This is a genomic window from Methylocystis sp. (assembly GCF_051061285.1).
Taxonomy (GTDB): domain Bacteria; phylum Pseudomonadota; class Alphaproteobacteria; order Rhizobiales; family Beijerinckiaceae; genus Methylocystis.
Genome location: NZ_JBPFEA010000031.1, coordinates 1 through 112920 on the forward strand (window position 1 = coordinate 1; position 112920 = coordinate 112920).

The window sequence follows — 112920 nt, forward strand, 5'->3', positions numbered from 1 at the left end:
AAGGTCCCTGGCTGAATCAGCTTGATGACATTATCGTTGGACACGGCGTATCACTCCTTCAATGGAGAAGTGGAGGCTCGAACACCCCCACGATACGCCGCCTTACCGATTCATGCTGTCACCAACTTTCGGCCATAGCTCATTTCATAGAGGAGATAAGCGGTCGAGATAGCTTTCGCGAAAAAGCGGCGTCGGCCGGACCAGAAAGCTTTGCGTCATTCTGCTTGCGCCGCCTTGAGCCCGCCAAATTCGCGCCACCGTAAACGCTCCCTTAACGATAACAAAGCCTAATAGGACCGGTTGCCGATCGGCGCGTGGCGACCAGCCTGCTTCCGACGCCTCGCGGTTCCATGTTGATCAAAACCGCCCAGCCGCAATCGAACCGTCTTGGCGAGCCAGCGCTCGCTAGGCGCACAGGATCGCGCCGGCCTCGCGCCGCGCGCCGTCTGGCCAGGAGCATGCCCATGACGTCCGCTGGGACGCATATTCCGGTGCTGCGCGACGAGGCGATCGCCGCCCTCGGAGTCGGTCGCGGGGGCCGCTATGTCGACGCCACCTTCGGCGGCGGCGGCTATACGCGCGCCATAATGGCGCAGCCGGAAACGCGCGTGCTCGCCTTCGATCGCGACCGGACCGCGGTGAGCGCCGGCCAGCCGCTTATTGAGGAGATGCGCGGACGGTTGACGCTCGTTGAAGCGCGCTTTTCTCAACTCGAGGACGTTGCGCGCGCGCAAGGCTTCGCCCCGCTTGACGGCGTCGTCTTCGACATCGGCGTCTCGTCGATGCAGTTCGACCAAGCCGCGCGCGGCTTTTCCTTCCGCGCCGAGGGTCGGCTCGACATGCGCATGGAGGGGCGAGGGCGCAGCGCCGCCGACATCGTCAATGAAGCGGATGTAGAGACGCTGGCCGATATCCTGTATTTCTACGGCGAGGAGCGCGCCGCGCGGCGTATCGCCCGCGCCATCGTCCACGACCGTGAGATCGCGCCTTTCACAACGACAAGAGCGCTGGCCGAAATGATCGCGCGCGTCGCTCCCAATCGCGCCAGCGACATTCATCCGGCGACTAGAAGCTTCCAGGCCTTGCGCATCGCCGTAAACGACGAGCTTCAGGAATTGCTGAAGGGGCTGCTTGGCGCGGAACGGCTTCTCGCCGAGGGCGGTCGTCTCGTCGTCGTGACGTTCCACTCGCTTGAGGATCGTATCGTCAAGCAGTTTCTCGCCGAACGCTGCGGTCGCGGCGAAACCGGCTCGCGCCGGCTTCCCGGCGAAACGCCGCCGCCGCCGCCAAGCTTCGTCTGTGAAGGTCGCCAACCGGTGACGCCCGCGCCCGCCGAGACGGCGGCCAATCCGCGCGCGCGTTCGGCCAAACTGCGCTACGCGACGCGCACGGCGGCGGCGTCCTATCCGCTCGACGAAAGGCTCGCGCGACTCGCTCGCCTGCCCGATCGCGACAAGGGAAAAGCCTGATGCTGCGGCTCCTCAATATCGTTGCGGTTCTCCTGCTCGTCGGTTCGGCGGTTTACGCCTATTCGATCAAGTATCAGACGAGCTATCGCGCCGAGCAGATCGCAAAGACCAAGATCGAGATCAGGCAGGAGCGCGATGCGATTGCGGTGCTGCGCGCCGAATGGGCTTATATGACCCGGCCTGAGCGCATTCAGCAGCTCGCTGACGCTTATCTGACCGGCATGAAACAGCTTGAAGCGACGCAGATTGTCGCCGCGCAATCGCTTCCCGAGAGGTCGCCGCGCGTCGACTCCATCGGCAATAAGCTTGACGCGCTCGGATTGAGCATGCCCGCGACGCCGCCCGTTCCCGGCAGCGCGCCGACGACCACGCCCAAAGCGCAGGGACAAAGCCAAGAGCGACGCAAGCCATGACGCAGACGATGCGCGACACGCAACCTTCGCCGCCGCCGAACGGCAAAATACGCGCGTTTCTGCGCGCCCTGTTTTCGACCAGTCTCGCGCTGAGCGCATCGCGCATGCGGCTCGCGGCGCTGGGCTTTCTCGTGCTCTACGCGGTGATTTCGATCAAGCTCGTCTATCTCGGCTTTAAGCCGGAGGCGGCGACGTCGCGTCGCGCCGCGGCGGAGGCGGTCGCGGCGTCGCGCCCGGACATCATCGATCGCAACGGCGAGGCGCTCGCAAGCGACGTCAAGGTGATGTCGGTGTTCGCCGAGCCGCGCCGCATCATTGACAAGGACGAAGCGACCGAGCTGTTGACCGCGGTTTTGCCTGGCCTCGACGCCCGCGATTTGCGAGAGCGGCTCGGCTCCAAGAAGGGCTTCGTTTGGGTGAAGCGCGAGGTGACGTCGCATCAGCGCGACGAAGTTTTCCATCTCGGACTGCCGGGCGTCGGATTGATCCCCGAGAACAAGCGCGTTTATCCCAACGGACCGATCGGCGCGCATGTGCTCGGCTTCGCCAATGTGGACAATCAGGGCATCGCCGGCATCGAGAAATACATCGACGGGCAGGGTCTCGCCGATTTGCACGGCGCCGGCTTCGGCGTAACGCCCGAGGAACTCAAGCCCGTGTCGCTTTCGCTCGACATTCGGGCCACGCATGCGTTGCGCGACGAACTCGAAAAGGGCGTCGTTCATTTCAAAGCGAAGGCGGGCGCGGCGGCGATCCTGGACGTCAACACCGGAGAGGTCATCGCGCTCGCGTCGCTTCCCGACTACGATCCGAACAAGCCGACGGAAGCGCTCGATCCGATCCACATCAACCGCATGAGCGTCGGCGTCTATGAGATGGGCTCGACCTTCAAGGCGCTGACCATCGCGATGGCGCTCGACTCGGGCAAGGTCAATCTGAATTCACGGCTCGACGCGCGCGGCGTGCTCTCTTTCGGGCGCTTCAAGATCCATGACTATCACGCGCAAAACCGCGCGCTCACATTGCCGGAAGTTTTCACCTATTCCTCCAATGTCGGCACCGCGCGTATGGCGATGGGACAGGGCGTGGAGCGGCACAAGGCGTTTTTGCGCAAGATGGGCCAGCTCACGCGCATGCGCACTGAACTGCCCGAAAGCGCCGAACCGATCGTGCCGAAAAACTGGGGCGAACTGAACACCATGACCATCGCCTTCGGGCATGGCCTTGCGGTGGCGCCGCTCCAGGCGATGATGGCCGTCGGCGCGCTGATGAATGGCGGCTATCTGATCACGCCGACCTTCATCAAGCGCAGTGAGGAGGAAGCGAAGGTGGGCGCCGAACGCGTCGTGAAGCCGGAGACGAGCGAGGCGATGCGCTATCTCATGCGCCTCAACGCCGAAATAGGCACGGCGCGGAAGGTGAACGTCCCTGGTTATTACGTCGGCGGCAAGACCGGCACCGCGGAAAAGGTCGTTAACGGCCATTATTCGAAGAACCGGCTGTTTAACACCTTCATGGCCGTCGCGCCGTCGGACAAGCCGAAATATCTGTTCCTGACCATCATGGACGAACCGCAGGGCTTGCCGGAAACCGGCGGCTACGCGACGGCGGCCTATAATGCGGGACATGTAACGGGCGAGATCATCGAGCGCGTTGGTCCGATTCTCGGCCTCGCGCCGCGTTTCGAGCCGCCGCACCAGCCTTTCCCGCTCCTCGCCAAATTGGGTTATGGCTATGCCAATGTTCCGGCCCGCGGCGGCGGAGGACATTGATGCTGCTTTCGGAACTGCTTGCGACGCCAGACCTTGAGCCCGCCTTGCGCGGGCTTGCCGTCTCTGGCCTGACGGCGGATAGTCGAATGGCGCGCGGCGGTTTTGCCTTTTTTGCCATCCCGGGTCACGCCGGCGACGGCATGTCCTATGTCGCCGATGCGAAGTCGCGCGGCGCCTGCGTCGTCGTCGCTCAGCGGCGAGCGGACAGCCCATTGCCGGTCGTCGTCGTCGATGACGTTCGGCGCGCTCTGGCCCTCGCCGCGGCGCGCTTCTTTTCTCGTCAGCCGTCGACGATCGCGGCTGTTACGGGAACGAGCGGCAAGACCTCGGTCGTGGCCTTCTTGCGCCAGATCTGGGCCGCGCTTGGACATGAGGCGGCGTCGCTCGGCACAGTCGGAATCGTCGATTCTCGCGGCGCGCATTATGGAGCGCTGACGACGCCTGGACCCGTCGAACTGCACCGAACGCTGGACGAACTTGCTGGACGCGGCGTGACGCATCTCGCCATGGAGGCGTCGTCGCTCGGGATCGATCAGCGGCGGCTCGACGGCATGCGCGTCGACGTCGCCGGCTTCACCAATTTCTCGCGCGACCATCTGGATCATCACGCCAGCATGGAGGAGTATTTCGCGGCGAAGATGCGGCTCTTCGACACGCTGCTGCACCCGGGCCAGACGGCGGTGATCGACGCCGACAGCGACGTTGCGTCCCGCGTCATCGACATTTGCCGCGCCAGGGGCCTCACAATTTTGAGCGTCGGTTCGAAGGGAGAGACGATAAGGCTCCTTTCGGCGACGCCATCTGCGCTGGCAACGTCGCTGCGGCTCGCCCATGAGGGCGTCGAATATGAGGTGAATCTGCCGCTTGCCGGCGCCTTCCAGGTCTCCAACGTGCTCGTCGCGGCAGGCCTTGCCATCGCAAGCGGCGATGACCCGCGGCAGGTCTTTGCGGCGCTCGAAGCGCTCAAAGGCGCGCCGGGGCGGCTCGAACTCGTCGGTCAGCGTAATGGCGCGCCAATTTTCGTAGATTACGCGCATAAGCCCGACGCGCTGGAGAAAGTGCTCGCCACTTTACGGCCGCTGACAAAAAAACGCCTGATTGTCGTCTTCGGGTGCGGCGGCGATCGCGACCGTGGCAAGCGCCCGCTGATGGGGGACATCGTCGCCCGCGCGGCGGATGTCGCCATCGTCACGGACGACAATCCGCGCAGCGAGGACGCCGCCGCCATTCGCGCAGAAATTCTCGAAGGAACCCGCAGAGGCGCGGCGCACATCATCGAGATCGGAGACCGGCGCGCGGCGATCGCCAACGCCGTCGCGGGGCTTGAAGCGGGCGATGCGCTCGTCGTGGCTGGAAAGGGCCACGAAACCGGGCAGATCGTCGGCGACCGCGTTTTGCCTTTCTCCGATCATGAGGCGATTGCGCTGGCGCTCAAGGAGAATCATCCATGACCAAGAGGCCGTTATGGTCGGGATTGGCGCTGGTCGGCGCGTTGCGGGCGCGCGCGAGCGGCGGCCTTGCGCGCGAAGCCGCCGGCGTTTCCATCGACACGCGAACGCTCCAGCCAGGCGATCTGTTTATCGCCATTAAGGGCGAGACGCGCGATGGTCACGACTTCGTGCGGATGGCGCTTGAGAAAGGCGCGGCGGCGGCGGTCATCGACGAAGCGCATGCGTCTGAACTTTCCGGCGCCGGTCCGCTTTTCGTCGTCAGAGACGTGCAACAATCGCTTGAGTCGCTGGGTGCGCGGTCGCGCGAGCGAAGCGCCGCCTTCATCGCCGCCATCACCGGCTCCGTTGGCAAGACCTCGACGAAGGACATGATCCGGCTCATGCTGTCGCGTTTCGGCGAAACGCATGCCTCGGCGGCGTCTTACAACAATCACTGGGGCGTGCCGTTGACGCTTGCGCGCATGCCGGCGGAGGCGCGCTTCGGCGTGTTCGAGCTCGGCATGAATCACGCGGGCGAGATCGCCGCGCTCGTCGCTCAGGTGCGCCCCCACGTCGCCGTCGTGACCCGCATCGCCCCGGTTCATCTCGAATATTTCGGGTCAATCGAGAAGATCGCGGACGCCAAGGCCGAGGTTTTTTCCGCGCTCGACGGCGGCGTCGCGATCATCAACCGCGACGATGGATTTTACGAGCGTCTTGCCGCGGCGGCTGCGCCAACCGCCAGCCATGTCTTTGGTTTCGGCGAGACGGAAGGCGCGCATGCGCGGCTCCTGTCTTACGAGGCCGCCGGCGAAGGCGCGCTGGTCGAGGCGGAAATTCTCGAGCGGCGGCTGCGCTTTCGCATCGGCGCCCCAGGCAAGCATATCGCCATGAACGCGCTCGCGGCGCTGCTCGTCGGCGTCGTTTTCGACGTGGATTTGGAAGAAGCTGCTGCGGCCTTCGGCGAATTCACGCCGCCGTCCGGACGCGGCCGGCGCGAGAAAATAGCGACGCCAGACGGCGAGTTTACGCTCATCGACGAAAGCTACAACGCCAACCCGACCTCCATGCGGGCGGCGCTGCAGCTGCTCGGCGGCGCGGCCACAGGACCCGGCGGCCGGCGCATCGCCGTGCTCGGCGATATGCTGGAGCTCGGGCCTCAGGCGGCTGAACTGCACGCCGAACTCGCTCAGGATCTTATCGACGCCGACGTCGATCTGCTATTCACGTCGGGACCGTTGATGTCGCGCTTGAGTTACGCTGTGCCTGATTCGATGCGCGCCGCGCATCGGGCGACGCCGCTGGAGCTGGAAGAGGCCGTTCTCGCAGCGGTTCGTCCCGGCGACGTGGTGATGGTGAAAGGCTCCAATGGTTCGCGGATGGCGCGGATCGTCTCGGCCATGAAAAGCGGATTCGCTCGCGAAATGGCGAGCTGAGGAGAGACGATGCTGACGCTGCTTGCGGACTTCTCTTATTTATACAGTCCGCTAAACATCTTCCGCTACATCACTTTTCGCGCCGCTATGGGGGCGGCGACGGCGCTGTTCTTCGTGTTTTTCTTCGGACCGGGCGTCATCGCCGCATTGCGCATCAAACAGGGCAAGGGCCAGCCGATCCGCGAGGACGGACCGGCTTCGCATCTTGTGACCAAAAAAGGCACGCCGACGATGGGCGGCCTGATGATCCTCTCGGGACTGGTCGCGGCGACGCTGCTCTGGGCGAATTTGCGTAACGCCTATGTGTGGATCGTGCTCTTCGTCACCGTCAGCTTCGGCCTCATCGGCTTTTATGACGACTATCTCAAGGTGACCAAGCAGTCGCACGCCGGCTTCTCGGGCAAGATGCGATTGGCGCTCGAGTTTTTGATTGCCGGCCTGGCCTGCTACGCGTTGATGGAAACGGGCGGCGAGAACATGACGAAGCTCGCCATCCCCATGGTGCGGGGCTATGTCGCGACGCTGGGTCCGCTGTTCATCCTGTTTGGCGCCTTCGTCATCGTCGCCGCGGGCAATTGCGTCAATCTCACGGATGGACTCGACGGCCTCGCCATCGTGCCGTCGATGATCGCCGCCGGCGCCTTTGCGATCTTCGCCTATCTCGTCGGCAATTCGATCTTTTCGAACTATCTCGGCGTCAATTACGTCGCGGGCGTCGGCGAACTGACCATCGTTTGCTCGGCCTTCATCGGCGCGGGACTCGGCTTCCTCTGGTTCAACGCGCCGCCGGCGCAAATCTTCATGGGCGACACCGGCTCGCTGGCGCTCGGCGGGCTCGTGGGCGCCGTCGCCGTCGCGGTGAAGCAGGAATTCGTGCTCGTCATCGTCGGCGGGCTCTTCGTGATCGAAGGCGCCTCGGTCATCATCCAGGTCGGCTATTTCAAGCTGACCGGCAAGCGCATCTTCTTGATGGCGCCGATCCATCACCATTTTGAACAGAAGGGCTGGAAGGAGCCGCAGATCGTTATCCGCTTCTGGATCATCGCCTTCGTCCTGGCCCTGATGGGCCTCTCGACCTTGAAGCTGAGGTAACGATGACGCCGATCGAGACCTTCAAGGGCAAGCGCGTCGCGCTTTTTGGCCTCGGCGGTTCCGGCCTTGCCACGGCGCGCGCGCTGATCGCCGGCGGCGCGCAGGTCGCCGCCTGGGATGACGGCGAGGCTGGCCGACTCAAGGCGGTCGCGCAAGGCGTAGCGCTCGAGGATCTCGTGGCGGCGGACTGGAGCGGCTTCGATGCGCTCATTCTCTCTCCCGGCGTGCCGCTGACCCATCCCGAGCCGCATTGGACGGTGCTGGCGGCGAAGGCCGCCGGAGTCGAGATCATCGGCGATGTCGAGCTGTTCTGCCGCGAACGCGAAGCGCGCGCCGGGGGATCGCCCTTCATCGCCATCACCGGCACAAACGGCAAATCGACGACCACGGCGCTGATCGCGCACATTTTGCGCGAAGCCGGCCGCGACGTTCAGCTCGGCGGCAACATCGGCGTGCCGATTCTCGACCTCGAGCCGCCGTCCGATGAGCGCATTCACGTCATCGAATGCTCGTCGTTCCAGATCGATCTCGCGCCCTCGCTGGCGCCGACCATCGGCGTGCTGATCAACATCACGCCGGACCATATCGACCGTCACGGGACAATCGAAAATTACGCCGCCATCAAGGAGCGCCTCGTCGCCGCGGCGGAAGTGGCTCTGGTCGGCGTCGACGACGCCTATTGCCATGCGATCGGCGCGCGCCTCGTTGAAGCCGAGACCCCCGAGCGGCGCGTCGTGCCGGTCTCCGGGAAGCGTGCGCTCGACTGGGGGTTCTATGTCGAGGATCGAAGCGTCTATTTCCGCGAGCAGGGACATCCGCCCGAGGAGGCCGAACTGATCGGTTCGCTCGAAGGCGCGCGCGCGCTTCGCGGCGCGCATAATGCGCAGAACGCCGCCTTCGCCGCCGCCGCCGCGTGGGAGTGCGGTTTGGACGACGACGAGATCTTGAGCGGCCTGTTGAGCTTCCCCGGCCTGCCGCATCGGATGGAGGAAGTTCGGCGCATCGAGCGCGCGCTGTTCGTCAACGACTCGAAGGCGACCAACGCCGACGCCGCCGAAAAGGCCTTGGTGAGCTTTACCGATATTTACTGGATTCTCGGCGGCCGATCGAAAGAGGGCGGCGTCGAACCGCTGCGACCGCATTTCTCGCGCATCCGCAAAGCCTATCTGATCGGCGAGGCCGCCGACGATTTTGCGCGCACGCTGGAAGGCGCGCTGCCTTTCGAACATTGCGGAACGCTCGAGGCTGCAACGACGCGCGCGGCGCTCGACGCGCTTGCCGAAGGCGCCCCCGAGCCTGTTGTGCTGCTGTCGCCGGCCTGCGCCTCCTATGACCAGTTCGCCAATTTCGAGGCGCGGGGCGACGCGTTTCGCGGCTTCGTCGAAGGGCTTCCCGCCGTGATCGCGGCGCGAAAAGGAGGGCTGACATGATCTCGCGCGCGGAACGAACGCTATTCTCCGACTGGGCGTGGACGGTGGATCGCTGGCTGCTTGCGAGTCTCGCCCTGCTGATCGTCGCCGGACTCGTCTTTTCCATGGCCGGCAGCCCGCCCGTCGCGGAGCGGCTGCATCTGGCGACCTTCCACTTCGTCAACCGGCAGGTGCTCTATCTTCTGCCGGCGCTGGTCTTGATGATTGCGACGTCGTTTCTTTCGCCGCGTCACGTGCGCCGACTGGCGCTGGTGATTTTCATCGTCTCTCTCGCGCTCGTCTTCGCCACCATCTTCTACGGTCAGGAAGTGAAGGGCGCGAAGCGATGGATCTTCGGCGTTCAGCCCTCGGAATTCTTGAAGCCCGCCTTCGTCGTGCTCGTCGCCTGGGCCTTCTCCGAAGGGGCGCGTCGCAAGGATGTTCCAGGCAATCTGATCGCGCTTCTGCTGCTGCCGATCGCGATCACGCCGCTGATGCTGCAGCCTGATTTTGGCCAGACGATGCTGATTTCGATTGTCTGGGCGGCGCTGTTTTTCATGGCCGGCTTGCACTGGATCTGGGTTGTCGGATTGGGCGGGCTTGGCGGCGTCTCGGCGCTGCTCGCCTACAAGTTCGTGCCGCATGTCCATGCGCGCATCGAATCCTTTCTGGAGCCGCCGCCGCCGGTCGCAGGCGTGCCCGCGAATTTTCAGTCGGAGACGGCGCTTGAGAGCTTTATCGCCGGTTCGTGGTTCGGCAAGGGCCCGGGCGAAGGGGTCATCAAGCGCATCCTGCCCGACTCGCACACGGATTTCATTTTCGCGGTCATCGGCGAGGAGTTCGGCGTTCTTGTCTGCATCGCGCTTGCCGCGGTCTTCGCCTTCGTCGTGGTGCGAGGGTTGTTCTCGGCGGCGCGCAACAGCGATCCCTTCTGCCGTTTTGCGACTGCGGGACTCGTGATGCTGTTTGGCCTGCAGAGCTGCATCAATATGGCGGTGAACGTGCATCTTATGCCCGCCAAGGGCATGACGCTGCCCTTCGTCTCCTATGGCGGCTCTTCACTTATTTCGCTGTCGCTCGGCATGGGCTTTCTGCTCGCCGTCACGCGTAAGCGGCCGCGGTCCCGTGTGCTGAGTGAGCTCGCCGCGACGGGCGCGCCCGCCGCCGCGTGATAAAAGCCTCGGTATGATCGATTCGCCGATTCTCCTCGCCGCCGGCGGCACCGGCGGCCATCTTTTTCCGGCCGAGGCGCTTGCGCATGCGCTCGCCGCCCGCGGGCTGGCGGTGGAGCTCGTCACCGAGGAGCGCGCCCTGCGCTACGGCGGCGCCTTTCCGGCGCGCGCCATGCATGTGATCCCCGCCGGCACGCCGCGGGGCGGCTCGCTGCTGGCCAAGGCCCAGGCGGTTGCGCGTCTCGCCCTCGGCACGGCGCAGGCGGCCGCGCTGCTGCGCCAGGTCAAACCGGCCGCGGTGATCGGTTTTGGCGGCTACCCGACCGTCCCGCCCTTGCTTGCGGCGTCCTATCTCGGCGTGCCGAGCGCTCTGCACGAAGCGAACGGCGTCATGGGCAAGGCCAATCGTTTCCTCGCCGGCCGCGTCGACAGGATCGCCGCCGGCCTGCCGACTCTCGCCGTGCCGGCGGCCCTGCAAAGCAAGCTCAAGCTCGTCGTCACCGGCAATCCGGTGCGTCCCAATGTGCTCGAGGCCGCCAAGACTCCCTATCCTTCGTTCGACGATGGAATCTTCCGGCTGCTCGTCGCCGGCGGCTCTCAGGGCGCCCGCGTCATGGCGGACATCGCGCCGGCGGCCGTTGCGGCGCTCCCCGACGCGCTGCGGGCGAAAGTCGCCGTCGTGCAACAGGCGCGTCCCGAAGATATCGCGCGGGTCGAGGCGATCTACGCCGGCGCCCGGGTCGGCGCCGAGATTGCGCCGTTTTTCGCCGACTTCCCGGCGCGGCTCGCTGCGGCGCATTTCGTCATCGCCCGCGCCGGCGCGTCGACGGTCTCGGAGCTTGCGGTCGTCGGGCGACCGGCGATGCTGGTGCCGCTGCCGCATGCGCTCGACCAAGATCAGGCGGCGAACGCCGCTTTTCTCGAAGCGGCGGGCGGCGCGGAAACCGTGCGCCAGAGCGACTTCACGCCGGAATTTTTGACGCGGCGGCTTTGTGACCTCATCAATGCGCCGGCGCAGCTTTCCGCGCGCGCCGAAGCCGCAAAGAGCGTCGGCGTCGCCGACGCCGCCGATCGGCTCGCCGATCTGATCATCGACGTGGCGCGGAGAGGCGCTACGAAACGGAGCTAGGAATGAAACTGCCGAAAGAGTTGGGCCCGATTCATTTCGTCGGCATCGGCGGCATCGGCATGTCTGGAATCGCCGAAGTGCTGCTCAATCTCGGCTACAAGGTGCAGGGGTCGGACGCCGCCGAAAACGCCAATGTCAAGCGTCTCGTCGAAAAGGGCGCGACGGTCAGCATCGGACATGACGCGAAAAATCTCGGCGACGCCGCCGTCGTCGTCGTCTCGACCGCAATCAAGCGCGACAATCCCGAACTTGTCTTGGCGCGCGAAAAACGTCTGCCGGTCGTGCGCCGCGCCGAAATGCTGGCCGAGCTGATGCGCCTCAAGCAATGCGTCGCCATCGCCGGCACGCATGGCAAGACGACGACGACCTCGCTCGTTGCGACGCTGCTCGACGCCGGCGGCCTCGATCCGACCGTGATCAACGGCGGCATCATCAACGCCTATGGCACCAATGCGCGTCTTGGCGCCGGCGACTGGATGGTGGTGGAGGCCGACGAGAGCGACGGCACGTTTCTCAAACTGCCGGCGGACGTCGCCATCGTCACCAATATCGATCCCGAACATCTCGACCATTTCCATACATTCGACGCCATCAAGGAAGCCTTCCGCAATTTCGTCGAGAATATTCCCTTCTACGGCTTCGCGGTGATGTGCCTCGACCACCCGACGGTGCAGGAGCTCGTCGGCCGCATCGAGGATCGCCGCATCATCACCTATGGCGAAAATCCGCAGGCCGACGTGCGTCTGCTCGACGTCGATCTCGAGGGCGGCGTGTCGAAATTCAATGTGCTGCTGCGCGACCGCAAGACGTCGCAGGCGATCTATCTCGAAAATCTCGTCCTGCCGATGCCGGGCCATCACAATGCGTTGAACGCGACGGCGGCGGTCGCCGTCGCCAATCAGCTCGGCCTGTCGCCCGAACAAATTCGCAAGGCGCTTGCCGGCTTTGGCGGCGTGAAGCGGCGCTTCACCAAGACCGGCGAATGGAACGGCGTGCAGATTTTCGACGACTATGGCCATCATCCCGTCGAAATCGCCGCCGTGCTGCGCGCGGCGCGCGCCTCCACCAAGGGCAAGGTCGTCGCGCTGATGCAGCCGCATCGCTATTCGCGGCTGCAGTCGCTTTTTGATGCTTTCGCCACCTGCTTCAACGACGCCGATGTGGTCATCATCGCCGACGTCTATTCCGCAGGCGAGCAGCCGATCCCGGGCGTCGATCGCGACGCGCTTGTGTCCGCCATCAAGGCGCATGGCCATCGCCGCGCGATGGGGCTGCCCTCTCCCGAAGTGCTGGCGGCGATGGTTCGCGAGATCGTCGCGCCGGGCGATTATGTCGTGTGTCTTGGCGCCGGCAATATCACGCAATGGGCCTATGCGCTGCCGGAGCAATTGGCGGCGGGGCAGGGGTGATGGCGTTGGTTTCGCCCCCTCCCTGTCCCTCCCCCGCTAACGCGGGAGAGTGGACCCTAACGAGCGGCGTTCGCGGGGCTTGGATGAAACGCGTGGCCCGCTCCCTCTCCCGCGAAGCGGGGGAGGGTTGGGGAGGGGGCTTCTCGTGATCTTCCCCGACATTTCCGTCAATATAATCGCCGCCGCGCCGCTGCCGAAGCGTTCAACCGCTACGGCAAGGGAATCGATCCCAAGGCGAGACTCAACATCTGCGATTGCGCCGCCTATGCGCTGGCGAAGGCCCTGAACGCGCCGCTTTTGTTCAAAGGCGACGACTTCGCGCAAACTGACGTGACGCCCTGCCTTTGAAGTTGGGCCACGTTGTTGACGCTCGCCGCCAGAGCGCTAATCGGGCGGGTGAAAGTTCGAAAGGGGCTTATTGAAATCACCCTCGCTGGCTGGATGTGTCAGTTCATGACGGAATTGGCGCTCTTTGTGCAAAGTTGAAATGACATTCAAAGCCACGTACCGGACTTCGCGGGATCCTTTATCCGATGTATGGAGGCGCGATGACCGAGGGAGTCGATCACCTGACCGTGCATTCGGTCGCCGACGCTGACGCTCTGGTTGAAAAGGTTCGGATGGCGGCTGACTATGCGCAGGAGTGGCTCCTCGGCCAGATCGGAGACCCGCTCGGCCTCTTTCGCCAGATGAAATTCGAGCCGGTCGGGTTTCATCCCTTGAGCCATGGCCCGCTCAATCTGGTTGAACAGATCAATCAGACGTGGACGTTCCTCGTCGCAATCGCCGCCGCCAAGCAACTGCTCATTCTCCACCCCGACGCGGGCGGCTTTCGTCTTGCGCCAGGGGCGCATGCCTCTCTGGCTCTCGACATTATGAGCGAAGTGGAAGGCTTTGTGGGCGCGGAAACTTTCGCGGCCGTTTCGCCGCGCAACAACGACAAACTGCAAAAAGACCTGGCCAAATTGCGAGGTCGCCCAGAGAAGCATCGCTACGTCTTTTTCTTGTCTCCTTTGTTCCCTGGCACGGCGCATCGCCCCAAGTTCGACGTCGACGGCGTCCAAGTGTGGTCGGTCGATGTCTAACGAGATTGTCGCGCTCGACGCTCATGTCCCTACCCTCGTCGCCGCTAGCGGCGAGCGCGTCCAAACGCGCTTTTGGGAATTCTTCGTCAGCACGACCCCAAGCAGCCTCTCGACGAGGTGACGAAGGGAAATGAATTTGCGTGGCGGGATTTGACTTCCACACAGCTATTACTACAATTGACTACATCGTAGTCAGCCCTATCTTCGTCATGAAACCTGCGCCATCCACGCCGACATCCGTTCGTCTGACCGAGGAAACGCGCAAAATCCTCGACGAGGCGGCGCGGCGCACGCGCCGCTCGCGTTCTTATCTCGTTGAGGAAACGCTCAAGCAGTTTCTTCCGCGCATCGTGCAGAAGGAAACCCAGCCTTCGCCGCAAGAGCGCATTCGTCGCCTGAAGGAGCTGGAGGGCATCGGCTACCGGCTCGTCGGACCGCAATCCGTTGAGGAGATCGACGCACGCATCCGTGAATTCCGTGGCGATGAATGAGTCGCTTCCGCTCGAAGGCGGGCGGGCCTATTTCGACTCAAACTCGGTCATCTATTTCATCGAAGCGAACCCGGCGTTTTATTCGAAAATATCCAGCCTCTGGTATGCCCTCATCGAACAAAACACGAGCTTTGTCACCAGTGAAGTCTGCGTCGCGGAATGCTTCTACGGCGCCTTCAGACGTCAGAGTCAGGTGCTCGAAAACGGTTACGACCGCCTGTTCTTTGAGGAGAGGACCTTCGACATTCGGCCCGTGGACCTCGAAACGCTCATCGGGGCGGCGCGCCTCGGCGCCGATCTCGGCCTAAGACTGATCGACGCGGTGCATTTTCGAACGGCGTTGGCCGCGCAATGCGATATCTTTGTCACCAACGATCGCCGCTTCCGCTCGGGTCATGGCGTGCGCGTCGTCCAAATCGCGGAACTGTGACGTCACGTCGATCAAGCCGAAAGCCGCACATGACCTTCCCCGACATCTCCGCCGACATCGCCGCCGCCATGCCGCAATTGCGCGGGCGCCTCGCGGCGAATGAGCCGCTCGCGCCTTACACCTGGTTTCGCGTCGGCGGTCCGGCGCAAATCCTGTTCATGCCGGCCGACGAAGCCGACCTCGCCTATTTCCTCGCGCGATTGCCGCAAGAGATTCCGGTCACGGTCGTCGGGCTTGGCTCCAATCTCATCGTGCGCGACGGCGGCGTCGAAGGCGTGGTCATACGGCTTTCGGCCAAGGGCTTTGGCGAGATCGTCGTCGAAGACGGGTGCAGGCTGCGCGTCGGCGCCGCGGTCCCCGACGTGAAGGCGGCGCGCGCCGCAGCGGAAGCGGGCGTTGACGGCCTCGCCTTCTATCGCGGCATTCCCGGCGCGATCGGCGGCGCGCTGCGCATGAACGCCGGCGCGCATGGCGGCGAAACAAAGGACGCGCTGATTGAAGCGCGCGGCGTCGACCGCGCCGGCGACGTCCGCGTCTTTGGCGTCGCCGACATGGGCTACGCCTATCGCCATTGTTCCGCCCCCGACGACCTGATCTTCACGCAGGCGCTCTACCAGGGACGGCCCGGTGATCCGGCGACGATCATCGCCGAGATGGAGCGCATCACCGCGGCGCGAGAGGCCTCGCAGCCGATCAAGGAAAAGACCGGCGGCTCGACCTTCAAAAATCCTGACGGCGAAAAGGCGTGGCGGTTGATTGACGCCGCCGGCTGTCGCGGACTCGTCGTCGGCGATGCGCAGGTCAGCGAGATGCACTGCAATTTTCTCATCAACCGCGGGCGCGCGAGCGCCGCCGACATCGAGGCGCTTGGCGAGGAAGTGCGCCGGCGCGTGCGCGAGACGAGCGGCGTCGAGCTGCATTGGGAGATCAAGCGCATAGGCGTTGCTTGAAATGTATGACGTGATGAGATTGCGTCGTCGCTGCTGAAATCTTAGCGTGGACGCTTGAGGAGATTCCGTCGTGCCGCCTCGTAAAGAATCGCACCGATTCTCACGCTACTGAAACGGCGGCCATGTCGAAAGGCGGCGACGAGCAAGGACCGAAGAAGAGTCCTTCGGTCGAAGATCGAGTTCTGCCAGCGTCAGGCGCGTTAAGCGACTCGCTCTGTCCTTTCGCCACATTCACCGAATGGGCTTCGGAAGCCGACGAAGCCGCCTATTCGGATCTTTAGTTGGCATTTTTCAAGTCGAGAGCACATGACCAAGCACGTCGCCGTTCTGATGGGCGGACTCTCCGCCGAACGCGAAATTTCCCTGCGCTCGGGCGAAGCCTGCGCGAAAGCCCTCGAAGAGCAGGGATTTCAAGTGTCCCGCGTCGACGCGGGGCATGACGTCGCGAATGTTCTTGCGGCGCTAAAACCCGATGTCGCCTTCAACGCGCTCCATGGCAGGTTTGGCGAGGATGGCTGCATTCAGGGCGCGCTGGAGCTTCTGCGTATCCCCTATACGCACTCAGGCGTGCTCGCCTCTTCGGTGGCGATGAAAAAGGATATCGCGAAGACGGTGATGGCGGCCGCCGGCGTTCCGACGCCAAAAGGGCGCGTTCTGCACAGGCTGGACGCCGCCAAGGCGCACGCGCTGCCCCTTCCTTATGTCCTGAAGCCCGTCTCCGAAGGCTCCTCCTTCGGCGTCTTCATCGTCAGCGAGGGCCAAGAGCATCCCCCGCAGGAATTATGGCGTGAGGATTGGACTCATGGCGACATGATGCTCGCGGAGCAGTTCATCGCCGGGCGCGAACTCACATGCGCCGTCATGAACGACAAGGCTCTTGACGTGATCGAAATTCTCGCTGCTGACGGCGGCTGGTACGATTATCACGCCAAATACGCCAAGGGCGGCTCGAAACACGTCCTTCCGGCAAATCTTAAACCGAATATTTACCAAGAGGTCCAACATTTGGCCCTTGAGGCTCACCGAGCTCTCGGCTGTCGCGGCGTAAGTCGCGCGGACTTCCGATACGACGACCGCCCCGGCGGTACGGGCGAGCTCGTCGTATTGGAGGTGAACACGCAGCCGGGAATGACGGAGACCTCGCTCGTGCCAGAAATGGCGGCATACGCAGGTTTTTCATTCGGCGAGTTGGTCAGATGGATGGTGGAAGACGCATCCTGCGATCGTTGAGAGAGTCATTTACGGCTCGGCACTCGCTCGTCCCCATCGTTCCCGGAGACGTCCCATACGCCTTGGCGGCGGCTGCCGTTGCGTCCATCCCGCCGGCAGCCGTTCCCGCCGCCGCTGCTGCGGTCGCTCCGCGCGCCTCGGCGCGAAGAACCCGCGGTGAACGTCACCTTGCGCGCCTCGCTTTGCTGGGCCGTCCTGGCGTCGGCGCTCTGGCGACGCTTGCGCTCTTCGCCGCGATCGGCGCGGCAGGATTCGTCGAGAACGGCGGCTACGCCGCTCTCGTCGCAAGCGAGGGCGAGCTCTACGACATAGCGGGACGCGTCGCCGGGTTTCCGATTTCCGCCGTCACCATCACCGGTCAATCGCGTCTGACCGAACGCGAACTCCTCGACGCCGCAGGCGTCGGGCCGCGAAACTCCTTGCCCTTTCTCGATGCGACGGCGGTGCGCGACCGGCTGATGCAGGTCCCCCTCGTCAAATCCGCACGGGTGATGAAGCTCTACCCCGATCGCCTGGTCATCGCGATCGAAGAGCGGCAGCCAAGCGCCTTGTGGCAGCGCGACGGACGCATCGCCGTCATTTCTGAAGACGGGGTGCCGATCGATGAATTGCGCGACCAGCGTTATCTCGGTCTGCCGTTCGTCGTCGGCGAGGGCGCGCAGAAGCGGCTGCTCGAATTTCTCATGCTGATGACGAAGGCCGGCGACCTTGCGCATCGGATCAAGGCCGGCGTGCTCGTCGCGGGACGCCGCTGGAACTTCGAGATGACGAACGGCGTGACGGTGAAGCTGCCGGAGATCGGTCCGGCTGAAGCGCTGGAGACGCTCGCGCGGCTGCAGCGAGAGGCGCGGATCCTCGACAAGGACGTCATGTTCATCGACTTGCGCATTCCCGACCGCGTCAGCGTAAGGCTGACGGAAGAGGCCGCTGCGGCGCGCGAAGCGCAGCTTGCGCCGCGCAAGTCGACCAAGAGTGGTGGTTAGCTGCATGAATTCCCCTGGTGTCCCACCACGCATGAAGCCGCTCTCGCCGCGTCGCTCGGCGACGTTCGCGGCGCTTGACGTCGGCACGTCGAAGATCGCCTGCCTGATCGCGCGGCTCACGCCGCTTGGCGCGGTCGCGCCCGGCGATTGGCGCACGCATCGCGTTCGCGTCGTTGGCATTGGCCATCAGCGCTCTCTGGGCGTCAAGAACGGCCTCGTGGTCGACATGGACGCCGCCGACGCCGCGATCCGGCAAACCGTCGACGCCGCCGAGCGCATGGCCGGCATGCAGGTGGAGCGCGTCATTGTCACGGCGTCGGGCGGCCGACTGTCGTCGCAGCATTTTCAGGCGAAACGCGTCATTGGCGGCCGCGAGGTCGGCGAACACGATATTCATCGGGTTCTCGAAGCTTCGGCCGCGCATCATCTCAATCGCGGCCGCATCGCCGTGCACTCGTTGCCGACGGGCTTTTCGCTCGACGGCGTGTCCGGCATCCGAGAGCCCAAGGACATGATCGGCGAAGAGCTCGCGGTCGATCTCCACGTCGCGACCTGCGATCAGGCGGCCGCCCGCAATCTTCTCGTCGCCGTCGAGCGCAGCCATCTCAGCGTCGAAGCCATGGCCGCCGCGCCTTATGTCGCCGGGCTCTCGACGCTCGAACCCGACGAGGCCGAGATGGGCGTCGTGGTCGTCGACATGGGCGCTGGATCAACGTCCGTGGCCGTCTTCGCCCGGGGCGAGATGATTCACCTTGACGCCGTCATGCTTGGCGGCGGCCACGTCACGATGGATATCGCGCGCGGACTCGACGCGCGGCTCTCCGACGCGGAGCGGCTGAAGACCTTTCACGGCTCGGCGATCGCGTCGACATCGGACGAGCGCGAAACCATTTCCTTCGATCACGTCGGCGAGAGCGATCACAAGGCGCATGCGCCTAAATCGCATCTCGTGCGCATCATCCGCCCGCGAATCGAGGAAACGCTGGAGTTCCTGCGCGATCGCTTGGCCAAGGCCGGCCATCCGAGCGGTCCTGGCCGCCGCATCGTGCTGACGGGCGGCGCGAGCCAGCTCACAGGCGTCGCCGAGGCGGCGCGCCGCATTCTCGGCGGCCAGGTTCGGGTCGGACGGCCGATCGGCGTCGAAGGCTTGCCGGATTCCTCGAAGAGCCCCGCCTTCGCGGCCGCGGCCGGGCTGCTCGTCTATCCGCAAGTCGCCGCGCATGAATATTTCGAGCCGCGCCGGATCGAGCGCGCGGCGACGGGAACTGACGGATACATCTCGCGCGTAGGGAGATGGTTAAGAGAAAGCTTCTAGTATCGCGTGAAGTGATTCTTTCGACCCGGCGCGCCATTCGACGCGCCGAGCATGATTGCCAAGGACGACGCGTTCGGCGACCGGGCGTCCAGGGGCGAAGGACAACGGGCGCCGAGTTGTGAACGCATTGGTGAGAGGCCTGGCAGATGACGATCAACCTTAAAGCTCCCGAACTCAGGGAATTGAAGCCCCGCATCATGGTTTGCGGCATCGGCGGCGGCGGCTGCAACGCCGTCAACAATATGATCACCTCTGGTCTGTCGGGCGTCGATTTCCTTGTCGCCAATACAGACGCGCAGGCGCTCGCGTCGTCGCAGGCCGAGCGAATCATTCAAATGGGCCTGCAGGTGACGGAAGGACTGGGCGCCGGCGCTCAGCCAGAAGTCGGCCGCGCCGCCGCGGAAGAAGCGCGCGAAGAAATTCGCGAGCATCTCTCCGGCGCGCATATGTGCTTCGTCACCGCCGGGATGGGCGGCGGCACCGGCACGGGCGCCGCGCCGGTGATCGCGCAGATCGCGCGCGAAATGGGCATTCTCACCGTCGGCGTCGTCACCAAGCCGTTCCATTTCGAAGGTCAGCGTCGCCTGCGCATCGCCGAATCGGGCATCTCCGAACTGCAAAAATGCGTCGATACGCTGATCGTCATCCCGAATCAGAATCTCTTCCGCATCGCCACGGAGAAGACGACCTTCGCCGACGCCTTCGCCATGGCCGATCAGGTTCTCTATTCGGGAGTCGCCTCGGTCACGGATTTGATGGTCAAGGAAGGCCTCATCAATCTCGATTTTGCTGACGTCCGCTCGATCATGCGCGGCATGGGCAAGGCGATGATGGGCACCGGCGAAGCCACGGGCGAAAATCGCGCCAATCTTGCCGCGGAAGCCGCGATTGCGAATCCGCTGCTTGACGAAGTTTCGATGAAGGGGGCGCGCGGCCTGCTGATCTCGATCACCGGCGGCCACGATCTGACCCTCTATGAAGTCGACGAGGCGGCAAGCCGCATTCGCCAGGAGGTCGACGAGGACGCAAACATCATTCTGGGCGCGACATTCGATTCGTCGCTTGAAGGCGTGGTGCGCGTCTCGGTCGTCGCGACGGGCATCGACCTGACCGCGATCACGGCCGATGATCCGACGAGCGAATCGCGCCTCGCCGAGGCCGCCGAGCGCCTGCGCGCCCAATTGCAGCAGGCGCGCGCGCAGCAGGCGCCTGCCGTCGAGGCCGCGCCGGTCCTGCGTCATCGCGAAGAGCCGCAGGCCGCCGCCGGCTATTATTCGGAGCAGGCGCCGGCGCATGGCGTCTACCTCGAGCCGGCGCCGCCGCGTCTCGCCTATGGCGAGCCGAGGTACGAAGCCGAGCGCCACGAAGCGCCGGCGGGCGCCTATGTGCCCCCGGCTCCGGAGCAGCCGCGCGCGCCGCGCATGCCTCAGATCGAGGATTTTCCCCAGCCCATCCAGGAACAGCTGCGTCAGCAGATGGGCGCTGGCGATCCTCGTCGCAAATCGATTTTCGAGCGGCTCGCCTCCTTCGGAGCGAGCCGTCAGGAAGATTCGATGCATGGCGCGCCCGCGGCGCCGACCCCGCGCCCGCAACTGGCTCCCCCAGGCCAGCCTTCGGCGACGCACGCCGAATATGGCAAGCGGCCGGCCGCGCAGGCGCCGGTTGCTCCCGGCGGACATGCCGCGCTCGATTCGCACGGTCGTCGCGCTCTGCAGCCGCGCCCGTCCGAGGAGGATCATCTGGAGATCCCGGCCTTCCTGCGCCGCCAGGCCAACCACTGAGACGCTCGACAATCGGCAAAAGGCCCGCCTCGCGCGGGCCTTTTCATTTTGGCCGTCGGGTTCTGTAACAAATCGTAAGAAAGCGTGACTGGAGCGTCGGCGCCCGGATTTGCTATCGTTCGTCCGGGCTTTAGGGGAGGGTTGCGCCATTCGTTCGGATTCACGCCGACATGCGTTGCGCGCGCGCCGCGCCGCGCTTCTCGGAAGCGCGGCCGCGCCAGCGGTTCAGCAGACACTCGCACGAAGCTTCACATTAACCGGCCAGGGCGTGCACGGCGGCCGTCCCGCCAGCATGACGCTCGCGCCTGCCGGCGCTGACGTGGGGATCGTTTTCAGCGTCGCCGGAGCCGAGATCGACGCGCATTGGTCGCGCGTCGACGCATCGAAATTGCGCACACGGCTCGCCGGCGACGGCGCCAGCGTGTCGACGGTCGAGCATGTGATGGCCGCGCTTGCCGCGCTTCGCGTCGACAATGCGCTGGTTGTGCTCGACGGCGACGAGGTTCCCGCGATGGACGGCTCGGCCCGCGACTTCGTCTCGGCGATCGACGAAGCCGGCGTCGTCGCTCTATCCGCGCCGCGCCGCGCGCTGCGCGTCGTAAAGCCGGCGCGCGTATCCGACGGGGCCGGCTGGGCGGAGCTGCGGCCAGCGGAAGCCGGCCTTCATCTGGATGTGGAAATCGCCTTCCCCTGTCCGATCGGACGCCAACGCTTGGCGCTTGATCTGACGCCCGAGACGTTTCGGCGCGAATTGGCCGGCGCTCGCAGTTTCGGATTCATGCGCGATGCGGAGCGGCTCTGGCGTGAAGGTCTGGCGCTTGGCGCCAATCTCGACAATACGCTGGTCTTTGACGCGCGCGGCGCGATCAATCCGCACGGGGAGCGATTCGCCGACGAATGTGTGCGTCACAAGATGCTCGACGTCGTCGGCGATCTGGCGCTGGCCGGGGCGCCGATCATAGGCGCCTTCCGCTCTTATCGCGGCGGCCATAGCCTTAATCTCGCGCTGCTCGAAGCTGCGGCGCGCGCGGGCGCCCTGGCGCTCGAACTCGACGCGCATAACGAAGGCGTGAGTGAGACGGGCCGAAGCCTATCGCCATAATCTCGCCAGATGAAGGTTCTTCTTTCAGCCGACCGCAAAGGCGGGATCGGTGCGCCGCCGCGCCGTTAGGGGCAGGGCAGAGGCGTCCTGCGACGGCGATTTGGCTGATAGAGCTTAGAGGGGGCCGGGACGCGCGAGCGTCGCGCAGCGCCGCAATGGGGCAACACATGTCGGTTTTCGCTCGTTCCTTCAAAGTGTTGGCTTTGGCGTCGGCCTTGTCGATCGGCGCGGCGCCGGCGCGCGCCGACCTCATGGACTCGATCACCAGCGGTTTCGGTCTCTTCGGCGGCGGCGGGACGAAATATCAGACGGAGATCACGCCCGACATTCCGGCCGAGGATCTCTATAACGCCGGTCTGGCGCGGCTGAAGGCCAAGGACTACGAGGGAGCGGCCAAGAAATTTGGCGAATTGGAAAAGCAATATCCGTCATCGGACTGGGCCCGCAAAGGCCTGCTGATGACGACCTTCGCGCAGTACGAGCACCCAAAATATGACGACGCCGTGCAGTCGGCGATGCGTTATATCGGCCTTTATCCGAATTCCGCCGATACGCCCTATGTCTACTATATCGCGGGCATGTCCTTCTATAGTCAGGTGCCGGACGTCATGCGCGATCAGCAGTCGGCTGAGAAGGCGCTGGAGGTTTTCACGCAGCTTGTACAGAAATTCCCGAAATCGGAATATGTGAACGACGCCAAATACAAAATGCAGGTGACGCGAGACCAGCTCGCCGCCAAGGAGATGAACGTCGGACGCTTCTATCTTCTTCGCAAGAACTACCCCGCCGCGATCAACCGGTTCCACGACGTTCTCGGCAAATATCAGATGACGCGCCATACCGAAGAGGCGCTCTATCGCCTCACCGAAGCCTATCTCGCAATGGGCGTCACCAATGAAGCGCAGACCGCCGCCGCCATCCTTGGGCATAATTACCCGGATTCGCAGTGGTATAAGGACGCTCACGCGCTGCTGAAAACGGACGGTCTCGAGCCGCACGAATACACAGATTCCTGGCTGTCGAAGATCGGCAAGACGCTGCACGCGATCTAGCCGTCTTCCGAAAGCCGCGCCTGCATGAATGCGCCGGCATGTGTGAGCGCGCGCCGGCCGTCCTCAAGCCTTGCATTCCACAAGTGCCACGCATGGATCATGCGCGGCCAAATCTCCAGCGTGACCGAGACGTCGGCGGCGCCGGCCGCCGCGGCGAGTCGCGTCGAATCGGCGAGCAGCGTTTCGTGTGAACCCACCTGGATCATCAGCGGCGGCAAGCCGCTCAGCTCGCCAAAAAGCGGCGAGACGCGCGGGTCACGGCGATCGACTCCGGCCGGGACATAGGCCTGCGCGAGTTCCTCGAGATAGGCCTTATGCAGCAGCGGATCGACGTCGTCTTTCGTCGCCAGCGTTTCGCCGGAGAGGGTGAGATCGGTCCAAGGCGAGACGAGCCAGGCGCAGGCGGGAAGCGCTTCCTTGAGGTCGCGCAGCCGCATCAGCAAGGCAAGCGTCAGGCCGGCGCCGGCGCTGTCGCCGCCGACCGCGATCCGGCGCGCGGCAAACCCCTGCTCCAGAAGAAATCGCCAAGCCGCGAGCGCATCGTCATAGGCGGCGGGAAACGGATGCTCGGGCGCGAGTCTGAATGCGACGTCGAGCGCGCGGGCGCGCGTGGCGCGTCCGGCTTCAGTGGCCATGCGGCGGTGGCTGACGATCGAACCGGAGCAGTAGCCGCCGCCATGGAAGAACAGCAGCGCGCGCGACGGGTCGCTCGTCGGCGCGCAAGACCATTCGGCGGCCATGCCGTCGATCGACGCGCGCTCCAATGAGATATCCGGCGCGATCGGCCAAACGGCGCCGACTTCCTCGATGCGCGCGCGCCGCGCCGGCCAGCCGATGGGTCGCGGTTTTGCGCTCAGCAGCGCGCGAATGTCGTCGATGCCGAGATCAGCCATAAAATCTCCGTTTGGAAAAGGGCGCTGGCGACTATAATCGAGGGCCGTCCGCGCGTCGCCGACGCGCGGCTTCCGGCGCATGTGCGCGCCCAGGGCATTTGAGCAAAGCCTCATGCTGGTCCGTCTTTCCATTCGCGACATCGTGCTGATCGACGCGCTCGACCTGGAATTCGCGTCGGGCCTGACGACGCTGACGGGAGAGACCGGGGCGGGAAAATCGATTCTGCTCGACGCCTTCGTGCTGGCGCTCGGGGGTCGGGGCGACGCGTCGCTCGTGCGCGCCGGCTGCGAACAGGGACAGGTGACGGCGGCGTTCGATACGCCGGCGAATCATCCCGCGCATCTTGCGGCGCGCGAATTCGGCCTCGCGAGCGAGGACGAACTGGTGTTGCGCCGCGTGCAGGCGGCCGACGGCCGCACCCGCGCCTTCGTGAACGACCAGCCGGCGACGGCGCAGGCGCTGCGCGCGATTGGGCGCGAACTCGTCGAGATTCATTGTCAGCATGACGAACGCGCGCTCGTCGATCCGAATGCGCATCGCGCGCTCGTCGACGCGCATGGCGGCCTTATCGCGCAGGCGAATGACCTACGCGCGCGCTATGGCGCGTGGCAGGCGGCGCGCCGCGCGCTCGCTGAAGAAGACGCGCGCATCGCCAAGGCGCGCGCCGATGCAGAATATCTACGCCATGCGCACGCCGAGCTTGCGGCGCTGGCGCCGCAAGAGGGCGAGGAAGAGACGCTCGCCGAACGGCGGCTCTTCATGCAGCGCGCCGAAAAGGTCGCGTCGGATATTTCCGACGCGCTCTCGGCTTTTTCAAATGACGGATCGCCGGCGCGGGAAATCGCTCAGGCGGCGCGGCGATTGGAGCGGCGTCTGACGCAGGCGCCGCAACTGCTGGACGCGCCTGCGCGCGCCTTGACGCAGGCTGTCGACGCCTTGGGTCTCGCCGAGGAAGCGCTTGAACGGGCGCTCACTGAGACGAAATTCGATCCGGCGGAATTGGAGCGGGTCGAGGAGCGGCTGTTCGCGCTGCGCGGCGCCGCGCGCAAGCATCAGGTCGCGGTCGCCGACCTTGCGAAGCTCGAAGAAAAATTCGCCAATGACATCGCCGCGCTCGACGCCTCCGAAGCGCGGCTGGTCGCGCTGGGGCGCGCGCTTGCGGACGCCAAGCACTCTTATGACGAGACGGCCTTGGCCCTGTCCGCGGCGCGCTGCGCAGCGGCGAAGACACTCGATGCGCTGGTTGACGCCGAATTAAAGCCGCTGCGGTTGGAGGGCGCGCATTTTTCGACGCAGGTGACGAGCGACCCGGAGTCCGCCGGGCCGGAAGGAATCGACCGGGTCGAATTCTGGGTGCAGACCAATCCGGGCTCGCGTCCCGGTCCGCTGACGAAAGTCGCGTCGGGCGGCGAACTCGCGCGCTTCATGCTGGCGCTGAAGGTCGTGCTCGCCGATCGCGGCTCGGCCCCGACGCTGGTTTTCGACGAAATCGACACGGGGGTCGGCGGCGCGGTCGCCGACGCCATCGGTCAGCGGCTGGGGCGCCTCGCCAAACGCGCGCAGGTTCTGGCCGTCACCCATGCGCCGCAGGTCGCCGCGCGCGCCGGCCAGCATCTGCGGATCAGCAAGGGCGCGCCGGCGAAGGCGGGCAAAGAGAAGCGCGTCGCGACCAGCGTCGCCGTGCTGGCCGAAGGCGAGCGCCGCGAGGAAATCGCCCGCATGCTGTCGGGCGCCGCGATCACCGAAGAAGCCCGCGCCGCCGCCGCGCGGCTGCTGGAAGGGGCGGGGTAGGGTAGGGAACGCCTGTCGGCGGGTCCGCCTCTTTCTCGCTCTTCGATCCTCAGTCACGCATAGTCGGGCAATGCAAAATCATCGCTGAGGCTCTTGCCCAACATGAGATTGGCGGCGCCGGGCAAAGCCATCAATTTGGTCGCCTGATTGCGGAGCCATATCCCAAACTCCGTCTGCGGCACGAAGGTGGAGGCAAAATTCGCGGCGGTATGCTGCTTGCCCTCGATGAAAGGCCGCAGCCGGGCCTCATAGGAAGCGAAGGCCTTTGCGTAATCGCCTGACGCGCGAGAAATCTCTCCCGCCAGCACATAGGCCTCGGTCATCGCGAGCCCGGCCCCTTCGCCAGCGAGAAAAGACACCGCCATGCCTGCATCGCCTAAGAGCGCGATCCGCCCGCGACTCCAGAAGGGCATGCGAATCTGGCTGACGCGGTCGAAGTAAAGATCTTCGGCGCTTTCCATCGCCGCCAAGATGCGGCCTGATTCCCATCCCGCGTCGTCGAATATCCTTTTCAGCAGGGCGCGGGTTTCGGCTGGACCGATCGGATCGGCGCCGTTCACGAGTTCGCTTCTGAAGACGAGCAGGAAAAGCGTTCGGCCGTCGCGGAGCGCGAAGCGCGCGATCTGACGCGACGTTGCGGCATGGATGACATAGGCGTTCTCGTCGCGCGTCTCATAGCCGGCGGTCTCGAACACCGCGAACCGATAGCCAAGGTCCTTTTCGAAGCGATCCTCGGTCCCGAAGATCAGTTCGCGCACGCGCGAGTGCAGCCCGTCAGCGCCAATGACGATATCGACGTTGCGGATCGCGCCGCTTTGCAGCGCGATCCGCACGCCGTCGTCATGTTCATGGATCGCCGAAATCTGGTCGTCGAAGATCGCTTCGACACGGCCGTCGATCGAGCGATAGATTTCCGCCGCTAGATCGCCGCGCGCGACGCTCGTCATTCGTCCCCCGATCAAATCGCGGAGCGCGTCGACAGCGAAGCCGCCGACCTTGCGCCCGTCGTCGGCGAGGAAACGAATCTCCTCAACCTGATAGCCGGCTTGGCGCACAGCGGGGAGAACGCCCATTCGTTCGGCGACCTCGTAACCGACCCCCCAGAAGTCCATGAGGTAACCGCCCGTCCTGAGCGCCGGGGCGCGCTCGATGATGAGCGGCTCATGCCCGGCGCGCAGCAGCCAATAGGCCAGCGCCGCCCCGGCGATCCCCGCGCCACTGATGGCAATCTTCATCGCGACTTCCTTTCGTTTCGGGGCGCCTGCCCGGCGCCCAGTGACGATCAACCAAGACTTTAGTACGTACCAGTGGTACACAATATGGTTTGTACTGCAAGGATGGGCTATGGTCAATGCTATGAGTCGCCGCCTGGACAAGCTTGACGCCGAACGCCAGAAGCGCCTGTTCGAGAGCGCCGCGGAGGAGTTCGCCGCGCATGGCTTCGACGGCGCTTCGCTCAATCGCATTCTCGAAAAATCGGGCATGAGCAAAAGCTCGCTCTATTACTATTTCGACGATAAGGCCGATCTCTTCACGACGATGATCGAGCGATCGCTGACCGTCCTCTTCAAGGAGATCGGCGGGTTTGATCCGACAGCGCTCGAGGCGAAGACGTTCTGGGACGCCTTCGAGGAGCTCTATCGACGCGCCATCGCGGTCGTCGACAGGAACGCCTGGCTCGTGCAATTCGGCGGCATGTTCTATCGCCTGCGCAGCGATCCAAGGCAGGGATCGGCGACCGGGCGGCTCTTTCGAGCGGTGAGAGAGTGGGTCACGCTCATCATCGCGCGCGGCCAGGCGCTTGGCGTCGTGCGGACCGATCTGCCGCAATCATTGCTGATCGATTCGACGATGTCGCTGCTCGAGTCGCTCGACCGCTGGGTCGTCGCCCACTGGAGCCAACTCGAAAGCGCGGAAAAAGACGTCATGCCGCAAAAGCACATCGCGCTGTTCCGCAGCCTCATCTCCGCGCAATCGACAGGCGACGCGCGCTGATTTCGCCGCTAACGGCCGTAGCGTCGGGCGGCGAACTCGCGCGCTTCATGCTGGCGCTGAAGGTCGTGCTCGCCGATCGCGGCTCGGGCCCGACGCTCGTTTTCGACGAAATCGACACGGGCGTTGGCGGCGCCGTGGCCGACGCCATCGGTCAGCGGCTGGCGCGTCTCGCCGCGCGCGCGCAGGTGCTGGCCGTCACCCATGCGCCGCAGGTCGCCGCGCGCGCCGGGCAGCATCTACGCATCAGCAAGGGCGCGCCGGCGAAGACCGGCAAGGACAAGCGGGTCGCGACCAGCGTCGCGGTGCTGGCGGAGGGCGAGCGGCGCGAGGAGATCGCCCGCATGCTCTCGGGCGCCGCCATCACCGAGGAGGCCCGCGCCGCCGCGGCGCGGCTGCTTGAAGGGGCGGGGTAGGGCCGCGTTGGGTGGCGTTTCCGTTTGCGTTCCGCCTTTGGCGGGAAGCGGAACGTTTGGCTGAGCGGGCGGGATGCCGCTTCGCGCCAGAAGTGGACTTCAACCAAAGTTCCATAATGACCGTATGTGACTGGCGGGGCTCGTCTTCGCTCCGCAAACACGTGTCGCTCACAAGCGACACGTGTTATATTGGATAGGCTCGTAGACCCGGAAACCTCTCCACCATGCGTCCCCGGCCCGGGATTTTGCAAGGTGGCTGTTGTCCGTCGTACGGGTCTCGGCAATGGGTGAGGCCCTTTGCCGGAGCCTTCAACCAGAAGGCTTTACCTCCCGGTCGATTCGCTTTCTTCTTCTTTCGGCGTTGGAGTTGGCACGACAAAGAAGCCAGGGGGCTGCGTTGCACTCCCCGGCGGCGGAGTGGGTGCGGGCGGCGCAAAGGTGCGGTCGCCAATTTCTAGAGCGCGCGCGACGAGCGCGTTGAACTTGTCCTCACGCAGTCCGACGTTCTTTTCCTCGTGATGCCTCTTAATCACGAGGTAGGGATTCAGCAGAAGAGCGTAGCTTGCCGGTCCATTTGGACCGCTCTTGATGTCGATGAATCCCAGTTCGGCCAGGACGTCGAGCTTTTGCCGCCACGTTCGTTCCGCGCGCTGAGTCGTAAATCCGGAGTGGAACGCCATCTCGCGCGGCCTCGCCAATGTGACGAAGCCCTCGTCGTAGGCCCGTGTCCACAGATCCAAATACGTCATTGAAGCCGGTCGGCCGTTCGAGAGGTCGTCGATGATCGACAGCACGAGCGGCATGGTGCTTGGAATCGTCGAGAAGCCGTCGTGGGTATGCCGGCTCCAAAGGTCGCCTGGTTGCAGGCCCGGCCACAGGCGGGCACGCAGCTCAAGCTGACGCTGCTGAATTTTCTTGGGAGGGCGGAACGACGTTACCCTTGCCATGACGGCGACAAACCTCACAATATGAACCACGACTTCGCGCACCTATAACAATGATCCAAAATCATGCCGGGCGCAACCGAGGACTATGAAAGTATCACGGTGACCATTTTTATCAATGATTTAGGAGGGAAAATTTCGCCCATCCGTTTGTCTCATTTCCGCTCAAGGCCACTCGCGAACTTCAGCCTGGACGCGAATTTGCCATACGAATCGGCGCAACGGCATTTTGAAAACAACAATAAATCAACGAATTAACTGTGCATAGCTATGCTCGTGATGATTGGGATGCTACGATACTCGCGTATGCTCGCCTTGCTCGGGGCTCGCGTTCGAAATTACAAAACTCCCTATGCCCTCTTCAATCGCGCGAAGCGGGCGTCCTACCGCCACCATGACGCTTGGCCCAGGCTGGCGGGAAATGAGGAATTGACATTGAGGACTTCAAAGTGTTGGAGCACTCTCTAGACTCCTTGCCGCGGCGGATTTTTCTGGATTCCTGCACGGCGACGCAGACGCTTGGGAATTATGGTGGCTACATCTTTGAGGGAGAGCAGATAAGCGACGCCGATCGTCGCTCCACGTTCCATTTCAAAAAAACCAGAGTTTCGGGGGCAATTAACGCGACAAACTTCAGGGGGCAGCCCAATAAAAGTGCGTCTACTTATTCGTGATGGGCGGGCCAATAGATAGGCGCAAAAATCGAGCGGTACCCTTTTGGGTCAAATCAAGCCGTTCATCATCCGCTCGGCGGCGCGACTGCTATGAGGTCGCAAGCCGAAATTCAAACCGATAACCCACCGCCTTTTGGAACGGGTGGGCTGACCTCACAGCGACTCCGGCCAGCGGCGCGCTCCATGATAGATGCGCAATATCTGAAGCGCGTTGTCCTTGACGCGATAAGGAACGATGTAGGGCGTCTTGTCGATGACGAATTCACGCGTTCCAGGCACGCGGCCGGGGCGGCCGATAGGCGGATTCTCAGCAAGAGTCGTCTCGACCATTTCAAGAAGATGAAGGGCGACACGTCGCGCAGCCGCGGGATTGTCCCGCGAAATGTAAGCGCGTAGGGCGGCGAGATCGTCGATCGCCTCGGGCGGCCAGATGATCTTCAAGGTCGACGCGTTTCGTCAGGCGTTTCCCAGCTCTCGATCCAATGACGCACGCTTTCATGTCCAACGCCGCCGCCGCGATCGAGAGAGCCCAGGGCTTGGCGAATTCCAGCGACTTGCCATTCGTTGGCGTCGAGATATTCGGCGATGGCCTCGGCTGTGAGAAAGGAACGGCTGCGTCCCGTGCTCCCCGCGAGGCTGGCGAGCCGCTTCTTGATCTCTGGACCGACCCTCACGGTGAAGGTCTCGGATGTTTCGCGCTTTGTGCGCTTGATCTTTGCGGTCGGTAATTGCATGTACACAGCATACACACCTCCTGTCGGCGACAATTGTCGTTCAGCAACGGCCGGGAGGAGGCGCGTCGCCTTTCGTTGCCTCCTGTCCCGCGCTGGCCTAAGAGAGTGCGCCATGCAGAATGCGCCTTTGCTCATGCCCGCCGCGGACACGCTTGCCGAATTGCGCGATGAGATCGACCGGATCGATCGCGACATGCATCGGCTGCTCATGGAGCGCGGCGAGATCATCGACCGGCTGATCGCCGTGAAGCGCGCGCAGGGCGTCGGCTGCGCCTTTCGACCCGATCGCGAGGCGCAGATGATGCGCGCGCTGGTCGAGCGTCACCAGGGTCTCCTGCCGCTCGACGCCGTCGAAGGCGTTTGGCGCGTCATCGTCTCGACCTTCACCTATGTGCAGGCGAATTATTCGGTGCATGCCGACGATAGCGGCGGCGACGCGCAGATGCGCGATTCGGCGCGCTTCCACTTCGGGTTCACCGTTCCCTATGTCGCGCATCACGGCGCCGGCGCGGTGATCGACGCGGTCGCCGCGTCGACCGGCGATCTGGGGATCTTGCGTGCGACCGGCGGCCTGTCGGATGGCGCCTGGTGGATGCGCCTCGTTGGCGAAGGCGCCCCCAAGATCATCGCGCGCCTGCCTTTCGTCGAGCGGCCCAATCATCCTGCCGGTCTGCCGATGTTCGTCGTCGCGCGGCTTCCTGCCGACGCAATGGCGCATGGCGTGACGCTTTACGCCGTCGGCCTCGCGCGCTGGACGCATGCGCTGCCCGCCGCCTTCCAGACGCTCAAAGGCGAAATCCTCGCGAGCGCCCCCCATCCCGAAGGCTTGGCGCTGCTTGTCGCCGCCGCTGGCGACGCTGACGCCCCGTCCTTCGCCAAAGCGTTGGCCGAAGCGGGGGTGGAGGGCGCGCGCGTCGACGTGATCGGCAGCCATGCGATGCGCTTCCAGCTTAACGATGCGCGCAGCGGCGTCTTCGCGCCAGGCGATTGATCATGACGAAGCCCACCCCACGTTCAACCGTTCTCGCGATCGACGCTTACGTGCCCGGCAGGAGCGCCGCGCCGGGCGCTGCGCGCGTGTTCAAATTGTCGGCCAATGAGACGCCGCTCGGGCCATCTCCGCGCGCCGTAGAGGCCCTGCGCGGCATGGCGGACCATATCGCGCTCTATCCCGAAGGCTCGTCGCGCGCCCTGCGCGAGGCGATCGGCGCGCGTTACGCGCTGGACCCAGACCGGATCATCGCCGGCGCCGGCTCGGATAATCTTCTGGAGCTGCTTGCGCTCGCTTACATTGGGCCCGGAGACGAGGCCGTCTACAGCCAGCATGGGTTCCTTGAATACAAGATCGTCACTCTGGCTGCGGGGGGAACGCCGGTTGTCGCTCCCGAGACGAACTACACAGCAGAAGTTGACGCGCTGCTTGCTTGTGTGAGCGAGAGAACAAAGATCGTTTTTCTCGCCAATCCAAATAATCCGACGGGAACGTTTTTGCCGGCGAGCGAAGTGTCGCGGCTGGCGCATTCGCTGCCTGCGCATGTGCTGCTCGTGCTCGACGCCGCCTATGCCGAATATGTCCTGCGCGAGGATTATGAAGCTGGCGTCGCGTTGGTCGATGCGCATGAAAATGTCGTGATGACTCGCACCTTCTCGAAAATCTACGGCCTTGCGGGCCTGCGCGTCGGCTGGGCCTACGGACCCGCGCATGTGATCGACGCGCTGAACCGTATCCGCTCGCCCTTCAATGTCTCGAGCGCGGGTTCAGCAGCGGCGATCGCCGCGCTGTCGGATCGCGCGCATCTCGACGCGGCGATCGCGCATAATGACCGCTGGCTGCCGTGGCTCTCGCGGGAAATTTCCGCGCTCGGCCTCGGCGTTCTGCCGAGCGTCGCCAATTTCGTCGCCATACGTTTTCCCGACGCGCCGGGATTGACGGCCGTCGACGCCGACCGCTTCCTCATGTCGCGCGGCCTGGTGCTGCGCGCCATCGGCGCTTATGGCATGGGGGAGTTCCTGCGGCTCACGGTCGGCGCGCAGGAGGCGAATGAACGCGTCGTCGAAGCGCTTGCTGAATTCATGCGGAGCGCCCGGGCGCCGCAAGACGCGCAAGCAGGCGTTCATGGCTGATCCTGTATGTGAACGCCTGGCGTTGATCGGCGTCGGGCTCATCGGCTCGTCGATCGCGCGCGCGGCGCGCGAGTTTGGCGCGGCCCGGCGCATCGCGGTGATGGATTCATCGCCGCAGGTCGTCGGCCGCGCTGGCGAACTCTGCCTCGCGGACGTCGCGACCCAGGATCATGCGGAGGCGGTTAGGGGAGCCGATCTCGTCATCGTGTGCACGCCTGTCGGCGCTTGCGGCGACGTCGCACAAAGCCTCGCGCCGCATCTGGACAAGGGCGCCGTTCTTTCCGACGTCGGCTCGGTGAAAGGCGCCGTCGTCGCGCAGATGACGCCGCATCTTGCCGAACCGGCGCGCTTCATTCCCGCCCATCCGATCGCCGGCACCGAATTCTCCGGGCCCGACGCAGGATTCGCCACGCTGTTTCAAAACCGCTGGTGCATTCTCACGCCGCCAGAGAACGCCGACGCCGCAGCCGTGGAAAAGCTGACGAAATTCTGGATGCGTTTGGGGGCCAACGTCGAGACGATGAGCGTCGCGCATCATGACGCCGTGCTCGCGCTCACCAGCCACCTGCCGCATCTGATCGCCTATAATATCGTCGGCACGGCGGATGATTTCGGCGATGAGACGCGTTCCGAAGTCATCAAATTCTCTGCGTCCGGCTTTCGCGATTTTACGCGCATCGCCGCGTCGGATCCCATCATGTGGCGCGACATCTTCCTCGCCAATAAGGACGCCGTCCTGCAGATGCTCGGACGCTTCAATGAGGATCTCAGCGCGCTGCAGCGGATGATCAGGCGCAATGACGGGCAGGGACTGCTGGAATTCTTCTCGCGCACCCGCGACATCCGCCGCTCGATCGTCGAGCAAGGTCAGGACACCGCTGCGCCCGACTTCGGAAGGCGAGCGGAAGAGCGGTGAAGACCGTCTCTCCACGGCCGCGGTCTTCACGGGAATCACATATGATCGAATCGAATCTCGACGCGCTGCGCGCCGCTTTCGAAAACGCCGTTCCCGGCTATGACGCGCTGCGACGCCAACTCATTCCGCATATCGACGCATTCTACGGAACCGCGCTCGACCTTCTCGAAGAGGTCGTGGGCGAGAAAGAATTTCGATGCGTCGACCTTGGCGTCGGCACCGGTCTTTTGTCGGAAATGATTCTCAACCGGTTTCCCGGCGCGCAGGTCGAAGGCGTCGATCTCGCGCCGAAGATGCTCGATGCGGCGCGCGAACGGCTCGCGATTTACGGCGCGCGCCTGCGCCTGTCGCTCGCGGATTATGCAACCGCGCCGCTTCCTGGGCCGCTCGACGCCGTCGTCTCGGCGCTCTCCATTCACCATCTCGAAGATGAGGCGAAGCGCCGCCTCTTCCAGCGGATTCACGATGCGCTGCGTCCTGGCGGCGTCTTCATCAACGCCGACCAGTCGCTCGGCGCGACGCGCGAGATCGAGGACGCCTATCAGCGCCGCTGGGAAGCGGATGTCCGAGCTTCCGGAATCGCCGCCGATGATTTCGCGGCGGCAAAAAAGCGCGCGGAACTCGATCGCAGCGCGACCTTCGCAGATCAGATCGCCTGGCTTGAAGACGCTGGGTTCCGCTCTGCCGACATCGGCTGGAAGCGCCATCGCTTCACGGTGTTTTACGCGCGCCGCTAGAGTCGTTTTGCGGCGCGTGGCCGATGCGCAAGGCATCGCCGGCGTTGCGCGAGATGACCTGCTGCACGGCGCCGGACAGCGCCGCGAGCAGCCAGGGCAGCTGAACGTCAATGCGCAGCAAATCTTTTAGCACCGTGATCTGCGCCGATGCCGCCTGGCCGAGCGCCCTCACGTGAACCGTCGCCACGTCCCCCGCCCAAGTGACTTCGGAATGCGCGACCTTGTCCACATACTCGCGCTGCATCTTGGTCAGCTGCTCGGAAACTCGGGCTTTCGCCGCTTCGACGCCCAGATTATGCGGCACTGTGACGGTGATGGCGTTCGACATAGGCTTCCTCCACTTGCCCCAATGTAGGCGTCTCAGCGCCGGTTTAAATGGCGCGGCCAAAGCCGGTGGATGATCGCTCGACAGTCGGTTCCGCCGGGTCGAGATTGCGCCTTTCACATCAAGTTCCGCGTCGATCGACGATCGATTGCGCCGATATTTGAAGGTGCAAGGGTCGAAAATCATAGAATTCCTTGCGCTGAAACGTTAAGGTGCCGTTCATCTTTCATGATGAACGCGACGCGCCGGCGTGGCACGCCGCAGCGATGCAGCGTTGTCGCTTCGCATGGACAACATAGGGAGGCTTGGAATCGTGATCGATGACTATGGCGAGATCAACACAGCCAAGGCGAATTTCGACGAAATCTATGTAATGGATGACCCAAGGTCGTACTATTCTGTCCTGGGTGGTTTGGATTACATGATTCCCGACGTCGCTGAGCCCGTCATCCGGCAGGTGCTTGCGGCAAAGGCTTCCGGCGGAAATAAGCCAGTCGTCCTCGACGTCGGTTGCTCTTACGGGATCAATGCCGCAGTGCATCGGTTTCCGCTCGCCTTCGATACGCTGAGGCGCCGATACGCCCGGCGCGAATTGGTGGAATTATCCTCGGAAGATCTGTTGCGGCTCGACGCCAATTATTTCGCGGCGTGGCCGGATCGCGGACTTGCGAGCTTTATCGGTCTTGATATCTCGGAGCCTGCGATCCGTTACGCCAAGAGCGTTGGTCTGATCGCGGACGGCGTGGTCGCAGACCTTGAAGAAAATGAGTTGACGCCGGACGCTGCGCGCATCGTCTCCCGCGCGGACGTCATCCTCTCGACGGGCTGCATCGGTTACCTGGGCGAGACGACTTTTCGCAAGTTGCTGGCGCGGATGAATCGTCAGCCATGGGTGATCTCCTTCGTGCTGCGCATGTTTCCCTTCGATGGCGTTGCGCAGGCGCTCAGCGACGTTGGCTACGTCACGGAGCATTTGGACGGCGCCACCTTCATCCAGCGGCGCTTCCGCAACGGCGATGAATTCGAGCACACGTTGCAGACTCTCGCGGCCCTCGGAAAAGACACGCATGGCCTCGAGGCGGAGGGCCTCTATCACGCCGACCTCTACATTTCCCGTCCCGCCGAGGAGGCGGCGCAACTGCCGCTCTGCGACTTCGTCACGATCGCGAGCGGCCGCTATCGGTCGTTCGGACCGCGCTATGTCCATGTCGAGACCGAAGAGGGCAAGCTCGTCACGCTCGAGCCTTGAGCGCGCGATCGGATAGGGCGCGCTCGGCGAAGTGAGCGTGGTCAGACGGAGACCGGTCTCACCCGTCGCGGTTCACCTCGCCGATGCGAGTAGGCCGAGCCGCGTCAGCTCGTGCTCGCGAATGTTGCGGGTGATCGGACAATAGCCGCCTTTCTTCGCCTGCATCTGGCCGTCTCGCGAAATTACAGAGCGGACGAACTCGCCGCTCAGCGTGTCGATCGGCTTCTTGGGATCCTTCAGCAGGTAGACGTTCGGATCGGCCGCAAAAACCCGCTCTCTCTGCTCCATGCTCATGCACTGGAGCGGATTGTCCTCATGGACATAAATCGCGAGGGCGTCGATCGCGACTAGAACCGCCGTTGGCTTGTAGCCGAATTTCGCTTGGAAGTCGGCGATCTCATCCGGCGTCATTTATCGCGACATTGGACCGAGTTGCGCTTCTCCCGAGAGGAGCGCCGGCGGCGCCGTGTTGGATCCCTTGCCTTCAATGTCGATCTTCACATTCGGGTATATCGACTGGAAGCCCTCGGCCCAGAGCTCCATTTCGTGAAGCATGATGTCGGAGCCGACAGACTTCAGATTTCCCGACAGCGCGCCGATGGGTTTGTAGGGAGAAAGCTCCAGATCGAGCGCGACAGCGCCGGCGGCCAAAACCACGAAAGCCGCGACGGCGGCGGAGAGGGCGCGCAGTTTCATGGCTTTTCTCCGTTGCATCAATCATTGCGGCCGAAACTACCTCGCTGCGCGCAAGCGCGCGATCGATATGGAATGGCTGGGGGATCGCCTCGAGGCGGATGTTCAGTCAGTCGTTCTTGCTTTGGCCGCAATTTCGCTCGGCGAAATGACAGGCGCGTGACGCCTGTGCGACGGCGCGGCCGCGCAGCGTGCAGTTCAAGAAAAAGCGCAAAAAAACCGGAAGGCGAGGCGTCGCCTTCCGGTTTGACGTGATGCGGCTGCGCGAAGGCGCGGCCGCGTCTGTTCGTCAGTAGCTGTAATACATGTCGAATTCGACCGGATGCGGCGTCATTTCGAAGCGCATCACGTCCTGCATCTTGAGGTCGATATAGGAGTTGATGAAGTCCTCATTGAAGACGCCGCCGGCCGTCAGATAGGCATGGTCTGCTTTGAGATTCGCGAGCGCTTCGCGCAGGCTGCCGCACACCGTCGGGATGGCCTTCAACTCTTCCGGCGGGAGATCGTAGAGATCCTTGTCAGCCGGTCCGCCCGGATCGATCTTGTTGGCGATGCCGTCGAGGCCCGCCATCAGCATGGCGGCGAAGGCCAGATAGGGATTCGCCGTCGGATCGGGGAAACGGACCTCGACGCGCTTCGCCTTCGGGCTGGAGCTGAAGGGGATGCGGCAGGACGCCGAGCGGTTGCGCGACGAATAAGCGAGCAGCACCGGCGCCTCATAGCCCGGAACCAGACGCTTATACGAGTTGGTCGACGGGTTGGTGAAGGCGTTCAGCGACTTCGCATGCTTGATGATGCCGCCGATGTACCACAGGCACTCCTGAGAGAGGCCGGCGTATTTGTCGCCTGCGAAGACCGGCTTGCCGTCCTTCCAGATCGACTGATGGACGTGCATGCCCGAACCATTGTCGCCAAACACCGGCTTCGGCATGAAGGTCGCCGACTTGCCGTAGGAATGCGCGACCTGATGGATCGCATACTTATAGATCTGCAGGTGATCGGCGACCGTGACGAGCGTCTCGAACTTCAGACCGAGTTCGTGCTGGGCGGAGGCGACTTCGTGATGGTGCTTCTCGACCTTGACGCCCATGGCCGACATGGCGGCGAGCATCTCGCTGCGCATGTCCTGTCCCGCGTCGACCGGCGGCACCGGGAAGTAGCCGCCTTTGGTGCGCACGCGGTGGCCGAGATTGCCGCCTTCATAGGCCGTGCCGCTATTGGAGGGCAGCTCGGTCGAATCGAGAGTGAAGCCCGTATCGTAGGGCTCGGTTGAAAAGCGCACGTCGTCAAAGACGAAGAATTCGGCCTCGGGACCGAAAAAAGCCGTGTCGCCGACGCCGGTCGATTTCAGATGCTCCATCGCCTTCTTGGCCACGCCGCGCGGGTCGCGGTTGTAGGGCTGGCCCGTCGAGGGCTCTACGACGTCGCAGACGACGGAGAGCGTCGACGCCGCGAAGAAGGGGTCCACGGCGATGGAGTTCAGATCCGGAAGGAGCGTCATGTCCGATTCATTGATCGCTTTCCAGCCGGCGATCGACGAGCCGTCGAACATGATGCCTTCGGTCAAAGCTTCTTCATCGACAATCGAAACGTCGAACGTCACATGCTGCCACTTGCCGCGCGGGTCGGTAAACCGGAAATCGACGTATTTAACGTCGTTATCCTTGATCTGCTTAAGAACGTCCTTGGCCGTTGTCATGTGGTTCGATGCCTCTCTTTGCTGATCTTGCTGTTTAGTTGTTTTCGCGTTGGGCGCGGCGGAGCGTCTGAAGATGTTGGCGAGAAAGCTCATGGGGCGGGGGCTCGGTGCTAGATGGCGTCCGCGCCGGTCTCGCCGGTGCGAATTCGGATCGCGCCTTCGACGTTGGAAACAAAAATCTTGCCATCGCCGATTCGGCCGGTTTGCGCCGCCGTGCGTATGGCCTCGACGGCGCGCTCCACGGCGTCGTCCGCAAGAACGATCTCGATTTTAACTTTCGGTAGGAAATCAACGACATATTCGGCGCCGCGATAGAGCTCCGTGTGGCCTTTTTGACGGCCAAAACCTTTCGCCTCGGTGACCGTAATCCCCTGGAGGCCCGCCGCCTGCAGCGCTTCCTTCACTTCATCGAGCTTGAACGGCTTAATGATCGCCTCGACCTTTTTCATCAAATCCCCCGCGCGCTTAGCTTAAGCCCCGGCCCGCTAGCGACTTTGGCTCTGCTGAAGAGCCGCCGAGCTTCTAACATTGCCGCCCTGGTCGCGCCATGGCCAAAGTTCCGGCGCCAACCCAGGTCTGGCGCCTATTAAACATACTGTTTGCGCTTATTTTCAGCTATAAGCCTAACTTATAGGCGCTGGCCGCTCGTCGACGATGGCAGGCAAATCTTCCCGGGCGCCCCATTCCGACCAGGAGCCGTCATACACCGTGGCGGGCGGACGTCCCGCCGCTGCGAGCGCGAGGCTGATGAGGCAAGCCGTGAGCCCGGAGCCGCAGGTGGCGATGACCGGCGCGTCGGGATTGACGCCCGCCGAGGAAAAGGCCGCTTCGAGCCCGGGCTTGTCCTTCAGTCTTCCGCCTTCGAGGACATTGCCGAATGGAAGGTTCAGCGCGCCGGGCATGTGGCCCGAGCGCAGGCCCGGGCGCGGCTCAGGCGCCCAGCCGTGGAAACGCTCCGCGCCGCGCGCGTCGACCACCTGCGGCCCGCCGAGATCAAGCGCGCGCCGCACCGCCTGCGCGTCGGCGACCAGGCGCGCGTCGAAACGGGGCGTAAAAACCGCCGACGCTCTCTTGCGCGCCTCGCCCTGTTCGAGCGGACGGCCTTCGCCCCGCCACGCAGGAAGGCCGCCCGCAAGGATCGAGACCCGTTGCACGCCGAAGACAGTAAGCGTCCACCAGAGACGCGGCGCTGAAAATATGCCGACGCTATCGTAGACGACGGCCTGCATGCCGTCTCCAAATCCGAGCCGGCGCATCTCCGCCGCGAAGACTTCGGGCTTGGGCAACATATGCGGCAGGTCGGTGGACGGATCGGCGATCGCGTCTATATCGAAGAACTGCGCGCCGGGAACATGCCCCGCAAGGAACTCGGCGCGGGCGTCGCGGCCAGTCGCCGGCATGTGCCATGACGCGTCCAAGACAACGAGATCCGGCGCATTGAGACGCTCTGCGAGCCACGCCGTGGTGACGAAAAGCTTTTCGGGATCAATTCTACGCGACATCGTCCGCTCGCTGCGTCCGACGCTGCTTGCATCCGTCGGTCCGGCGTTCACAATACGCCGATTCGATTCTCACGCCATCGGCGCTTGACCCATGCTCGACATTCCAGGCAAGGCCTGCGGCTCCTGCTTCTTCTGCTGCAAGGTTCTTGAAATCGACGAATTCAAGAAGCCGGCGGGCAAGCTCTGCGAGCATTGCGTGCTGACGGGCGGCTGCGGCGTTTATGACACGCGTCCGGACGTGTGTCGCGACTACTACTGCCGATGGAAAGATGAGCGCAGCTTTTCGTCGCAACTACGACCCGACAAGGTCGGCACGCTGCTGATGGATGACCCGGACAGCGACGAATACCACGCGGTCTGCGACCCTGAAAAGCCGTTTTCCTGGCGCAATCCTCTCGTATTTAGGCATCTTGTCGCCGAGGCGAAGGCGGGACGGCTCGTCGTCGCAAAGGCGGGGTTGCGGGCATGGCGCATTTTCGAAGACGGACGGTGGCAAGAATGGGCCTGAGCCTCACAGCCGCGCGCGCCAAGAATTGGACCGAGAATTCCGAGGAATTGTCTGCGCCGAGCGACGCTTCGAGGCCATGAGAGCGGGCGCCCGGCTTTCTTGCCTTGCGGCGCGCGGCGGCTGCGCCGCCGCAGCGATGTCGGTAGCGCTCTGCGCGCCCGCCGCCGCGGAGATGCTCAGGGCGCATTACGCCTTAAGTCTCATGGGGCTCTCCATCGGCAGCGCATCCGCGTCCGGCATCGTCGACGCGCAGAACTACCGCGTTGAGATCTCGATGCGGACGACAGGACTCGCCAATCTCATCAACAACGCCAAGGGCGCCGCCAGCGCGAGCGGCGGCCTGACCGCCGGCGGTCCGTCGCCGGCAAATTACGCCAACACCACCTCGAACAGCGACGAGACGCGCACGGTGCGCATGTCGCTCGCCGGCAATGCGGTGCGCGCGGTGGAGGTGAGGCCCGCGCCCTGGGACGCCGAGGCGCGCGTCCCCGTGACGGAAAGCGCCAAGCGCCACATCGTGGATCCGGTCAGCGCGCTGATCATGCGCGTGCCGCCTGGAGAGGAGCTCACCGGTCCTTCGGCGTGCAACCGAACCATTTCCGTTTTTGACGGCGTGACGCGTTTCGACGTGGAGCTCGCCTATGCCGGCGATCACACGGCGCAAACGCGAGGTTACGCCGGCCCTGTCACCGTATGTTCGGCGCGTTATACCCCGATCGCCGGGCATCGCCCCGACAGCTCCGCGACGCGCTATATGGCGAACAATAACGACATCAGCGTCTGGCTCGCGCCGCTTCCCGAGGCGCGGGTCGTGGTGCCGATTCACATCGCGATCGGCACCGCCGCCGGCAAGCTCGTCATCGACGCGTCGGAGTTCCAGATCGAGCAGCGCCGCGCCGATTTCAGGCGCTGACCGGCTTCGGCCGATTTCACTCGACGCGAACTTCCTTGGTCTTTTTCCGGTTCATGCGGTCGGATTCATATTCGAGATATCTGACTTCCAGAGGGTCCGCGCCCTTATTCGGGCGCAGACAAAATGACGGGCGCGGCGAAAAGCCTCCATCCTGCGCCTCGAAGCAATCGGAGAAGCGCACCTCGCACTGAAACTTCGTTTCGCTTTTTGGCGCCGCCCGCGCCGCGACGGCGCGCGCTTTTTCGATCGCCTGCTTGCAGACGTCGGGGTTGAAGCCCCATGCCTCGCAGTCGCTTTGCGTCGCCATATATTTGCCGTCGGCGGAACAGACGGGCGAGCGTCGGAACGCGTAATAGGCTGAAAATCCAGCGGCCGCGACAGCGACAGCAATGATGAAAAACTTGAACATCGGACGTCACGCTCGCGAGATGGACTGTTGCCGCGCTCCGATAGATAGTCGTCGGCGCGCAGCGGCGGCAAGCGCAAACTGAGCCCTTGTACGAGCTTTAATGCGGCGATGCAGCGCAGCGGCGGCCCTGTCGATCGCTTGACAGCGCTTTGCGTCTGCAATACTCCGAAACCACCGCATTTCGGAACCGCGGCCGAGAGCTGCGAGCATTATGGCTCTCCGGACGCGGCTAGGGCCGAATAAGCGATGCAGACGCGTTCCCGCCTAGGTGAGGTCGACGTTGAACCAAAACCGAGGCGGGCCGACGTCAGCCATGCTTTCCACTTGACCAATTCGACGAAGAAAGCAACGCCGCGGTCGCGGATTGCAGCCTGAATCTCGGCTTGTGGCGAAAACGGCAGTGTGTGTGACAGAAGGAGGAAACTATGGGCGCTATTCTTGAACTGACGAGCTATGCAGCGACCCCGGTCGGCATGATCGCGATCATCGTCATCGGCGCGGCCGCGTATTTCGCCGCCCGCTGGGTGTTCAGCGACTAAAACAAGCTTCAGCATTCAAAACGCGGCGCGCTGGCCTCCTTGGGCCAGCGCGCCGTTTTTGTTTGTCTGTTGGCCGGTTCGGCGCGCGCAAAGAGGCTTGCATCCGTGGGAGCCTGCGGTATTGTGACTTACGCCCCCACTTCTAACGGGCAGGGCGTGCCGGCCTGCCGGGCTCCAGGATTGGGGTGCGTCCAAGGCCGGTGCGGGGCGATCTCGACCAATACGCTGCGCTTCGCGCGGCGGTGGAGGCTGAATGGCTCCTACCTCTTCGATCAGGGCCGCGAATGACCACCGGGACGGTTCGCGCGCCGCTCGGCCCAATGGCGCCGAAGGCGTCCGCGCGACGGCGGAGGCGGAGCGCATCGACGTCGCCATTGCCGATAAGAGCCCGCTGATCCTCGCAGGGCTGGACAAGCTGCTGTCGGACGACCGCCGGTTCACCCTTGTGGCGAAGCTGACGGACGGCGAAGAATTTCTCGAAGCGGCGCGTCAGCAGAAATTCACGATCGCCGTCATCGGCTGGCAACTGCCGACGCTGCACGCCCGCGACGTCTTGCGCGCGCTGTCGCGCCAAGTCGCGGCGCCCAAGATCGTCGTCTACAGCGGCACCAATGATCCTGCCGCGCCGGCCGAAACTCTGCAGCTTGGCGGCGCCGGCTTCGTCTCCAAGCGCGCGCCGCCGGAGCGGCTTCTGGATGTGTTGGCCGCGGTGGCGGCGGGCGACATGGTGTTTCCCTTCGTCGACATCCGCAAGATGCGCAGCGACCCGCTGGAAAATCTGACCCTACGGGAGCGGAGCCTGTTATCGGCGCTCGGCTCCGGGCACACCAACAGTCAGCTCGCCAAGGATTTCGGCGTCTCGATCAACACGATCAAATTCCATCTGCGCAATCTTTTCGAAAAGCTCGATGTGCGCAATCGGGCGCAGGCGATCGCGCTCTTTCTGGAGATGAAGCACGGCGCATATCCAGGCGGGGCCGGCGGGCGCAGCATGGAGCCGGCGGGCGCGTCGCGCGGAAGACGGCACCGTTCGGACTAGATCACGCTGCATTTGGGCGGATCGCCCAGATGCAGATAAATTGATCGATTCCAAAAGTTTAGAGCGCGCTCAACGCGAAAGACCGGTTCCGACTTTTTCGCGAGCCGCGCTCTAGGCGCGCATGGGCGGCGCCCTCTATGGGCAATGGCCGGACTATGGCGCGGGAAACAGCGCGTCGCTTTTTCCGGTCAGCCGATAGGCGACCAGTCCCGCCCACTCATGCGCGGCGAATTCCACAAGTCCGAGCGCTTTCGTCGCGAAACGCGGGAATTCGAGCCCAGAGTCGCCGCTGGTGCGATAGTCGACCGGATAGGCGATCACATCGAAGCCCGCCTGACGGAACACGCCGATGGCGCGCGGCATGTGAATCGCCGAGGTGACGAGCAGCCAACGCGCGCCAGGCTTGGGGCCAAGCAGTTCTCGCGTGAAGACGGCGTTCTCGTAACTATTGCGCGAGCGTCGCTCATAGAGAACGTCGCCCTGATCGAGTCCGATCTCACGCCAGAAGCGCTGCACCGCGTCGGCTTCGGAGTAGGGCGAAGCCTGCAGCGCGGCGGAGCCGCCGGTAAAGACGAGACGCGCATTGGGATATTTGCGTTTGAGCGTGATCGGCGCGGTCAGGCGCTCGGCGGCGTCGACCAGAGTCGGACGATCGCGGCTGGCGCTCAGCCGCTCGTCGATCGTTCCGCCGAGAACGATGATGCCGTCGGGCGCCGGCATATCGTCGGGCGGCGGGTGAAAACGCGCCTCGAGCGGGCCCGCAAGGAGACCGCTGAGCGGTCCGAAGGCGATCAGCAGCAAGGCGAACGCGCTAACGGTCGAGAGCGCGCGTCCCCAAGTTTTCCAGCGCGTGAACAGCAGCGTTGCGCCGATGACGGCGAGGAAAATGAAAAAGTGGACCGGCGCCAGAACGAACGCGAAGCTTTTCGAGACGATGAAGAACATCGGTTCATGCATCTTTCCGGCGCGTCATCGCGCGCAAAGCGGCGGAAGCGAAGGTATTGCGGACGGCTTCGATGCGCGCGCAATGGCGCCTTCGCTGCGACCGATCACATATTCGGATAGTTCGGTCCGCCGCCGCCCTCCGGCGGAACCCAGGTGATATTTTGCGCCGGGTCCTTGATGTCGCAGGTTTTGCAGTGAACGCAATTCTGCGCGTTGATCACGAAGCGCGGATCACGGCGCGTCGTCTCATCGGCATAGACCACCTCATAGACGCCCGCCGGGCAATACAGTCGCGCGGGCTCGCCGTAGATCGGGAGATTGCGCGCGATCGGAATCGCGGGATCGGCAAGCTTCAGATGAACCGGCTGATCCTCCTCGTGATTGGTGTTCGAGACGAACACCGACGACAGCTTGTCGAAGACGAGTTTGCCTGCGCGTTTCGGGTAGACGATCGGCGTGACTTCCGAGAGCGGCTTCAAGGTCTCGTAATCGGCCTTGCCGTGCTTGAGCGTGCCGAAGAAGGAAAAGCCGAACAGCTCATTCGTCCACATGTCGAGGCCAAAGAGCGGCGCGCCGACATAGGTGCCGTATTTCGACCAGAGCGGCTTGACGTTGCGCACGGGCTTTAGATCGCGGCCGATCTCGGAGGCGCGCCAGGCGGCGTCATAGGCGTCCACCGCGTCATGCGCGCGGCCTTCGCCGATCGCCGCCGCGATATGTTCGGCGCACAGAATGCCCGAAACAATAGCGTTGTGGGACCCTTTGATGCGCGGCACATTCATGAAGCCCGCAGCGCAGCCGACCAGCGCGCCGCCCGGCATGACGAGCTTTGGCACGCTCTGCCACCCGCCTTCCGTCAGCGCGCGCGCGCCATAGGAAAGACGTTCGCCGCCTTCGAGCGTCGGCGCGATCATCGGATGCGTCTTGAAGCGCTGAAATTCGTCGAAGGGAGAGAGTGTCGGATTTGAATAGTTGAGATGCACGACGAAGCCGATCGACACGAGATCGTCGTCGAAATGATAGAGGAAAGAGCCGCCGCCGGTGTCGGCCGCAAGCGGCCAGCCGAAGGAATGCTGCACAAGTCCATCCTTGTGCTTCTCCTTCGGAATGCGCCAAAGCTCCTTGAAGCCGATGCCGAATTTTTGCGGCTCGCTGTTTGCGCAAAGGTCGTATTTGGCCAGTAACTGCTTGGTGAGCGAACCGCGCGCGCCTTCGGCGAAGATCGTATATTTGCCTTTCAGCTCCATCCCGCGGGTGAAGCTGTCTTTGGGTTTGCCGTCGCGTCCCACGCCCATGTCGCCGGTCGCGACGCCGACGACTTCGCCCTCGTCGCCGTAAAGAACTTCGGCGCCGGCGAACCCGGGATAGATCTCGACGCCAAGGTTTTCCGCTTCCGACGCGAGAAAGCGCACGACATTGCCGAGCGAGCCGATGAAATTGCCGTGATTGTTCATCAGCCGCGGCATCAAAATATTAGGAATGCGAATGCTGGCTTTCTCCGACAGCAACAGGAAATGGTCCTCATGCACTTTCGTCTTCAGCGGCGCGTCGTCGCGCGTGCGCCATTCGGGCAGCAGCCGGTCAAGTCCAATCGGATCAATGACCGCGCCGGATAGAATATGCGCGCCGGGCTCGGAGCCCTTCTCGATGACCACGACGGAGAGATCCGGCGCAACTTGCTTCAAGCGAATCGCCGCGGCGAGGCCGGCCGGGCCCGCGCCGACCACGACCACGTCATATTCCATAGATTCGCGTGGCGGCAGCTCCGTATCTTCAGCCATTTTCAATCCCTTTTGCCTTTTCTTGGAGGCATTCTAGCCTTTTTGCCGCCGGCGCGGCAAAAGGAGTTTCGCCTTGGGAGGGGCTTTGTTGTAGGCGCCTCGCGGCAAGTTTCGTCGCGCGGCGGGGAAGGTGCATAATCCGGCCATGCTCGATCCGCTCTACGCCCCCGCCGCATGAAGCGTCTCGCGGTCTTCATTGCGCTGGCGCTCCTTGCCGTCGTCGTTTGGCGCGTGGCCTATCGTCCGGCGACTCCCGCCGATGTCTTTCTGGGCTATGTCGAAGGAGAGATGCTCTACATCGGCCCTTACGAGACCGAGAGGGTCGCGAGCCTCGCGGTTTCGGCCGGCGCCGAGGTCAAAAAGGGCGATCCGCTGTTCACGATGTCGACGACGCTTCTCGATCGCCTGCGCGACGAGTCGTCGGCGCGCCTCGCCCAACTCGAGGCGCAAGTCGAAAATCTACGCGCGGCGATGAATCGGCCCGAGCAGATCGCCGTTTTGCAGGCCGCGCTGGAGCGCGCCGAGGCCGCTCTCGAATTGTCCCGCGCTGATTACGAGCGGCAACGAAAACTATACGCCAAAGGCCATGTCGCGAAGGCCGCGCTCGATCGCGCCGAAATGGCCCGCGCGCGCGACGAGGCGAGCGTGGAGGAAGCGCGCCGGCAGGTTCAGGCTTCGCGCATGGCAAGTCGCTCACAGGAGATTGAAGCCGCTGAAGCCAGCTTGAAACAGGCGCGCGCGCAACTCGACGCGCTGAACATCCGCATCAAGCGCCAGAGCGTGGTCGCGCCCGCCGACGGCGTGGTGCAAGACGTTTTTTTCCGCCCCGGCGAGATCGTCAACGCTGGTCAACCGGTCGTGGCGCTATTGCCGCCGGAGAATCGTAAGGTGCGCTTCTTCATTTCCGAGCCGGAGCTGCCGAAGATCTCGCTGGGCGAACGGATGCGCGTCACCTGCGACGGCTGCGCCGACGACCTCTTTGGGCGCGTCAGCTATATCGCCGGCCGGCAGGAATATACGCCTCCCGTGATCTTCAGCGACAAGGAGCGCGCAAAACTCGTTTTCAAGGCCGAAGCGCGGCTCGAAGGCGCGGCGCGCGCGTTGCCGCTTGGCATGCCGGTCGCCGTCGGGCCGGCGCCGGAGTCGACGGGAGCGGCGCCGTGAGCGCTGAGAGCGACATCGCGATCGACGTGCGCGGGCTCACCAAATCCTTCGGCGCCAAAAAGGTCGTCGACAATTTCACGCTGCAGGTGGCGCGCGGTCACATCCAGGGCTTTCTCGGCCCGAACGGCAGCGGCAAGACGACGACGATCCGCATGCTCTGCGGCCTGCTGACGCCCGATTCGGGCGAGGGCGAATGTCTTGGCTACGACATTCGCCGGCAGCAGGAAGAGATCAAGCGCTATGTCGGCTATATGACGCAGGGCTTTTCACTTTATCGCGACCTCACCATTCGCGAAAATCTGGAGTTCGTCGCGCGCGTTTACGGTCTCGAAGCGCCGGAGGACGCAGCTCAGGGCGCGCTCGAGCGCCTCGGCCTCGTCGCGCGGGCCGACCAACTCGCCGGCGAGCTTTCCGGCGGCTGGAAGCAGCGACTGGCGCTTGGCGCATGCATCTTGCCTGGCCCGTCGCTGCTCCTCCTCGACGAACCGACTGCGGGCGTCGATCCCAAGGCGCGACGCGACTTTTGGGACGAGATCCATCATCTGGCGACGCAAGGCTTAACAGTGCTCGTTTCGACGCACTACATGGACGAAGCGGAGCGCTGTCACCGGATCGCCTATATCGCCAATGGGCGGCTGCTCGCTTCGGGCACGATTCCGGAGATTATCGCCGGCGCGAATCTCTCGACCTGGGTCGTGACGGGCGAAGGCCTCGATCTGCTCAGCAGCGAATTGAAACGTCAACCCGGCGTGGACATGGTTGCGCGCTTCGGTTCGGCGCTGCACGTCGGCGGCCGCGATGAAGCGGCGATGGAGCGCGTCGCGGATCGCTATAGCGCCGAAGGCCTTCATCATTGGAGACGCGACGAGCCATCGCTCGAAGACGTGTTCATTGATTTGATGACCCGCGCTGGAGCCGACCAGTGAGCACGCAGGAAGGCCTGCCGCGCGTCGTCCCGCGTCCGGCGCGCCGCGGCCCGCTCGCGCAGTCCTGGCAGCGTTTGGTCGCGATGTTCGTCAAGGAATTCATTCAGCTTCGGCGCGACCGGCCGACCTTCGCGATGATCGTCGGCATTCCGCTGATTCAGCTGATGCTTTTTGGATATGCGATCAACACCGATCCCAAACATCTGCCGACGGCGGTGCTGACGGGCGACGACAGCCCGATCGCGCGCGCGCTGATCGGCGCTTTGCGCGCCACCGATTATTTCAACATCAAATATGTCGCGCGCGGCGAGGCCGACGCCGACAAATTGATCCTCTCGAACAAGGTGCAATTCGTCATTCAAATTCCGCCCGATTTCTCTCGCCAGCTCGTCCGCGGCGAAAAACCGGGGCTGCTTCTCATCGCCGACGCCACGGACCCGACGGCGACCTCGGGCGCGGTCGCCGCCGCGCTCGGCGCCGCGAATCAGGCGCTCGACCGTGAACTGACCGGACCGCTGGCGTCGCTTGCGCAGAATGCGCCGCCTTACGAGATCCGCGTGCATCGGCGCTACAATCCGGCTGGAGAGACCCGCCGCAATATCGTGCCCGGACTGATCGGCACGATTTTGACCATGACGATGCTGATGTATACGGCGATGTCGGTGACGCGGGAAATCGAGCGGGGAACGATGGAGGCGCTGCTCGCCATGCCGATACTCCCGGTCGAGATCATGCTCGGAAAAATCGCGCCCTATGTGGTCGTCGGCGCCGTGCAGATGTCGACGATCCTCATCGTCGCTTCCTTGTTGTTTCAGGTGCCGGTGGTCGGTTCGCTCTTTACGCTCAGCGTGCTGACTCTGCTTTTTATCGTCGCCAATCTGTCGGTGGGCTACACTTTCTCGACGGTCGCGGTAAATCAGCTGCAGGCGATGCAGATGACCTTCTTCTTTTTTCTGCCGAGCATGCTTCTTTCGGGCTTCCTTTTTCCTTTCCACGGAATGCCGATGTGGGCGCAATATACGGGTGAGGCGCTGCCGCTCACCCATTATCTGCGCATTGTGCGCTCGGTGATGTTGAAGGGCTCGAACTTCGGCGATCTCGCCGTCGACGCCGGCGCGCTTGCGGCCTTTACGCTTGTCGCGATGAGCGTCGCGGTGATGCGTTTCCGGCAGACGCTGGACTGATGGCGAATTTTCGGCGGCTTAACTTTGGCGCGGAGACTAACAATGTCGGACACCCAAGACGCGGAAGCGCGATTCAACTTCATCATGAAAATCGCCGCCGTCGCCGCGGTGGTGCTGACCGGCTATTACATCTGGTCCTTCTTCGTCAGCAGTCGCTATGAGGCGCTCTGCGGCGGCTCCTATTGGGAGCTCGACAAGAAACAAATCGACTCCTGTCTCGACAGGAAAAAGGAACTCGAGAAATAGAGCAGCTCCGCATCGCGCGTCGCCCGAGGCCCACTAGAAAAGAAAGGCGAGGCTCTGCGCAAAAAAGCCTGCGAACAGCAGCAGACCGGCGTCGCGATTTGAGCGGAACAGGCGCAGAGCGGTGATCGGCGCGACATCTTCTCGGGTCTGCGCGGTCTGCCAAGCGAGATGCGTCGCATAGGCGGCGACCCCCGCATAGGCGAACCACCCGCCGCCCGCCAGAAAAACGGCGAAGGCGGCGCATGCGGCGGACACGGCATAGAGCGCGCCGACCGCCAATTGCACGCGCCGTCCGAACAATCTCGCCGTCGAGCGCACGCCGACAATCGCGTCGTCGCGCATGTCCTGGAGCGCGTAAATCGTGTCGAAGCCGATCGTCCATGAGATCGCCGCCGCATAGAGAAAAAGCGCCGGCGCGCCGAGTTCCCCCGTGCGCGCCGTCCAGCCGAGCAGCGCGCCATAGGCGAAGGCTAATCCGAGGATCGCCTGCGGCCAGGACGTGAAGCGCTTGGCGAAGGGATAAATCAGCACGATCAGCGGAGATGCCAGTCCAAGAGCGATCGTGAGGCCGTTGAACGACACAAGCACCGCGAGCCCGACGAGGCATTGCGCGACGAGGAAGCCGACCGCCGCCGCAGGCGTTACGCGCCCGCTGGCGAGCGGCCGCAGACGCGTGCGCTCGACCTTGGCGTCGATCTCGCGATCAACGTAATCATTATAGGTCGAGCCCGCGCCGCGCATGGCGACGGCGCCGATAAAGAACAGCGCCAAATGCCAGACGTTGGGGCCTTCGCGCATCGACGCGGAGGCGAGCGCGCTCGCTTCCCAGCAGGGAAGCAGCAGCAGCCACCAGCCGATCGGCCGATCGAGGCGCGCAAGCTGGATATAAGGCAGGAATGCAGGCGGCGCGCGGCGCAGTAACGGATGATCCGCGATGGCGTCGGGCAGCGCGGTCGCTCCCGCCGAATCGCCGCTTCGCCTTACGCTCACAGCGGTCCGGCGGGCAACTTTGGCGGCGCCATCATGCCGCCGCCGCCAGCCGCCGCTTGATCGCGCATCTCTTTCATCTTCGCTGCGGCCGCGCAGGCCTGCGAGGCGAAGCCCTGAGTTTTGGCGCGCGCTTCCTTGAAGCCGTCGGCGACATTGTCAGGAATGTTGCACCATTCCTTGTTCTTGTTGATGTAATTCATCATCTCGGTTTCGACGGCGACGAGACGTTTCGCCGCGGGGCAGGCGGCTTCGGGATCCATCTTGCCCTTGCCAGCCTTTCCGAGAGTGTTGAGCGCCTCGATTCCCGCCATGCGCTTCTCGGTGAGCTTCCTGAAGTCTTCCTGACAGGCTTGCGCATGCGCGCCGGTAGAGGCGAGCAGCATCGCAAACAGCGAAAGTCGCGCGACAGCGCGAGAAATATCGACAGCGCCGATGATCATGTGTCTTGGTCCGCTCATCAGGCTCGCAGCATTACCAGCAGGCTTGCCGGCGACGCAAGTTTTGGCGAACCTGCACGCAACAAAGCGGCGGCTTCATGGCGAGCGCGCCTTGCGCTCGCGTCTCCGCTTGGGAAGCCATTGTGTCAGCTTACGATTTTTCTGCGCAGCGCTTGTTCGTTCGTGACGATCTCGCGCCGGATGTCGAACTCGCCCCTTCAGCTGAGGCGTCGAACTATCTGCTCAATGTCCTGCGCATGCGGGAGGGCGCCGCGATCCATCTGTTCAACGGCCGCGACGGCGAATTTCACGCGACGCTCGCGAACGTCTCGCGACGCTCCGCAAGATTACGCGTCGGCGAGCGACTGCGCGCCCAGACCGAACGCGCCGATCTCGATTATTGTTTCGCTCCCCTAAAGCAGGCGCGGCTCGACTACATGGCGCAGAAGGCCACGGAGATGGGCGCCGGCCGCCTTCTGCCGGTGATGACGCGCCGAACGCAGGTCCGCCGGCTCAACGCGGGGCGGCTCGAGTCCAATGTCATCGAGGCCGCCGAGCAATGCGGCGTGCTGGCCGTGCCCGAAGTCGCGGCCGCCGTCGAACTGTCAGAGTTTCTCGCGCGTTGGCCGGCGCGGCGGCTCCTCGTGTTTTGTGACGAACGCGCCGCGCTCGCCAACCCCTTGGACGCGCTCGAGGGCCGTACGGCGGGAGAGGGCGTGAGCGTGCTCATTGGACCGGAAGGCGGCTTCGATGACGTCGAACGGGCCGCCATCGCCGGTCTGCCCAACGTCGCGCGCCTTTCGCTCGGACCGCGCGTGCTGCGCGCCGACACCGCCGCCGTCGCGGCTCTAGCGATCGTCCAGGCCGCGATCGGCGATTGGCGTTCTCGGACGGCCGCCGTCTAAACCAAAAATAAATAAATAGAAAATAAAGGGTAGTTCTCACGTGGCGCCGACAGGTTTCGCCAGTGGGCGTCCAAGACACGATCCTGCCACGATGTTTGGCTCTAGTTGGATTTGCAGCGCCGGAATGCGCCGCTCGAAGGCGAGGAGGTTCTCGTCGCCGCCAGCGCAATTACGGCGTATCGAGACATTGTCGGGATCGCAAGGCTCCGGAAATCTCGCGCGACGCGCGCGTTTTTTTTCGGAAATGAGGCCCAAAACTCATGACCCTAGACAACATCAGCCGCAGTAACCGTTTTCTGCCGGCGGGCTTTTTCGGCGCCATCGCGCTCACGGCCATCGCCGTTGCGCCGGCGCATGCCGACAATGTCAGCCAATGCGCGCGATATGGCGCCGATTATGTCGCAGTCGCGGGGTCAAACGGTTGTGTTCGCCTTGGCGGTCACGTCCGCGTCTCTATGCCTCGCGCCCCTGTCGCCCCATTGGGTTACACGGATATGCGCCGGGACGGCATGCAGCATGCCGCCGCGCGTTCCTCGCTGCCGCCGATGGCGCCCTTCGGACTGCACGACCTCTTCCCACGCTAACCATCGCGTCGGCGCCGGCTCCAAATTCTACTGCGGAAGCACGCAGTCGGTGAAGGCGGCGTCGATCGACTGCCCCCACCCGCCGTAATAAGCGTCCAAGCGCCGCTGGGCGAGGGTGCGTCCGTCTTCGAGAATTGCTTCCAGCGGCGTAAGAAAAACGCTCTCATCGCGTCCTTTGGCGTCAAGGCGGGCGCGTTGGCGCAATCCGACCTTCGCCAGCGCAAGAACGTCGCGCCCGACGTCGCGCAGGCTGCGGCCCTCGATTCTCGCATCGAGCGCCAGAGCGGGCACATCCGCGCGTAGCGCCTGACGCGCGGCGGCGCTCCACCCCTTCGTCAGTTCGCGCGCCTGATCCAGCCCGGCGGCGTCATAGAACAGACCGGCGCAAAGCGCGGGAAGGGCGGTGAAATGGGCGCGCGGGCCTGCGTCCGCGCCGCGCATTTCGAGATAGGTCTTTAACCTCACCTCCGGAAAGATCGTCGAGAGATGATTGGCCCAGTCGGACATCGTGGCGCGCTCGCCAGGCAGTTGCTGAAGGCGGCCCTTCATCAAGTCCCGAAAGCTCGCTCCCGCCACATCGTGATAGACGTCGCCGCGTTTGACGAAATACATCGGCACGTCGAGCGCATAGTCGACGTAGCGTTCGAAGCCGAATCCCTCCTCGAAGGCGAAGGGCAGCATGCCGGTTCGGTCGGGATCGGTGTCGAGCCAAATGTAGGACCGTTGCGACAGCCGGCCGGTCGGCTTGCCGTCGAGAAACGGCGAATTGGCGAACATCGCGGTGATGAGCGGCTGTAAAGCGAGGCCGACACGCGTTTTTTGGACCATGTCGGCCTCGTCGACGAAGTCGAGGTTGACCTGCACGGTTGCGGTGCGAAACATCATATCGAGCCCGAGCGCGCCAACTTTCGGCATGTAGGCTTGCATGATGGCGTAGCGCTGCTTGGGCATCGTCGGCGTCTCCGAGCGTGACCACTTCGGACTGCAGCCAAGATCAAGGAACCGCACGCCCAGCGCTCGGGCTATGGGCGCAAGGGCCGCGAAATGCGCGTCAAGCTCGTCATGCGTGGCGTGAACGTCGGCCAGAGGCGCCCCGGAGAGTTCGAATTGTCCGCCGGGCTCGAGCGAAATCGCGCCGCCGCCATCGGACTGATAGAGGCCGATCAGCGCGTCCCGGTCGAGGATGGGGGCCCAGCCGAGCGTGTCGCGCAGGCCCTCGAGCAGCGCCCGCACGCCGCCCCGGCCTCCCGAGCCCTCATAGGGGACCGGCGAATCGTCGGCCGCATAGAAGGGGATTTTCTCGTGCTCCGTGCCGATAAGCAGCGGCGCGCCGCCGGTCTTGGAGCCGGCTTCGAACCATTCGACCAACATGTTGCGCGACGTGATCGGCGTCGTGTCGGATACGTCGCGGGCCATCTACGGGGAATTTTCCGTGCTAGAGGAGACGCGCGATTGCGGCGCGGGATGCGCCTCGCGGGTGAAGGAATCGCGCCGATGGATTGCAGGAAAGCGGGCGTTGCGCAAGCCTCCGCCCGCGCCGGCTCGTAGGGGCAGCGCGCCGAAGGGCGTCCTGGGTTTAGAACTTCGCGGGCGGTCCCGAGCTTGGCGGCCAGCCCCTAGCGCTTGCCGAACATCTGGCCGAGAATGCTTTCAAAGTCCGAGCGCGCGCCGGCGTTTTCGCCGCCGCCGCCGCGTCCGATCTGCAGCGTCTGCTTGATCTCTTCGATCGCCTGCTGAATCGACGCCTGATCCATGTCGTCGGGCAGGCCCTGAGAGCGCCCAGCGCCCGGGTCGAGGTCAAGCGGACCGCCCATCGGTCCGCCGACAGGTCCACCCAAGGGTCCATCCATGGGTCCGCCGTAGGGGTCGGGCGCGGGCCGGCGGCCGCCGCCGAGCAGCGAGCCCAGAATCGACCCCAGAAGTCCGCCAAGCAGGCCGCCGCCTCTCGTTGCGCCGCCAGCTGCGCCGCCTTGAGGCGTCGGCGCCGGCGCGGGTTCGGGCTGCGAGGCCCGCCCGCCGCCGAGCATTTGCTCCAATATGGAGCCGAGCGCGCCGGAGCTGACGAGCTGGCCGAGCACGCCGCCGAGGCCCCGGTTGCTCACATTTTTGAATAATCCGCCGATGAGCACGGAAACCAGCACCGGCAGCAATTGCGAGAGAATGTCCGGACGCAGCCCCGACTCGCGGGCCGCGACCTGCACGACTTGCCCAGCGGCCGCCGGCGAGCCGAAGAGCTCTTCGAGCAGCTGTCGCGACTGGGCGAGAGAATCCGCGTCCTGCGCGGCGCCAGGGTCGTCGAAGGCGGCCGCGCGCAGCGGGGACGCGATATCGCCCAAGAGCTTTTCGAACAGCAACGGCTGTTCGGCGGCGTTGTTCAGGCCGACTTCGAGCGCGGGAGAGAGGGCTTTGATGGCGCGGTCCATCTGTTCGTCGGAGAGGCCGAAGCGCTGAGCGAGATTGGAGACCAACTGGCCGCCTTGCGCGGACTGCAAAATCTCGTCGAGATAGGACATGCGCGCAGCTCCGTTCACGCGAGCCCGGAAGGCGAGCCCGCCGTCATGGTGTCACAGTCCGGCGGTTGCGCCAATCGGCGGCGGAGCTGGAAACTTGTTGCGGCGCGCCGGCGTTAGCAACGCATTGACGGCGTTCGCCGAGGGGTCTCCGCGCTGCGCCGGCGGCTTGACACCGTCGCGCATGCGCGACATTGCTTGCCGGCATTCAGCCGGGTGATCCGGATGGCCGCGTTTGGCGCTTGAGCGGCTCGCCGCCTCGGCGCCGCCTCTGCCAAAAGGCGCGAAGATGAACGTTCACCCCCGACCGACAAAGCCGCCGCTCAAGATACTGCTTTGCTCGCCGCGGGGATTTTGCGCAGGCGTCGTGCGCGCGATCGACGCCGTCGAGCGGGCGCTGGCCAAGTTTGGCCCGCCCGTTTATGTGCGCCATGAGATCGTGCACAATCGCTACGTCGTCGAATCGCTTAAGGCGAAGGGCGCGATTTTCGTCGAGGAGCTCGACGAAATTCCCAATACCAACGCGCCGGTGATCTTCTCGGCGCACGGGGTCGCCAAATCAGTTTCGGCCGCAGCGGCGGGACGCGGACTCCTCGCCATCGACGCGACCTGCCCGCTCGTCACGAAAGTGCATCGAGAGGCGGAAATTCACAGGCGGCGGGGCCGCCGGGTGTTGCTCGTCGGACATTCCGGCCATCCTGAGGTCGTGGGCACCATGGGACAGCTGCCGGACGGGGCGGTGGTGCTGGTCGAATCCGTGGAGGACATTGACCGGCTCAAACTCGATGACGAATCGAATCTGGCGTATGTGACGCAAACGACGCTGTCGCTCGACGACTCCCAGGAGATCGTCAGCGCGCTGATGCGGCGCTTTCCAAAGATCATTGGCCCGCACAAGGAAGACATCTGCTATGCGACCACGAACCGCCAGGCTGCGGTGAAGGAGGTCGCCCCGCATGTCGCGGCCGTGATCGTGGTCGGCTCGCCCAATTCGTCGAACTCGCAGCGGCTGCGCGAGGTGGCCGAGCGCGCTGGCGCGCCGGCGCAACTCGTGCAGGGCCGGGGCGAGATCGACTGGGAAATTTTTGGCAACATATCGTCGCTCGGCATTACCGCCGGCGCGTCCGCGCCCGAAGTTCTGGTTGAGGAAATCATGGACGCATTCGCCGAGCGCTACGACATTGTCGTCGAAACCATCTCCAGCGCCGACGAGAACGTGTCCTTCCCTCTGCCCAAGGAGCTGCGGGCGATCGCCTGAGGGCGGCCCGCAGTGAACGGTCGGCGCCCATGGCCGTCTACACGCTGGTTGACGACGAGGAGCTGATCGCTTTTCTCGCGACATACGATCTCGGGCCGCTGCTCTCCTGCAAAGGCATCGCCGAGGGCGTCGAAAACTCCAACTATTATCTCCATACCGGCGCCGGCAGCTTCATCCTCACGCTTTACGAGAAGCGCGTCGCGGAAGGCGATTTGCCATTCTTCCTGAACCTCATGGAACATCTTGCGGCGCGGGGCGTGACCTGCCCGCTGCCAGTGAAAAACCGCGCCGGGCTCGCGCTGGGGCGCCTTGCCGGCCGACCCGCCGTCATCGTCACTTTTCTGGACGGCTATTCGATCCACCATCCGGAAACCGCGCACTGCGCCGCGCTCGGCGCAAATCTCGCGCAACTACACCTCGCCGGCGCCGATTTCGCGCAGCGGCGCCGCAACGCGCTTTCTGTCGACGGATGGCGGCCGCTTTTTTCGACGTGCGCGTCCCGTGCGGAAGAGGTTGCGACGGGATTGCGCGCGCTCGTCGACGCGGAGCTCGATCATTTGGAGCGGAACTGGCCGCGGGACCTGCCGAGCGGCGTCATTCACGCCGATCTCTTCCCCGACAATGTTTTCTTTCTCGGCGAGCGCATCTCGGGGTTGATCGACTTCTATTTCGCCTGCACCGACGCCTACGCCTACGATCTGGCGATCTGCCTGAACGCCTGGTGCTTTGACGCCGAGCATCGCTATCAGCCGGACAAGGGCGCCGCGCTGCTCGACGCCTATCAGCGGATTCGGCCGCTCTCCTGCGCCGAGATCGAGGCCTTTCCCATGCTCGCGCGCGGCGCCGCGCTGCGTTTTCTGCTCACCCGCTACGTCGACTGGCTCAACGTGCCGCCGGGCGCGCTGGTGCGTCCCAAGGATCCGCGCGAATATCTCGCCAAGCTCCGGTTTCACCAGTCCGCCGCCGATGCGCGCGTCTACGGAGTCGCTTCATGACGCTCGGCGTCGAGATCTGGACCGACGGCGCCTGCTCGGGCAATCCGGGGCCGGGCGGCTGGGGCGCGATTCTCCGCTTTGGCGATCGCGAAAGAGAGATCAACGGCGGCGAGCCGCTCACCACCAATAATCGCATGGAGCTGATGGCGGCGATCATGGCGCTTGAAACTCTCACGCGTCCTTGCTCGGTCGATCTGCATACCGATTCGCAATATTTGCGCAGCGGGGTCACCTCATGGATCGCCGGCTGGAAAGCGCGCGGCTGGCGCACCGCCGACCGAAAGCCGGTCAAGAACGTCGATCTGTGGCAAAGGCTGGAAGCGGCGGCGGAGCGGCATGACGTCGATTGGCATTGGGTCAAAGGCCATTCGGGCCATGACATGAACGAGCGCGCCGACGAACTGGCGCGCGCCGGCATGGCGCCTTTCCTCCCCGGCAGACCGCCTGCAAGCGCGCGCATTTCATCAAGATAGCCTTGTCGAAGAGCGGGCGAAGCCTATCTCACAGTCGACCAGGACTCTTCTTCGCCTTTGGGGAGCGCGGCGCGGCCGTGTTCCCCATTTTTGTTTGCCATCATATTGACACGTCGCCGCGCAAAACGACCATGTGCGGTTACAGTATGCGCGTCTTCGCTGATTCTCTCTTCGATGGAGGGCAAGACGTCGATGCACCTTCCCAAAAAATGGTGGATTGGGCTGCCGGTCCTTTTTGGACTGGGCTATTTTGCGCAGGGCGCGTTGACGCCTCGTCTAGAGGACGATCTGCGCGCTGCTATCTTGTTGCGAGTCGCACAGTCTCCTGACGCGATCGACAGGCCAGAGGTCCGCGTCTCGGGCCGTGACGTCGTCCTTGCCGGCATTTCGCTGTCGCGTGATGTGAAAGCGAGTCTTTTGACATCATTGGGCGTTGAAACGCCAGCGCGGCGCATCATTGACGCGACGCAGCCGCTCTCGCGCGCAACGCCCTTCGTGCTGAGACTCGAACGCCGCGGCGGCAAGGCGATGATCTCGGGCAACGTCCCGCCGACGGGCGCGCGCGAAAGGCTGCGCGCGGAAATCGCCGCCTTAGGCCTGGAAGTGTCGGACTCCGCCGCCTACGCCGACGGCGCGCCGCAATCCTTCCCCGATCTCGCTTCCTTCGCCGTGCGCCGCCTCGCCGAACTCGATCCCGCGACGACGACGATGACCGACGCGACTCTGACTGTTTCCGGCGAAGCGCGCAGCGCCGCCGATTACGACAAGGCGCTCGCCGCGCTCAAGGCGTCGCCGTTTGAGAGCGCGGTAAGAGTTGACGTGTCGCCGCCGCGTGTTTCTCCCTATGTGTTTTCAGCGGCGTCGCGCGACGGCGTCATCAGCCTCTCCGGCCACCTGCCGAGCGACGATCTGCGGAAACAGGTCATCGCCATGGCGGCCTCCGTGGGCGCTGGCGCCGCGGTCAGCGACGCGACCGAGCTTGGCGCCGGCGCGCCGGAGGGCGACTTCGCCGGCGCGCTTGCGTTCGCGGTCGGCGAGCTCGGCAAGTTGTCGCAAGGCAAAGTCGCGGTATCCGACGGCAAGATCATCATTGAAGGGCAGGGGCGCCAGAACATATTGGGCGAGACGATCCGGGCCGATGCGAAAGCGCGGTTGCCTTCCGGATTTGAGATCGCGCGGCTCGACGTCATGGCGGGTCCGATGACGCCCTATGTTTTCAGCGCCCAGCGCGCCGGCGGAGACGTTACGCTCACCGGCTATGCGCCGGATGAGGCCGTCCGTAATCGCCTCGTCGAAACCGCGCGCAGGAACTTCTTCGACGCGAAGGTCGTTGATCGACTCATTATCGCGAAGGGGGCGCCGCAAAACTTCGCGGAAGCGACGGATCATTCCCTTGCTGCGCTCGCGCGGCTCGACGAAGGCAAGCTCGCGATCAGCGACTCGAATATCTCGCTCGCGGGCGTCGCGCGTCATCAGAGCGCGCGCGCCGAGATCGCGGCGAGCTTCGCCGATACGCTTCCGCAGAGTTTCCGCGGCGAGGCGCAGCTGTCGACCCGCATCGTCGGATCGCCGCTCGACGCAAGCCAATGTGGTGCCGCGCTCTCCGAGCTTCTCGCCAAATCGCCGATCGTCTTTGTGTCCGACGATTCGGGGATCGCCGCCGAATCCGCGCCCCTCGTCGATGCGATCGCCGCGACGGCGCTGCGCTGTCCGGGCGCGACTCTCGAAATCGCTGCGCACACCGACAACGTTGGCATTGCCGAAGTTAATCTGGGGCGCAGCAAGCGTCGCGCGCAGGCGGTCGTCGAACGCCTGGCGAAGGCCGGAGTCGACCCATTCAGAATAATCGCCGTCGGCTATGGCGGCGAGCGCCCAATCGCTTCCAATGACAGCGACGAAAATCGCGCGCGCAATCGCCGCGTCGAAATCGTCGTCAAGTAGCGCCAGAGAAGGAGACGGCAGATGTCCTACTTGCTGACGCTTGGCTGGCCTTGGTTCGCCGCCGCCTGCGCGCTTGGCGCGCTAGCCGGCTATGTGACCACCTCGCGGGCGGAGGACGCCCCTGCCGCGCCCGGCTGGAACCTCATCGCGATCGCCGTGACGCTCGGCGCGGGCGCAGCCGCCTCCTGGCTGGGGCTCCTTGACGGGCGCGCCGCGCTGACGATGGACGTGTTGCTGATTGCGGCGCTCGCTTATCTCGTCGGTCTGCCGGTTGGCGCTGCGCTGAAGACGACACAGGCCGCGCCCGCTTATGCCGGCAAGCGGCCGATCGTTGTGCTGCGCGGCGCGGTGAGCGACGTTTACGAATCGCCCGTCGAGCATTCGCCGGAACCGCAAGTCGAAATCGTCGCGACCGCGCAGCCAGAGACGCCGACGAGCGTTGAGCCGGCGCTAGAGGCGGCGGCTTCAGCCGCCAAGGCGTTGAACGAAAAAGCCGCGCAAATGCGCGCGCCGAGCGGCAAAATGGCGTCGGGCGCTCCGCCTGCCGCGCTTCCCGCGCCACGCGACGGCGCGGCGGACGATCTTGCAAAAATCAAGGGCGTCGGACCAAAGAGCGTCGAGAAGCTGCACGCGCTCGGGGTTTTCCATTATGATCAGATCGCCGGCTGGAGCGACGACAACATCAAATGGATCGAGGCGGCGATCGGCGCGGCGGGGCGGGTGAAGCGCAATGGATGGGTCGAGCAGGCGCAAGCGCTGAGCGGCGCCGCCTCGGCTGATCGCAACGTCGACGCGGCATAAAGCGCCGGCAGAAGGACAAGTTCGTGCGTATGCGTATGGGTCTGAGCGTCGTCCTCATCTGCGTCGCGTCATTGTCCACTCAAGACCTGCGCGCACAGGACATGCTGCAAGGCGTCGATCTTGCGCAGCCGGCTTATTCCAAGGCTGAATTGACGCGCGCCGACGTCGAAGCGGCGCTGCAGCATCGCGAGAGCGGACATAAGATCGACCTTTCGGAAAAAAGCCTCAACGGGCTCGATCTTTCCGGACTCGATCTGCACGGCGTCGATTTTCGCGCCGCCCGCATGAACAAGACATCGCTCGCCGGCGCGCGGCTCGACGACGCGATCCTCGATCAGGCCTGGCTGATCGAAGCCGACCTCACCGGCGCATCGCTGAAGGGGGCACACGCCTTCGCTGCGCAAATGCAGCGTATGCGGGCGGACAGCGCGGACTTTGCGCATGCGCGTCTCGCCGGCGATCTGACCGGCGCATCGGCGCGCGGCGCCAATTTCAGCGAGGCGGATCTCTCCGCCGACATGAAGAACCAGTCGATGGGATTGATGCGCGCAGTGCTGCGCTCGGCCGCGCTCGAAGGCGCGCGTTTTCACAAGGCCAATCTCGCGAGCGCCGATCTGCGCTTCGCGCGCGCCGCGGGCGCGGATTTTTCCGAGGCGAATCTGAAGGGGGCCGACGCCGCCGGCGCGGATTTGACTGGTGTAAATTGGGTTGGCGCCCAGACTGACGGTCTTGATCTCGATTCCGCGCAGATCGACGCCGCCGCCGGGCGCGCGCTCGCAGGCGCGCAAAACATCGATCGCGCCCGCGTGAAATGACGCGCGAATTTATCCGCATCGGCGTTGATCTCGGCGGCACCAAAATCGAGGCGATCGCGCTCGACGCTGCGGGCGAGACGCTGGCGCGTCGCCGCGTCGCGACGCCCGCCGACGATTATGCGGCGATCATCGAAGCCGTCGCGACCCTCGTGCGTGACATCGAATCCCATATCGGGCGGCGCGGCGTCGTGGGCGTCGGCGCGCCTGGCGCGATCTCGACGCATACCGGCCTCGTGAAAAACTCCAACACGGCTGTCGTCAACGGCAAGCCGCTCGACGTCGATCTCGCGCGGGCGCTCGGACGCCCGGTGCGGGTCGCCAATGACGCCAATTGTTTCGCGCTGTCGGAGGCGATCGACGGCGCCGGCCGCGGCGCCGGCGTGGTGTTCGGCGTCATCCTTGGCACGGGGGTCGGCGGCGGCGTCATCGTCAACGGAAAGATTATCGAGGGGCGCAATCGCGTCGCCGGCGAATGGGGCCATACGCCGCTGCCGTGGATGACTCCGCAGGAATATCCCGGGAGCCCCTGCTTTTGCAGGCACAGCGGCTGCATCGAGACGTTTCTTTGCGGCGCCGGCCTTTCGCGCGACTATGAGAAGCGCTCCGGCGCGCGCCGCCATGCGGCCGAAATCGCCGCGCTGGCGGAAGCCGGCGAGCCCGCCGCGCAGGCAAGCCTCGATTGCTATCAGGACCGTCTGGCGCGGGCGCTGGCGGTGGTCGTCGATCTCATCGATCCTGACGTCATCGTGCTCGGCGGCGGTCTTTCCAACATCTCGCGCCTCTATGAGGGACTCGCGGCGCGCGTGGGGGAGAACGCCGTCACCGACGCCTTTGACACGAAAATCCTGCCGAATGCGCATGGCGACTCGGGCGGCGTGCGCGGCGCCGCCTGGCTATGGGGCGCCGGCGAGGCCGACCAATGAGTCGCACATTGGGAGGCCGCCGCGGCGCGCCTCGCGCGCAGCTTGCGCCGGCAGCGTTCCCTCCGGCCTCGCGCCGGTGTATGCCGAAGCAATCGCGGCGGCTGCGGCGCGCGTGAGCGGGGGAGTTTGCGATGGGCGCCGCCGGAGATCGGCAGAATCACGGGAAGAAGCCGTGCGCCCATTTGGCTTTTCTCGCCTCGGGCGCGCCGGAGGCGGAGGACTCGCGCCAGCGCCTCATTGAAAAATACGGCGACTGCCCGCCTGAGGAGGCCGATTGCATCGTCGCGCTCGGGGGCGACGGCCTCATGCTTCGCACGCTGCATCGGTTCATGGACGCCGGCAAGCCGATCTACGGCATGAATCGCGGCTCGGTCGGCTTTCTGATGAACCAATATCGCGAGACGGGGCTGCGCAAGCGCATCGCCGAGGCCAAGCCGTCGATCATTCACCCCTTGCTGATGCACGCCGTCAATGTGCGCGGCGACGAGTTTTCGGCGCACGCCATCAATGAGGTGTCGCTGTTGCGCCAGACGTCGCAGATCGCGAAGCTGCGCATTCTGGTCAACGGCCAGGAGCGCCTGCCGGAGCTCGTCACCGACGGCGTGCTGGTGTCGACGCCCGCCGGCTCGACCGCCTACAATCTTTCCGCCAATGGTCCGATCCTGCCGCTCGATGCGCCGCTGATGGCCTTGACGCCGATCTCCGCCTTCCGCCCGCGCCGCTGGCATGGCGCTCTGCTGCCCGACCTCGCAAAGGTGCGGATCGAGGTCCTCGAAGCGGCGAAGCGGCCCGTCTCCGTCGTCGCCGATCATGACGAATTCCGCGACCTTGCTTATGTGGACGTTGTGATGGACCACGCCACCAGTCTGATCCTGCTCCACGATGCGGGCCATTCGCTGGAAGAACGAATCCTGCGCGAGCAGTTCGGATACTAGACCCAATGACCCAATCAGCGATCAAACCCTTCCGCCGCCACGTCTTCGTCTGCGTCAACACGCGCGACGGCCGATCCGCCTGCGAGGACCACGGCGCAAAGGAGGCGCTGGCGAAGGTGAAGGAAGCCCTCAAGGCGCTGCCCTTCGCCAAGCGCGACGGCGTGCGCCTGTCGCAGTCGGGCTGTCTCGGCCAATGCGAACACGGTCCCGTCGCGGTCGTCTATCCTGGCGGCAAATGGATCAGCTATTCGTCGGCCGACGAGCTGATCCGCTTCGTTCTGGAGGCTATCGAGGCCCCGGACTGATCAGCGGCCGGGCTGGGCGTGCTAGAAGGGATCCGACGTCTCCCCGAACAAGCCCAGCTCGCATGCGCTCCTGTTTAATCCTAGGCTCCGACGCCAGTGATGAGGATGTCGCGGCGGCGCTTGATTGCGGCGCCGACGCGCTGTTGTTGCGGCTCGGCCTCTACGTGGAAGACGCGGCGCGGCGTGGCGCCCGCGCGCGCGCCTGCGCGCTGATCAATGAGGCGCGAGGCAAGGAGGCGCGAGGCAAGCGCGCGGCGCCGAAGCTCTTCGTGGAAGTGGCTCCTCTCGAAAGCGAACTCATCGAAGCCGACCTCGACGCGCTGTTCGGCCCGGGACCGGACGGCGTCTTTCTTCCCTCCTGCGACGGCGCCGCGAGCCTGCAGCGCATGTCGGTGAAGCTCGCCGTGCGCGAGGCGCAAGCCGGCCTCGCCGACGGCGCGACCAGGATCGGCGCCTTCGCCGGAGGCGATCCCGCCGCCGTGTTGGCGTTGCGTTCCCTCGCCGGCGCGTCGCCGCGTCTCGCGGCGCTGGCCTTCGACGACGCCGGGCTGCGCGCGGCGCTGGGCCTCGCCAGCGGCGACGGCGCCGCTGCCCAGATGGCGCGCGCGACAGTCGTTCTGGCGGCGGCCTCGGCCGGCGTTCCGGCGCTCGCGCCGCCCGTGCAAACCGGGGAAACGGAGGCCTATGCGGCGGCGCGCCGCGACGGTTTTCAGGGGGCGATGGCGCTTTTTCCGGGACAGATCGCGGCCATCCACGCGGTCTTCGCGGCGGGCGAGAATCGACAAAGACGGCAATCCTCGGCATAGACAGGACAATGAAAAAGCTCCGATTGGACGCGCTTGGCCGGGTCGCCGCGGCGGCGCTCGCCGGCGCAGCGCTTCTCCCCGAGCCGACGCAAGCGCAGCAACAGCCGCCGCGCCGTCCCCATCCGCCGCATGGCGCCGGCGAGGCGGCGGGACCGGCCGCGCCGCCGACCGAAAGACGCGCCACGCTGCGGCTGAGCGCGACGCTTGCAGCCAATGACCAGCAGCCGGTCCGCTCGGGCCTCGTCTGGCGCGTCTTTGAGGAGAGCGCCCAGCCGGACGGATCGCACAAGCTTGTGGCGCAATCCGAAGAGGCGATCCCGACGCTGCTGCTGCCGGACGGCTCCTATATCGTCCACGCCGCCTATGGCCTTGCCGGCGTCACGCGCCGCGTCACGATAGAGGGCGGCAATGTTTCCGAGCGGGTCGTTCTGAACGCCGGCGGGCTGAAGCTCATTGACAAGCTCGGCGACGCAGAGATTCCCGCGCAGCGGCTTTCAATTTCGATCTATGTGCCGGAGCGCGGCAATTCCGAAGCGAAGCTCATTCTCGCCAACGCCAACTCCGACGACGTGATCTGCCTGCCCGAGGGCGCTTATCACGTCGTGTCCACTTTGCTCGACACGGGGCAGGGGGCCCAGGGCGGGACGAACCAGACCAACTCCGTGGTTACGGCGGATCTGAAAATACCGGCGGGAAAGCTGATCGAAGCGACCCTTCGCCATCGCGCCGCGACCATGACCTTGAAGCTCGTCAAGCAGCCGGGCGGCGAGGCGCTCGCCAATACGAGTTTCTCTGTGCTCACGCCGGGCGGCGACGTCATCCGCGAGATGATCGGCGCTTTCCCGTCGCTCGTTCTGGCCGAAGGCGAATATGTCGCCATCGCGCGCCACGAGGGCAAAACCTATCAGGGAACTTTCCGCGTGCAGTCGACCAAGGACTCGGACGTCGAAATCCTGATCCGCGATCAGCCGCGCACTCACGCGAACGACGAACCTCCGCAATAAAAAGCCGCCCGGCGGACCGGGCGGCTTGCTTGGGTCGCGCTTGAAAATTGCGTTCTAGAGAAGCGTGAAGGGAACGATCACGTCCATATTGAACATGCCCTGGTTCGAGCTCAGGCCGCTGCGGCTGAAGAAGGGCGTGGTGCCGTTGACCGTCGTGTCCCAACGCAGCTCCGGCCGGATGATCAGGCCGGTGATGTAGGGCAGTTTGACCGGCAGTTCAGGCGTAATCGTCATGCCGAGCGTGAAGGCGAGATAGCTCGTGCCGGAGTAGACTGGCTTGTTGGCGTAAAGTCCCGTCCCGAGGTTCTGGTTGATGCAGGACGGACACCAGAAGCCGTGCGCCGCATTGACCGCGTCAAAATAGCCCGGAAAAGAGCTGACGAAGAAGTTGTTGTTGTCTCGGAAGAATTCGGCGCGCCCGTTGAGCTTGAAGACGTCGTTGATCTTATAGGAGAAATATTGCGCGATGCCAAAGGCGCGCGCGCCCATGGGATAGGCCGGCGCCGTGCCCCAGAACCCCGTGCCGGTGATGGCGTTGGCCGCGGCCCAGGCTTTCTGCGGTAGACCGAAGGAGCTCGGATTCCAGCCGCTTTCCATCATGAAGCTGATGTCGGTGATGAACGTCAGATCCTCGGTCGCCTTCCAGGTCGTCGTGAGATTGTTGTAAGAGCGGATCGCCGAATTGACGTTGCAAGCGCACGCGCCGGGCTGTCCGAAGCCGCCTTGGTTGAAGGGCCAACCCGGCGTGAGAACGTTGGGCCAGCCAGTCGCCGTAAACGGAGTACCGTTGGCGAAACCGCTCGGCCAGCCGACGCCGAGCGGATCGGTCTGCCTCTGGTTCTCGGGACCTGTATGGGTGATCGCCATAATGGTCAGATTGCCGTCGAGCAGGTTGAAGCCGAAACCGCCGTGGAACGACGCAGCCGCGTTGTTGTCTCCAGGCCACCCAAGGCTCGTGTTCACGCCGCTGGTCACGCCCGTATAGACGTCGAGCCAGGGCTTGACGTGGGTGGTGACCATCGCGCCGGTGTGAAGGAAGGGCCCGAAGTTGAAGATGTAGGAGTGGCTGTAGAACAGATTGTCCTTCGCCGGGATCACTTCCGCGCCGTTGTAGGTGACGAACATGCCGAGCTTGAGGTCGACGCCGCCCTCGCTGATTGCGCTAACCCACGGAAGATGCGCCAGGACATTCGCCTCGATCGGTCCGATCTGTGTCCGTGAATTGATCGCATAATCAAGAATACCGAGGTAGTGGTTGTAGCGCATGTCCTCGCCGACCATGCCCTGAAGCTTGAATCCGAAGTCATAGCCTTCGGCCTTCGGATCAAGCGGACGCTGCACGGTCAGAAGGGCGCCGTTGAAGGTCGGCCAATTGGCGCGGTCCGTGTAGAGGTGGCCCCAGTTCAGCTTGTTGAACGGCTGATTGAAGTTGACGGCGACGCCGCCTTCGATATAGCCGTCGATGGTCAGCGTATCGATCCAGGCCGGCGTCGGCGCGACGGCCGGACCCTTGACGATCCTGCCTTTTCTGACGGGCGTGGCCGCAGAGGGAGGCGCGGGTTGATTCTCTTCGATGAGAGTCGGGTCGACCTCCATCAGCTTCGACTGAGCATGAGCAGCGCTCGTGACGCTGGTTGCTAGCGAAAGTGCAGCGACGGTCGAAAGATAGGGCCATTTCATTGCTGGGAACTCCGTCTGGGAGGCGAGATCTGATTGATATCACTCGCGAGCGAAGCTCCGTTCAAGCCCAACGTCCGCGCATCTGCTCAATTGTTAGGCAAAAAAAGCCCTGGCGAAAAATTGTTCTAATTAGTGTGGCGGCAATGTCACAATTTTTGATGGTTCCACGGCGGCCGATGCTGATTTCAGCGCGCCTCTCGTCGTTAAAAAGGTGACAAATGTTCGTTTCTTGACGAATCACGAGCGCTTCGGTCCAGACCGAGGCTTGCCTCGCTTCAAGCGCCGCCCTCTTTAGTAAGCGTAGCAATAGGCGGGCGCGCAGGGCGCGACGGCGCGGAACAGGAGAAGGCGACATGGCGGAAGAGGGGCAAAATCAACCCGAGGGCCCCGACTTCACGCAGGGAGTCGCTGCCGCCGAGGTGTCCGAAGGCCGCCCGTTGCTTGGCCATGTGGCCGGCGCGGACGCCGTGATGGCGCGACAGGGCGACGAGTTCTTCGTGATCGGCGCTCATTGCACGCATTATCATGGGCCCTTGGCCGAGGGCCTCGTGGTCGGCGGCTCGATCCGGTGCCCCTGGCACCATGCCTGTTTCAGCTTGCGCAGCGGCCGCGCGTTGCGCGCGCCGGCGTTTGATCCGCTGCCGCGGTGGCGGGTCGAGCAGCTCGACGGAAGGGTGTTTGCGCGCGAAAGGCTGCCGGACCCCGCATCCTCAAGGCGCAAGGGCGGCGCTGTCGCGCCGCGCGGCGTCGTCATCGTCGGCGGCGGCGCCGCGGGATTCGCCGCCGCGCAGATGTTCAGGGCGGAGGGCTATGACGGCGTTCTGGAGCTGGTCAGCGCCGATTCGGCCGAGCCCTATGATCGGCCCAATCTCTCGAAGGATTATTTGGCCGGAACCGCTCAGGCGGACTGGCTGCCGTTGCGCGATCCAGCCTGGTATCGCGACAACGGCGTCCAACTGCGTCTGGGACGGCGCGTCGAGTCGCTCGACCCTGCGGGCAAGCGGCTGACGCTCGCTGATGGGGCGACGCTGTCGTACGACGCGCTGCTTCTCGCCACGGGCGCACTCCCCACCAAGCTGCCGACGCCGGGAGCGGAACGGAGCCACGTTCATTATCTGCGCTCGCTCGCCGACGCCGACCGTCTCATCGCCGCCTGCGCCGGGGCGCGCCGCGTGGCCGTGATCGGCGCGAGCTTCATCGGCCTTGAGGTGGCGGCGTCGCTGCGCGCCCGTGGTCTCGACGTGCGCGTCATTGCGCCCGAGGAGATACCGATGGCGCGCATTCTCGGCCCCGAAATCGGCGCGCATGTGAGAAAGCTGCACGAGAGTCACGGCGTCATCTTCCATCTCGGGGACACAGCGACGGAAATCGGCGAGCGCACGCTCCAATTGAAAAGCGGCGCAACCTTGGACGCCGATCTCGTGGTCATCGGCGTTGGCGTCAAGCCGGATCTCTCGCTCGCCCAGTCCGCCGGCCTCGCCGTGGACCGCGGCGTGCTCGTCGACGAATATCTGCGGACAAGCGCGCCCGATATTTACGCCGCTGGCGACATCGCCAGCTGGCCCGACAAGATCACCGGCGAGCGGATTCGCGTCGAGCATTGGGTGGTCGCGGAGCGTCAGGGACAGACGGCCGCGCGCAATATACTCGGCCGCAAGGAAAAGTTCGACGCCGCGCCCTTCTTCTGGAGCCAGCATTACGACGAGACGATTTCCTATATCGGAAACGCCGCGTCGTGGGACCGGCTGGAGATTTCAGGCGATCCGGCCGCCGCCGACTGCGCCGTTTCCTACTTCAAGGGCGAACGGCTGCTGGCCGTCGCGACCATCGGCCGCGACCTCGACAATCTGCGCGCCGAAGTCGCTTTTGAATCGCGCATCGGCGCCGAGCCGCCGGAATCGATCGAATAGGGTTCGAGCTATTCGAATCGTCCGGAGGCGTGGCTGAGCATGGTGTAAACCTTGCCGGCGTCGCCGGTCAGCAGGTCGAGCGCTTTCGAGCCGTCGTGATCGCCGCGGCTTGTCTCGATGAGCAGATCCTCGAAGTGCGAGACGTAGCGATCGGCGGTCGCGCGAAACGCCTGATCGACGCGATAGCGGCGACGAATTTCCTCGAAGGTCTGATGGCCTTGCGCGGTGTAAAGGCGGCGACCGAAAAGTCCGCCCTTCTCGCCGCGCTGATAGCGGCGCCATAGCTCCGCCACGGCGGCGTTGTCGACCATACGCGCAATGTCGAGCGTCAGACTGTCGAGGGCGCCCGCCGTCGCCAGTGACCGCGCCGTGCGCGGCGGCTGCGGCGCGGCGTCGTCGAAGGAGGCGCGCGCAAGCAGGTTGCTCAGCCATCCGCCCGGCGGCTCGCGTGTCGGCTCCGCCGAGCGATTCTGCGCGACGCGTGGCGCTGCTGCATGCTCGGCGCGCGTCGGTTGATCCAGGGCCGGCTGACGGAGCGGAGACGCGCTTTGTTCGGCAATGTCATAGACGCGGCCCGAGCGCGCCACGATGTCGGTGAGTTCGTTCAGCGCCTTCACCTGATCGCCGACGACCCGCCGCAGCGCCGCCGCCTGCTCCGCGGTTTCGCGCGGAATTTCGGTCGCGCCGCGGCGCACCTCCTCGCGGGTCTCCTCGATCTCGCGATGAATGTCGCGCGCGAGGCCGCGAATATCGTCGGTCGCGGCGTCGAATTTCGAGCGCGCGTCGCCAAAGAGACGGGTGATCTCTTCATTGGCTTGTGAGAAGGCGGCGCGCAGCGCCTCCGACGTCTGCTCGCGTTCGCCTTCCGCGGCGGCGCGCACCGCTGCAAAGCGCGTTTCGATCAAATCGGCGGTTTGCCTGGAGGTTTCGCTCAGCTCTCCTCCAAGGTCGCGCGACCGCGTCTCGATCGAGCGGAACGAACGGTCCATCAGTTCGCCGAACTGTGTCATGGCGCTTTCGAATTCGGCGCGCCGGCCTTCGATGAGCGTCACCAGTTCCTCGAGCGAGCGGCGGCGGGCGGCCATCACGGCGTCGAGCGCCTCCTGGCTTTGCGCCAGCTTTTCCGCGCTCTGCGCCAGCGTGTGCTGTCTCTCGTCGAGCGCCGCGACGATGGCGTTGGCGTCCTGCATCGTGCCGCCAGCGACGGCGCTGATATGTTCAACTTGCGTCGAGGCCTCGTTGAGCGCGCCGTGGAACTCGGCGAGACGCTTGCCAAGTTCGTGTTCGAGCGTGACCAGATTCCCGCCGGTCTTGTCGATGACCGCATGAAGCGAGGCATTCGTCTCGCCGAGCGTGTCGAGCAGGGTGGGCAGCTCGGCGCGAATCCTTTCGTTTGTCTCCAGCAGGGCCGCAATCGAAGTCTGCGCGCTGGTCTCCAGCGTCAGCGCCAGCGCCTCGCGGGAGGCGTCCAGCGCATTGGTCAGCTCGTCGCGCTTGACGCCGAGGCGCGAGACAAGGGCGGCGCTGCTATTTTCAACGGCGGTCGTCACCAAATCGCCGATCGTCGTCAATTCTTGGGCGACGGCGCCGCCGCGTGCGTCGAGCACGGTCTGCATTTGCGTGAGGCGCGCATCCAGCGCGCCGCTGATCTCCGCGACGCGTTCGGCGAGCGACTGACCGAGATCGCCGGTGCGCGCATGAAGCGTCGTATCGAATTCCCGCCGCGCCACGGCCAGAACGTCTTTGATGTCCTGCAGACGGGCGCCGATCGTGTCCACGACCAGTCGGCCTCCTTCGTCGATCTCGGAAGAAACGACGCCAAGCCGGCTGATCACATTGTTCTCGAGCAGCGCGATGCGGCCGTCGAGGGTCGTTTCCAGCTCCTTCGCGTGTCCCCCCAGCGCTTCGTTGATTTCCTCTGTTCTGGAGGCGATCGTATGGGCGAGTTCGCTCGAGCGCGACAGCAGCACCCAGTCGACGTCCTTGATCTTTGCGTCGAGCGTTTGCATGACCTGGCGCCCGCCGTCTTCCATCACCCGCGCGACTTCAGCCGCGTGTTTGGAGAGCGCCTCCTGCAGCATCTGGCCGCCGACGCCCAGGCCCGCGTCAACGCGGCCGACCAGTTCGTCGATGCGGTCCGCCGCCTCCATTGTCCTGGCGTTGGCGACGTTCTCGAAGGCTTCGATCTTGTTCGACATCGTCGATGCGATGTCGATCGCGCGGGCGCCGAGCTTTTCGACCAGATGGCCGCCTTTGCTCTCGATCGCGCCGTCGATTTCGGCCAGTCTCGCGTCGATCTCATCGGCGAAATGGCGGGAATTGTCGCCGATCCGGGCGTTGTAATGCTCGACTTGCGCCGAGAGCCTTTCGACGAGCGCGCCGCCCTGCATGCGGATGGTCTCATCGAGCGACTGCAGCCGGTCGTCGATCCGATGCGTGATCTCTTGCGCTTGCGCGTCGAGTCGGGCGGCCGCGTCCGTCGTCCGCGTCGTCAGATTGTCGACAAGCCGCGTTCCCTGGCCGCCGATCACGTCTTCGACGACAGCGAAGCGCTGCGTGAGTTCGGCGCTGAGGCGTTCGGCCTGCGCGCCGACCCGGTCGGCGAGTTCGCCGCCGTCGCGAAGCAGCGCATTCTCGAATTGGGTCAGCTGTTCGCCGAGCGTGACCGCGATGCGTTCGCCATGGTCGGCCAGCGAGGCCACGACGTCTTTGCTTTCGGACAGGACGGCGTTCTCGAAGGCGCCGAATCGATCGTTCACCAATTCATGCAGCCGCTCGCCCTGCGTGGCGATCGCCAGAACGGCGTCGCTCGCCGTATTTGCGAAGCGCTCATGCATCGTCGCGGCGTTTTCGGCGAGAGCCGAGGAGGCGTCGGCGACGCTTTGGCGAAGCTTGTCGCGCAACGCCGCGCCGTGCGTCTCGAATTCCTGCAGCGCGAGTTCGCGCGACGTCTCCATCGTTTTGGCGACGAGCATTCCCGCCGTCTCGAGCGTGTTGAGTCGCTCGCCGAGCAATTCGTCAACGCGCGTCGCATGTTCGCCGACGACCGTCGCCACGCTTTCGCTATGGCGTCTGACGGCCTCTTCGAAGGCGCCGAGCTTTTCGGCGATGTCGAATTCGGCGCTGTCGGCGCGCGCCGCCAGGCGCTGCGCGATCTCGCCGCCCTGGCGCACAAGCACGTCTTCAATCGCTTCGAGACTCTGCGCGACAGCTTCGCTGACCTGTCCGCTGTTGCGCGCGACGCTGTCTTCAAAGGCGGCGAGCTTGTCGCCAAGTTCTGCGGCGGCGCGCTCGGTACGGGCAGAGACCCGGGCCGCCAAATCTTCGCCCTGGCGCGCGACGACGTCTTCGAACGTCGATACGCCCTGCGAAAAGGCCGCCGTTGCGCGTTCGCCGTGCTCGCTGACGCGCTGGGTGATTTCTTCGCTGTGACGCTCGACGGCTTCTCCGAAGGCGGCGAGCTGCGCGGAGAGGGTCGATGCGGCGCGTTCACCACGCTCGCCGACGCGCTCGGCAACCTCATCGCCGTGGTGGATGATGGAGTTCTCAAAGGCGATAAGTTGCGCCGAGAGCGTCGATGTTGCGCGTTCGCCTTGCTCGCCCACACGCTGGGCGATCTGTTCTCCGTGGCGCGTGACGGCGTCTTCAAACGAGGCCAGCTGAGCCGCGAGCGTCGACGTCGCCCGCTCGCTCTGTTCGCTGACCCGAAGGGCGATGTCGTCACTATGGCGAACGACTGTCTGTTCGAAAGCGGCGAGCTGCGACGTCAGCGTCGATGTGGCGCGCTCGCCATGTTCGCTGACGCGCTGGGCGACTTCCCCGCTGTGGCGGGCGACCGTGTCCTCAAAGGCGGCGAGCTGGGTTGCAATGGTGGACGTCGCGCGTCCGCCATGTTCGCTCACGCGCGTCGCGACGTCGTCGCTGTGCTGCGTGACCGCTTCCTCGAATGCGGCGAGTTGAGCCGACAATGTCGCCGTCGCGCGTTCGCTTTGCTCGCTGACCCGTTCGGCGATTTCGCCGCTGCGGCTATTGACCGACTCTTCGAATGCGGCGAGCTGCGTGGCGAGCGCCGACGTGGCGCGCTCGCTGTGGTCGCCGACGCTCTGCGCAAGTTCCTCGCTGCGCAGCGCAACCGCGGTCTCGAAGGCGGCGAGCTGCGTCGCGACGGTCGTCGCGGCTCGCTCGCTGTGTTCGGCGACGCGCGAGACGACTTCCTCTCCGTGGCGCGCGAATGTGTCTTCAAAGGCGGCAAGACCGTCCGAAATGACGGAGCTGACACGGTTGCCATGTTCAGCGACGCGCATCGCCGCTTCCGTGCTGTTGCGCACCACGGCGTCTTCGAAGGCGGCAAGCCGCTCGGCGAGAGTGGTCTCGATCTGCAGCCCTCGTTCGGCGATCCGTTCCGCCACTTCGCCGCCGCGGCCGAGCACGGTCTGTTCGAAGGCCTGGAAGTTGTCGGCGAGCGTTTCATTGACTCGATCGCCATGCTCGCCGATCGCGGACACCGCTTCGCTGGCGGCGGCGACAAAACGCGCCTGCACGGCGTCGACCTGTTCGACGAGCGTCGTTGAGCTCTGGTTCAAGCTGCGCGAAATTGACTCGTGAAGCGCTTGTCCGCGCAACTCGAATTCCTTCTGCGCCTTCTGATGCGTGTCTTCGAGCAGGCCGACGATTCGGGTTTCCGCGGTTTCGAATGTCGCCCTGGCGTTTTCGACATGTTCGGCGACGCGGGTCGTAAGCCGTTCCTGAGTCTCGCCGAGCGAGCGCTCAAAGGCTCCGCCCTGCGTCTCGATCGTGTCGCGAATGGCCCCGCCGGTTTCCGTGAGCTGCGCGACGATCCGCTCCCCCTGGCCGCCGATCGCCTCGGAAAAACTCGCGCCGAGTTCTTCGAACCGTTCGAGCACATCTGCGCCGCGTGCGCCGAAATCGCCGGCGATCGCTTCGCTCGCGGCTTCCAGCTTGCGGCCAACTTCCTCGACGCCATCGGTGAAACGGCGGCTGACGTCGTCGCTCGCGCCGGTCACTTTCTGCGCGACTTCGTCGCCTGTCTGGGTCAGGGCGATCAGCACTCTTTCGCCGTGACTGGCCAAAGTCGATTCAAAGGCGTCGCCCGCTTCGTCAAGCGCGAGCCGGATCTCTTCGCCCTTGGAGCCGAGCGAGGAGGTGACGCGCGCTCCCGCCTGGCTCACCGCTTCGGCGAGATGGACCGAGGTCGTGGCGAGTTCCTGAGACAGAGTCTCGCGTGCGCCAAAGAGCGCCGTACGGGCGTTGTCGGCGTTGACGACGATCGCTTCGCGTTCGCGCGTCAGCTCGTCGATGAGAAGCCGAATGCGCCGTTCATTCTCCGTGTAGGAGCGTTCGAGGTTGGTCACCTCGGTGCGCACGATCACTTCCAGTTCGCCGGCCCTTGCGAGCGCGCGTTCGATGCCGTCTCCCATCGAGGCGGCTTCGCGTCGGATCGCCTGAGAGAGCGAGACCACCTGTTCGGTGGCGACAGTTTCGGGCTCGATGAGCCGAATGGCCACTTCGGTCATGGAGTTGGCGATGAGCCGCATCTCATGGGCGCGGCGCGCCATCAATCCTGTGAGGAAGAGGAAGACGAGAGGCGCGATCAGCGCTGCGAGCGTCAAAACCGGTTTCGGCGCGAGCATCGAGCCGTCGAAGTCAATGATTTCGCCTTGATGGAAATAAACATACAGGGCCCAGCAGGCCGCCCACAGCCCCATGGAAGCGAAGGTGAGCGCCATGATCGAGCGATTGGGCTTGATCTGCAGCGCTTGCCGCAACTCGCCGACCGTGCGGCGGTCGTCGTTCGCGGGCGCAAGGGCGGGCGCCATCGCTCCAGGCTGCGGTTGAACACGGTTCTGCGGCTCGCTGTAAGCCGAGGCCGGCCTTCTGTGGTCCCCGGGCTGCGCTTCCGCTCTCCGGCTCGGGGCCGGGCCGGGCCGGTTGTTCGCCTCATCCGCAGCGCCTGCGGCGTCCGGCGGCGCGCCGATATCGAGCGCCTCCTCGATCGCCGTCAGAGCGGCGGACGCCGCGTCCTGGATCTTTCCCGATGTCGCCATTCGCCCTCTCCAGCCGGCGCAGACGCGTCGCCCGGCCCGATCTCACGGCCCGCCGCTCAGCGACCGCCAGTGAATAAAGATTAACCAAACTTTACAGCCCATCCCTGGCAATTGAAACATCTGGCGGGGCCGTATCGGGAAACTTCGTTAACGCGCCCTTCAGGATAGACGCGCCAGTCTCCACTCTGGGCGCCGCTTTTGGCAGGCCTTTCCGCGGGGCTGCAAAACGAACCGCTTTGCGATAGATATCAAGGGGAACGGGAATGGGGATGGCGAAACTGGCGGACTCCACGTTTCTAAATTGCGAGGCTCAACCGCAGCCGTTATCCGAGGCCGACGCGGAGTCGCCGATCGACCTTGTCCATCTCTCCCGACAGACCTTCGGCGATCATGATCTCGAACGGGAGCTGCTGGGACTTTTCGACGCACAGGCGGCGCAATTCGCGAAACGCTTGCGCGCGCCCGCCGCGCAGGGCGACGCCGACTGGCGCATCGCGCTTGCGCATACCATCAAGGGGTCGGCGCGGGCGATAGGCGCCTTCGAGGTGGGGCAGGCGGCGGAGTCCTACGAACAGGCGCTGCGCGGCGCGGATGCGAGCGCCGCCGAGAAGTCCGAGATCCTCGGCGCCGCCATCGGACGTGCGCGCGGCGCCATCGCCCTATTGCTGGGCGGCGCGGCTCAGAACGGCCCCACTGGGAAATATTTCAAATAAAGCTCGGCGAAAACGCCGCGCTGGGCGAGGCGCGAGAGCGCATAGTCGAGCGCCCGGCGCAGCGGCGCATTGCCTTTTTTCACGGCGATGCCGACGCCCTCGCCGAAATATTTCGGATCGGTGAAGGGGCCATCCCGAAAGACGCAGCAGCCGGCCGCCTCGGCGCCGTTCAGCCAATAGGAAAGGGCGATCGCGTCGCCGAAAACCGCCTGAACGCGGCCCTTCTTGAGCGCGTCACGGGCGAGGGCAGGCGTTTCGAACGTCACCAAGGTCGAGCGCGGATAGAAGGCTTGCAGAAACGCCTCGTGTCGCGAGCCCGCGACCACCGCGACCGGCCGATCGCTGAGCGCGGCGGGAGAAGCCGACGTCAGCGTCGTGTCGGCCTGCATGGCGAACCGGCCGGGCGTTAGCATGTAAGGTCCAGAAAAATCGACCTGTTTTCGCGTTTCATCGTTGATCGCGAGCGAAGCGATGATGGCGTCGCCGCTATTGTCGTTGAGCGCGGGAATGAGCAGATCCCACCGGCGCCGCTGGATCGTGCAGGCGGTGTCGAGTTCGACGCAGATCGCCCTGGCGAGATCGATATTGAAGCCCGCGACCTGCCCATCCGAAAGCAGGAAATTGAACGGCGGATAGTCGTCCTCGGTCAGAAAGCGGATCTGGCGCAGTCCGGAGACGTCCGGCTTTTCCGGCGTGCGGTTGGGGTCCCAAAATGAGGGCGTATTCGCGGCCGGCGGGGTCGACGCGGGGGGCGCTGGCGTGGGCGGCGCGCCGTCAGCCGCCGCAGCCGCGAAGCTGGACGTCAGGCACAGCGCGGCGAGCGCCGCACGAATGGAGGCGAGAAGACCGGTTCGGCGCGGCTGAGTGAGACGGCGCATAATAAGAATTGCGTGGCCCCTGCTGGAGGTCGATAGTCGCGCGAAGGCTGCTTGCGCTTGCCGGATGTATTGCATGAATTTTGTGCCGATCGATAGTGTTGCTTCCTCTGCTTCGCAGATCAAGGACGAACTTCCTCCGCAGCCTTTCAGACGCCGGGCGTTCGCTGACTCCTCGGCCGTTCGCCGGCCGTCGCCGTCGGGTGCGACCGCGTCAAGACCCATTCCCGTCGAAATCGCCTTTCTTTCGGCGCACGGCGTGCCGGAGCAAGTGCTGCAATTCGCCGCTGCGACGGCGCGCCGCCAGGGCGTTTGCGCCGACGAAGCGCTGCTCGCCGAGGGGCTCGTCTGCGAGGATGTCTTCTATCGGGCGCTGGCGAAGCATCTCAACGTCGAGTTCATTGACAGTCCTGTCGACGTCTCCGCGTCAGGCGTTGCGGCGGCCGAATGCGGCTACGCGCGGATCCGGGAGCCGTCGAGCGGGTATCTTTGGCTGTTCGCGCCGAGCGGCAGCGGCGTCTTTCGATTGATGAGCGCGCGGAGTGCGGCAAGAGGACGGCCGCTTTTCGCGATCACCACTCGAACGCGGTTTTTGGAGGCGGTGCGCCGCGCCGATCCCGCCAGCGTCGCCCGCAACGCGGCCTTTCTCGTCGAGCGCGTCGATCGGGACTTATGCGCGCGCGGCGGCTTGCGGCGCGGACAGGTGGGACTGCTGCTCGTCGCGCTGATCGGACTGGCGGCGAGCCTCTACGCGCCCTTCTTCTTTCTACGCCTTGCATCGGCTTTGCTCCTTGCAGGCGCATTCTTTTGCGGCGTGTTTCTGAGGCTTTTCGCCTGCGCGGCGAGCTTTCAACACTGCGCAGACGCCGAACCGCTCGAAAGCGAGGCGCAACTGCCGATCTACACGATCGTTCTTGCGCTCTACCAGGAAGCCGCCGTGGCGCGCCAGCTCGCTCGAGCGATCGACCGTTTCGACTATCCGAGAGCCAAGCTCGACATAAAATTTATTATCGAAGCCGATGATGAACCAACGGCTGCGGCGTTGCGGTCGCATCCGCCGCATGCGCCGCATGAGATCGTCATTGCGCCCGAGGGCGCTCCGCGAACCAAGCCGCGCGCCCTCAACGTCGCCATGCCGTTTGCCCGGGGATCGCTCGTCGCGGTGTTCGACGCGGAAGATTTGCCCGAGCCACGCCAATTGCGCCGAGCGGCGACGCTCTTCGCCGCCTCGCCGCCGAGCGTCGCTTGCCTGCAGGCGAGCCTTGTCATCGACAACGGCGAGCTGAACTGGATGACGGCGATGTTCGCGCTTGAATATGCGGCGCTTTTTGACGTCTACAACAAGGGCCTCGCCGCGATGGGAATGCCGCTCTTCCTTGGCGGCACGTCCAATCACTTTCGCATCGAGGCTCTGCGCGACATCGGCTTCTGGGACGCCTTCAACGTCACCGAAGATGCGGATCTCGGCCTGCGGCTCGCGCGCGCGGGCTTCGAGGTGCGGACATTCGCCTCACAAACTTTCGAAGAGGCGCCGGCGGCCTTCGGCGCCCTGGTGAGACAGCGCACGCGCTGGTTCAAAGGCTGGATGCAGACATTTATCGTGCACTGCCGTCGACCTATGCGACTTTTCGTCGATCTCGGTTCCCGGCGCGCGATCGCGGTGCTCGCAATGTTCGCCAGCGGATTGTTTGGTCCTTTGCTCGGCCCGTTCCTGGCGGCGCGTATGATCTATGACGCGATCTTTGGGGCTCTGTTGGCGCCGGTCGCGCCATTTGAAATCGCCTTGAGCACGCTCTGGTGCTGTCTGGCGATCGCCGGGGCGATTTCGCTGATCTTGCCGCTCGCCATGGGAATGCGCCGGCGCGGCCTGACGCGGTTTCGCCGCGCGCTGATCTATCTGCCGCTATGGCTGATGATGCTGAGCATCGCCGCCTGGCGCGCCCTTTATGAACTCTGGCGGCGTCCCTTCCACTGGGAAAAGACCGAGCATGGGCTCACCATGCGCGGCGTTGTCGAAGCGGAAAAAGACGTCGACCCATTCGTCTCAAGAGAAGAGCCACTGTTTGATCAGGAAGCCGGCGCTTAGCGCCTTGCCGTAATGTTCGTGCAGCGCGACATGGCTCATGCCGGCGCGCGGCAGATCCGATTTCTTCAAGCGCTTGAAGAAGGGAATGAGCACGTCCTCGAAATTCGTCACCGTGTATTTTCCGCCGTGGCGATCGGCGACGCGCTCAGCGACATTGGCGAACAGCAGCGCCAGCGCCTTGAACAAGGCCGGATGCGTGATCTGCTCATCGGCGTTGTGCAAACCAAGGCCATGCCGGCAGGCGCGTAAATAGGCGTTGAGCACCGCGTAGACTTCCTCCGCCCGCGCGTCAACGAATGCGCCCTTGATCGAGCGCAGCGCGGCGTTAAAGGTGACGCGCGAAATCGTGCCCTTGCGCCGTTCCGCTGGGCTGAGCAGGCCCTTGAGGGCGCTGTCGTCGCGTGTTTGAAAAAGATCGAAGACGTCGTGCAGCAGCGCGTCGGCTTTCGTCTCGACTTCCGAGAGGCGGCGGATGTCGAGCAACAGTTCATTGGGCACCGGCCGTTGCTTGGTGTTGATGTCCATGAACAGCCGGCATTCTTCCGAACGCTTCAGCTTATTGTAAATCACCACCGGCACGTCGACCGCATGCTTCGCCAGCTTGAAGCCGAAAATGCGATGTTGCCCGTCGATGATCAGGAAGGCGCGGGGGTCCTGCCGGAATGTCAGAGCTCCGGCGGCGCGGTCATAATGCATATGCGCGCGCGACTGCGCCGACAGAACCACGGCGCCGGGAACCGTGCCGAACCCGGCGTCGATATATTTGGCGATGGACTTCGCGCGCTTTGGATCGAGCAGGCGCTGGAAGCCTTCCGCCGGATTTTCGACCCGCGGTTCAACCGTGCAGGTTTCGGCGAGCAGGCTGCTCGGCAGCACCAGCGCGTAGAAGCGGTGCGCGCCCTGCGAGACGAGTTGCGCCGGAACGCTGATCGAGGTTTTGCCGGCGGCAGATGCAGAGGAGCAGTGCAATTCGGCCCCTGCGTCCGGCAAGGGGGCGGATTCGGCGATATCGCTGAGCGTGTCCCGATCCATGTTCTGATCCCTCGGAAGCGTGAACTTTCAGCGTTCACGACAGCTGACTCGACGAATCGACCGACACTCGGACGAAGACGCTAAGCGGGAAAAGGTTTGGGGGCAAGATGGGTTGAGGGCGCAAAGCCGTGCTTTATCTTCCGAATGCCTATTCAACGCCATTGCGGCCACGGCTGCGATGGGCTCCGAGGCCGCGGAAGGGGAGTCATCGCGAAAAGCAATGTTGTCGAAGACTTGCCGTGCTGTAAGCTGAACACTCAAGATTATCGGGAGCGCCACAGTGTCCGTGCCGATACAGATAACCCCGCGTTTTGCGACAGGCGTTCCGGGGCTCGACAAGGTTCTTCACGGCGGACTTCCCCGCTGTTCTCTTATTCTCGTCGAAGGACCGCCCGGCAGCGGCAAGACGACCCTGGCGCTCCAGTTCCTGATCCAGGCGGTTCGCGCGGGGGAAAGCTGTCTGCTCGCGACGAGCGCCGAGTCGCCGCAACAGTTGCGGTCGATCGCCGCTTCGCACGGATGGAGTCTCGACGGGATCAATATTACGGGCCTGTCGGAGCCATCCAGCGCAGAAGACACAGGGCTGGACTACACGCTTTTCCCGGAGGCGGAGGTCGAGATCGGCGAGACGTTCGACCATCTCTTTTCCGAAGTCGAACGGTTGAAGCCGAAGCTGCTCGTGCTCGATACGATCTCGAGTCTGCGTGTTGTGGCGCCGACGCCGGCGTTCCATCGGCGTCAACTGAAGCGTATTCGCGACTTCATGGCGGCGCGCGACTGCACGACGGTGATGCTGGATGAAGCGTCGATGACGGAAAAGGATCTTCGCAGCCAGACGCTGTCTGACGGCATCATCGAATTGCGGCAAAAACAGTCTCCCTACGGGGCCGACCGACGCACATTGCGCGTGAGCAAACTGCGCGGCTGTAGCTACGTGAGCGGCTCGCACGACGCAACGATCGCCGCCGGAGGGCTGACCGTGCATCCTCGCCTCGTCGCACAGAGCTTTCCGAACCTCGTGGCGACGCCGGCGCTCGGATCCGGCAACGCAGAGATTGACGCGCTTGTCGGAGGCGGACTTCCCCGCGGCACGAACACGCTCATAGCGGGCCCTGCAGGCGTCGGAAATCAACCATATCATCACTATACGCGATGGCCGCGGCCAAGCGCGGCGAGAAATGCGCGCTTTTTCTATTCGACGAGAGCGAGGAGAGTTATATCGGTCGCGGCGAGGGATTGGGCCTAAACATGCGCGCTGAAGTCGAAGCCGGCCTCATTGAACTCAGGCATCTTGATCCGGCCGAACTGAGCGTCGGCGAGATCGCCGACCTGGTCGTGGATCGAGTCGAGAAGCAAGGCGTGAAGCTCGTCGTAATGGACACGCTGAACGGTTATCTGCAATCCGCGATCGAAGAACCGAGCGTTATTCTTCACGTCAGAGAGCTGCTCTCCTATCTCAGCCGTCGTCAGATTGTCACTATCATGACGCTGACCCAGCACGGAATTTTCGGAACAGAGCTCTCTTCGCCCTTGGACTTCAGCTTCCTGGCCGACAATGTGTTCCTGCTTCGCTATTTCGAGCTTGATGGCGCGCTGAATAAGGCCCTGTCGATCGTCAAAAAGCGTAGCGGCCCGCATGAGCACACGATCCGGAAACTGACTTTGAGAGCAAGGGGAATCAACGTCAGCGAGCCGCTTATAGGCTTTTCAGGCGTCCTAACGGGGACGCCCGTGTATCATCGTGAGTCCAAGGATGGCGGAGAGTAGCGTAGCGGAGGTCGTCCCTAGAGCTGAGGATAGCCTGCGCGTTCTGATCGTGACGCCAACGGGACGCGATGCCGCCCTCGCCGAAGATGCGCTCAAGCGTAGCGGACTTTCCAGCTGCGTTTGCCGCAACGAAGAAGAGCTACGCGCGGAGATCGCGAAAGGCGCAGGCTGCGTTCTTATGGCGGAGGAGGCATTGCCGCACGATCGCGCGGTGACCTGGGACGAGTGGTTCGGTCCTGAACCGGCGTGGTCCCAGTTGCCCATGGTGTTGCTTCTCGCCCGCGGCCACGCTCAAAAAGATTTGTCGTTACTACGAACGATCGAAAAGCGCCCGAGTATAGGTTTCATCGAACGTCCTGCGCAAAAGCGCTCGCTGATCGGCGCGCTCAAGAACGCGATTGAAGCCCGTCGCCTGCAATACGCCATTCGCGATTCGCTGGACGCGCTGCAGACGGCCAACCGCCGCAAGGATGAGTTCCTCGCCGTGCTGGCCCACGAGTTGCGCAATCCTCTCGCTGTGATTTGCGCGGCGATTCACATCAAGAAGCGGCGCTCAGCCGACGGGGACGGCGACGACATGCTATCGGCGATCGAGCGGCAAACTCAGCAGCTCACGCGTATTGTCGACGACCTTCTGGAAGTTTCGCGCATCAGCCGGGGCAAGTTAGAGCTTCACAAGGAGCGCCTGGATCTTGTCTCGCTCGTGCGCGAAGTGTTTGAACATGGGGCCGACAAACTTCGGGCGGGGAAACATCGCAAGCAATTTCATGCGCCCTCGACAGAGCTTTTCATCGAGGGTGATCCCATTCGCCTGGGTCAGGTTTTTGTAAATGTTCTCAACAACGCCGCAAAATATACAGCGGATGTCGGCGCGATCGACGTAACGGTGACGCGGGACGGCAATTCCGCAGTGGTCATCGTTAAGGATACGGGCGTCGGCATTCCGCCCGAAATGCTAACGCGGGTTTTTGATATCTTTACCCAGGTCGATCGCAATCTCGGAAGGGCGCAAGGCGGGATTGGCGTCGGACTATCGCTCACCCGCAGTCTTGTAACGCTGCACGGAGGCGCAATCGAAGCCCGAAGCGGCGGCGCGGATAAGGGCAGCGAGTTCATCGTCCGGCTGCCATTGAGCGAAGCGCCCGTTGCGGCGAATGTTGAACCCGCGCGAGATACAAGGGAGCGGCGCGCGTCCCAGACGAAGGTGTTGGTCGTCGACGACGAACACCTTGTCGGCAAGCTCACGGGCGAGCTGATCGCCACCTTTGGGATGGAGGTGCAGGTCGTTCCTGGCGGAGCCGAGGCGCTGGAAGTCATCCCGAAATTCCAGCCCCATATCATCTTCGTCGATCTCGGCATGCCCGGGATTGATGGTTACGAGACTGCCCGGAGGATCAGACAGCTTCCCGGCGGAGATTCTCTCTTCATCGCAGCGTTGTCGGGGTGGGGCCAGGCCGAGGACTTTGAGCGAAGCGCCGAGGCTGGATTTGACCGGCATTTTGTAAAACCGATCAAGATCTCAGAGTTAGAAAATCTGTTCGCCTCGGAGTCGCCAACCCGAGCAAATGAGTCTGGGCGTCGGGATACACGCATCTGAGTCTGGCCGACGTGATGGCGAACGCCCTTCTGCGCTGCACGATTTAGCGACCAAAAACGATATGCGCGACTGTTGTTCGGCCCGGCGCTCTGATCAACTCGAACGATCCGCCATGAATTTCTGCGATTCGACTGACGATCTTTAACCCAAGGCCAAGTCCGTGAGACGAATCTGCGGACGGCTCCGAAGGTTGATTGGACTCGGAATTATTCCCCTCGACACAGACCCGGAATTCAGCTCCTGGGCCGGCTTCGACCGTTATCCTTGCGCCAGCGCCGGTATGCCGGATCGCGTTCTCGACGAGGTTTCGCAGCGCGTTCTCGACCAGCGTCGGGCGTCCGTGGAATGACGTTCCGCCTTTGTCGACCAGTTCGATCGTGTTTCCCGCGGCATAGACGAGAGGCGCCAACGCGCTCACGACGCTTTCCGCCATGTCGCCGGGGTTTATGAGTTCGGTCGGAATGAGTTCAGCGCCCTCCAAACGCGCCAACGCGGTCAGCTGCTCGACCAGCTGATTGAGCGCCTCCAAGTCTTGCTCCACTTTCCTCGCCCTGAAGTCGGAAATCTTCTCCAGTTCGAGGCGTGCAATTGCAAGAGGCGTGCGCACCTCATGCGAGATCGCGGACGTCAACAGCTTTTGAGCGCGCACCAGTTCGCGCACTCTGTCGAAGGCTGAATTGATTGCTTTCGTGAACTGAGCAATCTCCCGTGGCATGCCTTGTGTAGGAACGCGCGCGCCCGAGGCGAGCGGATTGATGTTTGACACAAGAGTCGCCGCGCGTCGGACGGGTTCGAGCGCTTGCATAAGGGATAGCGTCGTCGCGCCGAGCACGACCACAAGCATCAAGCTCATGGGAATGATCATGTGATCGACCACCTCATGCGCCAGCACAGAGGTCATTACGCTTTCCTCATCGCCAATGATCGCTACTTCAATGAGGACTGGCTCAGCCTTGCGATCGACGACGAGGCCGCCAGCGACGTTCAGCGGCTTCCCTGGCGCGATCTGCTTCATCCAGAAGCTCGGCGGATCGAAGTTGAGCGGCAGGAAATGTTCAGCGCATTCGGCGTCGCAGTTTGAAAACAGAACGGTGCCGTTTCCGGTGCGGATGCGTGCGAAGTAGTGCTTATCGCCGCGCGCATAGCGCGCGCGCAACTCGGTCGGAAGCACGAAGGCGACATCGTTTTCGCGTCCTAGGACTCCGCGCGCCAGAGCGTGGGCCTCTCGTTCGATCGCCAGCTGTCCGAGCTGCTGATCGTCTGACCAATATTCTGCGAAAACGCTGATGAACTGGGCCAGCATCGCCACGGCCGAGAAGAAGAAAATGCGTCGAACGACGACCGCGACGAGCGACAGCGCGTTGTGCGTCACCAATTGACCTCGCGCAGCAGATAACCGACGCCTCGAATCGTCTCGAGCGAAACGCCGGTCGTATCCGGCTCAAGTTTCTTGCGCAGACGCGATATCGCCAGTTCGACGGCGTTGCTTGAGAGTTCGTCGCCAAATTCTGACAATGCGTGCTCGAGTTTGCGCTTCTGAACGACCCGGCCGACGTCTCGCATCAGTATTTCCAGGACGGTGCGCTCGCGCGGGGCCAATCTCAGTTCGACATTCCCGCAGGTCGTGATCCCCATCGCGACGTCGAGTTTCAGTCGAGCGGCGGTGAGCGTCGGCGTCAGCGTGTCTGGGGCGCGTCGCAGCAACGCGCGGCACCTGGCCAAGAATTCTCCGTGATTGAAGGGTTTGGTGAGATAGTCGTCCGCGCCCGCGTCCAACCCGGCGATGCGGTCATCGATCGCCACGCGCGCGGTCAGCACGAGAATGGGCGTTTTGACGCCGGCGCGGCGCGTGGCGCGAACCAAATCGAGGCCGTCGCCGTCGGGCAGACCAAGATCGATCAGCAGAAGATCATAAGGCGTCGTCGCGATTATTTCGTTGGCCTCATCCACGGTTCCGACCGCGTCGATACTCCAACCGACGGCGTGAACCGCTTCGATCAAAAGCTCCCTCAGACGAGGGGTGTCTTCGACGAGCAGCAGCCTCATGCGCGCTTACGCCCCGTAACCATCGACCAGACAAGATTCTCTTTATGTCGCCAACTCTCGTACAGCGCGGCGGCTGCGTGCAAGCCGGCCAGGACGAGGATAGCGTTGGCGAGCCCCTCGTGCAGCTTCTCGAGACCATCGCTGCCGAAATAGGCGTCGAGCGTCAACATCCAACCGGTTATCGACACCGCGCCGAGAAGGCACATCAGCGCCAGCATCATAACGGCTCCCGCCGGATTGTGGCCGATAAACCTCGGCTCTTCTCTGCGTAGAAGCTCTTTGAGATAGAGGGCGATCGATGCAGGACTTGGCGCGAAATCCCTGAAGCGGGCGTGGCGCGCGCCGACAAAGCCCCACACCAGACGCACCGCCAAAGCGGTTGCAACGCCATATCCGACCAACCGATGAGCGCCCGCGCCATCCTCGAGCACAAATAGGTCCAGCACGCACCCGGCGACGACGGTCCAGTGGAACAGTCGCACGACTGGGTCCCAGACGCGCAGGTCGCCGCCGGAGGCTAAACCCGCCTCCGGCTTCGAGGCGAACAGAGCCATTTTAGCCTCCGATATTCGCCTTCACGACATCGCCGCTGACGGGGTTGAAATACACTTCTGCCTTCTTGCCGTCCTTGGTGTAGCCGTAAATCTCATAACAGTTGCCGGACACCTTGAACGTCTTGATCCGCTCGTAACCGAGCGCCGCGACCTTGGCCTTCATGGCGCCTTCCGGCATCCATTTGTCCGCAGGCTCTGCGGTGCAGTTGGGAGCGGCCTGAGCGAGCGACGGAATCAACAGCGTCGTGGCGAGAGCAAAGGAAAGTGCGATGATGCGCATGATCTGCCTCCTATTCACCGGGTCGTATCGGCCGGTGAATAAGAGTTCGCACGGCGTTGCTGTCGGTTCGCTGTCAATCGGGGCAATTTGTCCGAACCGACTCTTTCCATGCCGTCGTCAGCTACGGAGACCGGGAGCCTCCTGGCCCGTGCGCGCCACATATTCGGTGTAGCCGCCGCCATAAACATGAACGCCCTCGGGCGTCAGTTCCAGCACCCGATTGGATAGCGCCGCCAGGAAGCGCCGGTCGTGCGAGACGAACAGCATGGCGCCCTCATATTGCGACAGCGCCGTGATGAGCATCTCCTTGGTCGCCAGGTCCAGATGGTTGGTGGGTTCGTCGAGCACGAGAAAGTTCGGCGGGTCGTAAAGCATTTTCGCCATGACAAGTCGCGCTTTTTCGCCGCCCGACAACACCCGGCATTTCTTCTCTACATCGTCGCCGGAGAAGCCGAAGCAGCCGGCCAATGTGCGCAGCGAACCCTGTCCTGCCTGAGGAAACGAGTCCTCCAGCGACTGGAACACGGTGCGCTCGCCGTCCAGCAACTCCATGGCGTGTTGCGCAAAATAGCCCATTTTCACGCTGCCGCCCTGGGCCACGGCGCCGTCGTCCGGCAGCGAGGAGCCCGCCACCAATTTCAGCAGCGTGGACTTGCCTGCGCCGTTGACGCCCATGACGCACCACCGCTCATTACGGCGCACTTGAAAGTTCAGTCCCTCGTAAATTCTCCGGGCGCCGTAGCTCTTGTGCACGTTCTTCAGGGTGATCACGTCGTCGCCGGAGCGCGGCGCTGGCGGGAATTCGAACAGAACCGTCTGACGGCGCTTGGGCGGCTCGACCCTGTCGATCTTCTCGAGCTTCTTCACGCGGCTCTGCACTTGCGCGGCGTGCGATGCGCGCGCCTTGAACCGCTCGATAAACTTGATTTCTTTGGCGAGCATCGCCTGCTGACGCTCAAATTGCGCCTGCGCCTGCTTCTCGTTCTGCGCGCGTTGTTGCTCGTAGAACACGTAATTGCCCGAATAGGTCGTCAACGCGCCGCCGTCGATTTCGACGATCTTGGTGACGATGCGGTTCATGAACTCGCGGTCATGCGAGGTCATCAGCAGCACGCCCTCATAGGCTTTGAGGAATTCCTCCAGCCAGATCAGGCTTTCCAAGTCGAGATGGTTGCTCGGCTCGTCGAGGAGCATGGCGTCCGGGCGCATGATGAGGATGCGGGCGAGCGCCACGCGCATTTTCCAACCGCCCGACAGGGCGCCGACGTCGCCGTCCATCATCTCCTGCGTAAAACTCAGGCCCGCGAGGATTTCGCGCGCGCGGCCTTCCAGGGCGTAGCCGTCCAGTTCCTCGAAGCGCGCCTGCACCTCGCCGTAGCGCTCGATGATTTCTTCCATGTCGTCCGCCCGGTCAGGATCGACCATGGCGTCCTCCAGCTGCTTCAGCTCGGAGGCCACCGCGCTGACCGGACCCGCGCCGTCCATCACCTCGGAAACGGCGCTGCGGCCCGACATCTCGCCGACGTCCTGATTGAAATAGCCGATGGTCACGCCCCGATCGACCGCCACCTGGCCCTCGTCGGGATGCTCCTGTCCCGAAATCATCCGGAAGAGCGTCGTCTTGCCGGCCCCGTTGGGACCGACGAGGCCGACCCTCTCGCCCTTAAGGAGCGTCGCGGAGGCCTCGATGAAGAGGATCTGATGACCGTTCTGTTTGCTGATGTTTTCGAGACGAATCATGTGTGCAGGGGACCCGGGAAGGAAAGTTTGGGTAGCCATTAGGCCATGCGGCGCGCCAGCGGAAGGGCATTCCCGAACCGCAAGCCGTCTCGGCTAAGCTTCAGCGGAACCGTCCGCTCTGGGTCAAGATCGTGGACCAGGGGGCAAGGGCGGCGCTGCGTACTCGCGGCGCGATTTCAGTCGCTTGTGCGGGAGGACCAGGTCGCGTGCGAGACCCCGTCGAGGGCCGCGAGCGCTTCGACTACGGCGTCAAGCTGTTCGCCCGTCGCGCTCGACGTCGCGAGCGTCGCGACGATCTCGACGTCATCTTCGCGTTCGTTTTCAGCGATGTCCTGAATCGGATAAGAGGCGGCTTCGAGCCGCTCGATCAAAGTGTCGCGAATGGCGTCGCGTCGGGCGCCGCTCGCCGTGACGCGGACGTCATAGATCGCTTCCGTCGCGGTTTCGTCGATTGGCGTGCGCTCGATCAGACGCACCAGCGGTCGAAGCAGGGTGTTACCAGCGAGCACGAAACCCGCGAGCAATAGGGCCTCGGCCGGACGGTCGGCGCCGGCGAAGCCGCCCGTCACCGCCGAGCACCAAACAGTCGCCGCTGTGCTCAGTCCGCGGATGTTCATGCCCTCCTTGATGATCACGCCAGCGCCGAGAAAGCCGACGCCTGACGCCACATAGGCCAGCACCTGGGTCGCGCCCTGATTGCCCATGAGCCGCATGCCGAGATCGACGAAAGCGGACGCGCCGAGCGCGACGAGAGCGTTAATCCGCAACCCGGCGGTGCGCTGCCGATACTGGCGCTCCGCGCCGATCGCGGTCCCGAGAACGAACGCCACGAGCAGCGACACAAACGTATTGAGAATTTCCGCGCTGTCGAAATTTGCAATGGCGTTCATGGCCTAAATCCATCGGCGTTCCGCTGCTCGGCTTATAGAAGCCCGAACGAAGCTTGTCGCGGCCGACGGCGCGGTGTCTTGCGGAATGTTGACCCTGAGGCGACGCTCCTGTATGAAGACTGCGCTGCGCCGCAGCATGAGGCGCTCCAGCCGCGTAGGTCGACGTTTCCGTCGACGAGCTGTCGAGCGCCCCCTTTTCCCACGCCGAGGCCCGTTACGCGGGGCCGACTCTTTTTTGGTCCTGAGCTGGCGCTCTCCTCGCCGGTCCTCGTGGCTCGAATCGACAACTGAAAGCAACAATCGAAGTGATGACATTCTCCGATCTCGGCTTGAACGAGATCCTGCTGCGCGCGCTTGAGCGCGAAGGCTACACCACGCCCACCCCGGTCCAGGCGCAGGCCATTCCCGCGCTCCTGCAAGGTCGCGACCTTCTCGGCGTGGCCCAGACCGGCACCGGCAAGACGGCGGCTTTCGCTCTGCCGATCCTGCAACGGCTGCTGGCCGACAAGCGGCGCCCGGCGCCCAACACGGCGCGCGCGCTGATTCTCGCGCCGACACGCGAACTCGCGGCGCAGATCGCCGACAGTTTCCGCTCTTACGGCCATTTCTTTCGCCCAAGCGTCGGCGTCATCGTCGGCGGCGTGTCGCATCGTCCGCAAAATGAAATGCTGGCGCGCGGCCTCGACGTTCTGGTGGCGACGCCTGGGCGTCTGCTCGACCATCTCGGCAGCGGCCGTTTAAGGCTCGCGACGACCGAAGTGCTCGTTCTCGACGAAGCCGACCATATGCTCGATCTTGGATTTATCGTTCCGATCCGCCAGATCGTCGCGAAATTGCCGAAGCAACGGCAGACGCTGCTGTTCTCGGCGACGATGCCGCGCGAGATCTCCTCGCTCGCGGACGACATGCTGCGGGATCCGACGAAAGTTTCGGTGACGCCGGCGGCGACCACCGCCGAGCGTGTCGCGCAACATGTCTATCTGGTCTCGGGCGGCGCTAAGCGCGACCTGCTCGTCGAACTGTTGAACGACCGCGAGATTTCGCGCGCGATCGTGTTTACGCGCACTAAGCGCGGCGCCGATCGCGTCGCGCAGCATCTGGAGAGCGCCGGCGTCGGCGCCGATGCGATCCACGGGAACAAGAGCCAAAGCCAGCGGCTGCGCGCTCTCGACGGTTTCCGAAAGGGCCGCACGCGGGTGCTTGTCGCGACCGATATCGCCGCGCGCGGCATCGACGTCGACGGCGTGACTCATGTCGTCAATTTCGAATTGCCCGAAGTTGCAGAAGCCTATGTGCATCGCATCGGCCGCACTGCGCGGGCCGGCGCGACCGGCCAGGCGATTTCGCTTTGCGATAATGGCGAGCGGCCGTTGCTGCGCGCCATCGAAAAGCTGACGCGTCAGACGCTTGAATTCACTGATCGGCGCGCCGAAGGCGCCCGCCAGGATGACGGCGACTCCGCGCGCCCGGCGCCCAAGAGGCCGAATTCGCCGGCGCCGCATCGAAACGGCGCGCAGCATCCGCGTCGCGAGGGACAGCGTCCCGCCGCGAAGCGACCGGGCGCCTCTTTCAATGGACAGAAGCGCCCCGCAAATGGCGGCGCGCGTCACAAGCAGGCGAACCGTCCGCAGGGATAACGCTATAGTCATGGCCGCTTCGAATCGAGGGCGGCCATGATCTACGATCTTCTCATTGTCGGCGGCGGGATCAACGGCTGCGCCATCGCCCGCGACGCCGCCGGCCGCGGCCTCGCCGTCAGACTCGTCGAGCAGGGCGATCTCGCGCAGGGCACGTCGTCCGCCTCGACGAAGCTTATCCACGGCGGTCTGCGCTATCTCGAGCTCTACGAATTTCGCCTGGTGCATGAAGCGCTCGCCGAACGCGAACGGCTGCTCGCCGCCGCGCCGCACATCATCTGGCCGTTAAAATTCGTTCTGCCCTATGAGAAGGGGCTGCGGCCCGTCTGGCTGCTGCGTCTCGGGCTTTTCATCTACGACCACCTTGCGCGCCGCAAGCAGCTCGAAGCCTCACATATGGTGAGGCTTTCGCAGGATGCGCTTGGCGCGCCGCTACGCGACGCTTACCGCGTCGGCTTCACTTACGCCGATTGCTGGGTGGACGATTCGCGCCTTGTCGTGTTGAACGCGCGCGACGCGGCGGAACGCGGCGCGACGATCAGCGTTGGCGCTAAGCTCGTTCAGGCGGTCCGATGCGGCGACCGCTGGCGCGCGACGCTCGCGGGCGGCGAGATGATCGAGGCGCGCGCGCTGGTCAACGCCGCCGGCCCCTGGGTGTCGCAGGTGATCGAAGACGCGCTGCACATCCCGTCGCACAAACATGTGCGGCTCGTGAAGGGCTCGCATCTCGTTCTGAGAAAGTTCTTCGAAGGTCCGCAGGCCTATATCTTGCAAAACCCCGACGGCCGCATCGTTTTCGCCATCCCCTATGAGCGCGACTTCACGCTCGTCGGCACGACGGACGTCTCCTATGACGGTCCGCCCGGCGCCGTGGCGATCAGCGACGCAGAGACGGACTATCTTCTCAATTCGCTCAACCATTTCTTGCGCGTTCCAGCGACCCGCGACGACATCGCGTCGAGCTACGCCGGGCTGCGGCCGCTCTATGACGACGGGGCGCTCAAAGCTTCGGTCGTGACGCGCGACTATGCCTTCGATCTCGACGCGCCAGAAGTCGCGCCGCCGTCGCTGTCGATCTTCGGCGGCAAGATCACCACGGCGCGCCGTCTTGCCGAACATGCGCTGAGTGAACTCTCGCGCTTTCTTCCCGCGCATGGCGAGGCCTGGACGGCGGACGCGATCTTTCCAGGCGGCGACATGCCGGAGGGCTTCGACAGATTTCTCGACGATCTCAAGCGCGAAAGGCCGTTTCTTGGCGATGCCCTGGCGCGGCGCCTTGCGCGCGCCTATGGAACGCGAGTCTTCGAGATATTGAAGGATGCGCGGACGGTGAGCGATCTTGGCCGTGATTTCGGCTGCGGCCTCACCGAGGCGGAGATCGCCTATCTGCGCGAGAAGGAATGGGCGCGGACCGCCGACGACATTCTCTGGCGCCGCTCAAAGCTCGGCTTGCATATGAGCGACGCGCAGCAGAGAACGCTGCGGGAGTTTATCGGCGCCTGACAATTCCCGCGCGTCACGGCCGCGCTTGTCGCGGCCATCCACGCGTCGCCGTCACGGTCCTGTGACGATCGCTCCGCGATGTCCTGGCGTGGATGGCCGGCACAAGGCCGGCGATGACGTCGTTGGTCTGCCTTCCGAATTCCCTCACTCCCCAAGCGCCGCATGCGACTCGGTCACCGATGCGCCGCCGTCGATCACGGTCTTCGCCAATCCCGGCGCGGCGATCGCGATATTTTCGGCAAAGAAGCGGGCGAGCGCGGCGTAGCGCGCCGCATTCGCGTCGGCTTCGCGCTGCGCGCGCTTTGCCCCCTTCACCAGCAGCGTCGCGCCGCGGGCCAGCGCGAAGAGGCGCAGATAGGGCGTCGCGCCGGCGAGCGCGCCGGCGAGTTCGGCTTTCGTCAGAAACGCGCTCGCCTGCGCCAGCGCCTCGACACTCTCGCGCAACGCCCCGCGCGCGACATCGGCTTCACCCGCGATGGCGCGCATGTCGTCGATCTCGCGCGCGAGCGCCACGCCGTCGCCGCCGCGGATTTTGCGCGTCACGAGATCAATCGCCTGAATGCCGTTCGTGCCTTCGTAAATGGCGCAGATGCGCGCGTCGCGCATGAGCTGCGCAACGCCGGTCTCCTCGATATAGCCCATGCCGCCGAAGACCTGCACCGCGAGCGACGTCGTCTCATTGACGATATCGGTCGAAAACGCCTTGGCGACGGGCGTCAGGAGAGAAGCGCGCGCATGCGCCGCCGCCGCGCGCGCCGGATCGCTGTCGCGGTGCGCGCGATCGATCGCGGCGGCCGTCTCGTAGCAGATCGCCCGCGCCGCCGCCGTTGAACTCGCCATGGTCAGCAGCATGCGCGCGACGTCCGGATGCTCGATGATCGGGCTCGTCTCCTTGGCGCCGGGCGCGCGCCCCTGCTTGCGCTCGCGGGCGTATCCGAGCGCCATTTGCGTCGCGCGTTCGGCGAGCGCCACGCCTTGCAGCCCGACGGAGAGGCGGGCGTTGTTCATCATGGTGAACATGCAGGCGAGGCCCTTGTTCTCCTCGCCGACGAGATAAGCAACCGCGCCGTCCTGATCGCCATAGATCATGGTGCAGGTCGGCGAGCCATGGATTCCGAGCTTGTGTTCGATGCCGGCGCACCGCACATCGTTGCGGCGCGTGAAGCCGCCCGTTTCGTCGGGCAGAAATTTCGGCGCCAGGAACAGCGAAATGCCGCGCGTTCCTTCGGGCGCGTCGGGAAGGCGCGCCAGCACGAGATGCACGATGTTGGGCGCAAGATCATGCTCGCCGTAGGTGATGAAAATCTTCTGGCCGAAGAGGCGGTAGGAGCCGTCGTCGGCGCGCTCGGCGCGCGTGCGCATCAATCCGAGATCGGAGCCGGCGCCGGGCTCCGTCAGATTCATCGTCGCGGTCCATTCGCCGCTGACGATCTCGCGTAGATAAACGTCCTTCAGCGCGTCGCTGGCATGCGCCTCCATCGCCTCGATCGCGCCATGGCCGAGCAACGGGCAGACGGCGAACGCCATGTTGGCGGCGTTCCAGATCTCCGTGCAGCCGGCGTTAAGCAGGGCAGGGAGGTCCAGTCCGCCATAGTTCTCGCCGGCCGCGATGGCGTTCCAGCCGCCTTCTTTCCATTGCGCGTAGGCCTCTCGCCAGCCGGGAGGCGTCGTGACGGCGCCATTGGCGTAGGTCGCGCCGACGCGATCGCCGATCCGATCAAGCGGCAGCAGAATCTGTTCGGCGAATTTTGCCGCCTCGGTCAGCGTCTGCTCGGCGACCCCGTCGGCGAGGTCGCCATATGCGCCGCCTGGCTCGATCGCGCCTTCGCCGGCGGCGAGGCGGAGCGCGAGGAGAATGTCGTCGAGCGGCGCGCGGTAAGTCATCCGAATGTCCCTGACATGAACCGATACACGGATTTTAGCGCGCTGCCTTGACGGGCGAGGCCCGCGCGCTTCGCCGCTGGCCGGTTGTCTTCAGAAAATATTCGCGTTAAAGTTGTCGAATATTCTCGCCGAAGGGCTGAACCTTGCTTCGGATCCCTTTCCAGAGCACCGGGGCTATCCGGGAGCCGAGTAGCAAAAGGACACACGAGATTCATTCTTCAGCCCTTTTATATGAAAGGACGAATAAATGAACACCGTACCCGCCAAGGATCTTCCGCAGTGCCTTTCGTTCACGAAAATTGATATTAAGACTGATCCTTCCGGAAATATCTCAAGCCAGCTATACGGCAACAGCTCCGGCTACTTCACCGACTTGGTAAAGAATGGGTATGGTCAAATGCAGGAGCAATCCCATTGGTGCTGGGTTGCCTGCGCTGCAAGTGTTGGAAGTTATTATATGAACAAAGAATTTGGGCGTCGTCAGGAAGCCATTTATGAAACCGCAAAAGATCTTCCATCGGGCGCTTGTAATTACCCACCCCGTTCTTACTCGAATGAAGACACGCGCTGCAACGGTACCGGATGGCCCAACAAAGCACTCAGCGTTATCAATGCATTTTCTAGAGAAGTATCGGGGAGAGCGTCTAGCAGTGACATGTTACTAGAAATGTTGGAAAACAGACCAATTGTGATGGGCGTCAAGTTCTCGTATGGGCACGATGTGGATGGGGCATTCGGTCATGCCGTCGTGATCTCCGATGCGTACAACGAGGGTAACAGCTCTTTCTGGAGGATTTTCGACCCTATATTTAGCATCCAGATTGTCGACTTTACCTCATTCCCCACGGGCTACCGTGGCGATCCCTTGGCTTACTGGTGGTTCACAGACTTCACCCGTAGACCATAATAGCTTTGAGTGCATGTATTTCTGTTTTCAAGCACGAAACGAAACTCATCTGTTTCAAATATCGTCAGGGGAATAAAATGCCTATCTTATTTTCAAGCCATTCAGATGGCGCATCCGAAATGATCGCATCTACCCTGAAAGATATCTCTGCATCAGGGCTGATACATACAGGCAGTGGCTTGGATTTGAGCGATGTTTCGACATCCTTGCCCATCGACGTGTTCCACGTTGGCGGTCCTGATTTGGCGAAAATGAAGTCGTTGATCGAGGCCGCCCAAGAGGTGGGCTGGCGATACCTACTCCAGTCAGGAGGAGAAATTGTCGCCGATATTCATCTGGGCCGTAAAGATGGCAAGCTTTATTTCGTGTCGATGGCGCTAGATGGCCCGACCTTGTCCTCTACGATACAAGCACTCCGCGCGGCGGAAGAAGATGCCCGGGTGCAGCAGCAGGACTTTCAACTTCGAGAATTGAATTTAGCCTGGTGTTACTTTACGGCGCTCTGGCTGCACAATGAGACACAGGATCTCATTATGCCAATTGAACCGACCATCGGGCATAAACTGAACCTCTATCATCTCTATAATCTGAACGATGTTACGCAAGTGCTGTTGAGCAGGCTGCCGTCTTAGCGTCAGCCCAATGCTCGGCCCCGTCGTCCGAGCGCGCGAAGAGATGATTCTTAGGCCCGAGCGCGATCGGGCGCATGGCGCGTTCGACGGCGTTGGAGTCGATGTCGATACGGCCATCGTCGATGAAGCGGACGAGCCCCTCCCATCGCGTCAAGGCGTAGCGAATGGCGATGGGAGCGTGGATTTGCCCGAGACCGTCGCGAGCTTTTTCTCCAGCCACGGCTTCATCGCCTCGACGATCGGCTTGGAGCGGGCCAGGCGGACGCTTTTGCGAGCCCCTACGCGGCTTGCGCCGGGCGCGCGAACCGGTAAAATCGCCTATCCATCCGATGAGCCGCCCGAGGGACTCATGCCGCTTTTCGCCTATCGCTGCAGTGACTGCGCGCATCAGTTCGAGACTCTGTCGCGTTTCGACGAGATTCCCGAGTGCCCCGCTTGCGGCGGCGCTCATGTCGAGCGCCAGTTGTCGCTCATCGCGCGACCCGCCGCAGGCGGCGAATCTGCGGAGGGCTGCGCCGCGATGGCGGGCGGGTCGCCCTGTCCGAGTTGTCCGGCGTTAGCGGGTCAGATGTGACGTCGGCGGCGACGCTTCTGAAGGCGCGTCGCCTAATCGTTCCGGCGAACGGAATAGAGTTCGAGATTTTCGAGGCGGGCGCGGGCGATCGGCTCGCGCTGCTCCTGCACGGCTTTCCCCAGCACGCCGTCATGTGGCGTCATCTCGTCGGACCGCTCGCCGCCGCCGGATATCGCGTTTGGGCGGTCAATCAGCGCGGCTATGGCGCCACGACGCGCCCCCTGGAGAAAGACGCCTATTCCCTCGAGGCGCTGACAGCCGACGTCGCCGGATTGATCGACGCCGCCAATCCCGCCTCGGTCTCGCTTATCGGCCATGACTGGGGCGGTTTCGTCGCCTGGGTCGTCGCCATTCGCAAGCTGCGGCCGATCGACGCTCTCGTCGTTCTGAACATTCCGCACCCCCTGTGCTTCCGGCGCGCGCTCGAACAAGAATGGAGACAGAAGCTGAAGTCCGCCTATGCGGCCTTCTTTCAGCTGCCCTGGCTGCCTGAACGACTGCTGTCGGCGCGGCGCGGCGCCGGCGCCGAGTGGCTGATGCAACGGGCCGCAGGCCGGGACGGCGTCTTCTCAAAAGAGGCGATGGACATCTACCGCGCCAATGTCGCGGCGCCGGGCGCCGCCAGCGCCATGCTCAATTGGTATCGCGCCGCCGGACGTGACATCCTGGCGGCGGAAGACCTCGATGAACCGATAGATGCGCCGACGCTGCTCGTCTGGGGGATGCAGGACGTGGCGCTCGGCGAGTCCTGTCTTGACGGCACGGAACGCTATGTTCGCGATCTGCGAATCGAGCGGCTGCCAAGCGTGTCGCATTGGACGCCCGATGACGCGCCGGAAAAAGTTAATGAGCTGATTTTGGGCTTTGTTTAAAATATTCGACGTTCCCGTCGCAAAAAGCAGCCTGCCGGGGCCAGTAACGGTTGACTTGGCGCGCTGGCGTGGGAATCTGTTCAATGGTCCCGGACCCCTGCGTCCGGCGGTCGCTGTTTTGCGCCTTTGGCTCAGCGGCCGGCTTTTGGCCAAGAGAAGGAGATGATCCATTCGCCGTCCAATGAAGAGCATCGCGGCCCCCCAGAAGGAAGGGCCGCGCATCAATCGGGAAATTCGCGCGCGAGAAGTGCAGCTAATCGATTCCGAGGGGAAAAATCACGGCGTCATCCAATTGCCGGACGCGCTGGGCATCGCCGAAGCGGCGGGACTCGATCTCGTCGAGATCGCGCCCAATTCCACGCCCCCCGTCTGCAAAATTCTTGATTACGGGCGTTTTCGCTTCGCCGAGCAAAAGAAGGCCGCCGAGGCCCGCAAAAAACAGAAAGTCGTCGAGGTTAAGGAAATAAAGCTTCGGCCCGGCATCGACGACCATGATTACGGCGTGAAAATGAAGGCGGTGCGCCGCTTCTTCGAAGAAGGCGACAAGGTTAAGGTCACCCTTCGCTTTCGCGGCCGTGAAATCGCGCATCAGGACATCGGCTATCGGCTGCTGTCCCGCGTGAAGGCTGAGACCGCCACGCTGGCCAAGGTCGAACTCGAACCGTCCATGGAAGGACGGCAGATGGTGATGGTGCTGGCGCCTCGATAGCGCGCGTCTCGCCGCAAGGGCAGGGGCCGGGCTGCGGCCGAGGGGTGGCGATCGCTATGTTTGGATCTGGGTTTGGCACTCTGACCGCGCGTCGCGCTTGCGTTCTCGCCGCAGCGGCGCTGCTTGCTGCGGGCGTCGCGCCGGCCAGAGCACAGCTTGTGCTTCCTGGGGCGGTCGCCCCGACTCCAGAAGGGACGGTCGCCAGTCCCGGACAAGCAAAGAAAAGGTCCATTGGCGGCGAGATGGGAGCGGCCGCGGGGCCTGCCATCATGCCCAAGGCGCCCGCCGAAGACGCGATCGTCGGAAAAATTCTCAAACGCGACGGCGAGAGCAGCGCCATAGAATTCTCCCGTGCCGGAGCTGATCTGCAGGTCGCCAAGCTCACGCTCGTCGGGGACGATTTGCGGCGCTCCGGCGAAGCCTGCCGAGTCGAGGTGGCCGGAACGCCGTTGAAGCTCACGGCCCGCCAAAGCGACACCGGATTGCGGCGCTATCAAATCGCATTTCCAGCCTGCGCCTTCACATTCGACGTTCTTGACGGCGCGATTCTCGTCACCAACGAGGGCAAGGCGTGTGAACTGAAGGACGCCGGTTGCCGCGCCGATCCCGAAGGACTCTGGGGGATGAGCGCGGATGAAATCGACCCCAAGAAGGGCGAAGAGATGCTCGGCGCCCGCGCGCGCGTCGAGAAGACGGTGCGGAGCACATTCCGCGCGCTCTACGACCAGAACAAGAAGGAAAAGGCGATCCGCAACTTCATTGTGAAGGAGCAGGCAGGCTTCTCCTCCTGGCGCGAGGAGGTATGCCGGTCCTATGCGCGCGAGCCGGATTTCGGCTATTGCGCCTTAAGACTGACGGAAGCCCGCGCCATTGCGCTCGGCGCGCAGCTTGCCACGGGCGTCAAATTGCCGCCTGGGGTCGCCGAAGAGGTCGCGGCGGAGAACACGAAGAAGGATGCGAAGAAATAGTCGCGACGCGGTCTCGCCGGAGGGGGCGCAATGTTGAAATCAGCGGCGATGACAATCGTTCTGGCGATGCTCCTGTCGCCGCATGCCGCCGCAGCGAGCCCTTGGACCGAAGGACAGGCCGAGTGGTTCAGGCATGGCGCGCGGCACGGGCGCTGGGACTGCTACGGCAAATGTCCTGAAGGGCGCGCTCACAATCGCGAAACTCAGCGCAGCCATCATCGTCCGCGCTGACGCCGACAACGCCCGCATAAACCATCGTTCAACCGCCCCTGCGCATCAACATGCCGCGCCCTGGATCATATGCGAGGATGGCCGCGACCAGGAACGCGCTCGTGTAGGCGAAGACGATCGCGAGCGAGGTCCACGCGACTTTCTCATAAAAGGCGAAGCGGATCAGTTCGACCGCATGCGTGAACGGATTGACCTCGCACACGTAATAGAGCCAGGGGCTCGACTCCTTCACGCGCCACAGCGGGTAGAGCGCGGAGGAGGCGAAGAACATCGGAAAAATCACGAAATTCATCACCCCGGCGAAGTTTTCGAGCTGTTTGATCAGCGATGACAGCAGCATGCCGAGCGCGCCGAGCATCAGGCCGCTGAGCGCGAGCGCCGGCAGCAGGGTGAGATAGCCCCAATTCGTTAGCGGCTCGATCTCCCAGAAATAGGCGATCACCAGGAAGGCGTAGACCTGCAGTATCGAGACGGCGACGCCCGCCAGAAGTTTGGAGCCGAGCAGAAACCAGCGCGGAAAGGGCGAGACGAGCAGCGTGCGCATACTGCCCATTTCGCGGTCGTAGACCATCGACAGCGAGGATTGCATGCCGTTGAAGAGCTGGATCATCGCCATCAGGCCGGGCGCGATATAGACTTCATAGAGAACGTAAGTTTCGTAAGGCGGGATGATCGAAACGCCGAGCACCTGCCGGAAGCCCGCCGCGAAAATGAAGAGCCAGACGAGCGGGCGCACCAGCGCCGAGACGAAGCGTTCGCGCTGATGCAGAAAGCGCAGGCCCTCGCGCCAGACGACGCCCGCGAGACAGATGAGATATTGGCGAAGGGTGAAGCCTCTCGGCGCAGCAATTTCGCTCATGCCGAAAGCTTCTCCTGACCGATCCCGGCGATGCGCGCGAAAGCGTCGCCGATCGTCGCCGCGCCTTGCGCCGCGACGATCTCCCGCGCCCGGTCGGTCGCGAGCACCTTGCCCTGATGCAGAATGACCACCTGATCATCGTCGGCGATCTCGTCGACAAGATGCGTGGTCCACAAAACGCCGAGATGTTGATCGCGCACCAGATCGCGGACAAGCGCGAGGAGATCGGCGCGCGCCTTGATGTCGAGTCCGACCGTCGGCTCGTCGAGAAGCAGCACCCGCGGATCATGCAGCAGCGCGCGCGCGATTTCGACGCGGCGCATCTGTCCGCCCGACAGGGAGCGGGCCTTGTCCTTGGCGCGGTCGGCGAGGCCCGCGCGCGATAGCGCCGCCTGTCCAAGGCGGCGCGCGTCGATCGGGCCAATGCCGTGCAGAGCTGCGTGGTAGAGGAGATTCTGCATCACGCTGAGTTCGAGATCGAGCGTGCGCGCCTGAAAGACGACGCCAAGCTGGCGCAGCGCTGCGCCGGGCTCGCGCATGACGTTATGGCCGAAGATGTCAATCTCGCCGTGGCGCGCCGCATAGAGCCGCGTGACGAGCGAAAACAGCGTGCTCTTGCCCGCGCCGTTTAATCCAAGCAGCACCGTAAAGCTGCCGGCCGGGACGGAAAAACTGACGTCGTCGAGCGCCTTGCGCGCGCCATACGCGTGGCTGACATTTCTGATCGCGAGCGCGGGGGTCATTGCGGCGCTCGCGTCATTGCGGGGCCACGACGACGCCCCAGGGGAAAGCGCCGACCGGGATTGACTTCACCACTTTGAGCGATGCGACGTCGATCACCGAGACGTCGTTGGAGACGCCATTGGCGGTGAGCAGATATTTTTCGTCGGGCGTGAAAGCGAGGTGCCAGACGCGCTGACCGACGAGCAGATATTTTTCGATCTTTTTTGTCTCGGCGTCGATCACGGCGACGCGATTGGCCGGCCCCAGCGCGACGAAGGCGCGTTTTCCATCGCGCGTGAATGAGATGCCGATCGGCTGGATCGCCTCTTTCGACATCGCCGGAATGTTGAAGGCAATCTTCTGCTTCAACTCACGTTTCGCGGGATCGATGATCGCGACGGTGCCCCCGACTTCAGACGAAACCCACAGCTCCGACCCGTCCTGCTTGAACTCGGCGAAACGCGGCCGGCCATCGACGAGAATATTCGCGACGATCTCTTTCGACTGCGTGTCGATCAGATGCGCCATATTGGTCGTTTCCGAGGTGTTGACGAGCAGCTTGCCGTCGGGACTGATGGCCATGCCCTCGGGTTCGACGCCGACGGGAATGTCGCCGATCATCTCTTTCTTCTTCACGTCGATCAGCGTGACGAGATTGTCGTTTTCGTTCGAGACATAAATCACGTCGCCGTCGGGACTGAGCGCCAGGAGCTCGGGATCCGGGCCCGAGGGCAGCTTTCCGGTGACTTTGAGCGTCTTCGTGTCGAGCACTTGAATGGCGTCGTCGTCGCCGGCGCAGATATAGAGTTCGGAGCCGTCCTTGTTGAGCGCAATGCCGCGCGGGCGTCGGCCGACCTTCACAGTCGCTGTCGTTTCCAGCTTCTCCGTATCGAGGACGGTGATGGAATTGCCCTTCTCGTTGCTGACGTACGCCTTGTAGGCGTGGGCGGGCGTCGAAGAGAGCATCGCGCAGACGAAGGAGGTTATAGTCATGCTAATCGCATAACTCGCGTCATGCCCGCGCTTGTCGCGGGCATCCACGCCGTTGGGACTCACGCGTGGATGGCCGGGACAAGCCCGGCCATGACGCGGATAGCGAGCAAGCAAAAAGGAAAGGCCGAGTCTGCAGCCTCTCAGTATCGAGGTGGAGGCGTTCTTCATTGCAATTTGCATTTCGTCTCCGGCTGATCGACTCCAAGCGTGTCGAGTTCGCTCGTTTGATGGAGAAAGCCTTCCTGCGGCGAAACCGAGACGATCATCCGCCCGTCGGAAAGCAGTATCGGCTGGCGCAATTGCTGGTTCCAGGGCCGCAGCGTCAGTCGAACGCCTTTGAATGCGGCGATGGAGAAGTCCGTGCCGAGCAGGTAGAGGCGGAGCTTCTCGGGGTCGTTCGACCCGGTGCGCGTTGCGGCTTCGCCGATCATCCGCATGGCGGTCCACGCCGCATTGTCGCGCGCATTCATCAGGCGCCTGAACGTCTTGGTGAAGCGGTTTTGCAACTGTAGCGCGCCCCATTGCTCATGGGAGGGGTCCCAGCTCGTCGGCATCAGTCCGCCTGAGCCCGCCACGGGACGCGGGTCCCAGGTGCGGTAGGGCAGATAACCGCCAAAGACCTCGCTCTCGTCAGCGGCGATGAGCGCGTCATAGGCGGGCGCGTTCTGCGTCAGGACCGGGATCTGCCGCTGGGTCTGCACGGAGCCGGAATCGCTGCGGCGTCCGCCGCCGGTGTCTTCATAGACGCGTTCCTCGACGATCTTTGCGCCAAATTTCTTGGCGCTGTTGCGGAAGGCTTGCGCCAAAAGTTCGTCTTCGGGATGCGACCCCTTGATGAGGAGCCAGCGGCGCCATTGCTTCCAGATGAGATATTGCGTGAGACCATCCGCGAGCATCGACCGCGTCGGCGCGACATGGATGACATTGGCGCGGCAGTCATCTTCGCGAAGCCTGTCATCCGTCGCGGAGACATTAAAAAGAAGGGCGCCTGTCGGCTTGGCGCGCTCCGAAGCGGCAAGCAGACGTTCGGGCGAAAGATCGGCGATGATGAACAGCGCGCCCTTTTCCAGGAGCGCGTCGAGGGCCGCTATGACGTCATCGCCTTCCTCGAGCTTGGCGTCGATCGCCTCGAACGTCTGGTTGGTGAATTTGCCTGTGGTGTTGTTGTCGGCTGCGCCCATCAGCGCCCCCGCGAGCGTATCGTCGGCGGCCGGAATATCGAGAATAGAGAGGGTTTCTCGGGCGTGTGTTTCGCGCAAGACGCCGACTTTGACGTTGACCGTTTCAGCCGCGACGGGCGCGGCGAAAAGCACGAAACAGAAGGCGGCGACCAAGCTTTTCATATTGCCTAGATGGCCGCTTTGGCGCGCAGGATCAAGTTCTTCAGAGCCCGCGCGCCTTCCTCGAATCACCGTGTCACGCGCAGCAGCGCCTTACCCTTCTTGGATGCGAGCTCCTTGGCGTCGAGCGTGCCGTCATTGTCGGGATCCGCATCCTTGAACATGACGGAGACCATCGTCAGAAATTCGTCCTTGGACAGCGTGCCGTCATTGTCTGGATCGGCCGTTTTGAAATCCTTCTTTGAGACGCGGCCTTTCATTTCTTTGAAATCGACCGTTCCGTCAGCGTCCTTCTCGAGACTCGCAAAGAGATCAGTCGCAGACTTGTTGATTTCCTTGAGATCGACAGTTCCGTCGTCGTCGGTGTCGAGCGCGGCGACAGGGCCGGTCGCCTTGGCGAGCGCGGACGTCGCCGGCAGCGCTGTGACGCCAGCAAGCGCGAGCGCGCCGAATAGCAATACTTTCTTCATATGCGACTCCTTTGAGTAAGGCCATCGCACGCAATATAGCGCGGGCGCCGCCGAACCGGCTAGCGGCCCGCGACATTCCAGCCTCTGGCGTCAGTAGGTGATCTTCACGCCCCCATAGACGCCGAGCGGCGGCCCAACCGAGACCATGCGCGGGTTGTTGAAGGCAAGGAAGGAGATGCTGGTTGTGTCGAAAAACGTGCCGAAGCTGCGCGCGCGCGTATTGGCGACGTTTTCAAGCAGCCCGTACACCTGAATATTGGGGCCAAGCTGATAAGAGGTGCGCAGGTTGAGGATCGCATAGGAGGGCAGCGTGCCCGCGAGGTTGATCTCGTCGCCGCGTAGCCAGGGACCCGAGGAATAGTGGACGTCCGCGCCAACCTTCCACGGCGGAGTCACTGCAAAATCGATCCCCGCTTTGAACCGGTGACGTGGCGTCGAAGTGAGATTGGCGCCGGGCGTGACAAGGATCGAGCCTCCGGTGCCAAAAATTTGCGTCAGCGGATTATTCGGCGAGCCGAGCATGATCGTCGACCGGAACGTTGCATCCGTCAGCGTGTAGCTGAGGAAGGCGTTCACGCGCTCGGTCGTATAGCGGAAGGATGATTCGAAGCCCTGTCGCAGCGTCGTGCCGGCGTTGGTGAAATAGCCGCGGCCGGCGATCGCGCTCGGCACGCTCAGAATGTCGTTAAAGCTGTATGTGTGGAAGAGGCCCAAGCTCCAGTTGAAATTGCCAGGAAGAGCGTCCGCATAGGCTGGCAGTACCGCTGGCACGGCAAGATCGCCGCGAAGTCCAGCTTCGATTGTTTGTGACTCGACCTGCTTCAGCGGCGGATCGGCCACGAGGAAGGCGTCTATGAGACAAGGTCGATTGGGATCGGCGCAGCCGAGTTCGAGCGGCGTTGGCGCGCGGTTCGCCTCGGAGTAGCTGGCGTAGGCGGAGACGTTCGGCAGTATTTTGTAGGTCAGGCCCGCGACCGGATTGATGCGGGAGAAAATGCCATTGCCGTTCAGCGTCGTGCCGATCATGTCATAGAGCGCAATGCCGGCGCGATTGAAACGGGCGCCGGCCGTCACCTTGAGATCGTCCGTCAGATCGAGCGAGTCGAGCGCATAGACGCCGAGATAATCATTCGCCGCCCGTACCGAGACGCTGGAGATTCCCGAGGCCGGCTCCTCGACAATGTAGCCGATGCCCCCAACGGCGAGATTGGGTTGAATAATTCCCAGTTCCTCATTGGCGTAAAAGGCGCTCCAGCCGTGATCATAGCTGACGCCGAAGGTGATCTTGTTGTGGAAACCGAAATAGAGATCGTCGTTCGTGGCCTGCACCGTGCCGCCGACGGTGCGCGAACGCGTCCAGGTTCGATCGATCACCCCGAGCGAGGCCTGCCCATTGAAGAAATTGGGAATATTTGTGTCGCCGGCGCCGCTCTGGCAGAGCGCCTCGTCCGCTTCGCATTCAAAATCGGTCGTATTGCCGTCGACCCTCGCCTGATCGAAGGCGCGGTAATGCATATCGCCGAAAAGCTTCCATGTCGGCGTCGCCTGAAATACGCCATTGAGGTCGAACATCGACAGCGTGTTCTTGATCGTCTGCGGAGTCGTATAAACCGCGCTTTCGTCGATATTGGCGAGCTCCACAGGCGCCGGCCCTGAAACGCCGAACTTGTTATTGGCGAGCGTCACATTGGCGTGGATCTCGCCGCTCTCGCCGCGGTAGCCGACGTCCCCGTAGAAGCGCTTGATGTGCGCGCCGGAAAACTGGCGATAGCCGTCGTCGCCTAAGGCCTCCATCGCCATGTAGGTGGCGAATGGCCCAGAGATGAGACCGTGCTGCATTGATGCCTGGCGACGGCCGCGGCTGCCGAAACGCCCGTCGAGTTCGAAGCCCTGCCATGTGAAGCCGGTTTTCATGTCGAGCGTGACGGCGCCGCCGATGGCGTTGAGGCCGAACAGCGGGTTGCCGGTGACGAGCGTGAAGCGATCAATCGCAACGCTCGGAATCATGTCCCAGTAGACGTTGTCGCCCCAGGCTTCGTTGATGCGCACGCCGTTCTGATAGACGGCGAGGCCTTGCGGCGTTCCGGCGACGGGCGAGGCGACGAAACCGCGGAAATTGACTTCCGGCATAAAGGGACTGCCCGCCACGTCGTTGACAATGACGCCGGGCGCCTGACGGAGAAGGTTGTCTGTGAGATTAAACGCGCGCGTGTTCTGCAGCTCATTGCCGGTGATCGTATAGGTCGCCGCTGGAACAGCGTAACGCACGATAGGAGACGCCCGAGTCGTTGTAGGCGCTGGCGGCGCCGTCGCGGCGCTTCCGGTCTGCGGGCGTTCGGACGTAGGCGCCGGCGCAGCGGGGCGGGACGTCGAGCGCAGCGGCGCGCCTCCCACCTCGATCGTCGGCAGCGCCTGCTGCGCGCGGGCCGTTGTGGCGATGAAGGCGTAAAGAGCGATCAGCGAGACCTGTTTGACGTAGCGCATTGAGAGCCCTGGAACATTCAATCCTGTTGAACGACTTATAGCTATGAGGCTCGCGGCTGGTAGTGGCGCAAGGCGACAAACCGGCAATATTTCCCGCCTGTTGCGTGACGGCTACACTTCTGAAAAATAACGGAAAACTTCGGATGTCTTCCCGTGCATTTCGGGAATATTTCCCGATACGTGCGACCAAGGCGAACGGCCGTGCCGTCGAGGTCAACAACCTATCGGTCGTTTTCGTCGTCGACGCCCGAGCTCGAGCGCCTCGAACAGGCTGACTCGCGCCGCGGTTGTTGGCTCGGCGCAGATCGGATTAAGTGGTCGCCGAAACGCCAGTGGTTTTCCGGCGCAACGGCAGGCTCGCGATCAGCACCGCAAGTATTCCGGTGACGAAAATGCCGTCGAACGTTCCTGCGCCGCCAAACGAGACGATCGGCGTCCCGATGCCCTCTAGCTTATAAAGATTGAGCAGGTCGGCGCCGATAAGCGTGCCGAGACTGCCGCTGACATAAGCGACCGGCGCTGCGAAATCTCGCGACAGCAGAATCGCGAGAGCCGCAGACAGCAACGGCGGCGCCAGAATCGGCACACTAATGCCGGCGCCGGGCACAATCCGTGCAAGGAAATGAACCACAACAGCGACGATCGCCGTCGCCAGCGCTGCGACGATCCAGATGCGATTGCGGACGAGCAAATAGATCGAAAGCAACAGCGGAATAACGGCGCCGCCGACGTTTACCGCCAGTATCATTCCCGGCCAATCGACGAGCACCGGGACGACATAGCGCCTCCCGAAAAAGTCAATCATCTCTTGAGGAACGACGCGTTCGTCGGCGAAGTGCGCGATCGGTATGTTCACGTAGCTGCCCAGAAGCGACGCGAGCAAGAGGAGCGTCGCAAATTTGGAGCTCAGGCCGATGCGGCCGAAAGCATAGCGAAGCACTCCGAACTGGATCAGCAGGAACAGCGCAATGAGCGCGCCCAGGAAGACCGCGTAGAGGATTGGCGGCAGCGGGAGATAGTCAACATGTTGTGAGTTCACGCGCCACCCCTTCAATGCCATGTCGATCGTGAACTCGAATATAGGGGAACAGAGACGCGGGTCGAGTTGAGACGCCCGTCGCGGGGCCGTGTGGAACACCTGTCTGCGCCCGCCGTTGGCAGGAGCTCTGCAGGCGCATGCTCTTGCTGTTGTCGAAAAAATGTATTTTCGTGGCTTCGCCGCGCGATCGGAGAGCGTCATGCCAATGGAGCCTGCGACGGGCGATGACCGCAATGTGACGCCGCAAGACCTTGCGACCAATCCTTTGCAAGGGCTGACGCAGGAAGAGGCGGCGTGCAGGCTGGCCCGTTTCGGCAAGAACATGCTTGCCGAGCGCCGCATCAGTCCATTCGCGCGGATCATCCGTTTCTTCTGGGGACCAATTCCCTGGATGATCGAAATCGCGGCGATCCTGTCGGCGACCGTGAAGCATTGGGCGGACCTCGGCATTATCCTGCTGATGCTGATCGTGAACGCAGCTGTCGGCTTCTGGCAGGAGTTCAAGGCGGACAACGCGATCGCTTTGCTCAAGCGGCGCCTGGCGCTGAAGGCGCGCGTACTGCGGGATGGCGCATGGACGGAACTTCCCGCCGGCCAACTTGTCCCCGGGGACATTGTAAAGATCGCGCTGGGTTCCGTCGTTCCCGCCGACGTAAGGCTCATAGACGGCGATTACCTCAGCGTCGACCAGGCGGCGCTGACGGGGGAGTCATTACCGGTCGACAAGAAAGTCGGGGACGTCGCCTATTCGGGTTCCATCGCCAAGCTCGGCGAAATGACGGCTCTAGTGACGTCCACCGGCATGCACACCTACTTCGGTCGCACGGCGCGGCTTGTGCAGCAGGCGACGAGCGTCTCCCATTTTCAGCGCGCGGTGCTGAAAATCGGAAATTTCCTCATCCTGTTCACGATGGGGCTTGTGGCGGTCATTGGCGTCGTTGCGCTGTTTCGTCACGATCCCTTGATCAAAACGGCGCAATTCGCCCTGATTCTGGCGGTCGCCTCGATTCCTGTGGCGCTGCCTGCGGTGCTGTCCGTAACGATGGCGGTCGGCGCCGAGAAGTTGGCGAAACTTAAGGCCATCGTGTCCCGCCTCGTCGCGATCGAAGAGCTCGCGGGGATGGACATATTGTGCTCGGACAAGACCGGCACCCTGACTAAGAATGAATTGACGCTCGGCGACCCGCAACCGGCGCAGGGCGTCGACGCGCATGACGTCGTTCTCGTTGCAGCGCTCGCTTCTGAGCGCGAGGCGCCGGATGCGATCGACGCCGCGATTTTAGCCGCGGCGCCCGGACATGACGTCCTGCAGAGCTATCATCTGGAAGCCTTCCATCCTTTTGATCCGGTCAGCAAGCGAAGCGAGGCCGAAGTGGCGCGGAAGGGCGCGCGCTTTCGCGTCGCTAAAGGCGCGCCCCAGGTCATTTTCTCGCTGTGCGAGATGCCGGAAGAGGCTACGCGCGCCGCTTTGGCTCAGGTCGACGCCGACGCGGCGAAGGGCTTTCGCACGCTCGGCGTCGCGCGTGCGGAAGACCAAGGCGCATGGCGATTCCTCGGCTTGCTGCCGCTGTTCGATCCCCCGCGCGACGATTCCGCGCAGACGATCGCCGAAACCCGCGCAATGGGCGTCGACATCAAAATGGTCACCGGCGACCACGAGGCGATCGCGCGTGAGATCGCGGCCAAACTGCAGCTAGGCCAGAACATCGTCGTCGCCGACACGGTATTCCGCGGCGAGGCCGCTAGCGTAAAGCTTTCGGCAATTCTCGCTGCAGACGGCTTTGCCCGCGTTTTTCCCGAGCACAAATTCGCAATCGTCGAGGCGCTGCAGAAAGCCGGCCGCATTGTCGGCATGACGGGGGACGGCGTCAATGACGCGCCGGCGTTAAAACAGGCCGATGTGGGCATTGCTGTCAGCGGCGCGACGGATGCGGCCCGCGCCGCGGCCGATCTGGTGTTGACGGCGCCAGGCCTGTCGGTGATCACAACGGCGATTGCTGAGGCGCGCCGCATCTTCGAGCGCATGAACAGCTATGCGATCTATCGCATCGCAGAGACGATCCGCGTCCTGTTGTTCATGGCCGGCAGCATCCTCGTCTTCAATTTTTATCCCGTGACCGCGGTGATGGTCGTGCTGCTGGCGCTGCTCAACGACATACCGATCATGATGATCGCCTATGACAATGCGCCGGTGGCGGAAAAGCCGGTGCGCTGGGATATGGCGCGCGTATTGACGATCGCTTCGGTTCTGGGCGTTTACGGAGTTCTCGAAAGTTTCGGACTGTTCTGGATCGTGCGCGATTATCTTGTCCTGCCGGCGCAGACCGTTCAGCCGCTCATCTTTTTGAAGTTGCTCGTGTCCGGCCATATGACGATCTATCTGACGCGCAATAAGGGACCGATCTGGGAGCGTCCCTGGCCGAGCTGGAAGCTCGTGCTTCCCTGCGAGGCGACACAGCTTATTGGCACGCTCGCGGTCGTCTATGGTCTGTTCATGGAGCCGACAGGTTGGCGACTGGCGCTGCTGGTGTGGGCGTATTCGCTGATGACATTTCTCGGAGCCAGCGCCGTCAAGCTCGTGGCCTACCACCTGATGGAACATCGTCCGCTGGAGCAGGCGCGTCATCTCGCTCGCGTCGAACGGAACTTCTTGGGGCGGCCGGCGGCGGCGTCGGCTCCAACATTGCTCATCGGACTTTTGGCGACCGCGGCGATCGGCGCTGGCGCCTATTGGGCGATTCAGAGCATGGAGGCGCCTCCGAGCTATCGGACCGAGGAAATCAGTCGAGGGGCCATTGTGCGGACGATCCTGGCGAGCGGCGTGGTGGAGCCGACGCAGACCGCGTTGATTTCTGCCCGCGTCGCGGGCGTCGTGCAGAGTGTGTCCTGCGCCGTCGACATGTCGGTTCAAAAAGGCGCGGTTTGCGGCAAGCTCAATCCCCGGCGATACGCCGACGCGGTCGCGGTCGCCGCAGCCAATCTTTCCCTCGCGCAGGCCAAATTAGCCAAAGGCGAGATGGGTCTCGACCGAGCGCGGGCCAACTTCGAAGCCACACAGCGCGGAAGCAGACGCAAGCGCTTTTCCCGTCGCACACAGAATGCCCGCAAACAGGCCTACGATGCCGCGCAGGCGCAGGTCGCTCTCGATCGCGCGGAGATGGAGAAACGTGAGGCGCTTCTGCGCGCCGCCAAGAGCGATCTCGCCGCGACCGAACTCACCGCGCCTTCTCCTGGAACGATCATCGCGCGCAACATCGCCGTGGGACAGCTTGTGTCTCCCGCCGCTGAATCTTCGGCGTTGTTCACGATCGCCGGCGACACGGCGAAGTTGCGCACCGTCGCGCGCCTGCCGCCGAATGAGGCGGGCGAAATCAAGCTTGGAGATAAGGTATCCGTCTCGGTCGAAGATTTGCCCAAGCGCGTCTTTGAGGCTTCGATTGTCGAGCTGCGGCTGGCTCGGACAACCGAAAACGCGACGATTTACGACGTTATTCTCGACGTGGACAACGCAAAGAAAATGCTGAGCCCGGGGATGTCCGTCACGGCAAAAATCGTCACCTCGCGTCGCGAGGATGCGCTAAGGGTTCCAGATGAGGCGTTGTACTTCTCGCCGCGCGGCGCTCAGCCGGCGCCGGAAGGAAAAAACGTCGTCTGGGTTTTGCGCGACGGAAAGCCGGAGCCTGTTCCGTTGACCCTCGGGCTGGACGACGGCGATTATTCACAAGTCCTCTCAGGGGCATTGGCTCCAGGAGACCGCGTGATTGTCGGAACGTAAACGATAAGCTCATCCGCGGCGGGCGAGTCATCGACGACGCGAAGATGGTCGGGTCTCTCACGCAATCTTCGATTTGTCGCTGTAGCGCACAAGAGCGCTATATCGAGGTCTCGCAAGACGTCGGCCAAGACGCAATCTTGGCGCAACCAATTTCGTGTGCAGAGTCGTCTAGAGGTTGAGGAGAACGCTCGTGATTGAACAGCTTCCGAACTTTCCCGCGAACGTCGTTGCGATCGTCTGCAAGGGACGCGTGACGAAAGCGGATTATGACGCCGTCCTGGTGCCGGCGGTTCGAGATGCGCTCGAGAAGCATGACAAGGTCAGGATCTATTACGAAATCGCGCCTGACTTTTCGGGATTTGATCCGGGCGCGATGTGGGAGGACTTTAGGGTTGGAATGGAGCATCTCACGCGCTGGGAACGGGTCGCGCTTGTCACGGACGTTGAGTGGATCAAGCACACAATGCAGTTTTTCAGCTTCATGATGCCCGGCGACATGAAGGCGTTTCCGACCGCGCATGCCGATCAGGCGCGCGACTGGATTGTCGCTCAGTGACGCGCCGCTCCGCCCTCGCGCACCGGCAGCGACGCGGTTAGCCGCGCGCCGCCGTTTGAGTCGTTCGCAAGCGTGAGCGCGCCGCCGAGCGCGCCGACTCGTTCGCTCATACCGCGCAAGCCGAGACCGCTCGAGGATGCGGAACGAGTCGCTTGGAGACCCGCCCCATTGTCCCGCACGACAATATGCAATGTGCCCTTCGACCGCTTGACGGCAACCTCGACTCGATTGGCGCCTGAATGTCGAAGCGCATTGGCGAGCGCTTCCTGCACGATGCGATAGGCGGTGAGCGCGGTCGCCTCTTCGATGTCCGCTGAGGCGCCGTCGAGCGAAAGCGCGATGGCGACCTTCGGGTTGGCTTCGCGCCAGCCTTGCGCCAGCGCCTCTAACGCGTCGGCAAGTCCCATCTCCTCGAGGGCGGCGGGACGCAGCCGGCCGAGAATGCGCCTGTTGACCTGTTGCAGAGCGGCGATCTGCGCGTCGATGCGGGCGCAGTCTGCGGCGAGCCGGGTCGGGTCTGAGCCCGACGCCGTCAGCCGTCGCGCCAACGCGCCAACGCCAGCGCGCACCGTGAACAGAAAGGGGCCGATTTCGTCATGCAGATCGCGGGCGATGTCTTTTCGCTCTTCGTCCTGCACATGGATCATGCGCCGCACGAGCTTGCGATTTTCTTCGTCGAGCCGTTGCAGCGTTGCGGCGAGCGCGTTGATTCGTTCGGCGATGATGACGAATTCCGGAGACCCGTCGGCGGGAACGCGCATCGAATGTTCGCCGCGCTCCAGACGCTTCAGCCCCTCCGCGAGCGTCGCGACCGGACGCAGCGTCCGCGACACGGCGAGCGAAACGAGCGCGAAGGCGGCGACGGCGATTCCCGCGCCGCCGATCGCGAGCCAGACGATCTCCTGCCAAATCTCGGCGATCTCATCCGCGGGATTGGAAGCAATCATAATCGCGGCCCCGCGGCCGGTTTCGATCCGGGTCACGGCGGCGTTTGGCAGCACGAGCCGGGTGAACCACTGCGGCGCGCGGTCGACGTCCTCCCGAGCGGGCGTCTCCTCTCCGGCGAGCGCGACGCGAACATGGCGCAGCCGCCGCGCGTCGGCGAGAAGTCGCGCGATCTCCGCCTGCGGATCTGGCGCCGCGTCAAGCCGCGTTAGCGTCGCTTCTATGAGTTCGCGCGCAAGCCGCGTCGCGCCGTCGGCTTCGGCGCGAACGCGCGCGCCCGCATGCAATACGAGCAGGCCGACGCCGAGCGCCAATCCCAGCGCAAGCACGACGCCGAGCAGCAGCGACAGGCGAAGGCGCAGGGAGAGCCTACGAAACATGGGCCAGTTCTCTAGAGAAGCGTGCGACTTTACGAAAGGCCCCAAATGCCGGCAATGTTTCGCCGCCTGCCTTCGGCACGCCCGGGAGACTTGGAGCCACGTTAAATTATGCGCGTTCTTATCGTTGACGACCATCCGATCATTGTTTCCGGCTGCGCGGCGATGCTCGCCGGCGAGGGCGACATCGACGTCATCGACGCGCGAGACGCGGAGACGGGTCTTGCCGTCTTCGTGGCGCAAAAGCCGGACGTGACCGTCGTCGACATCGGCCTGCCGGGGGTTTCGGGATTCGAATTAACGCGGCGGATTCTCGCAGCTGATCCGCAGGCGCGCATCGTCATCTTCAGCATGAACGACGATCCGATCTTCGCGGCGCGCGCGATTCAGATGGGGGCCAAAGGCTATGTGACGAAGAACGACGATCCCTATCTTTTGCTGACGGCGGTGCGCGAGGTCGCGTCCGGCGGCGTTTTCCTCATGCCCAAAATCGCCAACCAGCTCGCCTTCGAAAAGAGCGGCGCTTCGGCCAGTCCGCTCTCCGCGTTGACCGCGCGCGAATTGGAGATTTTGCGAATGCTCGGGCGCGGGCTCGGAACGGCGGAGATCGCCGACGCGACTCAAGTCTCCTACAAGACCATCGCCAACAGCTGCTCGATCATGAAACGAAAGCTTGGCGCCCGCACGCCGATGGAGCTGATGCGCATCGCGCTCGAACACAAACTGACGTGAGACGCGTATCCCATGCGGAGAAGGTGTCGTCGCGAAGCGACGACGGATGAGGGCACTCACCCGGCCCTGCCTTGCAGGGCCACCCTCTCTCCCGCGAGGGGGAGGGGGACGCGGCCTACTTTCCTTGCGCGTCCGGATAGGGCTCTGGCGCAGAATAATTCGCCGGAATCGGTCCCGTCAGCGCGCCGAGAAAGGCGACAATGTCGGCCGCGTCCTTCTCCGACAGATCCTGTCCGAGCTGCGTCTTGCCCATGATTTTGACGGCTTTCGTCAGGTCCGCGACCGACCCGTCATGAAAA

The 112920-nt window shown here is 63.7% G+C and carries 103 protein-coding genes and 3 pseudogenes (1 of these 106 only partly in view); 66 read left to right on the forward strand and 40 right to left on the reverse strand.

Annotated features, from left to right (window positions below; all coding sequences use genetic code 11):
* Positions 1-464: 464 nt before the first annotated feature.
* The 11 genes and pseudogenes from rsmH to ACR65T_RS10700 form a co-directional block, all read left to right on the forward strand.
* Positions 465-1469, forward strand: a complete 1005-nt coding sequence (gene rsmH / locus ACR65T_RS10650; RefSeq protein WP_434496457.1) for a 16S rRNA (cytosine(1402)-N(4))-methyltransferase RsmH — start codon at positions 465-467, stop codon at positions 1467-1469.
* Complete coding sequence (gene ftsL, locus ACR65T_RS10655; RefSeq protein ID WP_014890169.1) at positions 1469-1882, forward strand: cell division protein FtsL; 414 nt, start codon at positions 1469-1471, stop codon at positions 1880-1882. The genes rsmH and ftsL overlap by 1 nt, the downstream gene beginning before the upstream one ends.
* A complete protein-coding gene (locus tag ACR65T_RS10660; RefSeq protein ID WP_434496458.1) occupies positions 1879-3654 on the forward strand; it encodes a peptidoglycan D,D-transpeptidase FtsI family protein in 1776 nt (591 codons plus the stop codon). The genes ftsL and ACR65T_RS10660 overlap by 4 nt, the downstream gene beginning before the upstream one ends.
* Positions 3654-5105, forward strand: coding sequence for a UDP-N-acetylmuramoyl-L-alanyl-D-glutamate--2,6-diaminopimelate ligase (locus ACR65T_RS10665; protein ID WP_434496459.1), 1452 nt, complete (start codon positions 3654-3656; stop codon positions 5103-5105). The genes ACR65T_RS10660 and ACR65T_RS10665 overlap by 1 nt, the downstream gene beginning before the upstream one ends.
* Positions 5102-6520, forward strand: coding sequence for a UDP-N-acetylmuramoylalanyl-D-glutamyl-2,6-diaminopimelate--D-alanyl-D-alanine ligase (locus ACR65T_RS10670; protein WP_434496460.1), 1419 nt, complete (start codon positions 5102-5104; stop codon positions 6518-6520). The genes ACR65T_RS10665 and ACR65T_RS10670 overlap by 4 nt, the downstream gene beginning before the upstream one ends.
* A 9-nt stretch (positions 6521-6529) precedes the next feature.
* Positions 6530-7612, forward strand: coding sequence for a phospho-N-acetylmuramoyl-pentapeptide-transferase (gene mraY, locus ACR65T_RS10675; protein ID WP_123175786.1), 1083 nt, complete (start codon positions 6530-6532; stop codon positions 7610-7612).
* A gap of 2 nt (positions 7613-7614) precedes the next feature.
* Positions 7615-9042, forward strand: a complete 1428-nt coding sequence (gene murD, locus ACR65T_RS10680) for a UDP-N-acetylmuramoyl-L-alanine--D-glutamate ligase (protein WP_434496461.1) — start codon at positions 7615-7617, stop codon at positions 9040-9042.
* A complete protein-coding gene (locus ACR65T_RS10685) occupies positions 9039-10193 on the forward strand; it encodes an FtsW/RodA/SpoVE family cell cycle protein (RefSeq protein ID WP_434496462.1) in 1155 nt (384 codons plus the stop codon). Before murD ends, ACR65T_RS10685 begins: the two co-directional genes overlap by 4 nt.
* 13 nt (positions 10194-10206) lie before the next feature.
* Positions 10207-11322, forward strand: a complete 1116-nt coding sequence (locus ACR65T_RS10690) for a UDP-N-acetylglucosamine--N-acetylmuramyl-(pentapeptide) pyrophosphoryl-undecaprenol N-acetylglucosamine transferase (protein WP_434496463.1) — start codon at positions 10207-10209, stop codon at positions 11320-11322.
* A gap of 2 nt (positions 11323-11324) precedes the next feature.
* Positions 11325-12731, forward strand: a complete 1407-nt coding sequence (gene murC / locus ACR65T_RS10695; protein WP_434496464.1) for a UDP-N-acetylmuramate--L-alanine ligase — start codon at positions 11325-11327, stop codon at positions 12729-12731.
* Positions 12732-12914: 183 nt separating this feature from the next.
* Positions 12915-13079: pseudogene (locus ACR65T_RS10700) on the forward strand (PIN domain-containing protein); the annotation flags it as partial.
* A gap of 146 nt (positions 13080-13225) precedes the next feature.
* Here ACR65T_RS10700 and ACR65T_RS10705 read toward each other — a convergent pair.
* Positions 13226-13795, reverse strand: a complete 570-nt coding sequence (locus ACR65T_RS10705) for a hypothetical protein (RefSeq protein ID WP_434496465.1) — start codon at positions 13793-13795, stop codon at positions 13226-13228.
* 161 nt (positions 13796-13956) lie between these two features.
* Here ACR65T_RS10705 and ACR65T_RS10710 point away from each other — a divergent pair, with 161 nt between their 5' ends.
* The 9 genes from ACR65T_RS10710 (at position 13957) to ACR65T_RS10750 (ending at position 23150) form a co-directional block, all read left to right on the forward strand.
* Entirely contained in the window at positions 13957-14307 is a 351-nt protein-coding gene (locus ACR65T_RS10710) for a ribbon-helix-helix protein, CopG family (RefSeq protein WP_434496466.1), read from the forward strand.
* Entirely contained in the window at positions 14300-14737 is a 438-nt protein-coding gene (locus tag ACR65T_RS10715) for a type II toxin-antitoxin system VapC family toxin (RefSeq protein WP_434496467.1), read from the forward strand. Before ACR65T_RS10710 ends, ACR65T_RS10715 begins: the two co-directional genes overlap by 8 nt.
* A gap of 29 nt (positions 14738-14766) precedes the next feature.
* The gene (murB, locus tag ACR65T_RS10720; RefSeq protein ID WP_434496468.1) at positions 14767-15687 is read left to right on the forward strand and encodes a UDP-N-acetylmuramate dehydrogenase; all 921 of its coding nucleotides are present in this window, start codon (positions 14767-14769) and stop codon (positions 15685-15687) included.
* A gap of 306 nt (positions 15688-15993) precedes the next feature.
* On the forward strand, positions 15994-16917 hold the full coding sequence (locus ACR65T_RS10725) for a D-alanine--D-alanine ligase (RefSeq protein ID WP_434496469.1): 924 nt from the start codon (positions 15994-15996) through the stop codon (positions 16915-16917).
* Positions 16918-17099: 182 nt separating this feature from the next.
* Positions 17100-17900, forward strand: a complete 801-nt coding sequence (locus tag ACR65T_RS10730) for a cell division protein FtsQ/DivIB (RefSeq protein ID WP_434496470.1) — start codon at positions 17100-17102, stop codon at positions 17898-17900.
* Positions 17901-17904: 4 nt separating this feature from the next.
* Positions 17905-19215, forward strand: a complete 1311-nt coding sequence (gene ftsA, locus ACR65T_RS10735) for a cell division protein FtsA (protein WP_434496471.1) — start codon at positions 17905-17907, stop codon at positions 19213-19215.
* 146 nt (positions 19216-19361) lie between these two features.
* Positions 19362-20996, forward strand: a complete 1635-nt coding sequence (ftsZ, locus tag ACR65T_RS10740; RefSeq protein WP_434496472.1) for a cell division protein FtsZ — start codon at positions 19362-19364, stop codon at positions 20994-20996.
* Positions 20997-21171: 175 nt separating this feature from the next.
* Entirely contained in the window at positions 21172-22098 is a 927-nt protein-coding gene (gene lpxC, locus ACR65T_RS10745; RefSeq protein WP_434496473.1) for a UDP-3-O-acyl-N-acetylglucosamine deacetylase, read from the forward strand.
* A 167-nt stretch (positions 22099-22265) separates the two neighbouring features.
* Complete coding sequence (locus ACR65T_RS10750) at positions 22266-23150, forward strand: outer membrane protein assembly factor BamD (RefSeq protein ID WP_434496474.1); 885 nt, start codon at positions 22266-22268, stop codon at positions 23148-23150.
* Here ACR65T_RS10750 and ACR65T_RS10755 read toward each other — a convergent pair.
* On the reverse strand, positions 23147-24043 hold the full coding sequence (locus tag ACR65T_RS10755) for an alpha/beta hydrolase (protein WP_434496475.1): 897 nt from the start codon (positions 24041-24043) through the stop codon (positions 23147-23149). The genes ACR65T_RS10750 and ACR65T_RS10755 overlap by 4 nt on opposite strands.
* Before the next feature lie 112 nt (positions 24044-24155).
* On the opposite strand from ACR65T_RS10755, the gene recN reads away from it, so the two are divergent.
* On the forward strand, positions 24156-25835 hold the full coding sequence (gene recN, locus ACR65T_RS10760; RefSeq protein WP_434496476.1) for a DNA repair protein RecN: 1680 nt from the start codon (positions 24156-24158) through the stop codon (positions 25833-25835).
* Between the two features lie 53 nt (positions 25836-25888).
* On the opposite strand, the gene ACR65T_RS10765 is transcribed toward recN, so the two are convergent.
* A complete protein-coding gene (locus ACR65T_RS10765; protein WP_434496477.1) occupies positions 25889-27070 on the reverse strand; it encodes an FAD-binding domain in 1182 nt (393 codons plus the stop codon).
* Between the two features lie 109 nt (positions 27071-27179).
* Here ACR65T_RS10765 and ACR65T_RS10770 point away from each other — a divergent pair, with 109 nt between their 5' ends.
* Together ACR65T_RS10770 and ACR65T_RS10775 are read left to right on the forward strand one after the other, a co-directional pair.
* Entirely contained in the window at positions 27180-27830 is a 651-nt protein-coding gene (locus ACR65T_RS10770) for a TetR/AcrR family transcriptional regulator (RefSeq protein WP_434496478.1), read from the forward strand.
* Between the two features lie 5 nt (positions 27831-27835).
* Positions 27836-28243 (forward strand): annotated as a pseudogene (locus ACR65T_RS10775) (DNA repair protein RecN); the annotation flags it as partial.
* 323 nt (positions 28244-28566) lie between these two features.
* On the opposite strand, the gene ACR65T_RS10780 reads toward ACR65T_RS10775, so the two are convergent.
* From ACR65T_RS10780 to ACR65T_RS10790, 3 genes are all read right to left on the reverse strand, one after another.
* Positions 28567-29232 (reverse strand): hypothetical protein, encoded by a 666-nt coding sequence (locus ACR65T_RS10780; protein ID WP_434496479.1) that lies wholly within the window; start codon positions 29230-29232, stop codon positions 28567-28569.
* A gap of 782 nt (positions 29233-30014) precedes the next feature.
* Positions 30015-30302, reverse strand: coding sequence for a type II toxin-antitoxin system RelE/ParE family toxin (locus tag ACR65T_RS10785; RefSeq protein WP_434496480.1), 288 nt, complete (start codon positions 30300-30302; stop codon positions 30015-30017).
* Positions 30299-30595, reverse strand: a complete 297-nt coding sequence (locus tag ACR65T_RS10790) for a CopG family ribbon-helix-helix protein (RefSeq protein ID WP_434496481.1) — start codon at positions 30593-30595, stop codon at positions 30299-30301. The genes ACR65T_RS10785 and ACR65T_RS10790 overlap by 4 nt, the downstream gene beginning before the upstream one ends.
* Positions 30596-30707: 112 nt before the next feature.
* On the opposite strand from ACR65T_RS10790, the gene ACR65T_RS10795 reads away from it, so the two are divergent.
* Genes ACR65T_RS10795 through ACR65T_RS10810 form a run of 4 tightly spaced genes read left to right on the forward strand, consistent with a single transcriptional unit; the run spans position 30708 to position 34372 of the window.
* Positions 30708-31586, forward strand: a complete 879-nt coding sequence (locus ACR65T_RS10795; protein WP_434496482.1) for a chorismate mutase — start codon at positions 30708-30710, stop codon at positions 31584-31586.
* Between the two features lie 2 nt (positions 31587-31588).
* Positions 31589-32719 carry a histidinol-phosphate transaminase gene (gene hisC, locus ACR65T_RS10800; protein ID WP_434496483.1) on the forward strand — a complete coding sequence of 377 codons (1131 nt, stop codon included), beginning with the start codon at positions 31589-31591 and terminating at the stop codon, positions 32717-32719.
* Positions 32712-33635, forward strand: a complete 924-nt coding sequence (locus ACR65T_RS10805) for a prephenate/arogenate dehydrogenase family protein (protein WP_434496484.1) — start codon at positions 32712-32714, stop codon at positions 33633-33635. The genes hisC and ACR65T_RS10805 overlap by 8 nt, the downstream gene beginning before the upstream one ends.
* Before the next feature lie 41 nt (positions 33636-33676).
* Entirely contained in the window at positions 33677-34372 is a 696-nt protein-coding gene (locus ACR65T_RS10810; protein WP_434496485.1) for a class I SAM-dependent methyltransferase, read from the forward strand.
* Here ACR65T_RS10810 and ACR65T_RS10815 read toward each other — a convergent pair.
* A complete protein-coding gene (locus ACR65T_RS10815; protein WP_434496486.1) occupies positions 34347-34700 on the reverse strand; it encodes a polyhydroxyalkanoic acid system family protein in 354 nt (117 codons plus the stop codon). The genes ACR65T_RS10810 and ACR65T_RS10815 overlap by 26 nt on opposite strands.
* A gap of 283 nt (positions 34701-34983) precedes the next feature.
* On the opposite strand from ACR65T_RS10815, the gene ACR65T_RS10820 reads away from it, so the two are divergent.
* Positions 34984-35946, forward strand: coding sequence for a class I SAM-dependent methyltransferase (locus ACR65T_RS10820; protein ID WP_434496697.1), 963 nt, complete (start codon positions 34984-34986; stop codon positions 35944-35946).
* A 72-nt stretch (positions 35947-36018) separates the two neighbouring features.
* Here ACR65T_RS10820 and ACR65T_RS10825 read toward each other — a convergent pair whose 3' ends face one another.
* The 5 genes from ACR65T_RS10825 to sseA form a co-directional block, all read right to left on the reverse strand.
* Positions 36019-36357: a hypothetical protein gene (locus ACR65T_RS10825; RefSeq protein ID WP_434496487.1), complete on the reverse strand. Its 339-nt coding sequence runs from the start codon at positions 36355-36357 to the stop codon at positions 36019-36021.
* Positions 36358-36642 (reverse strand): hypothetical protein, encoded by a 285-nt coding sequence (locus tag ACR65T_RS10830; RefSeq protein ID WP_434496488.1) that lies wholly within the window; start codon positions 36640-36642, stop codon positions 36358-36360.
* Between the two features lie 286 nt (positions 36643-36928).
* On the reverse strand, positions 36929-38338 hold the full coding sequence (gene glnA / locus ACR65T_RS10835; protein ID WP_175092761.1) for a type I glutamate--ammonia ligase: 1410 nt from the start codon (positions 38336-38338) through the stop codon (positions 36929-36931).
* Positions 38339-38448: 110 nt separating this feature from the next.
* A complete protein-coding gene (locus tag ACR65T_RS10840) occupies positions 38449-38787 on the reverse strand; it encodes a P-II family nitrogen regulator (protein WP_014890136.1) in 339 nt (112 codons plus the stop codon).
* A gap of 174 nt (positions 38788-38961) precedes the next feature.
* A complete protein-coding gene (gene sseA, locus ACR65T_RS10845; protein WP_434496489.1) occupies positions 38962-39840 on the reverse strand; it encodes a 3-mercaptopyruvate sulfurtransferase in 879 nt (292 codons plus the stop codon).
* Positions 39841-39931: 91 nt separating this feature from the next.
* Here sseA and ACR65T_RS10850 point away from each other — a divergent pair, with 91 nt between their 5' ends.
* Both ACR65T_RS10850 and ACR65T_RS10855 read left to right on the forward strand, forming a co-directional pair.
* Positions 39932-40348 (forward strand): hypothetical protein, encoded by a 417-nt coding sequence (locus ACR65T_RS10850; RefSeq protein WP_014890134.1) that lies wholly within the window; start codon positions 39932-39934, stop codon positions 40346-40348.
* 76 nt (positions 40349-40424) lie between these two features.
* Positions 40425-41261: a DUF3108 domain-containing protein gene (locus ACR65T_RS10855; RefSeq protein WP_434496490.1), complete on the forward strand. Its 837-nt coding sequence runs from the start codon at positions 40425-40427 to the stop codon at positions 41259-41261.
* A 16-nt stretch (positions 41262-41277) separates the two neighbouring features.
* On the opposite strand, the gene ACR65T_RS10860 is transcribed toward ACR65T_RS10855, so the two are convergent.
* Complete coding sequence (locus tag ACR65T_RS10860) at positions 41278-41670, reverse strand: hypothetical protein (RefSeq protein WP_434496491.1); 393 nt, start codon at positions 41668-41670, stop codon at positions 41278-41280.
* Between the two features lie 792 nt (positions 41671-42462).
* On the opposite strand from ACR65T_RS10860, the gene ACR65T_RS10865 reads away from it, so the two are divergent.
* Positions 42463-43248, forward strand: coding sequence for a LuxR C-terminal-related transcriptional regulator (locus ACR65T_RS10865; protein ID WP_434496492.1), 786 nt, complete (start codon positions 42463-42465; stop codon positions 43246-43248).
* Between the two features lie 153 nt (positions 43249-43401).
* Here ACR65T_RS10865 and ACR65T_RS10870 read toward each other — a convergent pair whose 3' ends face one another.
* Both ACR65T_RS10870 and ACR65T_RS10875 read right to left on the reverse strand, forming a co-directional pair.
* Positions 43402-44193, reverse strand: a complete 792-nt coding sequence (locus tag ACR65T_RS10870) for a YdcF family protein (RefSeq protein WP_434496698.1) — start codon at positions 44191-44193, stop codon at positions 43402-43404.
* Between the two features lie 104 nt (positions 44194-44297).
* On the reverse strand, positions 44298-45974 hold the full coding sequence (locus tag ACR65T_RS10875) for an electron transfer flavoprotein-ubiquinone oxidoreductase (protein ID WP_434496493.1): 1677 nt from the start codon (positions 45972-45974) through the stop codon (positions 44298-44300).
* A gap of 174 nt (positions 45975-46148) precedes the next feature.
* On the opposite strand from ACR65T_RS10875, the gene ACR65T_RS10880 reads away from it, so the two are divergent.
* Genes ACR65T_RS10880 through ACR65T_RS10895 form a run of 4 tightly spaced genes read left to right on the forward strand, consistent with a single transcriptional unit; the run spans position 46149 to position 49494 of the window.
* Complete coding sequence (locus tag ACR65T_RS10880) at positions 46149-47138, forward strand: HlyD family secretion protein (RefSeq protein ID WP_434496494.1); 990 nt, start codon at positions 46149-46151, stop codon at positions 47136-47138.
* Entirely contained in the window at positions 47135-48064 is a 930-nt protein-coding gene (locus tag ACR65T_RS10885; RefSeq protein WP_434496495.1) for an ATP-binding cassette domain-containing protein, read from the forward strand. Before ACR65T_RS10880 ends, ACR65T_RS10885 begins: the two co-directional genes overlap by 4 nt.
* On the forward strand, positions 48061-49248 hold the full coding sequence (locus tag ACR65T_RS10890) for an ABC transporter permease (RefSeq protein WP_434496496.1): 1188 nt from the start codon (positions 48061-48063) through the stop codon (positions 49246-49248). Before ACR65T_RS10885 ends, ACR65T_RS10890 begins: the two co-directional genes overlap by 4 nt.
* A gap of 42 nt (positions 49249-49290) precedes the next feature.
* On the forward strand, positions 49291-49494 hold the full coding sequence (locus ACR65T_RS10895; protein WP_175092770.1) for a hypothetical protein: 204 nt from the start codon (positions 49291-49293) through the stop codon (positions 49492-49494).
* A 33-nt stretch (positions 49495-49527) separates the two neighbouring features.
* On the opposite strand, the gene ubiA is transcribed toward ACR65T_RS10895, so the two are convergent.
* Together ubiA and ACR65T_RS10905 are read right to left on the reverse strand one after the other, a co-directional pair.
* Positions 49528-50484 carry a 4-hydroxybenzoate octaprenyltransferase gene (gene ubiA / locus ACR65T_RS10900; protein WP_434496497.1) on the reverse strand — a complete coding sequence of 319 codons (957 nt, stop codon included), beginning with the start codon at positions 50482-50484 and terminating at the stop codon, positions 49528-49530.
* Entirely contained in the window at positions 50481-50924 is a 444-nt protein-coding gene (locus ACR65T_RS10905) for a hypothetical protein (protein WP_434496498.1), read from the reverse strand. Before ACR65T_RS10905 ends, ubiA begins: the two co-directional genes overlap by 4 nt.
* A 140-nt stretch (positions 50925-51064) precedes the next feature.
* Here ACR65T_RS10905 and ACR65T_RS10910 point away from each other — a divergent pair, with 140 nt between their 5' ends.
* On the forward strand, positions 51065-51826 hold the full coding sequence (locus ACR65T_RS10910) for a 16S rRNA (uracil(1498)-N(3))-methyltransferase (protein ID WP_434496499.1): 762 nt from the start codon (positions 51065-51067) through the stop codon (positions 51824-51826).
* Between the two features lie 260 nt (positions 51827-52086).
* A complete protein-coding gene (locus ACR65T_RS10915) occupies positions 52087-52410 on the forward strand; it encodes a hypothetical protein (RefSeq protein ID WP_434496500.1) in 324 nt (107 codons plus the stop codon).
* Between the two features lie 27 nt (positions 52411-52437).
* On the opposite strand, the gene ACR65T_RS10920 is transcribed toward ACR65T_RS10915, so the two are convergent.
* The gene (locus tag ACR65T_RS10920) at positions 52438-53826 is read right to left on the reverse strand and encodes a glutamate--cysteine ligase (protein ID WP_434496501.1); all 1389 of its coding nucleotides are present in this window, start codon (positions 53824-53826) and stop codon (positions 52438-52440) included.
* A gap of 200 nt (positions 53827-54026) precedes the next feature.
* Positions 54027-54923, reverse strand: coding sequence for a DUF937 domain-containing protein (locus ACR65T_RS10925; protein ID WP_434496502.1), 897 nt, complete (start codon positions 54921-54923; stop codon positions 54027-54029).
* 286 nt (positions 54924-55209) lie between these two features.
* Here ACR65T_RS10925 and ispH point away from each other — a divergent pair, with 286 nt between their 5' ends.
* From ispH to ACR65T_RS10980, 11 genes are all read left to right on the forward strand, one after another.
* Entirely contained in the window at positions 55210-56178 is a 969-nt protein-coding gene (gene ispH / locus ACR65T_RS10930; RefSeq protein ID WP_434496503.1) for a 4-hydroxy-3-methylbut-2-enyl diphosphate reductase, read from the forward strand.
* Positions 56179-56207: 29 nt separating this feature from the next.
* Complete coding sequence (thrB, locus tag ACR65T_RS10935) at positions 56208-57173, forward strand: homoserine kinase (RefSeq protein ID WP_434496504.1); 966 nt, start codon at positions 56208-56210, stop codon at positions 57171-57173.
* Entirely contained in the window at positions 57170-57646 is a 477-nt protein-coding gene (gene rnhA / locus ACR65T_RS10940; protein WP_434496505.1) for a ribonuclease HI, read from the forward strand. The genes thrB and rnhA overlap by 4 nt, the downstream gene beginning before the upstream one ends.
* Positions 57647-57838: 192 nt before the next feature.
* Positions 57839-59587 carry an OmpA family protein gene (locus tag ACR65T_RS10945; protein WP_434496506.1) on the forward strand — a complete coding sequence of 583 codons (1749 nt, stop codon included), beginning with the start codon at positions 57839-57841 and terminating at the stop codon, positions 59585-59587.
* 21 nt (positions 59588-59608) lie between these two features.
* Complete coding sequence (locus ACR65T_RS10950; protein WP_434496507.1) at positions 59609-60388, forward strand: hypothetical protein; 780 nt, start codon at positions 59609-59611, stop codon at positions 60386-60388.
* A 29-nt stretch (positions 60389-60417) separates the two neighbouring features.
* On the forward strand, positions 60418-61203 hold the full coding sequence (locus tag ACR65T_RS10955) for a pentapeptide repeat-containing protein (RefSeq protein WP_434496699.1): 786 nt from the start codon (positions 60418-60420) through the stop codon (positions 61201-61203).
* Positions 61200-62126, forward strand: a complete 927-nt coding sequence (locus ACR65T_RS10960; RefSeq protein ID WP_434496508.1) for an ROK family protein — start codon at positions 61200-61202, stop codon at positions 62124-62126. The genes ACR65T_RS10955 and ACR65T_RS10960 overlap by 4 nt, the downstream gene beginning before the upstream one ends.
* Before the next feature lie 131 nt (positions 62127-62257).
* On the forward strand, positions 62258-63061 hold the full coding sequence (locus tag ACR65T_RS10965) for an NAD kinase (protein ID WP_434496509.1): 804 nt from the start codon (positions 62258-62260) through the stop codon (positions 63059-63061).
* A 5-nt stretch (positions 63062-63066) separates the two neighbouring features.
* Positions 63067-63366, forward strand: coding sequence for a (2Fe-2S) ferredoxin domain-containing protein (locus ACR65T_RS10970; protein WP_434496510.1), 300 nt, complete (start codon positions 63067-63069; stop codon positions 63364-63366).
* A 62-nt stretch (positions 63367-63428) separates the two neighbouring features.
* Positions 63429-64172 (forward strand): aldolase/citrate lyase family protein, encoded by a 744-nt coding sequence (locus ACR65T_RS10975; protein ID WP_434496511.1) that lies wholly within the window; start codon positions 63429-63431, stop codon positions 64170-64172.
* An 8-nt stretch (positions 64173-64180) separates the two neighbouring features.
* Positions 64181-65176 carry a hypothetical protein gene (locus tag ACR65T_RS10980; RefSeq protein ID WP_434496512.1) on the forward strand — a complete coding sequence of 332 codons (996 nt, stop codon included), beginning with the start codon at positions 64181-64183 and terminating at the stop codon, positions 65174-65176.
* A 54-nt stretch (positions 65177-65230) separates the two neighbouring features.
* Here the strand turns inward: ACR65T_RS10980 and ACR65T_RS10985 are convergent, their stop codons facing one another.
* On the reverse strand, positions 65231-66856 hold the full coding sequence (locus ACR65T_RS10985) for an outer membrane beta-barrel protein (RefSeq protein WP_434496513.1): 1626 nt from the start codon (positions 66854-66856) through the stop codon (positions 65231-65233).
* A 353-nt stretch (positions 66857-67209) separates the two neighbouring features.
* On the opposite strand from ACR65T_RS10985, the gene ACR65T_RS10990 reads away from it, so the two are divergent.
* Entirely contained in the window at positions 67210-68766 is a 1557-nt protein-coding gene (locus ACR65T_RS10990; RefSeq protein WP_434496514.1) for an FAD-dependent oxidoreductase, read from the forward strand.
* An 8-nt stretch (positions 68767-68774) separates the two neighbouring features.
* On the opposite strand, the gene ACR65T_RS10995 is transcribed toward ACR65T_RS10990, so the two are convergent.
* Positions 68775-74831, reverse strand: coding sequence for an apolipoprotein acyltransferase (locus ACR65T_RS10995; protein WP_434496515.1), 6057 nt, complete (start codon positions 74829-74831; stop codon positions 68775-68777).
* A 269-nt stretch (positions 74832-75100) separates the two neighbouring features.
* Here ACR65T_RS10995 and ACR65T_RS11000 point away from each other — a divergent pair, with 269 nt between their 5' ends.
* Entirely contained in the window at positions 75101-75544 is a 444-nt protein-coding gene (locus tag ACR65T_RS11000; RefSeq protein WP_434496516.1) for an Hpt domain-containing protein, read from the forward strand.
* Here the strand turns inward: ACR65T_RS11000 and ACR65T_RS11005 are convergent.
* Positions 75511-76422, reverse strand: coding sequence for a transporter substrate-binding domain-containing protein (locus tag ACR65T_RS11005; protein WP_434496517.1), 912 nt, complete (start codon positions 76420-76422; stop codon positions 75511-75513). The genes ACR65T_RS11000 and ACR65T_RS11005 overlap by 34 nt on opposite strands.
* 73 nt (positions 76423-76495) lie before the next feature.
* Between ACR65T_RS11005 and ACR65T_RS11010 the strand changes: the two genes are divergently transcribed.
* A complete protein-coding gene (locus ACR65T_RS11010) occupies positions 76496-78505 on the forward strand; it encodes a glycosyltransferase family 2 protein (RefSeq protein WP_434496518.1) in 2010 nt (669 codons plus the stop codon).
* On the opposite strand, the gene ACR65T_RS11015 is transcribed toward ACR65T_RS11010, so the two are convergent.
* Positions 78464-79537 carry a DGQHR domain-containing protein gene (locus ACR65T_RS11015; RefSeq protein ID WP_434496519.1) on the reverse strand — a complete coding sequence of 358 codons (1074 nt, stop codon included), beginning with the start codon at positions 79535-79537 and terminating at the stop codon, positions 78464-78466. The genes ACR65T_RS11010 and ACR65T_RS11015 overlap by 42 nt on opposite strands.
* Positions 79538-79817: 280 nt before the next feature.
* Between ACR65T_RS11015 and ACR65T_RS11020 the strand changes: the two genes are divergently transcribed.
* The 3 genes from ACR65T_RS11020 to ACR65T_RS11030 are packed head-to-tail and all read left to right on the forward strand — an operon-like array spanning position 79818 to position 82901.
* The gene (locus ACR65T_RS11020) at positions 79818-80783 is read left to right on the forward strand and encodes an ATPase domain-containing protein (protein ID WP_434496520.1); all 966 of its coding nucleotides are present in this window, start codon (positions 79818-79820) and stop codon (positions 80781-80783) included.
* Complete coding sequence (locus ACR65T_RS11025; RefSeq protein ID WP_434496521.1) at positions 80690-81304, forward strand: ATPase domain-containing protein; 615 nt, start codon at positions 80690-80692, stop codon at positions 81302-81304. The genes ACR65T_RS11020 and ACR65T_RS11025 overlap by 94 nt, the downstream gene beginning before the upstream one ends.
* Positions 81291-82901 carry a hybrid sensor histidine kinase/response regulator gene (locus ACR65T_RS11030; protein WP_434496522.1) on the forward strand — a complete coding sequence of 537 codons (1611 nt, stop codon included), beginning with the start codon at positions 81291-81293 and terminating at the stop codon, positions 82899-82901. Before ACR65T_RS11025 ends, ACR65T_RS11030 begins: the two co-directional genes overlap by 14 nt.
* Before the next feature lie 43 nt (positions 82902-82944).
* On the opposite strand, the gene ACR65T_RS11035 is transcribed toward ACR65T_RS11030, so the two are convergent.
* The 6 genes from ACR65T_RS11035 to ACR65T_RS11060 all read right to left on the reverse strand — a co-directional run bounded on the left by ACR65T_RS11035 (position 82945) and on the right by ACR65T_RS11060 (position 88411).
* Positions 82945-84273 carry a sensor histidine kinase gene (locus tag ACR65T_RS11035; RefSeq protein WP_434496523.1) on the reverse strand — a complete coding sequence of 443 codons (1329 nt, stop codon included), beginning with the start codon at positions 84271-84273 and terminating at the stop codon, positions 82945-82947.
* Positions 84270-84947: a response regulator gene (locus ACR65T_RS11040; protein WP_434496524.1), complete on the reverse strand. Its 678-nt coding sequence runs from the start codon at positions 84945-84947 to the stop codon at positions 84270-84272. The genes ACR65T_RS11035 and ACR65T_RS11040 overlap by 4 nt, the downstream gene beginning before the upstream one ends.
* Complete coding sequence (locus ACR65T_RS11045; protein WP_434496525.1) at positions 84944-85501, reverse strand: cytochrome b/b6 domain-containing protein; 558 nt, start codon at positions 85499-85501, stop codon at positions 84944-84946. Before ACR65T_RS11045 ends, ACR65T_RS11040 begins: the two co-directional genes overlap by 4 nt.
* A 1-nt stretch (position 85502) precedes the next feature.
* Entirely contained in the window at positions 85503-85781 is a 279-nt protein-coding gene (locus ACR65T_RS11050; RefSeq protein WP_434496526.1) for a PepSY domain-containing protein, read from the reverse strand.
* Between the two features lie 117 nt (positions 85782-85898).
* Positions 85899-87521, reverse strand: coding sequence for an ABC-F family ATP-binding cassette domain-containing protein (locus tag ACR65T_RS11055; RefSeq protein ID WP_434496527.1), 1623 nt, complete (start codon positions 87519-87521; stop codon positions 85899-85901).
* Positions 87522-87697: 176 nt separating this feature from the next.
* Positions 87698-88411 (reverse strand): MgtC/SapB family protein, encoded by a 714-nt coding sequence (locus ACR65T_RS11060; protein WP_434496528.1) that lies wholly within the window; start codon positions 88409-88411, stop codon positions 87698-87700.
* Positions 88412-88719: 308 nt separating this feature from the next.
* Here ACR65T_RS11060 and ACR65T_RS11065 point away from each other — a divergent pair, with 308 nt between their 5' ends.
* Both ACR65T_RS11065 and glpD read left to right on the forward strand, forming a co-directional pair.
* Complete coding sequence (locus ACR65T_RS11065; RefSeq protein WP_434496529.1) at positions 88720-90048, forward strand: DEAD/DEAH box helicase; 1329 nt, start codon at positions 88720-88722, stop codon at positions 90046-90048.
* A gap of 36 nt (positions 90049-90084) precedes the next feature.
* Positions 90085-91551: a glycerol-3-phosphate dehydrogenase gene (gene glpD, locus ACR65T_RS11070; protein ID WP_434496530.1), complete on the forward strand. Its 1467-nt coding sequence runs from the start codon at positions 90085-90087 to the stop codon at positions 91549-91551.
* A gap of 144 nt (positions 91552-91695) precedes the next feature.
* On the opposite strand, the gene ACR65T_RS11075 is transcribed toward glpD, so the two are convergent.
* Positions 91696-93435, reverse strand: a complete 1740-nt coding sequence (locus ACR65T_RS11075; protein ID WP_434496531.1) for an acyl-CoA dehydrogenase family protein — start codon at positions 93433-93435, stop codon at positions 91696-91698.
* A 247-nt stretch (positions 93436-93682) separates the two neighbouring features.
* On the opposite strand from ACR65T_RS11075, the gene ACR65T_RS11080 reads away from it, so the two are divergent.
* Together ACR65T_RS11080 and ACR65T_RS11085 are read left to right on the forward strand one after the other, a co-directional pair.
* Positions 93683-94342, forward strand: a complete 660-nt coding sequence (locus ACR65T_RS11080; RefSeq protein WP_434496532.1) for a C39 family peptidase — start codon at positions 93683-93685, stop codon at positions 94340-94342.
* Between the two features lie 77 nt (positions 94343-94419).
* Positions 94420-94974, forward strand: a complete 555-nt coding sequence (locus ACR65T_RS11085; protein WP_434496533.1) for a hypothetical protein — start codon at positions 94420-94422, stop codon at positions 94972-94974.
* Positions 94975-94978: 4 nt separating this feature from the next.
* Here ACR65T_RS11085 and ACR65T_RS11090 read toward each other — a convergent pair.
* Positions 94979-95247 (reverse strand): annotated as a pseudogene (locus ACR65T_RS11090) (IS66 family transposase); the annotation flags it as partial.
* 76 nt (positions 95248-95323) lie between these two features.
* Between ACR65T_RS11090 and ACR65T_RS11095 the strand changes: the two are divergent.
* The 5 genes from ACR65T_RS11095 to ACR65T_RS11115 all read left to right on the forward strand — a co-directional run bounded on the left by ACR65T_RS11095 (position 95324) and on the right by ACR65T_RS11115 (position 98328).
* On the forward strand, positions 95324-95548 hold the full coding sequence (locus ACR65T_RS11095) for an FmdB family zinc ribbon protein (protein ID WP_434496700.1): 225 nt from the start codon (positions 95324-95326) through the stop codon (positions 95546-95548).
* Positions 95545-96420, forward strand: a complete 876-nt coding sequence (locus ACR65T_RS11100) for an alpha/beta fold hydrolase (protein WP_434496534.1) — start codon at positions 95545-95547, stop codon at positions 96418-96420. The genes ACR65T_RS11095 and ACR65T_RS11100 overlap by 4 nt, the downstream gene beginning before the upstream one ends.
* 181 nt (positions 96421-96601) lie before the next feature.
* Positions 96602-97129 carry a translation initiation factor IF-3 gene (infC, locus tag ACR65T_RS11105; protein WP_018408763.1) on the forward strand — a complete coding sequence of 176 codons (528 nt, stop codon included), beginning with the start codon at positions 96602-96604 and terminating at the stop codon, positions 97127-97129.
* 269 nt (positions 97130-97398) lie between these two features.
* Positions 97399-98097, forward strand: a complete 699-nt coding sequence (locus ACR65T_RS11110; protein WP_434496535.1) for a hypothetical protein — start codon at positions 97399-97401, stop codon at positions 98095-98097.
* Between the two features lie 30 nt (positions 98098-98127).
* A complete protein-coding gene (locus ACR65T_RS11115) occupies positions 98128-98328 on the forward strand; it encodes a hypothetical protein (RefSeq protein WP_434496536.1) in 201 nt (66 codons plus the stop codon).
* A 28-nt stretch (positions 98329-98356) separates the two neighbouring features.
* On the opposite strand, the gene ACR65T_RS11120 is transcribed toward ACR65T_RS11115, so the two are convergent.
* The 7 genes from ACR65T_RS11120 to ACR65T_RS11150 all read right to left on the reverse strand — a co-directional run bounded on the left by ACR65T_RS11120 (position 98357) and on the right by ACR65T_RS11150 (position 106236).
* Entirely contained in the window at positions 98357-99187 is an 831-nt protein-coding gene (locus ACR65T_RS11120) for an ABC transporter permease (protein WP_434496537.1), read from the reverse strand.
* Complete coding sequence (locus ACR65T_RS11125; protein WP_434496538.1) at positions 99184-99930, reverse strand: ABC transporter ATP-binding protein; 747 nt, start codon at positions 99928-99930, stop codon at positions 99184-99186. The genes ACR65T_RS11120 and ACR65T_RS11125 overlap by 4 nt, the downstream gene beginning before the upstream one ends.
* A gap of 13 nt (positions 99931-99943) precedes the next feature.
* Complete coding sequence (locus ACR65T_RS11130; protein WP_434496539.1) at positions 99944-100903, reverse strand: YVTN family beta-propeller repeat protein; 960 nt, start codon at positions 100901-100903, stop codon at positions 99944-99946.
* A 164-nt stretch (positions 100904-101067) separates the two neighbouring features.
* Positions 101068-102246, reverse strand: coding sequence for an ABC transporter substrate-binding protein (locus tag ACR65T_RS11135; RefSeq protein WP_434496540.1), 1179 nt, complete (start codon positions 102244-102246; stop codon positions 101068-101070).
* Positions 102247-102311: 65 nt separating this feature from the next.
* Entirely contained in the window at positions 102312-102713 is a 402-nt protein-coding gene (locus ACR65T_RS11140) for an EF-hand domain-containing protein (protein ID WP_434496541.1), read from the reverse strand.
* Between the two features lie 90 nt (positions 102714-102803).
* Entirely contained in the window at positions 102804-105197 is a 2394-nt protein-coding gene (locus tag ACR65T_RS11145) for a TonB-dependent receptor (RefSeq protein WP_434496542.1), read from the reverse strand.
* Between the two features lie 310 nt (positions 105198-105507).
* Positions 105508-106236 carry a DUF1614 domain-containing protein gene (locus tag ACR65T_RS11150; protein ID WP_434496543.1) on the reverse strand — a complete coding sequence of 243 codons (729 nt, stop codon included), beginning with the start codon at positions 106234-106236 and terminating at the stop codon, positions 105508-105510.
* A 199-nt stretch (positions 106237-106435) separates the two neighbouring features.
* Between ACR65T_RS11150 and ACR65T_RS11155 the strand changes: the two genes are divergently transcribed.
* Both ACR65T_RS11155 and ACR65T_RS11160 read left to right on the forward strand, forming a co-directional pair.
* Positions 106436-110011, forward strand: a complete 3576-nt coding sequence (locus ACR65T_RS11155; RefSeq protein WP_434496544.1) for a plasma-membrane proton-efflux P-type ATPase — start codon at positions 106436-106438, stop codon at positions 110009-110011.
* Positions 110012-110201: 190 nt separating this feature from the next.
* A complete protein-coding gene (locus tag ACR65T_RS11160; RefSeq protein WP_434496545.1) occupies positions 110202-110567 on the forward strand; it encodes an STAS/SEC14 domain-containing protein in 366 nt (121 codons plus the stop codon).
* Here the strand turns inward: ACR65T_RS11160 and ACR65T_RS11165 are convergent.
* Positions 110561-111892: an ATP-binding protein gene (locus ACR65T_RS11165; RefSeq protein ID WP_434496546.1), complete on the reverse strand. Its 1332-nt coding sequence runs from the start codon at positions 111890-111892 to the stop codon at positions 110561-110563. The genes ACR65T_RS11160 and ACR65T_RS11165 overlap by 7 nt on opposite strands.
* Positions 111893-112000: 108 nt before the next feature.
* On the opposite strand from ACR65T_RS11165, the gene ACR65T_RS11170 reads away from it, so the two are divergent.
* Positions 112001-112621, forward strand: coding sequence for a response regulator transcription factor (locus tag ACR65T_RS11170; protein WP_434496547.1), 621 nt, complete (start codon positions 112001-112003; stop codon positions 112619-112621).
* A gap of 115 nt (positions 112622-112736) precedes the next feature.
* Here the strand turns inward: ACR65T_RS11170 and ACR65T_RS11175 are convergent, their stop codons facing one another.
* Positions 112737-112920 carry the 3' end of a cytochrome-c peroxidase gene (locus tag ACR65T_RS11175; protein ID WP_434496548.1) on the reverse strand. Its footprint extends 854 nt past the window's final position, so only the last 184 of its 1038 coding nucleotides appear in the window; its start codon lies beyond the right edge, outside the window; it ends in the stop codon at positions 112737-112739.

Bases quoted from the DNA above. Each gene is read 5' to 3' on its own strand.
- rsmH (WP_434496457.1), top strand. From the start codon at position 465: ATGACGTCCGCTGGGACGCATATTCCGGTGCTGCGCGACGAGGCGATC.
- ftsL (WP_014890169.1), top strand. From the start codon at position 1,469: ATGCTGCGGCTCCTCAATATCGTTGCGGTTCTCCTGCTCGTCGGTTCG.
- ACR65T_RS10660 (WP_434496458.1), top strand. From the start codon at position 1,879: ATGACGCAGACGATGCGCGACACGCAACCTTCGCCGCCGCCGAACGGC.
- ACR65T_RS10665 (WP_434496459.1), top strand. From the start codon at position 3,654: ATGCTGCTTTCGGAACTGCTTGCGACGCCAGACCTTGAGCCCGCCTTG.
- ACR65T_RS10670 (WP_434496460.1), top strand. From the start codon at position 5,102: ATGACCAAGAGGCCGTTATGGTCGGGATTGGCGCTGGTCGGCGCGTTG.
- mraY (WP_123175786.1), top strand. From the start codon at position 6,530: ATGCTGACGCTGCTTGCGGACTTCTCTTATTTATACAGTCCGCTAAAC.
- murD (WP_434496461.1), top strand. From the start codon at position 7,615: ATGACGCCGATCGAGACCTTCAAGGGCAAGCGCGTCGCGCTTTTTGGC.
- ACR65T_RS10685 (WP_434496462.1), top strand. From the start codon at position 9,039: ATGATCTCGCGCGCGGAACGAACGCTATTCTCCGACTGGGCGTGGACG.
- ACR65T_RS10690 (WP_434496463.1), top strand. From the start codon at position 10,207: ATGATCGATTCGCCGATTCTCCTCGCCGCCGGCGGCACCGGCGGCCAT.
- murC (WP_434496464.1), top strand. From the start codon at position 11,325: ATGAAACTGCCGAAAGAGTTGGGCCCGATTCATTTCGTCGGCATCGGC.
- ACR65T_RS10715 (WP_434496467.1), top strand. From the start codon at position 14,300: ATGAATGAGTCGCTTCCGCTCGAAGGCGGGCGGGCCTATTTCGACTCA.
- murB (WP_434496468.1), top strand. From the start codon at position 14,767: ATGACCTTCCCCGACATCTCCGCCGACATCGCCGCCGCCATGCCGCAA.
- ACR65T_RS10725 (WP_434496469.1), top strand. From the start codon at position 15,994: ATGACCAAGCACGTCGCCGTTCTGATGGGCGGACTCTCCGCCGAACGC.
- ftsA (WP_434496471.1), top strand. From the start codon at position 17,905: ATGAATTCCCCTGGTGTCCCACCACGCATGAAGCCGCTCTCGCCGCGT.
- ftsZ (WP_434496472.1), top strand. From the start codon at position 19,362: ATGACGATCAACCTTAAAGCTCCCGAACTCAGGGAATTGAAGCCCCGC.
- ACR65T_RS10750 (WP_434496474.1), top strand. From the start codon at position 22,266: ATGTCGGTTTTCGCTCGTTCCTTCAAAGTGTTGGCTTTGGCGTCGGCC.
- ACR65T_RS10755 (WP_434496475.1), bottom strand. From the start codon at position 24,043: ATGGCTGATCTCGGCATCGACGACATTCGCGCGCTGCTGAGCGCAAAA.
- recN (WP_434496476.1), top strand. From the start codon at position 24,156: ATGCTGGTCCGTCTTTCCATTCGCGACATCGTGCTGATCGACGCGCTC.
- ACR65T_RS10765 (WP_434496477.1), bottom strand. From the start codon at position 27,070: ATGAAGATTGCCATCAGTGGCGCGGGGATCGCCGGGGCGGCGCTGGCC.
- ACR65T_RS10770 (WP_434496478.1), top strand. From the start codon at position 27,180: ATGGTCAATGCTATGAGTCGCCGCCTGGACAAGCTTGACGCCGAACGC.
- ACR65T_RS10790 (WP_434496481.1), bottom strand. From the start codon at position 30,595: ATGCAATTACCGACCGCAAAGATCAAGCGCACAAAGCGCGAAACATCC.
- ACR65T_RS10795 (WP_434496482.1), top strand. From the start codon at position 30,708: ATGCAGAATGCGCCTTTGCTCATGCCCGCCGCGGACACGCTTGCCGAA.
- hisC (WP_434496483.1), top strand. From the start codon at position 31,589: ATGACGAAGCCCACCCCACGTTCAACCGTTCTCGCGATCGACGCTTAC.
- ACR65T_RS10805 (WP_434496484.1), top strand. From the start codon at position 32,712: ATGGCTGATCCTGTATGTGAACGCCTGGCGTTGATCGGCGTCGGGCTC.
- ACR65T_RS10810 (WP_434496485.1), top strand. From the start codon at position 33,677: ATGATCGAATCGAATCTCGACGCGCTGCGCGCCGCTTTCGAAAACGCC.
- ACR65T_RS10815 (WP_434496486.1), bottom strand. From the start codon at position 34,700: ATGTCGAACGCCATCACCGTCACAGTGCCGCATAATCTGGGCGTCGAA.
- ACR65T_RS10820 (WP_434496697.1), top strand. From the start codon at position 34,984: ATGGACAACATAGGGAGGCTTGGAATCGTGATCGATGACTATGGCGAG.
- ACR65T_RS10825 (WP_434496487.1), bottom strand. From the start codon at position 36,357: ATGACGCCGGATGAGATCGCCGACTTCCAAGCGAAATTCGGCTACAAG.
- ACR65T_RS10830 (WP_434496488.1), bottom strand. From the start codon at position 36,642: ATGAAACTGCGCGCCCTCTCCGCCGCCGTCGCGGCTTTCGTGGTTTTG.
- glnA (WP_175092761.1), bottom strand. From the start codon at position 38,338: ATGACAACGGCCAAGGACGTTCTTAAGCAGATCAAGGATAACGACGTT.
- ACR65T_RS10840 (WP_014890136.1), bottom strand. From the start codon at position 38,787: ATGAAAAAGGTCGAGGCGATCATTAAGCCGTTCAAGCTCGATGAAGTG.
- sseA (WP_434496489.1), bottom strand. From the start codon at position 39,840: ATGTCGCGTAGAATTGATCCCGAAAAGCTTTTCGTCACCACGGCGTGG.
- ACR65T_RS10850 (WP_014890134.1), top strand. From the start codon at position 39,932: ATGCTCGACATTCCAGGCAAGGCCTGCGGCTCCTGCTTCTTCTGCTGC.
- ACR65T_RS10855 (WP_434496490.1), top strand. From the start codon at position 40,425: ATGAGAGCGGGCGCCCGGCTTTCTTGCCTTGCGGCGCGCGGCGGCTGC.
- ACR65T_RS10860 (WP_434496491.1), bottom strand. From the start codon at position 41,670: ATGTTCAAGTTTTTCATCATTGCTGTCGCTGTCGCGGCCGCTGGATTT.
- ACR65T_RS10865 (WP_434496492.1), top strand. From the start codon at position 42,463: ATGGCTCCTACCTCTTCGATCAGGGCCGCGAATGACCACCGGGACGGT.
- ACR65T_RS10870 (WP_434496698.1), bottom strand. From the start codon at position 44,193: ATGTTCTTCATCGTCTCGAAAAGCTTCGCGTTCGTTCTGGCGCCGGTC.
- ACR65T_RS10875 (WP_434496493.1), bottom strand. From the start codon at position 45,974: ATGGCTGAAGATACGGAGCTGCCGCCACGCGAATCTATGGAATATGAC.
- ACR65T_RS10880 (WP_434496494.1), top strand. From the start codon at position 46,149: ATGAAGCGTCTCGCGGTCTTCATTGCGCTGGCGCTCCTTGCCGTCGTC.
- ACR65T_RS10895 (WP_175092770.1), top strand. From the start codon at position 49,291: ATGTCGGACACCCAAGACGCGGAAGCGCGATTCAACTTCATCATGAAA.
- ACR65T_RS10905 (WP_434496498.1), bottom strand. From the start codon at position 50,924: ATGATCATCGGCGCTGTCGATATTTCTCGCGCTGTCGCGCGACTTTCG.
- ACR65T_RS10915 (WP_434496500.1), top strand. From the start codon at position 52,087: ATGACCCTAGACAACATCAGCCGCAGTAACCGTTTTCTGCCGGCGGGC.
- ACR65T_RS10920 (WP_434496501.1), bottom strand. From the start codon at position 53,826: ATGGCCCGCGACGTATCCGACACGACGCCGATCACGTCGCGCAACATG.
- ACR65T_RS10925 (WP_434496502.1), bottom strand. From the start codon at position 54,923: ATGTCCTATCTCGACGAGATTTTGCAGTCCGCGCAAGGCGGCCAGTTG.
- ispH (WP_434496503.1), top strand. From the start codon at position 55,210: ATGAACGTTCACCCCCGACCGACAAAGCCGCCGCTCAAGATACTGCTT.
- thrB (WP_434496504.1), top strand. From the start codon at position 56,208: ATGGCCGTCTACACGCTGGTTGACGACGAGGAGCTGATCGCTTTTCTC.
- rnhA (WP_434496505.1), top strand. From the start codon at position 57,170: ATGACGCTCGGCGTCGAGATCTGGACCGACGGCGCCTGCTCGGGCAAT.
- ACR65T_RS10945 (WP_434496506.1), top strand. From the start codon at position 57,839: ATGCACCTTCCCAAAAAATGGTGGATTGGGCTGCCGGTCCTTTTTGGA.
- ACR65T_RS10950 (WP_434496507.1), top strand. From the start codon at position 59,609: ATGTCCTACTTGCTGACGCTTGGCTGGCCTTGGTTCGCCGCCGCCTGC.
- ACR65T_RS10955 (WP_434496699.1), top strand. From the start codon at position 60,418: ATGCGTATGGGTCTGAGCGTCGTCCTCATCTGCGTCGCGTCATTGTCC.
- ACR65T_RS10960 (WP_434496508.1), top strand. From the start codon at position 61,200: ATGACGCGCGAATTTATCCGCATCGGCGTTGATCTCGGCGGCACCAAA.
- ACR65T_RS10965 (WP_434496509.1), top strand. From the start codon at position 62,258: ATGGGCGCCGCCGGAGATCGGCAGAATCACGGGAAGAAGCCGTGCGCC.
- ACR65T_RS10970 (WP_434496510.1), top strand. From the start codon at position 63,067: ATGACCCAATCAGCGATCAAACCCTTCCGCCGCCACGTCTTCGTCTGC.
- ACR65T_RS10975 (WP_434496511.1), top strand. From the start codon at position 63,429: ATGCGCTCCTGTTTAATCCTAGGCTCCGACGCCAGTGATGAGGATGTC.
- ACR65T_RS10980 (WP_434496512.1), top strand. From the start codon at position 64,181: ATGAAAAAGCTCCGATTGGACGCGCTTGGCCGGGTCGCCGCGGCGGCG.
- ACR65T_RS10985 (WP_434496513.1), bottom strand. From the start codon at position 66,856: ATGAAATGGCCCTATCTTTCGACCGTCGCTGCACTTTCGCTAGCAACC.
- ACR65T_RS10990 (WP_434496514.1), top strand. From the start codon at position 67,210: ATGGCGGAAGAGGGGCAAAATCAACCCGAGGGCCCCGACTTCACGCAG.
- ACR65T_RS10995 (WP_434496515.1), bottom strand. From the start codon at position 74,831: ATGGCGACATCGGGAAAGATCCAGGACGCGGCGTCCGCCGCTCTGACG.
- ACR65T_RS11000 (WP_434496516.1), top strand. From the start codon at position 75,101: ATGGCGAAACTGGCGGACTCCACGTTTCTAAATTGCGAGGCTCAACCG.
- ACR65T_RS11005 (WP_434496517.1), bottom strand. From the start codon at position 76,422: ATGCGCCGTCTCACTCAGCCGCGCCGAACCGGTCTTCTCGCCTCCATT.
- ACR65T_RS11010 (WP_434496518.1), top strand. From the start codon at position 76,496: ATGAATTTTGTGCCGATCGATAGTGTTGCTTCCTCTGCTTCGCAGATC.
- ACR65T_RS11015 (WP_434496519.1), bottom strand. From the start codon at position 79,537: ATGGATCGGGACACGCTCAGCGATATCGCCGAATCCGCCCCCTTGCCG.
- ACR65T_RS11025 (WP_434496521.1), top strand. From the start codon at position 80,690: ATGGCCGCGGCCAAGCGCGGCGAGAAATGCGCGCTTTTTCTATTCGAC.
- ACR65T_RS11030 (WP_434496522.1), top strand. From the start codon at position 81,291: ATGGCGGAGAGTAGCGTAGCGGAGGTCGTCCCTAGAGCTGAGGATAGC.
- ACR65T_RS11040 (WP_434496524.1), bottom strand. From the start codon at position 84,947: ATGAGGCTGCTGCTCGTCGAAGACACCCCTCGTCTGAGGGAGCTTTTG.
- ACR65T_RS11045 (WP_434496525.1), bottom strand. From the start codon at position 85,501: ATGGCTCTGTTCGCCTCGAAGCCGGAGGCGGGTTTAGCCTCCGGCGGC.
- ACR65T_RS11050 (WP_434496526.1), bottom strand. From the start codon at position 85,781: ATGCGCATCATCGCACTTTCCTTTGCTCTCGCCACGACGCTGTTGATT.
- ACR65T_RS11055 (WP_434496527.1), bottom strand. From the start codon at position 87,521: ATGATTCGTCTCGAAAACATCAGCAAACAGAACGGTCATCAGATCCTC.
- ACR65T_RS11060 (WP_434496528.1), bottom strand. From the start codon at position 88,411: ATGAACGCCATTGCAAATTTCGACAGCGCGGAAATTCTCAATACGTTT.
- ACR65T_RS11065 (WP_434496529.1), top strand. From the start codon at position 88,720: ATGACATTCTCCGATCTCGGCTTGAACGAGATCCTGCTGCGCGCGCTT.
- glpD (WP_434496530.1), top strand. From the start codon at position 90,085: ATGATCTACGATCTTCTCATTGTCGGCGGCGGGATCAACGGCTGCGCC.
- ACR65T_RS11075 (WP_434496531.1), bottom strand. From the start codon at position 93,435: ATGACTTACCGCGCGCCGCTCGACGACATTCTCCTCGCGCTCCGCCTC.
- ACR65T_RS11080 (WP_434496532.1), top strand. From the start codon at position 93,683: ATGAACACCGTACCCGCCAAGGATCTTCCGCAGTGCCTTTCGTTCACG.
- ACR65T_RS11085 (WP_434496533.1), top strand. From the start codon at position 94,420: ATGCCTATCTTATTTTCAAGCCATTCAGATGGCGCATCCGAAATGATC.
- ACR65T_RS11095 (WP_434496700.1), top strand. From the start codon at position 95,324: ATGCCGCTTTTCGCCTATCGCTGCAGTGACTGCGCGCATCAGTTCGAG.
- infC (WP_018408763.1), top strand. From the start codon at position 96,602: ATGAAGAGCATCGCGGCCCCCCAGAAGGAAGGGCCGCGCATCAATCGG.
- ACR65T_RS11110 (WP_434496535.1), top strand. From the start codon at position 97,399: ATGCCCAAGGCGCCCGCCGAAGACGCGATCGTCGGAAAAATTCTCAAA.
- ACR65T_RS11115 (WP_434496536.1), top strand. From the start codon at position 98,128: ATGTTGAAATCAGCGGCGATGACAATCGTTCTGGCGATGCTCCTGTCG.
- ACR65T_RS11120 (WP_434496537.1), bottom strand. From the start codon at position 99,187: ATGAGCGAAATTGCTGCGCCGAGAGGCTTCACCCTTCGCCAATATCTC.
- ACR65T_RS11125 (WP_434496538.1), bottom strand. From the start codon at position 99,930: ATGACCCCCGCGCTCGCGATCAGAAATGTCAGCCACGCGTATGGCGCG.
- ACR65T_RS11130 (WP_434496539.1), bottom strand. From the start codon at position 100,903: ATGACTATAACCTCCTTCGTCTGCGCGATGCTCTCTTCGACGCCCGCC.
- ACR65T_RS11135 (WP_434496540.1), bottom strand. From the start codon at position 102,246: ATGAAAAGCTTGGTCGCCGCCTTCTGTTTCGTGCTTTTCGCCGCGCCC.
- ACR65T_RS11140 (WP_434496541.1), bottom strand. From the start codon at position 102,713: ATGAAGAAAGTATTGCTATTCGGCGCGCTCGCGCTTGCTGGCGTCACA.
- ACR65T_RS11145 (WP_434496542.1), bottom strand. From the start codon at position 105,197: ATGCGCTACGTCAAACAGGTCTCGCTGATCGCTCTTTACGCCTTCATC.
- ACR65T_RS11155 (WP_434496544.1), top strand. From the start codon at position 106,436: ATGCCAATGGAGCCTGCGACGGGCGATGACCGCAATGTGACGCCGCAA.
- ACR65T_RS11165 (WP_434496546.1), bottom strand. From the start codon at position 111,892: ATGTTTCGTAGGCTCTCCCTGCGCCTTCGCCTGTCGCTGCTGCTCGGC.
- ACR65T_RS11170 (WP_434496547.1), top strand. From the start codon at position 112,001: ATGCGCGTTCTTATCGTTGACGACCATCCGATCATTGTTTCCGGCTGC.